The sequence below is a fragment of the Pseudomonas sp. Au-Pse12 genome (genome assembly GCF_021341665.1).
GTDB lineage: Bacteria > Pseudomonadota > Gammaproteobacteria > Pseudomonadales > Pseudomonadaceae > Aquipseudomonas.
Genome location: NZ_JAJTTH010000005.1, coordinates 453006 through 568348, shown reverse-complemented (window position 1 = coordinate 568348; position 115343 = coordinate 453006). Strand labels below are relative to the sequence as shown.

100 protein-coding genes, 12 tRNA genes and 7 pseudogenes (2 of these 119 cut by a window edge) are annotated in these 115343 nt (G+C 61.1%); 42 read left to right on the top strand and 77 right to left on the bottom strand.

From position 1 onward, the window contains the following. Both LXM55_RS17620 and LXM55_RS17615 read left to right on the top strand, forming a co-directional pair. Nucleotides 1–355 carry the 3' portion of a helix-turn-helix transcriptional regulator gene (locus LXM55_RS17620; protein ID WP_233321511.1) on the top strand. The gene continues 401 nt to the left of window position 1, outside the view, so the window shows 355 of its 756 coding nt (coding positions 402–756); the start codon falls outside the window, past its left edge; its stop codon occupies nt 353–355. A gap of 181 nt (nt 356–536) precedes the next feature. Further along, the gene (locus LXM55_RS17615) at nt 537–1337 is read left to right on the top strand and encodes a helix-turn-helix transcriptional regulator (protein WP_233321510.1); all 801 of its coding nucleotides are present in this window, start codon (nt 537–539) and stop codon (nt 1335–1337) included. A gap of 90 nt (nt 1338–1427) precedes the next feature. Here the strand turns inward: LXM55_RS17615 and LXM55_RS17610 are convergent, their stop codons facing one another. From LXM55_RS17610 to LXM55_RS17580, 7 genes are all read right to left on the bottom strand, one after another. Further along, nucleotides 1428–4526 carry an efflux RND transporter permease subunit gene (locus tag LXM55_RS17610; RefSeq protein ID WP_233321509.1) on the bottom strand — a complete coding sequence of 1033 codons (3099 nt, stop codon included), beginning with the start codon at nt 4524–4526 and terminating at the stop codon, nt 1428–1430. Next, nucleotides 4523–5731, bottom strand: coding sequence for an efflux RND transporter periplasmic adaptor subunit (locus LXM55_RS17605; RefSeq protein WP_233321508.1), 1209 nt, complete (start codon nt 5729–5731; stop codon nt 4523–4525). The genes LXM55_RS17610 and LXM55_RS17605 overlap by 4 nt, the downstream gene beginning before the upstream one ends. Before the next feature lie 125 nt (nt 5732–5856). Further along, the gene (locus LXM55_RS17600) at nt 5857–6468 is read right to left on the bottom strand and encodes a TetR/AcrR family transcriptional regulator (RefSeq protein ID WP_233321507.1); all 612 of its coding nucleotides are present in this window, start codon (nt 6466–6468) and stop codon (nt 5857–5859) included. 524 nt (nt 6469–6992) lie between these two features. Further along, entirely contained in the window at nt 6993–7883 is an 891-nt protein-coding gene (gene aepX, locus LXM55_RS17595; RefSeq protein ID WP_233321506.1) for a phosphoenolpyruvate mutase, read from the bottom strand. Nucleotides 7884–7925: 42 nt separating this feature from the next. Next, nucleotides 7926–9311 (bottom strand): class II fumarate hydratase, encoded by a 1386-nt coding sequence (gene fumC, locus LXM55_RS17590; RefSeq protein ID WP_233321505.1) that lies wholly within the window; start codon nt 9309–9311, stop codon nt 7926–7928. A gap of 87 nt (nt 9312–9398) precedes the next feature. Continuing rightward, a complete protein-coding gene (locus LXM55_RS17585; RefSeq protein ID WP_233321504.1) occupies nt 9399–10229 on the bottom strand; it encodes a hypothetical protein in 831 nt (276 codons plus the stop codon). Nucleotides 10230–10352: 123 nt separating this feature from the next. After that, the gene (locus LXM55_RS17580) at nt 10353–11582 is read right to left on the bottom strand and encodes a pyridoxal phosphate-dependent aminotransferase (RefSeq protein WP_233321503.1); all 1230 of its coding nucleotides are present in this window, start codon (nt 11580–11582) and stop codon (nt 10353–10355) included. Between the two features lie 166 nt (nt 11583–11748). Here LXM55_RS17580 and LXM55_RS17575 point away from each other — a divergent pair, with 166 nt between their 5' ends. Next, the gene (locus tag LXM55_RS17575; RefSeq protein WP_233321502.1) at nt 11749–12678 is read left to right on the top strand and encodes a LysR substrate-binding domain-containing protein; all 930 of its coding nucleotides are present in this window, start codon (nt 11749–11751) and stop codon (nt 12676–12678) included. A gap of 79 nt (nt 12679–12757) precedes the next feature. Here the strand turns inward: LXM55_RS17575 and LXM55_RS17570 are convergent, their stop codons facing one another. From LXM55_RS17570 to LXM55_RS17560, 3 genes are all read right to left on the bottom strand, one after another. Continuing rightward, the gene (locus LXM55_RS17570) at nt 12758–13993 is read right to left on the bottom strand and encodes an MFS transporter (RefSeq protein WP_233321501.1); all 1236 of its coding nucleotides are present in this window, start codon (nt 13991–13993) and stop codon (nt 12758–12760) included. A 102-nt stretch (nt 13994–14095) separates the two neighbouring features. Continuing rightward, nucleotides 14096–14920 carry a hypothetical protein gene (locus LXM55_RS17565; protein ID WP_233321500.1) on the bottom strand — a complete coding sequence of 275 codons (825 nt, stop codon included), beginning with the start codon at nt 14918–14920 and terminating at the stop codon, nt 14096–14098. Between the two features lie 2 nt (nt 14921–14922). Then, nucleotides 14923–16149, bottom strand: a complete 1227-nt coding sequence (locus tag LXM55_RS17560) for an MFS transporter (protein WP_233321499.1) — start codon at nt 16147–16149, stop codon at nt 14923–14925. A 95-nt stretch (nt 16150–16244) separates the two neighbouring features. Between LXM55_RS17560 and LXM55_RS17555 the strand changes: the two genes are divergently transcribed. Then, nucleotides 16245–17162, top strand: a complete 918-nt coding sequence (locus LXM55_RS17555) for a LysR family transcriptional regulator (RefSeq protein WP_233321498.1) — start codon at nt 16245–16247, stop codon at nt 17160–17162. A gap of 141 nt (nt 17163–17303) precedes the next feature. On the opposite strand, the gene LXM55_RS17550 is transcribed toward LXM55_RS17555, so the two are convergent. Further along, complete coding sequence (locus LXM55_RS17550; RefSeq protein WP_233321497.1) at nt 17304–18224, bottom strand: hypothetical protein; 921 nt, start codon at nt 18222–18224, stop codon at nt 17304–17306. A 201-nt stretch (nt 18225–18425) separates the two neighbouring features. Here LXM55_RS17550 and LXM55_RS17545 point away from each other — a divergent pair, with 201 nt between their 5' ends. Then, nucleotides 18426–18950, top strand: a complete 525-nt coding sequence (locus LXM55_RS17545; RefSeq protein WP_233321496.1) for a GNAT family N-acetyltransferase — start codon at nt 18426–18428, stop codon at nt 18948–18950. Between the two features lie 71 nt (nt 18951–19021). Here the strand turns inward: LXM55_RS17545 and LXM55_RS17540 are convergent, their stop codons facing one another. Further along, complete coding sequence (locus tag LXM55_RS17540; RefSeq protein ID WP_233321495.1) at nt 19022–19234, bottom strand: hypothetical protein; 213 nt, start codon at nt 19232–19234, stop codon at nt 19022–19024. A gap of 940 nt (nt 19235–20174) precedes the next feature. Here LXM55_RS17540 and LXM55_RS17535 point away from each other — a divergent pair. From LXM55_RS17535 to LXM55_RS17510, 6 genes and pseudogenes are all read left to right on the top strand, one after another. After that, nucleotides 20175–21131, top strand: a pseudogene (locus LXM55_RS17535) (IS3 family transposase); the annotation flags it as partial. Between the two features lie 179 nt (nt 21132–21310). After that, a complete protein-coding gene (locus tag LXM55_RS17530; RefSeq protein WP_233321494.1) occupies nt 21311–22396 on the top strand; it encodes an SGNH/GDSL hydrolase family protein in 1086 nt (361 codons plus the stop codon). A gap of 153 nt (nt 22397–22549) precedes the next feature. Continuing rightward, nucleotides 22550–23148, top strand: a pseudogene (locus tag LXM55_RS17525) (transposase); the annotation flags it as partial. Nucleotides 23149–23361: 213 nt separating this feature from the next. Next, nucleotides 23362–25470 carry a hypothetical protein gene (locus LXM55_RS17520; protein WP_233321493.1) on the top strand — a complete coding sequence of 703 codons (2109 nt, stop codon included), beginning with the start codon at nt 23362–23364 and terminating at the stop codon, nt 25468–25470. Beyond that, nucleotides 25445–27382: a dynamin family protein gene (locus LXM55_RS17515; RefSeq protein WP_233321492.1), complete on the top strand. Its 1938-nt coding sequence runs from the start codon at nt 25445–25447 to the stop codon at nt 27380–27382. The genes LXM55_RS17520 and LXM55_RS17515 overlap by 26 nt, the downstream gene beginning before the upstream one ends. Next, complete coding sequence (locus tag LXM55_RS17510) at nt 27379–28491, top strand: hypothetical protein (protein ID WP_233321491.1); 1113 nt, start codon at nt 27379–27381, stop codon at nt 28489–28491. Before LXM55_RS17515 ends, LXM55_RS17510 begins: the two co-directional genes overlap by 4 nt. A gap of 34 nt (nt 28492–28525) precedes the next feature. Here LXM55_RS17510 and LXM55_RS17505 read toward each other — a convergent pair. Next, a pseudogene (locus tag LXM55_RS17505) lies at nt 28526–28753 on the bottom strand (phage tail tape measure C-terminal domain-containing protein); the annotation flags it as partial. Between LXM55_RS17505 and LXM55_RS17500 the strand changes: the two are divergent. Beyond that, nucleotides 28749–29488, top strand: a pseudogene (locus LXM55_RS17500) (tyrosine-type recombinase/integrase); the annotation flags it as partial. The pseudogenes LXM55_RS17505 and LXM55_RS17500 overlap by 5 nt on opposite strands. A gap of 68 nt (nt 29489–29556) precedes the next feature. Here LXM55_RS17500 and LXM55_RS17495 read toward each other — a convergent pair. The 9 genes from LXM55_RS17495 to thrS form a co-directional block, all read right to left on the bottom strand. Further along, nucleotides 29557–29633, bottom strand: a tRNA-Pro gene (locus LXM55_RS17495). Between the two features lie 88 nt (nt 29634–29721). After that, nucleotides 29722–30078, bottom strand: a complete 357-nt coding sequence (locus LXM55_RS17490; protein WP_007920509.1) for a MerR family transcriptional regulator — start codon at nt 30076–30078, stop codon at nt 29722–29724. After that, nucleotides 30059–30361, bottom strand: a complete 303-nt coding sequence (gene ihfA, locus LXM55_RS17485; protein WP_002553164.1) for an integration host factor subunit alpha — start codon at nt 30359–30361, stop codon at nt 30059–30061. Before ihfA ends, LXM55_RS17490 begins: the two co-directional genes overlap by 20 nt. Nucleotides 30362–30364: 3 nt before the next feature. Next, entirely contained in the window at nt 30365–32743 is a 2379-nt protein-coding gene (gene pheT, locus LXM55_RS17480) for a phenylalanine--tRNA ligase subunit beta (protein ID WP_233321490.1), read from the bottom strand. 35 nt (nt 32744–32778) lie between these two features. Next, complete coding sequence (gene pheS, locus LXM55_RS17475; protein WP_161759211.1) at nt 32779–33795, bottom strand: phenylalanine--tRNA ligase subunit alpha; 1017 nt, start codon at nt 33793–33795, stop codon at nt 32779–32781. 110 nt (nt 33796–33905) lie between these two features. After that, nucleotides 33906–34262 (bottom strand): 50S ribosomal protein L20, encoded by a 357-nt coding sequence (gene rplT / locus LXM55_RS17470; RefSeq protein ID WP_016963673.1) that lies wholly within the window; start codon nt 34260–34262, stop codon nt 33906–33908. 30 nt (nt 34263–34292) lie between these two features. Then, the gene (gene rpmI, locus LXM55_RS17465; protein WP_002553160.1) at nt 34293–34487 is read right to left on the bottom strand and encodes a 50S ribosomal protein L35; all 195 of its coding nucleotides are present in this window, start codon (nt 34485–34487) and stop codon (nt 34293–34295) included. A 60-nt stretch (nt 34488–34547) separates the two neighbouring features. Beyond that, complete coding sequence (infC, locus tag LXM55_RS17460; protein ID WP_169893379.1) at nt 34548–35099, bottom strand: translation initiation factor IF-3; 552 nt, start codon at nt 35097–35099, stop codon at nt 34548–34550. Further along, nucleotides 35099–37021, bottom strand: coding sequence for a threonine--tRNA ligase (gene thrS / locus LXM55_RS17455; RefSeq protein WP_233321489.1), 1923 nt, complete (start codon nt 37019–37021; stop codon nt 35099–35101). Before thrS ends, infC begins: the two co-directional genes overlap by 1 nt. Before the next feature lie 384 nt (nt 37022–37405). Between thrS and LXM55_RS17450 the strand changes: the two genes are divergently transcribed. Beyond that, the gene (locus LXM55_RS17450) at nt 37406–37705 is read left to right on the top strand and encodes a hypothetical protein (RefSeq protein ID WP_233321488.1); all 300 of its coding nucleotides are present in this window, start codon (nt 37406–37408) and stop codon (nt 37703–37705) included. A gap of 292 nt (nt 37706–37997) precedes the next feature. Continuing rightward, nucleotides 37998–38210 carry a cold-shock protein gene (locus LXM55_RS17445; protein ID WP_003179963.1) on the top strand — a complete coding sequence of 71 codons (213 nt, stop codon included), beginning with the start codon at nt 37998–38000 and terminating at the stop codon, nt 38208–38210. A gap of 71 nt (nt 38211–38281) precedes the next feature. Here LXM55_RS17445 and LXM55_RS17440 read toward each other — a convergent pair whose 3' ends face one another. Beyond that, nucleotides 38282–38593, bottom strand: a complete 312-nt coding sequence (locus LXM55_RS17440) for an I78 family peptidase inhibitor (protein ID WP_233321487.1) — start codon at nt 38591–38593, stop codon at nt 38282–38284. A gap of 161 nt (nt 38594–38754) precedes the next feature. After that, a complete protein-coding gene (locus tag LXM55_RS17435; RefSeq protein ID WP_233321486.1) occupies nt 38755–39060 on the bottom strand; it encodes a hypothetical protein in 306 nt (101 codons plus the stop codon). 165 nt (nt 39061–39225) lie between these two features. On the opposite strand from LXM55_RS17435, the gene LXM55_RS17430 reads away from it, so the two are divergent. After that, on the top strand, nt 39226–39438 hold the full coding sequence (locus LXM55_RS17430) for a hypothetical protein (protein WP_233321485.1): 213 nt from the start codon (nt 39226–39228) through the stop codon (nt 39436–39438). 33 nt (nt 39439–39471) lie between these two features. Here LXM55_RS17430 and LXM55_RS17425 read toward each other — a convergent pair whose 3' ends face one another. The 8 genes from LXM55_RS17425 to LXM55_RS17390 form a co-directional block, all read right to left on the bottom strand. Then, nucleotides 39472–40500: a nucleoside hydrolase gene (locus LXM55_RS17425; protein ID WP_233321484.1), complete on the bottom strand. Its 1029-nt coding sequence runs from the start codon at nt 40498–40500 to the stop codon at nt 39472–39474. 42 nt (nt 40501–40542) lie between these two features. After that, nucleotides 40543–40947 (bottom strand): D-ribose pyranase, encoded by a 405-nt coding sequence (rbsD, locus tag LXM55_RS17420; protein ID WP_233321483.1) that lies wholly within the window; start codon nt 40945–40947, stop codon nt 40543–40545. Then, the gene (gene rbsK, locus LXM55_RS17415; RefSeq protein ID WP_233321482.1) at nt 40944–41861 is read right to left on the bottom strand and encodes a ribokinase; all 918 of its coding nucleotides are present in this window, start codon (nt 41859–41861) and stop codon (nt 40944–40946) included. Before rbsK ends, rbsD begins: the two co-directional genes overlap by 4 nt. Nucleotides 41862–41885: 24 nt before the next feature. After that, nucleotides 41886–42908, bottom strand: coding sequence for a LacI family DNA-binding transcriptional regulator (locus LXM55_RS17410; RefSeq protein ID WP_233321481.1), 1023 nt, complete (start codon nt 42906–42908; stop codon nt 41886–41888). A 3-nt stretch (nt 42909–42911) separates the two neighbouring features. Continuing rightward, entirely contained in the window at nt 42912–43889 is a 978-nt protein-coding gene (locus tag LXM55_RS17405; protein WP_233321480.1) for an ABC transporter permease, read from the bottom strand. Next, nucleotides 43886–45439, bottom strand: coding sequence for a sugar ABC transporter ATP-binding protein (locus tag LXM55_RS17400; protein ID WP_233321479.1), 1554 nt, complete (start codon nt 45437–45439; stop codon nt 43886–43888). Before LXM55_RS17400 ends, LXM55_RS17405 begins: the two co-directional genes overlap by 4 nt. Nucleotides 45440–45496: 57 nt before the next feature. Further along, nucleotides 45497–46453: a sugar ABC transporter substrate-binding protein gene (locus tag LXM55_RS17395; protein ID WP_233321478.1), complete on the bottom strand. Its 957-nt coding sequence runs from the start codon at nt 46451–46453 to the stop codon at nt 45497–45499. Nucleotides 46454–46725: 272 nt separating this feature from the next. Beyond that, nucleotides 46726–47178, bottom strand: a complete 453-nt coding sequence (locus LXM55_RS17390) for a hypothetical protein (RefSeq protein ID WP_233321477.1) — start codon at nt 47176–47178, stop codon at nt 46726–46728. Between the two features lie 338 nt (nt 47179–47516). Between LXM55_RS17390 and LXM55_RS17385 the strand changes: the two genes are divergently transcribed. The 3 genes from LXM55_RS17385 to LXM55_RS17375 all read left to right on the top strand — a co-directional run bounded on the left by LXM55_RS17385 (nt 47517) and on the right by LXM55_RS17375 (nt 49761). After that, nucleotides 47517–48605, top strand: a complete 1089-nt coding sequence (locus tag LXM55_RS17385) for an asparaginase (protein WP_047303134.1) — start codon at nt 47517–47519, stop codon at nt 48603–48605. Nucleotides 48606–48797: 192 nt separating this feature from the next. After that, the gene (locus LXM55_RS17380; RefSeq protein ID WP_110723117.1) at nt 48798–49067 is read left to right on the top strand and encodes a DUF1654 domain-containing protein; all 270 of its coding nucleotides are present in this window, start codon (nt 48798–48800) and stop codon (nt 49065–49067) included. Between the two features lie 4 nt (nt 49068–49071). Beyond that, a complete protein-coding gene (locus tag LXM55_RS17375) occupies nt 49072–49761 on the top strand; it encodes an endonuclease (RefSeq protein WP_233321476.1) in 690 nt (229 codons plus the stop codon). A gap of 51 nt (nt 49762–49812) precedes the next feature. On the opposite strand, the gene LXM55_RS17370 is transcribed toward LXM55_RS17375, so the two are convergent. Further along, entirely contained in the window at nt 49813–50169 is a 357-nt protein-coding gene (locus LXM55_RS17370) for an SPOR domain-containing protein (protein ID WP_233321523.1), read from the bottom strand. Nucleotides 50170–50434: 265 nt separating this feature from the next. On the opposite strand from LXM55_RS17370, the gene csrA reads away from it, so the two are divergent. Then, nucleotides 50435–50629, top strand: a complete 195-nt coding sequence (csrA, locus tag LXM55_RS17365; protein ID WP_007920550.1) for a carbon storage regulator CsrA — start codon at nt 50435–50437, stop codon at nt 50627–50629. A 238-nt stretch (nt 50630–50867) separates the two neighbouring features. Here the strand turns inward: csrA and LXM55_RS17360 are convergent, their stop codons facing one another. The 5 genes and pseudogenes from LXM55_RS17360 to LXM55_RS17340 all read right to left on the bottom strand — a co-directional run bounded on the left by LXM55_RS17360 (nt 50868) and on the right by LXM55_RS17340 (nt 54716). Continuing rightward, entirely contained in the window at nt 50868–51308 is a 441-nt protein-coding gene (locus LXM55_RS17360; RefSeq protein ID WP_233321475.1) for a bleomycin resistance protein, read from the bottom strand. Nucleotides 51309–51388: 80 nt separating this feature from the next. Next, a pseudogene (locus tag LXM55_RS17355) lies at nt 51389–51640 on the bottom strand (DUF2214 family protein); the annotation flags it as partial. Between the two features lie 256 nt (nt 51641–51896). After that, nucleotides 51897–53363 (bottom strand): glycosyl hydrolase family 18 protein, encoded by a 1467-nt coding sequence (locus LXM55_RS17350; protein ID WP_233321474.1) that lies wholly within the window; start codon nt 53361–53363, stop codon nt 51897–51899. 45 nt (nt 53364–53408) lie between these two features. Next, entirely contained in the window at nt 53409–54038 is a 630-nt protein-coding gene (locus LXM55_RS17345) for a lytic polysaccharide monooxygenase auxiliary activity family 9 protein (protein ID WP_233321473.1), read from the bottom strand. A gap of 327 nt (nt 54039–54365) precedes the next feature. Then, nucleotides 54366–54716, bottom strand: coding sequence for a hypothetical protein (locus LXM55_RS17340; RefSeq protein WP_233321472.1), 351 nt, complete (start codon nt 54714–54716; stop codon nt 54366–54368). Nucleotides 54717–55214: 498 nt separating this feature from the next. On the opposite strand from LXM55_RS17340, the gene LXM55_RS17335 reads away from it, so the two are divergent. The 3 genes and pseudogenes from LXM55_RS17335 to LXM55_RS32705 all read left to right on the top strand — a co-directional run. Continuing rightward, on the top strand, nt 55215–56348 hold the full coding sequence (locus tag LXM55_RS17335) for an RNA ligase RtcB family protein (protein ID WP_233321471.1): 1134 nt from the start codon (nt 55215–55217) through the stop codon (nt 56346–56348). Beyond that, complete coding sequence (gene prfH / locus LXM55_RS17330) at nt 56348–56965, top strand: peptide chain release factor H (protein ID WP_233321470.1); 618 nt, start codon at nt 56348–56350, stop codon at nt 56963–56965. The genes LXM55_RS17335 and prfH overlap by 1 nt, the downstream gene beginning before the upstream one ends. A gap of 149 nt (nt 56966–57114) precedes the next feature. Then, nucleotides 57115–57559, top strand: a pseudogene (locus LXM55_RS32705) (CatB-related O-acetyltransferase); the annotation flags it as partial. A gap of 187 nt (nt 57560–57746) precedes the next feature. Here LXM55_RS32705 and LXM55_RS17320 read toward each other — a convergent pair. Beyond that, a tRNA-Val gene (locus tag LXM55_RS17320) sits at nt 57747–57823 on the bottom strand. Between the two features lie 187 nt (nt 57824–58010). Between LXM55_RS17320 and LXM55_RS17315 the strand changes: the two genes are divergently transcribed. Further along, complete coding sequence (locus LXM55_RS17315) at nt 58011–59294, top strand: NAD(P)/FAD-dependent oxidoreductase (RefSeq protein WP_233321469.1); 1284 nt, start codon at nt 58011–58013, stop codon at nt 59292–59294. Nucleotides 59295–59491: 197 nt separating this feature from the next. On the opposite strand, the gene LXM55_RS17310 is transcribed toward LXM55_RS17315, so the two are convergent. The 12 genes from LXM55_RS17310 to truA form a co-directional block, all read right to left on the bottom strand. Next, nucleotides 59492–59568, bottom strand: a tRNA-Asp gene (locus LXM55_RS17310). Nucleotides 59569–59669: 101 nt separating this feature from the next. Next, nucleotides 59670–59746, bottom strand: a tRNA-Asp gene (locus LXM55_RS17305). Between the two features lie 59 nt (nt 59747–59805). Beyond that, nucleotides 59806–59881: transfer RNA gene (locus LXM55_RS17300), tRNA-Val, on the bottom strand. 166 nt (nt 59882–60047) lie between these two features. Further along, nucleotides 60048–60824 (bottom strand): SDR family oxidoreductase, encoded by a 777-nt coding sequence (locus tag LXM55_RS17295; protein WP_233321468.1) that lies wholly within the window; start codon nt 60822–60824, stop codon nt 60048–60050. Beyond that, nucleotides 60821–62032 carry an O-succinylhomoserine sulfhydrylase gene (locus tag LXM55_RS17290; protein WP_233321467.1) on the bottom strand — a complete coding sequence of 404 codons (1212 nt, stop codon included), beginning with the start codon at nt 62030–62032 and terminating at the stop codon, nt 60821–60823. The genes LXM55_RS17295 and LXM55_RS17290 overlap by 4 nt, the downstream gene beginning before the upstream one ends. A gap of 36 nt (nt 62033–62068) precedes the next feature. After that, complete coding sequence (gene purF, locus LXM55_RS17285) at nt 62069–63574, bottom strand: amidophosphoribosyltransferase (RefSeq protein ID WP_011060388.1); 1506 nt, start codon at nt 63572–63574, stop codon at nt 62069–62071. A 41-nt stretch (nt 63575–63615) separates the two neighbouring features. Then, on the bottom strand, nt 63616–64173 hold the full coding sequence (locus tag LXM55_RS17280; protein WP_016968003.1) for a CvpA family protein: 558 nt from the start codon (nt 64171–64173) through the stop codon (nt 63616–63618). Between the two features lie 98 nt (nt 64174–64271). After that, nucleotides 64272–64937, bottom strand: a complete 666-nt coding sequence (locus LXM55_RS17275) for an SPOR domain-containing protein (protein WP_233321466.1) — start codon at nt 64935–64937, stop codon at nt 64272–64274. Then, nucleotides 64921–66228 carry a bifunctional tetrahydrofolate synthase/dihydrofolate synthase gene (folC, locus tag LXM55_RS17270; RefSeq protein WP_233321465.1) on the bottom strand — a complete coding sequence of 436 codons (1308 nt, stop codon included), beginning with the start codon at nt 66226–66228 and terminating at the stop codon, nt 64921–64923. Before folC ends, LXM55_RS17275 begins: the two co-directional genes overlap by 17 nt. Continuing rightward, entirely contained in the window at nt 66225–67145 is a 921-nt protein-coding gene (accD, locus tag LXM55_RS17265) for an acetyl-CoA carboxylase, carboxyltransferase subunit beta (protein ID WP_233321464.1), read from the bottom strand. The genes folC and accD overlap by 4 nt, the downstream gene beginning before the upstream one ends. 259 nt (nt 67146–67404) lie before the next feature. Further along, complete coding sequence (locus LXM55_RS17260; protein WP_233321463.1) at nt 67405–68037, bottom strand: phosphoribosylanthranilate isomerase; 633 nt, start codon at nt 68035–68037, stop codon at nt 67405–67407. Between the two features lie 61 nt (nt 68038–68098). Further along, nucleotides 68099–68923 (bottom strand): tRNA pseudouridine(38-40) synthase TruA, encoded by an 825-nt coding sequence (truA, locus tag LXM55_RS17255; protein ID WP_233321522.1) that lies wholly within the window; start codon nt 68921–68923, stop codon nt 68099–68101. 231 nt (nt 68924–69154) lie between these two features. On the opposite strand from truA, the gene LXM55_RS17250 reads away from it, so the two are divergent. Next, complete coding sequence (locus LXM55_RS17250) at nt 69155–69814, top strand: M24 family metallopeptidase (RefSeq protein WP_233321462.1); 660 nt, start codon at nt 69155–69157, stop codon at nt 69812–69814. 72 nt (nt 69815–69886) lie between these two features. Here the strand turns inward: LXM55_RS17250 and LXM55_RS17245 are convergent. The 7 genes and pseudogenes from LXM55_RS17245 to leuC form a co-directional block, all read right to left on the bottom strand. Next, a pseudogene (locus LXM55_RS17245) lies at nt 69887–72489 on the bottom strand (FimV/HubP family polar landmark protein). A gap of 205 nt (nt 72490–72694) precedes the next feature. Next, entirely contained in the window at nt 72695–73705 is a 1011-nt protein-coding gene (locus tag LXM55_RS17240; protein ID WP_233321461.1) for an aspartate-semialdehyde dehydrogenase, read from the bottom strand. Nucleotides 73706–73883: 178 nt separating this feature from the next. After that, nucleotides 73884–74996: an aspartate-semialdehyde dehydrogenase gene (asd, locus tag LXM55_RS17235; RefSeq protein ID WP_110723108.1), complete on the bottom strand. Its 1113-nt coding sequence runs from the start codon at nt 74994–74996 to the stop codon at nt 73884–73886. 54 nt (nt 74997–75050) lie between these two features. Next, the gene (gene leuB, locus LXM55_RS17230; protein WP_233321460.1) at nt 75051–76133 is read right to left on the bottom strand and encodes a 3-isopropylmalate dehydrogenase; all 1083 of its coding nucleotides are present in this window, start codon (nt 76131–76133) and stop codon (nt 75051–75053) included. Nucleotides 76134–76184: 51 nt separating this feature from the next. After that, complete coding sequence (locus LXM55_RS17225) at nt 76185–76949, bottom strand: class I SAM-dependent methyltransferase (protein WP_233321459.1); 765 nt, start codon at nt 76947–76949, stop codon at nt 76185–76187. A gap of 80 nt (nt 76950–77029) precedes the next feature. Continuing rightward, nucleotides 77030–77674 carry a 3-isopropylmalate dehydratase small subunit gene (gene leuD / locus LXM55_RS17220; RefSeq protein ID WP_015634896.1) on the bottom strand — a complete coding sequence of 215 codons (645 nt, stop codon included), beginning with the start codon at nt 77672–77674 and terminating at the stop codon, nt 77030–77032. Nucleotides 77675–77684: 10 nt separating this feature from the next. After that, nucleotides 77685–79103 (bottom strand): 3-isopropylmalate dehydratase large subunit, encoded by a 1419-nt coding sequence (leuC, locus tag LXM55_RS17215; RefSeq protein ID WP_233321458.1) that lies wholly within the window; start codon nt 79101–79103, stop codon nt 77685–77687. A gap of 153 nt (nt 79104–79256) precedes the next feature. Between leuC and LXM55_RS17210 the strand changes: the two genes are divergently transcribed. Both LXM55_RS17210 and LXM55_RS17205 read left to right on the top strand, forming a co-directional pair. Then, a complete protein-coding gene (locus LXM55_RS17210) occupies nt 79257–80147 on the top strand; it encodes a LysR family transcriptional regulator (protein WP_233321457.1) in 891 nt (296 codons plus the stop codon). An 82-nt stretch (nt 80148–80229) separates the two neighbouring features. Then, nucleotides 80230–83508, top strand: coding sequence for an EAL domain-containing protein (locus LXM55_RS17205; RefSeq protein ID WP_233321456.1), 3279 nt, complete (start codon nt 80230–80232; stop codon nt 83506–83508). 48 nt (nt 83509–83556) lie between these two features. Here the strand turns inward: LXM55_RS17205 and LXM55_RS17200 are convergent, their stop codons facing one another. From LXM55_RS17200 to gltX, 12 genes are all read right to left on the bottom strand, one after another. After that, nucleotides 83557–84003, bottom strand: a complete 447-nt coding sequence (locus LXM55_RS17200) for an Hsp20 family protein (protein WP_123723623.1) — start codon at nt 84001–84003, stop codon at nt 83557–83559. 113 nt (nt 84004–84116) lie between these two features. After that, nucleotides 84117–85076, bottom strand: a complete 960-nt coding sequence (locus LXM55_RS17195) for a tRNA dihydrouridine synthase (protein WP_233321455.1) — start codon at nt 85074–85076, stop codon at nt 84117–84119. A 142-nt stretch (nt 85077–85218) separates the two neighbouring features. After that, nucleotides 85219–85653 (bottom strand): acyl-CoA thioesterase, encoded by a 435-nt coding sequence (locus LXM55_RS17190; RefSeq protein ID WP_233321454.1) that lies wholly within the window; start codon nt 85651–85653, stop codon nt 85219–85221. Nucleotides 85654–85699: 46 nt separating this feature from the next. After that, nucleotides 85700–86533 (bottom strand): alpha/beta fold hydrolase, encoded by an 834-nt coding sequence (locus LXM55_RS17185; protein ID WP_233321453.1) that lies wholly within the window; start codon nt 86531–86533, stop codon nt 85700–85702. Between the two features lie 29 nt (nt 86534–86562). Continuing rightward, nucleotides 86563–87102 (bottom strand): TetR/AcrR family transcriptional regulator, encoded by a 540-nt coding sequence (locus tag LXM55_RS17180; protein WP_233321452.1) that lies wholly within the window; start codon nt 87100–87102, stop codon nt 86563–86565. Nucleotides 87103–87282: 180 nt separating this feature from the next. After that, nucleotides 87283–87358 (bottom strand) — tRNA-Glu (locus tag LXM55_RS17175). A 78-nt stretch (nt 87359–87436) separates the two neighbouring features. Then, nucleotides 87437–87512, bottom strand: a tRNA-Ala gene (locus LXM55_RS17170). Nucleotides 87513–87564: 52 nt separating this feature from the next. Next, nucleotides 87565–87640: transfer RNA gene (locus LXM55_RS17165), tRNA-Glu, on the bottom strand. Nucleotides 87641–87719: 79 nt separating this feature from the next. Then, a tRNA-Ala gene (locus LXM55_RS17160) sits at nt 87720–87795 on the bottom strand. Nucleotides 87796–87847: 52 nt separating this feature from the next. Further along, a tRNA-Glu gene (locus tag LXM55_RS17155) sits at nt 87848–87923 on the bottom strand. A gap of 80 nt (nt 87924–88003) precedes the next feature. After that, nucleotides 88004–88079, bottom strand: a tRNA-Ala gene (locus LXM55_RS17150). 277 nt (nt 88080–88356) lie between these two features. Further along, nucleotides 88357–89838: a glutamate--tRNA ligase gene (gltX, locus tag LXM55_RS17145; protein WP_233321451.1), complete on the bottom strand. Its 1482-nt coding sequence runs from the start codon at nt 89836–89838 to the stop codon at nt 88357–88359. Nucleotides 89839–90070: 232 nt separating this feature from the next. On the opposite strand from gltX, the gene LXM55_RS17140 reads away from it, so the two are divergent. Next, the gene (locus tag LXM55_RS17140; protein WP_233321450.1) at nt 90071–91117 is read left to right on the top strand and encodes an HlyD family secretion protein; all 1047 of its coding nucleotides are present in this window, start codon (nt 90071–90073) and stop codon (nt 91115–91117) included. Between the two features lie 49 nt (nt 91118–91166). Continuing rightward, entirely contained in the window at nt 91167–92657 is a 1491-nt protein-coding gene (locus LXM55_RS17135) for an MDR family MFS transporter (RefSeq protein ID WP_233321521.1), read from the top strand. Nucleotides 92658–92769: 112 nt separating this feature from the next. On the opposite strand, the gene uvrB is transcribed toward LXM55_RS17135, so the two are convergent. Then, complete coding sequence (gene uvrB, locus LXM55_RS17130; protein ID WP_233321449.1) at nt 92770–94785, bottom strand: excinuclease ABC subunit UvrB; 2016 nt, start codon at nt 94783–94785, stop codon at nt 92770–92772. A gap of 337 nt (nt 94786–95122) precedes the next feature. Between uvrB and LXM55_RS17125 the strand changes: the two genes are divergently transcribed. Together LXM55_RS17125 and LXM55_RS17120 are read left to right on the top strand one after the other, a co-directional pair. Further along, complete coding sequence (locus LXM55_RS17125; RefSeq protein ID WP_233321448.1) at nt 95123–96319, top strand: amino acid aminotransferase; 1197 nt, start codon at nt 95123–95125, stop codon at nt 96317–96319. 129 nt (nt 96320–96448) lie between these two features. Then, nucleotides 96449–96646, top strand: a complete 198-nt coding sequence (locus tag LXM55_RS17120) for a hypothetical protein (RefSeq protein ID WP_103739363.1) — start codon at nt 96449–96451, stop codon at nt 96644–96646. Nucleotides 96647–96652: 6 nt separating this feature from the next. Here LXM55_RS17120 and LXM55_RS17115 read toward each other — a convergent pair whose 3' ends face one another. After that, nucleotides 96653–96886, bottom strand: coding sequence for a hypothetical protein (locus LXM55_RS17115; RefSeq protein ID WP_233321447.1), 234 nt, complete (start codon nt 96884–96886; stop codon nt 96653–96655). A gap of 270 nt (nt 96887–97156) precedes the next feature. Here LXM55_RS17115 and LXM55_RS17110 point away from each other — a divergent pair. The 3 genes from LXM55_RS17110 (at nt 97157) to LXM55_RS17100 (ending at nt 99609) form a co-directional block, all read left to right on the top strand. Beyond that, nucleotides 97157–97232: transfer RNA gene (locus LXM55_RS17110), tRNA-Asn, on the top strand. A 528-nt stretch (nt 97233–97760) separates the two neighbouring features. After that, on the top strand, nt 97761–98918 hold the full coding sequence (locus tag LXM55_RS17105) for an MFS transporter (RefSeq protein WP_233321446.1): 1158 nt from the start codon (nt 97761–97763) through the stop codon (nt 98916–98918). Between the two features lie 103 nt (nt 98919–99021). After that, nucleotides 99022–99609 carry an SH3 domain-containing protein gene (locus LXM55_RS17100; RefSeq protein WP_233321445.1) on the top strand — a complete coding sequence of 196 codons (588 nt, stop codon included), beginning with the start codon at nt 99022–99024 and terminating at the stop codon, nt 99607–99609. A gap of 63 nt (nt 99610–99672) precedes the next feature. Here LXM55_RS17100 and LXM55_RS17095 read toward each other — a convergent pair whose 3' ends face one another. The 3 genes from LXM55_RS17095 to LXM55_RS17085 all read right to left on the bottom strand — a co-directional run bounded on the left by LXM55_RS17095 (nt 99673) and on the right by LXM55_RS17085 (nt 103282). Continuing rightward, on the bottom strand, nt 99673–101214 hold the full coding sequence (locus tag LXM55_RS17095; protein WP_233321444.1) for a nucleobase:cation symporter-2 family protein: 1542 nt from the start codon (nt 101212–101214) through the stop codon (nt 99673–99675). 310 nt (nt 101215–101524) lie between these two features. Continuing rightward, nucleotides 101525–102340 carry a hypothetical protein gene (locus LXM55_RS17090; protein WP_233321443.1) on the bottom strand — a complete coding sequence of 272 codons (816 nt, stop codon included), beginning with the start codon at nt 102338–102340 and terminating at the stop codon, nt 101525–101527. A gap of 117 nt (nt 102341–102457) precedes the next feature. Beyond that, nucleotides 102458–103282, bottom strand: coding sequence for an arylamine N-acetyltransferase family protein (locus LXM55_RS17085; RefSeq protein WP_233321442.1), 825 nt, complete (start codon nt 103280–103282; stop codon nt 102458–102460). Between the two features lie 308 nt (nt 103283–103590). Between LXM55_RS17085 and LXM55_RS17080 the strand changes: the two genes are divergently transcribed. Continuing rightward, on the top strand, nt 103591–104112 hold the full coding sequence (locus tag LXM55_RS17080) for a GNAT family N-acetyltransferase (RefSeq protein ID WP_233321441.1): 522 nt from the start codon (nt 103591–103593) through the stop codon (nt 104110–104112). A gap of 4 nt (nt 104113–104116) precedes the next feature. Here the strand turns inward: LXM55_RS17080 and LXM55_RS17075 are convergent, their stop codons facing one another. Then, nucleotides 104117–105688: a sensor domain-containing diguanylate cyclase gene (locus LXM55_RS17075; protein WP_233321440.1), complete on the bottom strand. Its 1572-nt coding sequence runs from the start codon at nt 105686–105688 to the stop codon at nt 104117–104119. A gap of 185 nt (nt 105689–105873) precedes the next feature. Continuing rightward, on the bottom strand, nt 105874–106734 hold the full coding sequence (locus tag LXM55_RS17070; RefSeq protein WP_233321439.1) for a LysR family transcriptional regulator: 861 nt from the start codon (nt 106732–106734) through the stop codon (nt 105874–105876). Nucleotides 106735–106832: 98 nt separating this feature from the next. On the opposite strand from LXM55_RS17070, the gene LXM55_RS17065 reads away from it, so the two are divergent. The 8 genes from LXM55_RS17065 to LXM55_RS17030 form a co-directional block, all read left to right on the top strand. Further along, nucleotides 106833–107483: an FMN-dependent NADH-azoreductase gene (locus LXM55_RS17065; protein WP_233321438.1), complete on the top strand. Its 651-nt coding sequence runs from the start codon at nt 106833–106835 to the stop codon at nt 107481–107483. 274 nt (nt 107484–107757) lie between these two features. After that, nucleotides 107758–108573 carry an ABC transporter permease gene (locus LXM55_RS17060; RefSeq protein WP_233321437.1) on the top strand — a complete coding sequence of 272 codons (816 nt, stop codon included), beginning with the start codon at nt 107758–107760 and terminating at the stop codon, nt 108571–108573. Beyond that, nucleotides 108563–109837 carry an ABC transporter ATP-binding protein gene (locus tag LXM55_RS17055; RefSeq protein WP_233321436.1) on the top strand — a complete coding sequence of 425 codons (1275 nt, stop codon included), beginning with the start codon at nt 108563–108565 and terminating at the stop codon, nt 109835–109837. The genes LXM55_RS17060 and LXM55_RS17055 overlap by 11 nt, the downstream gene beginning before the upstream one ends. Further along, on the top strand, nt 109834–111222 hold the full coding sequence (locus LXM55_RS17050; protein WP_233321435.1) for a polysaccharide pyruvyl transferase family protein: 1389 nt from the start codon (nt 109834–109836) through the stop codon (nt 111220–111222). The genes LXM55_RS17055 and LXM55_RS17050 overlap by 4 nt, the downstream gene beginning before the upstream one ends. Continuing rightward, nucleotides 111216–111908, top strand: a complete 693-nt coding sequence (locus LXM55_RS17045; protein ID WP_233321434.1) for a 2OG-Fe(II) oxygenase family protein — start codon at nt 111216–111218, stop codon at nt 111906–111908. Before LXM55_RS17050 ends, LXM55_RS17045 begins: the two co-directional genes overlap by 7 nt. A gap of 50 nt (nt 111909–111958) precedes the next feature. Then, entirely contained in the window at nt 111959–114037 is a 2079-nt protein-coding gene (locus LXM55_RS17040) for a glycosyltransferase (RefSeq protein ID WP_233321433.1), read from the top strand. After that, nucleotides 114034–115137 (top strand): hypothetical protein, encoded by a 1104-nt coding sequence (locus LXM55_RS17035; protein ID WP_233321432.1) that lies wholly within the window; start codon nt 114034–114036, stop codon nt 115135–115137. The genes LXM55_RS17040 and LXM55_RS17035 overlap by 4 nt, the downstream gene beginning before the upstream one ends. Continuing rightward, nucleotides 115121–115343 carry the 5' portion of a glycosyltransferase family 2 protein gene (locus LXM55_RS17030; RefSeq protein WP_233321431.1) on the top strand. It continues 677 nt past the right edge of the window, so the window shows 223 of its 900 coding nt (coding positions 1–223); its start codon is at nt 115121–115123; its stop codon lies beyond the right edge, outside the window. The genes LXM55_RS17035 and LXM55_RS17030 overlap by 17 nt, the downstream gene beginning before the upstream one ends.

The following is a 115343-nucleotide window of genomic DNA, read 5'->3' as shown; positions in this document are numbered from 1 at the left end:
GGAGCGCCTGCTGCTGGAGGACATCTCGACGCTGCTGCTGCCGATGGTGGAAAAACACATCAGCGCCTTGCAGCCCCGGGGCGACAGCGCCGAGCAGGACGGCGCCGCCATCGAGGGCCTGGCGACCCTGCGCCTGCGTTTTGCCGAGCGCCTGGAGCAATCCGGGCTGCGCCTGTCCAACCGCGAGCTGGAAGTCTGTGTCGGGCTGCTGGCCGGGCGCACCGCGCCGCAGTTGGCCGAGCAGCTCAAGCTGAAGGTCAACACGGTCGAGAGCTACTTGAAGCGCGCCGCCATCAAGCTGGGGATCAGTGGCCGCCACTCGCTGTTGCGCTGGATGTATTGCACTCAAGCCTGACTCGCCACCCGAGGCTCTGGCCCGGCCTTTGTGTCCCGGTTTTCCCCTACAGACGGGCCGTGGACACTCGGGCTTAAATCAAACGCCGGGAACCGCAACAGGTTCGTCGGAAATCAGCCACGGCCCGCCGTGGCAATCGCGCTTCGTTCAGCGTTTTGTCTCGATCAAGGATGATAAGGATATGGGCCTGACCAGCAGTATCGCCAACATGGAGCCCCCACAGTTCTACTGCGAACTGGGGCAATTGATCTCCAGCAGCGGTCACTCCCGGTTCGCCCGGGACATGCTGCAACTGGTGGACAAATGGGTGCCGGTGACCCAACTGGTGCTCAGTGAGTGGACCCTCGACGAATGCCAGGCCAGTTCCCTGGAAATCACCCTGCTGGGGCGCGCCGGGCTGCAGGAAGACCTGCCGCTGCCGGAACCTCCACGACGCCAGGACCCGCTGCTGCACAAGATGCTGGAAATGGACGACTCGCTGCTGATTCAGATGAATGCCCAGGCGCAAGGCGGGTATTCGCGCACTACCTCGCACCAATGCCATCTGGTCTCGCGCAAAGCCAACCGTCGCTGCGTCATCGCCCTCTACCGCGAACCCGCCCTGGGCGTCTTTTCCCTGGCCGAGCTGTCGTTTCTCAAGAGCCTCTCGGCAACCCTGCTGCCGCTGCTGGAGCGGCATGCCCAGTTGCATCGGCAACAGGCCTTGCGGCAACTGCGCAGCTGGAGCACGCGGCCCCACGACGCACACTCGCAGACACCGCTGCAACGGGAGTTCGACGAACGCCTGTCGCTGGGCGACATCAGCCTCTCGGCCCGGGAAAAAGAGGTGTGCCTGGGCCTGCTGACCGGCGGCACCGTGCCGGAAATGGCCCAGCGCCTGAGCGTCAAGAACAGCTCCGTGGAAACCTACCTCAAGCGTGCCGCCGCCAAGCTCGGGGTCAGCGGCCGCCACGGGCTGGCCAAGTGGATGGTGGGCGCCTGACGCCGCTGGTGCCGGGCCAGCAGGTTCCTCTCGCAGGTCACACCGCCCTTCCTCGGATGGCCGCTGCGCAGTAGCACGCCCCGCCGCGGCTCATGGCCGCGCCTCGGCGCGGTCCTGCGCGGTGACCGAGGTCAGGCGCGCCAGGCGCGGCGCCAGCCAGCGGTTCAGGTCATCCATGCAACTGAAGACCACCGGCACCAGCACCAGGCTCAACAGGGTCGAGGTGATCAGCCCACCGATCACCGCCACCGCCATCGGCGCACGGAACCCGGCATCGGCGCCGCTGCTGAGCACCGCCGGGACCATCCCCGCGACCATGGCGATGGTGGTCATGATGATCGGCCGGGCGCGCTCGGCCCCCGACTGGATCAGCGCCTGGTGCCGGGGCATGCCGAGGCGGCGCTTCTCGAGGGTGAACTCCACCATCAGGATCGAGTTCTTGGTGACGATGCCCATCAGCATCAGCAGGCCGATGACCACCGGCATGTCGATGGCGGCGCCATACAGCAACAGGCCGCCAATCGCCCCGCCGACGGACAACGGCAGCGCGGTGAGGATGGTCAAGGGTTGCAGGAAGTCGCGAAACAGCAGCACCAGCACCGCGAACACCATCATGATGCCCAGCCCCATGGCCACGCCGAAGGCGTCGAACATCTCGTTCATGTACTCGGCATCGCCGTATTCGACACTGCGCACGCCGTCCGGCAACTGCTGCAGCGCCGACGACTGGCCGATGGCTTCCAGGGCCGCGCCCAGCGTGATCCCGGACAGGTCGGCATCCACCGACACCCGGCGCAAGCGGGCGAAGCGCTCGATCCGCGCCGGCCCGCTGCCATAGCCGATATCGGCCACCGCGCTGAGGGGCAGCACCGTCCCCCTGTCGGTGCTGACGCCGAGGTTGCTCAGGGCATTCAGGTCGCCCTGCTCGATGGCCGGCAGCAGCACCCGGATCGGCACCTGGCGGTCATGGAAATTGAAGCGCGCCGAACTGGCGTTGATTTCGCCCACGGTGGCGATCCGCGCCACGCTGCCGATGGCCTGGGCACTGACCCCGGCCCGGGCCGCTTCGTCCACCCGTGGCTGGATCAGCAGTTCCGGACGCGGCAGCGGCTCGTTGACCTGGACGTTGGCGATGCCCTGAATCGCCCGCATGTCGCGTTGCACGGCATGCGCGGCGCGGCTCAACGCCGGCCCGTCGGGCCCCACCAGGATGATCGAGATATCCCGCGCCGCGGTTTCGCCACGAAAGGCGTAGCGCAGGTCGGCAAAGCCGTTGAGCAGCGGCCGCAGGGACTGTTCGAAGGCCTTCTGGCTGAGCGCGCGCTGGTCCGCCGGGAGCAATCGCACCAGCAGTTGACCGGTGGCCACATCCGTGGCCCCGGAGGCATCCTCGCCGCCGGCGGTGACGAACACCGAGAGCACTTCGGGCCGCTGGCGAATCTGCCGGGCCATGTCGGCCAGCACCTTGTCGGTCCGCGCCAAGGGCGTGCCGGGCGGCAGGGAGACGTCGATACGCGACAGGCTGAGGTCATTCACCGGCATGAAGCCCGAAGGCAAGAGCGGCACCAGGGCGAACGAGCCGACGAGGAACAGCCCGGCCAGCCCCAGGCTCTGGCGCCGGTGCCGCAACGCCCATTCCAGCAGTTTCAGGTAGCGCCCCAGCAGGCCGCCGGGGGCCACCGCCGGTTGCCCGTGGCCAGCGCCCGGGGCCTTGGGCTTGAGCAGGTAGGCGGCCATCAGCGGCGTCACCAGCCGCGCCACCAGCAGCGAGGCCAGCACCGCCGCCGAAACGGTGATGCCGAACGGGGTGAAGTACTGGCCGACGAAACCGCCGATGAAACTCACCGGCAGGAACACCGCGACCAGGGTCGCGGTGATTGCCACCACGGCAAAGCCGATGGCGTCGCTGGCATCGATGGCCGCCTGGTAGGGGCGCTTGCCCTGGTCCAGATGGCGTTCGATGTTCTCGATCTCGACGATGGCATCGTCCACCAGGATGCCGATCACCAGGGTCAGGGCCAGCAGGGTGATGCTGTTCAGCGAATAGCCGAACCCGGCCATGATGGCGAAGGTCGGCAGGATCGACAGCGGCAGGGCGATGGCCGCCACCAGGGTGGCGCGCCAGCTTCTGAGGAACACCAGGACCACCAGCACGGTCAGCAGCGTGCCTTCGACCAGGGTCATGATCGCCGCGTCGTAACTGGCCAGGGTGTAGTCCACCGAGGACGAGATCTGGCGGATCTCCAGGTCCGGGTGCTGTTGCTGCAGGCGCTGGATGACCGCCTCGACGCCGGCCGCCACCCGGGTGTCGCTGGAACCCTTGGCGCGAAACACCGCGAACCCCACCACTTCCTCGCCGTCCAGACGCGCCTGGGAACGGGCCTGGCTGGCGCCGTCATGCACCCGGGCCAGCTCCCCCAGGCGCGCCCAGCGCCCCTCGCCCAGGGCAATCGGGGTCTCGCTCAGGGCCTCCACCGTCAGTGCGCTGCCCAGGGTGCGGATCGACTGTTCGCTGTGGCCCAGCCGGGTCCGCCCGCCAGGCACGTTGATATTGCTCTGCACCAGTTGGCCATTGACCTGTTCGGCGGTGAGGCCCAGGGCCTGCAGGCGCTCGGCCATGAGCTCGACCTTGACCTCACGCTCGACACCGCCCAGGCGCTGCACTTTCTGCACCCCGGGCACCGCCAGCAGTTCGCGGCTGAGCTGGTCGTCGACGAACCAGGAAAGCTCCACCAGGCTTCGCGCGCTGCCCTTCACCGCGTAGTTGAGGATCGCCCCGCCCTCGACGTCGATGCGGGTGATCATCGGTTCCTCGATGGTCTGCGGCAGGTCGGCGCGGATCAGCGCGATGGCGTCGCGAATGTCGTTGGCGGCGCGCCCGGGGTCGATACCGAGCTGGAACTCCACGGTGGTCACCGAGATCCCGTCGGCCACCGTGGAGGTGATATGACGGATGCCGGCCAGGCCGGACACCGCGCGTTCGACCCGCAGGGTCACCGAGTGTTCGAGTTCGGTAGGCGCCGCGCCGACCTGGGACACCAGCACGGTGATCACCGGGAACTCGACCCGCGGGTTGGCGTTGATCGGCAACTGCAGGAAGGACAACCAGCCGCCCACACTGAGCACCAGGAACAGCACCAGGGTCGGAATCGGGCGGCGGATCGCCCAGGAGGACAGGCGCAGGCTCATGGTTCCAGCGCCTCGTCTTCGGCCGGCCGGACCTGGTCGCCGTCACGCACGAAGGCCGAGGCCCGGGCCACTACCCGCTCGCCCTCCACCAGCCCGGACAGCACCTCGACCTGGCTGCCGTCACGCCGGCCGACGCGGATCTGCCGCAGGCTGGCCTTGCCCTCCGGGTCCAGCACCACCACCGTGGCCTGTTCGTCACTGGCGAAGGTCAGGGCGCGCTGCGGCAGCACCAGGCTCAGGCCCTGGGCCGGCAGTTCGAGGCTGCTGGTGGCAAAACTGCCGGCGCGCAGCTCGGGCTCGGCCGCCAGGGTGATGCGCACCCGACCGCGACGGCTCGCGGGGTCGACTTTCGCCGCCAGCAGGCGCACCTGGCCTTGCACCGGGGTCGCCAACCCTGCCACCTGGACCGCCACCCGGGTGCCGACCTGCAGGGCGCGCAAGGCGCTTTCAGTCACCTCGCCGTCCAGCTCCAGGCGGTTATCGCGGATCAGCCGGAACAAGGGCTCGGAGCCGCTGAGGGCGCCAACCCGGGCATGCCGTTCGGACACCACGCCGGCCACCGGGGCCCGCAACGTGGCTTTCTGGCGTTGCGCCCGGGCGTCCGCCAGTTGCGCCCGGGCCTGGGCCTGCTCGGCCCGGGCCGCCGCCAGGGCGGCCTGGGTGACGCGGGCCTGAGCCCGTTGCTGGTCAACTTGCTGAGCGCTGGCGGCACCGATGCCGCCCAGTTGTTCCAGGCGCTGGTGGCTGGTCCGGGCCTCGACGCTCAACGCCTGCTGCTGGCGGATCAACGCCGTCGCCCGGTCGAGCGCGGCCTCGGCCTGGCGCACCTGGGCATCCAGGGTGGTGGTTTCCAGCTCGGCGAGGACCTGCCCGGCACTGACCCGGTCGCCCTCCTCCACGCGGATCGAGGCCAGCCGCTGGTCCTGCAGGGCGGTGCCGACGGCAATCTCTTCCTGCGGCACCAGGGTGCCGCTGATAAAGATGCGTTGCCCGACGTTGCCGGGCCGGGCCAGCACGCTGCTGACGGTCAGCGCGGGTGGCTCCTGGCTGTGGCTCGGTGACAGCTGGGTCTGCGGCAACCACAGGGCCAGCAGCGCGCCCCCCAGGGTCAGTAGCGCGACCAGCAACAGCCTGGGCGTGTGTTTGGCCAGGCGCCGCAAGCGCTGGGCGCGACGTTGCTCGGGGGTGGAGGCGATCAGGTTCATGTATCGGCTACTCGAAGGTTCATCTGCGCCCGAAAGACGGGCACGCTGCCCCGGAGCCGGCAACCGGCCCGAGACGCCATGACGCAAGCTGGGCAACGGCCGACAGAGCCGTCGCAGGGCGGCAGTCAGCCGGGTTCGGGCTGCTGGGGACGCAGGAAGCGGCGAATGATCAAGCGCAGCAGCGGTTGGTGCGCCCGGGCCTGGAAATCCGCGTCCATTACCACCCGGGCAATGGCGCCTTCAGTCAGCGCCAGCAGCCACACCGCGGCCATGTCCGGGTCCAGCTGCGGGTCGATCTGCCCGGCGGCCATGCCGCGCTGGAGCAAGGCCGCCAGGTCGGCCTTGACCCGCGCTTCGTTGGCGGCAAACAGCGCCCCCATCTGCGGGTTGCGGGTGGCTTCGGCCGCCACCTCGATACTGATCCGCGCCTGCAGCGGGTCGCTGGAAGCCTGCATCATCGCCAGGGCGATGTCCTCGATGGCGCCCAGGGCATCCTCGGCCCCGTCCCGCTCGGAAAACAGGCGCGTCATGGCCTTGCAGTCTTCCTCGGCGATCGCCGCGATGATCGCCGCCTTGCTGGGAAAGTAGTGGAACAGGTTGCCCGGGCTCATGCCGGCGGCCGCGCAGATCTGCGCGGTACGGGTGCCGTGGAAGCCGTACTGGGCGAAGCAGGTCAGCGCCGCGCCGAGGATCTGCTGGCGCCGGGCTTCCATCTTGTAGGGGTCTACCGTTCTCATTGCCCACCCTGGCGCCACAGGCCTTGCCGGCGCGATTCATAGACTGACTGATCGATCTAGTATTGAGCCGCAGTCGGCTCACGGCGCAGAACCGCCAGAGCGTCCCACTGCCGGTACATGCAGCGGTCACAGGCTAGCGCGAGGGTTTTCCGGGAGCTGTAAATCTATGTGAAAAATAGTGCAGGAATGCATCAGGAAACGAAGGGCAGCGTGGCGGATGCCGGGAGCTGTGCAGGCGTGGGGGGGGACAGGCTGAGGATAGGGCCAACCCGGCCAGCCAAGGGCAGTAGGCAGAACATGGGCCGGGCGGGCGGGTGCCGCGATGTTGCAGCCCGCCCTGACCAGGCACCGCCATTCAGCAGTTCACTGTGATACCTGGCCGGGCGAACGGGGGCAATTCTAAGCATCGGTCCGGGGAACGTATGTAAGAAAATTCTTATTCATGATCATCCTTAATCTCTAGATGGCCCTGGATAAAACAAGCTTTTCCCAAGAACGCGGAAGACCGTACCCGCCAATATCGGTTAGCGGGTACCCGGAACCAGGTCGAGGATCTCATCGATCCCCAGGCAGCGCGGCTCCACCTCCAGGGTCCGGCCGTGTTCAAGAATGCCCACCGCCACGTCGCGCATGGCCATGTAGGCACTGCGCAACATGTGGTTGGCGTAGATCACCGCGTTGAAGCCGGCGCCCTCCAGCTCGTCGAAACTCAAGTGGGCGTAGCTGGTGGGCACGCAGATCAGCGGCACCCGCGGGCAATGGCGGCGGAACAGCCGGGCGAACTCGAGGATCTCCAGGCCGTCCTTCTTGCGGCTGTGAATCATGATCCCGTCGGCGCCGGCGGCGACATAGGCCAGGCAGCGCTCGATGGCGTCGTCCATGCCCTTGTCGAGGATCAGGCTTTCACAACGGGCGATGATCAGCAGGTCCTCGTGGCTGCGACTGGCACAGCCCACGCGGATCTTTTCGCAGAACTCCTCGATGGAGTCCTGAAGCTGGCTCACCGCGTTGCCGAACAACGAGTTCTTCTTCAGCCCGCACTTGTCCTCGATCACCACCGCCGACACCCCGGCCCGGTCGAGCATCTTCACGTGGATCGCGAAATGCTCGGCCTTGCCGCCGGTGTCGCCGTCGAAAATCATCGGCAGCGAACACACATCGAAAATCTCGCGGATGCCGTGCAAGCGGTTGCTCGGCGAGAGGATCTCGATGTCCGGCAAGCCCTTGTGGGTCGAGTCGGTCAGGGAGCTGGACCAGATGGCGTCATACACCAGGCTCGGCCCGGCGCCCCGCTCCAGCCTGGATTGCTCCGCCAGCAGCGCGGAGATCGGGCTGTGGGCCTCAAGCACCCTCAGGCAGCGCTTACGGCGCAGCAACTGGCTCAGGTTGGTTCGGCGAATATCTGCTTCCTGCATGGGATTCACGCGCCTCTTGTGGTTGTGGAACAGCGGGTTCGCTCAGGGATGGGTCATGTCCAGGGCCACCACGTAGCGGTCGAAATCCGCGGCCGAGACATAGCCCAGTTGCACGGCGACCTCGCGCAGCGACTTGCCCTCGTGGTGGGCGGTCTTGGCGATGATCGCGGCCTTGTCGTAGCCGATGTGCCGGTTGAGGGCGGTCACCAGCATCAGGTTCTTCTCGATGTTGGCCTCGATGCGCGCCCGGTTCGGCTCGATGCCCACCGCGCAATGGTCGTTGAAGGCCAGGCACGACTCGGCCAGCAAGGTGATGCTCTCCAGCACGTTGTGCACCATCACCGGCTTGTAGACGTTGAGCTGGAAGTTGCCCTGGCTACCGGCGAAGGCCACGCTGGCGTCGTTGCCGAAGACCTGGGTGCAGACCATGGTCAGCGCCTCGCACTGGGTCGGGTTGACCTTGCCCGGCATGATCGAGGAACCCGGTTCGTTCTCGGGAATGTCGATCTCGCCGATGCCACAGCGCGGGCCGCTGGCCAGCCAGCGCACATCGTTGGCGATCTTCATCAGGGCCATGGCCAGGGTGCGGATCGCCGCCGAGGTGTTGACCAGCGCGTCGTGCGCCGACAGGGCGAAGAACTTGTTGGCGCACGACTTGAACGGGTAGCCGGTGAGCTCGGCGATGACCTTCGCGCATTCGTCGCCGAACTGCGGATGGGAGTTGAGCCCGGTGCCCACCGCCGTGCCGCCGATGGCCAGGTCGTAGAGGCCGCTCATGTTCTGCTGGATGGCCATCAGCGCGTAGTCGATCTGCTCGACCCAGCCGCCGATTTCCTGGCCCAGGGTGATCGGGGTGGCGTCCTGCAGGTGGGTGCGCCCGACCTTGACCACATCGCGGTACTGCTCGGCCTTGTCGAACAGCGTGTCACGCAGGGTGGACACGCCCGGCATCAGGGTCTCGAAGATCTCCGCCACCACCACCATGTACATCGCCGTGGGGAAGGTGTCGTTGGATGACTGGCCACGGTTGACATGGTCGTTGGGGTGGATCGGTTGCTTGCTGCCCAGTTCGCCACCGAGCATCTCGATGGCCCGGTTGGCGATCACTTCGTTGGCATTCATGTTGGACTGGGTGCCGGAGCCGGTCTGGAACACCACCAGCGGGAAGTGTTCATCCAGCTGCCCGCTGATCACTTCATCGGCGGCCTTGACGATCGGCAGCGCGACGGCTTCCGGCAGCTCGCCAAGCTTGAGGTTGGCCAGGGCCGCGGCCTTTTTCAGGATGCCCAGGGAGCGGATCATCGGCGCCCCCCACTGGAAGCGCGCGCGGCCAATGGGGAAGTTGTGGATGGAACGCTCGGTCTGAGCGCCCCAGTAGCGGTTGGACGGTACGGCGATGGACCCCATCGAGTCGGATTCGAGACGCATGTTCAAGGTGCTCCAGTAGTGGGCGCAAAGCGCAATCAGGTCGGGGTTGCCGGGCAGGCGCGCTGCCCGGCGTGGGGCACGGGCGCCCTACTCCTTGAGGACGGAGGCCATTTTTTCCAGGTGCGCGCAGGCCCGCATCACGTATTCGTCGGACAGCGCGGCAATGCGCCGGTAGTTGATCTGCTGGCCGGTGGCCTCGGTGTAGAGCCGCAGGGCGTCGGTGGCGTGGCGGAAGTGCCGTGCCTCGACGGCGCCGCAGTGGACGCTGAGGAAACCGGCGATGCGGTTGGCCTCCCCCGTCGGGTAGCCGCAGGACTCGCGCAGCCAGTTCTTCCACAGCGGCGTCATCAGGTTGTACTCGCCGGTGTTGAACAGTTCGGTCAGGGCCATCATTTCCAGGGCTTCCACCAGGTTCGGCGCCAGCGGACGCTTCTCCCCGACCCAGGTGGAGAATTCCTTGGTGATCGGGTTCAGGTACTTGTCCTGCAAGCGCCAGTTGTCCGAGCCGCAGATCGCCGAGGCCATGCGGTGGTAGAGCTTGGAATGGTGGGGATGGCCGTGCATTTCACCGAGGCCGACGTCTTCGACGATGATCTCGCCGCAATGCCGGGCGGCCGCCAGCAGCTTGAGCTTGTTGTCGTCGCCGGGCAGCTCCGCGGATTCCTGCAGCAGCCGCACGATGATGCTCGACACCGCATGGGCCGCGCCGTCGGGGCTGCGCCAGCCGCAGAAGAACGTGCACAGCGAATCCTCGGACCAGCGGCGCGAGGTCATGCGCTGGTAGGTCAGGCAGTAGCCGTCCAGTTTGTCGGGGTGGTTTTCGAAGCCGCTCAGCAGCGCCTCCACCAGATTCCGGTCCTCGACATCCACCAGCGCCTGGTGCACGTAGCCGATGAACGCCTTGCGGGAACTCTCCATGTTTCTCTCCTGTAATTATTCTTCACTGCACGGACAACAAGATGAGCGACGCCGGCCCGAACCACGGCAACGGCTCGGGAACAGGCTCGATCCCCCCGGGGGATTGGGTTTTCTGCAACGGTGTCAGTCGATGACGATCGCCGAGATGAACTGGGCGAAACGGGTCAGCCCCTCGATCAGCTCTTCATATTCCACGGCATAGGAAATCCGCAGGCAGTTCGGGTCGCCGCAGCCGGAGCCGGGCACCACGGCGATGTGCGCCTCGCTCAGCAGCAGGTCGGCGAGGTGATCCACATCCCGTACCGCTTGCCCCTGGTAGTAGCCGCCCAGCTTGGAAGAGACATCGATGTACAGGTAGAACGCGCCTTCCGGTGGCGCATAGGTCACCCCTTCCAGGCGGTCCAGGTAGGTGCGCGCGGCGTGCAACTGGCGTTGCAGGAACGGGTTGACCAGGGCGGCGAAGTGCGACGAATCGGCGCTCAGGGTATTGAGCGCGGCGTACTGCGACAGGCTGCTGGGGTTGGAGGTGGTGTGCCCCTGCAGGTTGTGCATGGCGGCGATCACCGGCGCCGGGGCACAGGCATAGCCGACTCGCCAGCCGGTCACCGCCTGGCTCTTGGAGAAAGAGTCGATCAGTACCGTCTGCGCCTTCAGCGCGGGGAACAGCGCGAGGATGTTGTGGTGTTCATGGGGCTCGCGCACCAGGCCGCGATAGCACTCGTCGAACATCACCCACAGCTGCCGTTCCTGGGCCAGTTGCGCGATCGCCAGCAGTTGCTCGCGCTCATAGACCGTGCCGGTGGGGTTGTTGGGGGTATTGATGACGATCATCCGGGTGCGCTCGGTGAGCGCTCCCCGCACCGCTTCGACCGTCAGCCGGTAGCGGTCGGCGCGGGTCTCGACGCACACCGGGGTGGCGCCCGCCAGGCGAATCTGGGTCGGAAAGGTTTCCCAGTACGGGGTTGGCACTATCACCTCGTCGCCGGGGTTGAGCAGCACCATGCAGGCGTTGTACAGCGCCTGCTTGGCCCCGGCGGTGACCGCCACCTCGTGGGCGGCGAACGCCACCCCGGTGCGCTGGCTGACCCGTTGCGCAAGCTTCTCGCGCAGGGCCGGCAGGCCGATCGGCGGGGTGTAGCGGTTGCGCGCATTGGCAATGGCTTCGATGGCCCCGGCGCGCATGTCCTCACAGGCGTCGAACGACAACTCCCCGGCGGCGAAGTTGATGACCTTGATCCCGCTTTCCTTCAGTGCATTGGCTTTGCTGCGCATGCTCGAGGTGCCTGGAGCGCTCAGGCCCAGTGCCCGGTTGGACAAGGAAAAACGCACTGCCGTGGCTTCGCTGTTTGTCATTTTTGTACCTGCGAAATCGTTCGGAAAACAGAGTGCCCCGAGCCTCTGCCCATGTTGCCCCGGCAACCTGGAAAGCGGCTCTAGGCGGGTCGTCTTACATTCTGATGACAGTCGGAAATACCGGCCAATACTGTTTGCGTCGTGATTGATACTGGAAAAACAAGAAATGCTCGAACTTCGCCGTCTGCGTTATTTCGTCACCGTTGCCGATGAGCTGCACTTCGGCCGCGCCGCCCTGCGCCTGCGGATCGCCCAGCCGCCACTGACCCGGCATATCGCCGCCCTGGAGGCCCGCCTGGGAATCCGCCTGTTCGAACGCTCGACCCGCACCGTGTGCCTGACCCCGGAGGGCGAGCTGTTTCTGCAGCAGGCTCGGGGAGTGCTGAGCGCCGTCGGCGAGGCCGAGGCCACGGCGCGCAAACTCGCCCACGGCGCCATCGGCCGCATCGTCATCGGCTATGCCAGCTCGATTCCGCTGTCCAACGCCTTCTCCGAGATGATCCGCAACACCAGCCGCAGCCTGCCGGAGGTGGAGCTGGCGTTTCGCGAGGTGTCCACCGCCAGCCAGCGCCAGCAGCTGATCGATGGCAGCCTGGATATCGGCTTTGGCTGGGGCGCGCCGAAATTGCCGGCGCACGGTTTGCAGTCGCTGGTGAGTTCACGCGATTCGCTGGTGGTGGCGGTGCCGTCGCGCAGCGCCTTCGCCGGCAGAAGCAGCCTGGGCTTTGCCGAGCTGGCGGGCGAGCCGTTCGTGACCTTTCCCCGCACCTACGGCTCGGCGCTGAACAGCGCGCTGGAGGAGCTCTGCGCCCACAGCGCGATCATCCCGCGCCTGGGGCCGACGGCCACGCAGATGACCACCCTGGTGTCCCTGGTGGCGGCGGAGCGCGGGGTGGCCATCGTTCCCGATTACACGGCGACGCTGCAGCGCCCCGGGGTGGTCTATGTGCCACTGGCCGAGCCCTATGTGCTGGAGCAGACCGTCAGCTGGCGTGAACCCCTGGATTCACGCTGCCTGGAGCGATTCGTCGAACTGGCCAAGCGCCTGGCGACGCCGGCACCCGATGCGGCGCTTGAGCGACGCCTGCACGGCTAGCGGCGCAACTTGGCCGCCAACAGGCAGCAGGCCCGGGCGCACAGCTGCGGGCCTGCATCTGGAAGCCTGGCCAGGACTATCAGCCCGGGCTTGCCAGGGACCGAGCATCGGCGTCCAGGCCGCGCTGCACATACCAGGACAGTGGCAGGGTCAACAGCAGGGTCGCGGCCAGGGCCATCACCGCCAGGGGAATCCCGGTGACGTCGCCAAGGCTGCCGAACAGCACCGGGGCCAGCGCCCCGCCACCGATGGTGCCGGTGTAGAACAGCGAGAACGCCTGCTCGCGCTTGCCCGCCCCCGCCAGGTCCGGCACCGCGCCGTAGAGCACCGACGAGGTGCCGTTCAGGGCCAGCCCCAGGAGCGGCAGCATCACCATCAAGGCGCCATAGGGCAGGAACACCGCCAGCACGATCAGGCTGGCCGTGGTGAATTCGGTGATCCAAACCGTCTTCATCATGCCAATGCGCGCGCCGAGGTAGCCGCACAGCAGCTTGCCGAAGGCGCCGCCGACAAACAGCAGGGTCAGGGCCAGGCCGATCCCGGCGGTGCCGGCGCCCTTGGCCTTGAGCAGGAACGGCAGGAACGTCAGAAAGCCCATGCGCACCGCACTGTCCAGGGTGCCGGTGACGATCAGCGCCCGCAGGCCGCCGACCGAACCCTGGCCCTTGACCGTCTTCGGCGCCTTTTCCTGCATGGCCAGGGTTACCGCCCGGGACGGGATCAGCCACCACAACGCCAGCGCGGCGCCCACCCCCAGCAGGCCGATCAGGGTCACGCTGGCGCGCCAGCTGATCAGGGTCAGCAGCAGCCCCACCAGCCCGGGAATCAGGGTCTTGCCGATGTCTCCGGCGAAGTTGTACTGCGACAGGGCCTCCTTGACCCCGCCACCGGCCTCGTGGGTGTCGGTGATCATCGAAGACGCCAGCGGGTGCTGGGTACTGGCGCCCAGCCCCCCGAGCAGCAGCGCGAGGAGCAACACCCCAAGCCCCGTCGCCTGCCCCGCCAGCAGGTAAGCCACCCCGGCCAGGGCCGTGCCGCCCACCAACAGGCGCTCGCGCCCCCAGCGCTTGGCCGCGCGGCTGGCGAGCAACTGGAAGCCGGCCATCATGCCGGAGTAGGCACCGCGCAACAGACCGATCTGGGCGTAGCTCATGGCGAACTGCGACTGCCAGATCGGCAGCAGAACGTAGATCACGTCCGTCAGGCCGTCGTGCACCGCATGGGCGCCGCAACCGGCCACCAGGGAGCGGCGACGCACCGACACATCGGACGCCGGCAATGCCTCCGGGGAGACAGGGTGTTTCAGATCATTCATCGTCGAGACAGGCTGCAAAATGAAAGGAAAGGATGAACCCGCAACAGGATAGGCGAGCCCGGCGCGGCCACAAGCCCCGTTGCCGGGGCCGGGCCTGGGGCGTCAACGCAACAGCTGGGCGCAGTCGCGCATCACCCGCGCCTTGCGCTGCAGGTATTCGGCAAAGATTTCCCGCGCGGTCTGCGGGTCGACCCGCACCTGCATGGCCTCAACGAACTCGTTGACCGCAGCCACCGCATGGGCGAAGTGATTGCTCTCGGTGCCGCCGGTGTGCACCGTGACCCAGGCCACGGTGGTCCGCGCCTTCTCGGTCGGAACCCCCATGTCACGGACGAACCATTGCTTGTACAGCGGGTGGATGAACTCCACTTCGCCATGGGTGTAGACCTCGTGGATCAAGGTGGTCAGCAGCCCTTGCAACAGGTCGCGGTCACGCAGACGGCGAAAATCCGTCCAGTCCTTGAAGGCCTGGGCCGAGGGCAGGCAATTCTCCTTCAGCAACCACTGGTCATCGCCGCAGATCGGCGTGGCCATGTTGTAGAACAGATCCGAATGCAGGGTATTGCCCAGGGCGCCGAGGTCTTCATCGGTAATCCGCTGCAGGCTGCCGCAAGCCCGGTACAGGCCCTCGGCGGCTTCCGAACCCTGCTCGGAACGGGCCAGCAGGGTGATGCGGTTGGCCAGGCCGGAAACACTGGTGGCGGAATTGTTGGTCTTCGACCAGCTGGCGAAGAACTTGCGCAGCACCGCCGGTTCGTGGCGACGCGAGGTGAGTTTCTCGAAGGCATTCTCGATGTCCACCAGGGCGCCCTCTTCGCTCCAGAACGCTTCGAACAGCGCATGCTTCAAGACACTGGCCGGCATGTCGTTCAACACAGGTTCGACAATCTTCAGCAACTGGCTCTGCCGGGTCAGTACGTTATTCATGGTCACCTCACGTATTCCTTGTTGGATGATGAATCTATCGGGTTGGACGGTGCGCGGGCTGCGACCGGGGTTTCAGGGTTGAGGGGCTTCCAGCCGCCCCAGGCAATCAGCAACGACAGCAGTTGGAACAGCACGATCAACGCCACGCAGCCCTGCCAGCCCCAGCGGCTCCAGAGCAGGGCCGGGGCCACGGCGCCGAAGCTGCCGCCCAGGTAGTAGCAGGTCAGGTACAGGCCCACGGCGCCGGCCTTGTTGTGGCGGGCAGTGGCGGTGGTGAAGGAGTTGGCGGCGGCCTGGGCCAGGAACACCCCGGTGGAGCTCAAGGCCAGGCCCAGCACGATCAGCCACAGCGACGGCAACAAGGTCAGGGCCGAGCCGCAGACCCCGAGCAGCGCCGCAGCCACCAGCAATTGGGCCTGGGGCCGCGATTTGCTCAGGCGGCCGGCGATGGGAATCACCACCAGGGCCAGCAGGAACACGCTATAGATCGCCCCCAGGGCGGCGGCGCCCAGGTCGAAGGGGGCCTGGCTCAGGTAGAGCCCGGCGTAGGTAAAGGTCGCCACCTGCGAGAACAGCACGCAGAACCCCACGCCGTAAGCGGCCAGCAAGGGCCGCCGGCACAACTCGCGCAGGGCACTCAGATGCCCGGTGGCACGGGGGGCCTGCAGGGGAGGATTGGCCGGCAACAGGCAATGAATCGCCACGCCAATCAGCAGGCTCAGGCCCGCGAGCAAGGCAAAGGCTTCGCGCCAGCCCACGTATTCGGTCATGAAGCCGGTGATGAAGCGCCCGGCGAACCCGCCCAGCACGGTGCCGGCGACATACAGGCTGGTGACTTCAGTGACGGTGCCACCGCTCCAGCGGTCGCCGATGTAGGCCACGCTGGTGGCGAACACCACCGGGATCAGCATCCCCTCCACCAGGCGCCAGACCAGCAACTGGGTAAAACTGCCGGCATAGGCCGCCAGCACCGCCGGCAGCGCCAGCAACAGCGCGGCCACCACAATCACCCGGCGCTGGGCGAAACGCCCGGTGAAACGGCTGACGAAAGGCGCAGTGAGTGCCACCGCCAGGGTGGTGACGGTAATGCTCCAGCCGGCTTCGCGAATGCTCACCTGAAAGCTCTGGGCCAGTTCCTGGAGAATGCCCTGGGTCGCATACAAGTTGAGAAATGCCGCACAACCACACAAAAACAGGGCGATGCGAGCACAATGCTGACGCGAATTCATGAAACCTCTCGTTTTATGACGAAAGGCCTTTATAAAATACGCCGCCAAGCCAAGACCAATACCGATTTCCGACCGATCAATACCCAGGGAACAGGATGCTCGATCTACGCAGGTTGCGTTATTTTCTGACCGTGGCCGAAGAGCTGCACTTCGGCCGCGCCGCCCTGCGCCTGCACTTGGCGCAACCGCCACTGACCCGGCAGATTTCAGCCCTGGAAACCGAACTGGGCTTTCGCCTGTTCGACCGCACCAGCCGTACCGTGACCCTCACCGCCCAGGGCCAGCACTTCCTGCCCTACGCTCGCGCGGTGCTGGAGCAAGTGGAGCTGGCCCAGGTCATGGCCGGCAAGCTGGCCGCAGGCTGCGCCGGGCAACTGTCCCTGGGCTACGCCAGCTCCATCGCCCTGTCGGACCTGTTCAGCCAGGCGATCCAGGCCTTCGCCCAGCGCTTTGCGGACGTGCAATTGACCTTGGTGGAAGGTGCCTCGGTCAGCCAGTGGTCACAGATTGTCGATGGGCGCATCGACATCGGCATGAGCCGCATGCAACCGCCGAGCGAGCAGAGCGACATCCAGGCCTTGTCCCTGGGGGATGAGCCGCTGGTGGCGGCGATTTCCAGCGACAGCCCCCTGGCCGCCCAGGCGCAGGTGACCCTGGCCGAGCTCAGCGAGCATCCGTTGATTCAGTTTCCCGCCGACTACGGCTCGGGGCTCAACGACGCCATCGAACAACTCTACCGGCGCAACGGCCTGCCGCTGCGCCCGGGCCCCAGCGGCCGACAGATCACCTCGATCATCGCCCTGGTCGCCGCCGGCCGGGGCATTGCCCTGGTGCCCCGCTGTACCCAGACCCTGGCGAAAAAGGGCGTGACCTATCGGCCCCTGGCGGACCCCAGCGCCACCGCGCAACTGCTGGTGCTGACGCGCAGGCAAGGACGCAGCCCGTTGGTGGAAGCCTTCCTCGGAGTGCTCGATGAACTGCTGCGGGCGCAACCCGGCGGCGCCGGGCTCTAGTCAGAACACGCCCAGCCCCAGCCCGGCCAGGAGCATCCCAGCCTGGCTGCAGTGCTGCGGGCATTGATCAAGTTGGCAGCCGTGAGGTCGGCGCAGGCAGGCCAATCTTGGTCCTTGCCGCGCCGCGTGAGCAATCAGCCCCTAGCGACAATCGACCGAAACCCGCGTGCCCGCCTGGGCAATCGACAGGTCATTGCCGTTGGCGTCGGTGCCAACGAAGGTGCTGATGTAGGAATACACCTGCTGATAGGCCTTGCCGTCGTAGCGATAGAAGGTGTCGCTGTGCTCCCCGGCACTGACCCGCGCACTGGTCATCAAGTCGGGCATGCCATTGCAGGAGCTCTCCAGCACTCCCAGCGGGCCATCAGCGACCGCGAACAACGGCTCGGGTTGTGCCTTGCCGACACGGTAAAGCCATTGGCTCGCATTGACCTGGTTGCCGCTCATGCCACAGCTCAAGAACAGCAACCGGCCATGCGGGCCACGGCAGCTGGAAGCAATCACCCCCTCCTCGCCGCACTCAGCGGTGACCTGCTGGCCGGGGCCGGCCCCCAGGACGGCCAAGGCCTTGTTCGCGGGCATCGCCAGCGCCTCGGTCGCGCACAACCCCTTGCCCCGGGGCCACGCCCGGCTGGCGCCGAAATACACCGGCGACAGCTGGGCAATCACCGTGTCCAGCTCACGGGTGAGGCACTGGCGGTCCTGACAACGACTGATGGCGCGGTTTTGGCGCTCGATCCTTTGCGCCAGCGTCCACGGGGCGTCCACCAGGGCAATCGAGCCGTACTGCAGAAAGCGCGCCTTGAACAGCTTTTCCACCAGCACCGCATCCTCACAAGTCCCTGCCGGCAAGGCCTTGCGTGCGACCGCGGCCTCTTGGTGCACACTGTCATCCGCGCCGAAGCCCAGAGCCGCCACATCCACACAGGGCTTTAGCAACAACTGCGACGAGAGATAACCGCCCTCGACTTGCGCGCTGGCCGGCAAGACCCGCTTGCCCTCCGCCCACACGGACGAAGCCAGTGAAAGTGTGCATGCCAACAGAGTAATGAGGTGTTTCATGGTCGCGCCGCCATCCATTGATGTGATCAGAGCGCTTGCGCTCTTGCCGTGTAGTGCCTTGCGTTGAACCGAGATGGGCCACAGCGCTCTCCAGATCGAAGTGCGCCTGCCAAGGGCCTCGCCCATCAGACGCGCGGGGCATCTTGCTCATCTGCCGAGCTTCGCGCAATCATTCGACGCCTTGCCCTCCGGAGACCAACGATGCACACACTCCCCCTCGCTGCGTCACTCGTTAGCCAGTCACTCGAGCTGCGCCCATTGGCCGCCGGAGACTTCGAAGCCCTGTACCGTGTTGCATCCGACCCGTTGATCTGGGCGCAGCACCAGAGCACAACGCGCTATCAGGAACCGGTATTTCGCCAATGGTTCAACGACGCCCTGACGGCGAAAAGCGTACTGATCGTGATCGATCGTCACAGCGGCAAGATCGTCGGTAGCTCCCGCTACTACGAGTTCAACGAAGAAAAACGTGAAGTTGCCATCGGCTACACCTTTCTCTCTCGCGAGAAATGGGGAGGCAGCGCCAACAAAGAACTCAAACAACTGATGCTCGAACACGCCTTCCAGTGGGTGGATACCGTCTGGTTCCATGTTTCGGGGCAAAATATCCGCTCACAGCGGGCCATGGAAAAAATCGGTGGGCAACTCTCGCACAAATCGACAACGCCGCTGAATGGAGGCACGCAAGAAAAGCTCTTTTATAAAGTTGAGCGAGCCACCTTCTGAACGCTGCGCCTCGCCGTCACGCCGAAAAGACAAGCTCATTTGCCTAAAATGATGGGGATCAGCGTCTGGCGCTACGCGTCAGTCAGGGAATCGATCGATGTGATGTTCAAGGCACCGAGGCCTTTCGCGACGATGGGTGCGCTCATATCGGCGCTGACGCTCTCCGGAAGCGTTTTTGGGGCAGTTACTTCCACCCCCGCGGCATAACCTAGCTTGGGCTTGATCGTCGTCAGCGCTTCAGGCTTGCCGCTGAATGTCTGCAGGTTGCGCAATGGGGTCGACAAACGCTGCTCGTCGACAAGGCTTATGGGGGGGTAGACAGGGTTAAATTTGATTGGAGATAAAATCTAAGTGTAAAAAAACAAACTTTCGCGAGACACACTTGATAATTTTTCTTTATCGATTTCCTGAACAACCTGAAACTTATCCAAGACATTTATCAGAATCGCTTACAGTAATTTACTGTCAACAGCCTACGATACTTATTGAACCTGCAAGAGCTATTTATATAGCTGACCGCCGAAAACTCTCTCGGAATCATTTAGAATCTGCCCAGTATAAAATCAGTACCATAAAGACTTTCACTGACTCCAACCCAGCTACCCCGCCTGCCAATTCGACAGGACGCACATCAACATCTGATGACTCCCGTTGTCGCTGTAAACGTTCCTGAACTTCCGACTACCGAACGTTCTCACGGTAATCCTTATAAAGGCGCAGTCATCATACAAACCTGCATAGCCACCCCACCCGCAATCCCACCCGCCAAGACGTTGGCCCAAAACATTGGAATATAACCACGAAAATGAACGATCAAGATTGTGATAAGCGTCCCAACCCAAACAAACAGCTGAAATTGGATAAACCATCACGAAAGACTCCCAATCTTCCCAATTAAACAAGACCCACAACATTAGCAACACCAATAATTCTCAAATTTTTAAACACTACATAAACCCAGGGAACACAGGATTTTCTTTTCAACCGAACAGCAAACTTCAGTAGGCACTTATCTCAAAAGACACTTACCGTCTTTTAATATTACTGGAAAATAAAATCATTACAAATGGCTTCTGCTTTGCCAAGAGCCACGTATGGGAAGAGCTTTTCAGCACAGCCTCAGACGACTTCAAGTCAGGTTTCAAAGTAATGTGGCGGCCCGCCTTAGTGTTTCAATGTATAAAGCGCTACAGCAAACCGTAGGAAGAACGACAGTAGGACGATGAACTGTGTCGTTTGCGAGCGAAACTCAAGCGCGCCACTGAAGAGCGAGACATATTAAAAAGACCGCCGCGTACTTTGCCAAAGAGTGCGTCTGAAGTACGCCTTTATCAAGCAGCGCGCGGGCGACTATTCGATTCGACGGCTTTGCCTGATGCTTAAAGTACATCCCAGCGGTTATTACGCCTAGCTGTTCGAGCCGCAATCTGTACGCGCCAAAGACAACCAGCGACTGCTCGGCTTGATCAAGCACTCATGGCTGGAGAGCGGCAGCGTATATGGGTATCGCAAAGTCCAGAACGATCTGCCCGAGGTTGGTGAAGACTGTGGCCGGCATCGTGTGGCGAGGCTAATTCGCCTTGAAGGCCAGCGCTCTCAGACAGGTTATCGACGACGCCTTGGCAAGTAAGGCGGTAAGCTAGCGGTCGCCTCACCCAATTTGCTGAAGCGCCAGTTTGATGTCGTAGAACCCAACAAAGTTTGGGTTACCGACATCATCTACATTCGCACGCATGAAGGCTGGCTGTGGTGTTGCATCTGTTTTCTCGTCAGGTCGTTGGCTGGTCAATGAAGTCGCAGATGACCAGTGATTTAGCTATTGACGCGTTGTTGATGGCGGTTTAGAAGCGTAAATCGAAGCAAGAGGTGATGGTTCATTCCGACCAAGGCAGCCAGTACAGCAGCTCCGATTGGCGCAGTTTTTCGGAGGTAACCAATTTGGTTACCAGCATGAGTCGCCGAGGCAACTGTCATGACAACGCCGTGGTCGAGAGCTTTTTCCAGCTTTTGAAACGGGAACGGATCAAGCGGAAAATCTACATCTCGCGGCAAGACGCTCGTAGTGTTGTGTTCGATTACATCGAGATGTTCTACAACGCAAAACGCCGCAATGGTTTCAACAGTCAGCTGTCACCGGTAGAGTTTGAAAAACGCTACGTAATGAGCTTGCTAGGTGTCTAGAGAATACGGACGATTCAGGATCTTAAGCGACTACGGCTTGATTATAGTTTTTTGTTTTCGAATAATTTAGAGCTCACCAACCACCGAAAAATTGACAAACCTGATAGAATTACTGCAGCTTTGCACTCACAAAGACAAGTGAATCATTCTCCAACCATCTATTTATTAATAGGCCAAACATGAGAATTACGCATTTAATTTTTTTATCCACACTTGCCTCCTTCTGTTCAAACTCCAATGCAGAGGATGTTACAAAAGGGAGAGAATACGAAACATGCAACACAAAATACTGCAACCCTAGCCTGTCAACTTCTGAATTTATGGAAAGCCCACCTCTTGAGGGCGAGATAATTATTGGAGAGACATTCTTTGTAAGCGAAGAATTCCCCAAACTCTACAAAACAGCATTCCAGCCGAAGAAAGTAATTTCTGTGTACAACCCATCAACGGGTGAAATATTTGAAAATGAAAAAGACTACTCCATTACTCAAAGCGGGATACTGATTCTCCCAGGCTCCAAAATCAATGAAGCTCCGGCAGGATTTCTTGAACCTTCATGGTCAGAAATGAGCACATACGGGGTCAAGGTTTCCAATGAATTCAAACGATACCAGTATGCAGTAACTTACAAGAAAGAAGATTTTTACCATATAAAGAAAGTCGGCTTCATTAAAAAACCAAAAGAAATAAAAAAAATGAGACTGACTTTTTTTGGAGACTCAATTAGTTATGGATCCGACACTACGCACGGATACGTAAACCTTGTAATGTCGACACTTGAAAAAAACTCTCCCGGCAGGTTCATGTACAGAAACAATTCCGTACCTGAAATTAGCTCCCTAAATGCTAGTTGGTGGATAGATACAAAACTAAACGACAAAAAATCCGACATTATCGTTCTCGCATTTGGCATGAACGACAGCAACAACATTACCCCTACCAAGTACAAGGCCAACCTAGAGAGTATAATTAAAAAAGTAAGGCTAAAAAATCATGACACTCAATTTATATTGATAAGTCCTATCAGACCCAACCCTAAATCTAAAATCCATAACCACGACTATTTCAATAAATATGCAGCCGCATTAAAAGACATTGCAATTGAAAACGACAACGTAATGGCGATCGATCTAACTTCAGCATGGGATCGAGTAAATAAAAATAAGAGATTTTACGACTTAACAGCAAATGGCCTTCATAGCCCGAATGATTATGCTCACAGAGTCATAGCGGATGTGGTTTATTCTGCCATGAAGGAGATATAAGCTTGAGGCCCCGACCTAGGGGCCTCAACCTATAAATCACCTAAACCACACACATGTCCGCATCAACATTGACTGACGCGACCTTGAACTGTAGCGGTCTAATGATTCCGGACACCCATTTAGGCGAGAATGCTCACCAGATAGAGGTGTCTGATGACCACACAACGTCGTTCCTTTTCCGCTGAATTCAAACGAGAGGCCGCAGGCCTCGTACTTGATCAAGGCTATGCTACATCGAAGCCTGTCATTCACTTGGAGTTGTCGCATCTGCGCTACGTCGCTGGGTTAACCAGCTTCAGCAAGAGCGCAATGGAGTGACTCCGTAAAGCAAAGTGTTGACGCCCGAGCAGCAAAAAAAATCAGGAACTGGAAGCCCGAATCAATCGGCTGGAATGGGAATAATCGATCCTAAGAAAGGCCACCACGCTCTTGATGACTGAAGAATACGAGCGTTCGCGTTAATTGATCAGCTTTACCCTGAAGAACCTGTTGATCTGTTGTGCTCGGTATTTGAAGTCACCCGATCTTGCTATTACGCGCACTGCCGCAAGCGTCGATTTCCGAACATTGAGCGGCTGATTTTGCGCTGCCGTGTGAACGAGCTGTTCACCCAAAGCCGCAGCGCGGCGGGCAGCCGAACTATCATATGCATGATGCGAGAGAACGGCATAAATATTGGGCGGTTCAAGGTGCGCAAGCTGATGAGCAAGATGAAACTGATCAGTAAGCAACCCGGCTCACATGCCTATAAATAGGCCGGGGATGTCTACCTTTCCGGGGGCAGTCCAGTATTGGCGCACCGCCAACCAGTACGCAATCATTGTCGTGAAAACGACCGCTAAACATTTCCGTTAGGCGGTCGATATATTCGCGAACCATTTTTCTGCGGCGTAGCCAGATTCGCCTCAAGGCTTCGTCAGGGCTTGGCCACACTCGCCAAGTACCGTTTAACAAGGAGTTCCGGCATGTACGCCACCCTTATCGACCCGGTCAAGGAAGCACTGCGGCAAATCCTCAACATCGCCGTGCAATTCGACCGCACCAACGCCGAGCGCGAAAAAATTCGCGCGGTGTTACGCAAGTTGCTAGTCATTCGCGAAATGCACTCGACTTATTTCATTTGCGTAGGCGGCACCCAAGGCGCCGGCAAAACCCACTTGCTACGTGAACTCTACGGTCTGGATGATTGGCTGCAGGACAATCCGGGCCGTGGCGAATGTCGCCCGCTGTTTATCCTCGAGCGAGACTGTGAAGCACCCTACGCCCGTGGCGTGGATGAGTACGGCGAAGAACATGAGATCAACCAGGAGACACTGGCAAAGGAACTGCGCAGTTTCTCTACCGGTGAACGTTTCCTGCTGCTGCGTTTGTATGTGCCCCGCCGCCACTTCAGTGATGGCTTCGGCTTTTTGCTGCTGCCTGGATACGAACGGCTAAGCCGTACCAACAGCCTGTGGCAGGAGGAGATGCGCGACACGCTCAAGCATGCTATGGGCAGCATCATGGTCACCAACGCCAATGCCCTGGCGACTAACGCAACTAACGAAGTACTGATCGACATGTTGGAAAACGCCCTTCAGGGCCGCCAACCGATCATTACCATCGGCCGTACCGAAGGTAAAAGCGACGATGAGCGTGACACGCTGCGCCTTTCGGCCGCGGAAGCCTGCGAAGTACCTGCCGAGGAACTGGATCGCATCCTGTGCGTCGGGCGTGGCGAAGAGTACCGCGCGCACTGGGTTCCACAACTGATCGAAGCGCTGGCCAAATACGCCCAGGTGCCTGAAAGCATTCACCACCAGCGCCTGACGGATCTGCGTTCCATCGTAGAGTTGGAACTGGAAGCCGCTGTGACCTTGCTCGAATCTTTGGTCGAAGACGCCGGCGCACGCTCCAGCGCCCAGGACGCACTGATTGACTCCATCCTTAACAAATTCCGCCAGTCAGTCGTCAGCTACCGCAAAAAGTATCAGAAGTCCTTGCACCATTACGTTGACCAATATGCACTTCAAGCCACGGTCAGCGCCAAAAAAGCCTACGGCGACGAGGAAGAAGGCTGGGGCAACAAACTACGGACCGCCAAGGACTTCTTCCTGCTCAATGCCAGCGAAACCGAGCAACGCTTTATCGATCGCATCAATCTACACTGGGAAAACCAGGCCGGCCAAACCCCCGTTGATGCCACCTATCTTGCGTTGACCCACGTTGCCAACGACCTGCTCGCACTGGGCCATGCCCCCAAAGAGCATCTCGACCCCCAGGCCCTGTTAAGCCTGCGCAATGAAGATCGGCCTGGGCAGTACCTCGGTTACGAAAAAGCCGATGGTGGAGCCATCTCCCCCTTGAGCAACAGGGTCGACCCGCAGTTACTTCAAAAACACGTTTGCCTGCTGCTCAACGAGACCTCCAGCGAAAATCATCTCGACACCGGCACCACTCGAACCCAGCAGTTCAATACTGCCCTACAATACCTACCAGCGCTGACCATGGAATACCTGCGCATGAGCCAGGGCATCGCACTGTGCCGGCGCGGCGTCATAGACACCTCGCAACTGGTGAACTACGACCCCGTCCAGCTCGCCAAAGACATTGGCGAAACGCTGCCCAAGTTTACCCAAGGTGCCCAGCAAGCCATCCGTGCCCTGCTTGCAATCACTGCCGTGGATTTAGCCATTGACGGAAGCTTCGACGTGATTCCCGCGCTGGCCGGGGGCGCAGCCACTGGCCTTGGCGCCACCTTATCGATGGCCGCAACCGGCATGTTGGGGCTTGGGTTCATTGGCTACAAAGCGGCCAGCTCGGTGCATCACTACGATGTAGGCAAACGAAACTTCATCGGCGCCAGCATCGAGCGCTTCAAAGATCACTTGGTCGAGACCAGTCTTGAGCACTATGACGAACTGATGGAGACGATAGAGGCACGTATCCAGCGCAATCTGAGCCTTGCCTACGGCGTTGACATTGACCAGTTCGCCGAACGCGATGCGCTGGCCCGGTCACTGCGGGCTCTGGAGGTTTCGCGGCGCAATCTGGAAACCGAGATCGACCGTGCCCATTCCCGCTACCTGGCTTGAGCGCCATCGACAACGTCACGATTGGGCATTGCAAGCCTTCGACCGGTTTGTTCACGAACTGGCGCCGGAGGTCAGTAATCAGGTCAGGCGCTCCGACCAAGTGACGGTGGTGGTCTATGGTGCGACGCAAGTCGGCAAGACCACCCTCATTCTCGACCTGCTTGGGCTAGCGTCGAGCACTCACGACGAAGTGGCCCGTGTGCTGCGTGGCGGCCAAGCCGTGGGCAAGTCTGCCACGGCCATGCCGCTACGCTACGGTCGTGCGCCCGATGACAACTGGTACATCGGGGGTGACCAGCCAATGGACGAGGCACAGGCTACTCAGGCACTGGCCGATATTCGCCGCACAGTCGAGCAAGGCAGCCGGCAGAATACAGACCTGACCGATATCCTCATCCCCGACCGGTTGTTCCCGGCCGAGTCTGGCAATGCGCTGGACGTGGACGTCAAGCTGATCGACTTGCCCGGATTGGACGCACGCAACCGAAACGAACAACAACTGGTAGAACAGCTCGCTCGTCGTTATGCCACCGTGGCGGACCTGGTGCTACTAGTGACCCAAGCCAGCAGCCTGGGCTTCCTTCGACCGGAAAACCTGCGGATCGAGGAACTGGCTCACTGGGCAAGCCAGCCAGTACGTTTTCGCGTGGTAGTGACTTCTTGTTTCTCCCTCAGTAGCGTGCGCAAGCGCTTCCTCAATACTCCGCTCGACGTACATGAAGTACGTCTAGCAATGATCAGCGAGATCGAAACTCTCGAACTAAAAATCCCTTCACGCTTTGCCGACAATCTGTATGTGCTTGAACTGGGCGATTCCGCTCGTGATCTGGCCAACACCGACCCTGAGTACTATGCGCACATTGCACCGGTGGTCAGTGAATTCAGACAGCAACTGATTACCGACATCAAAGATGCGTCCGGACCGTTCTCGCGGTTGTTCGCGGCCTTTCAACTGGATAGCGTCGTACAGGGTCAAATTTCGGTGTTCCGAGCGCGCTACGAAGAGCGCAAGGCAGAGTTGGATGAAGAACTGGTGGTGTTGAAAAAACAACTGGGCAAGCACTACCCGACGCTGTCCGATAGTCCCTGGTTAGAGATGCTTGAAGATCACCAAACAAGCCTCGACGAGCAACACACGACTCAAAAGCAGCTGGGTGCCGTTCTGTCCAAGTTAGTGCACACCGAGTGCAAGACGCTGTTTGAATCATTATTCGAAGGCTCGCCGGTCAAGGTAGACTCCGAAACCGTGTCAGCGCTGCAAGAGGCACTTGAAGAGGAAAAAGAGCGTCTGAAACAACGGTGCCAGGGTTGGACAGACATCTTCAATGAACTATTTGAGCGTGTGGCTGCAGATCATCTGAAGGCGCCTTTAAGCGAATGTGTTGACCGGTTGCCTCGCATCACCTTCGATGACAAAGACTTCCACGCTATCGCCTATGTCCTGGATGACTACAGCAGAGACAGCTACTTCTGGTCGTCGAACTTCGAAAACGACAGGATAGTGCTGGACATGGCTTTTCGTAAAAGTCAGCAACGCCATGCATCACTTGCCCATCAAAGCTTCATTGACGGCTTCCGCGCGCAAGCCGAGAAAATCGAGAAGACCGTGCACGCGCTCAAAACACAGAAGCGAAACGTGGCAGAAAAGCTGCAACAACTACACGACCACCAGGACACCCTTGCGAAACTACAGTCAGAACTGGATGCAAATCTGGCCAGGATGACCAACTCGCTGCAAATCGCCGAACACTTTGAGCGACGGGTTAATGACGCCTTCGTACAAGCCCTCCAAACCGTCAAGACAGGTATCGCCAAGGGCTCAACCGCTATGGACAAATTCCTGGCCGTGCTGAATACCCATTTGCTGATCAACGAAGCGGAAAAACTCTACGCCGGAAAACCCTCGACGTGACTGACAACACAGTTCAAGACGAAATGCGAGCCGCCAGGCAAGACATGGCACAGTTGCTCAACGATATCGTGATCGCGCCACTGAAAGACGAACTCACTGCCCTGCTGGACGGTGCGCTGTATCCGCTCGACAAAGAGATCAAGGACCGCCATGACGGCCTGATGGCGCAGATAAGCAAGATCAAGCGAACGCTCGATCGCCACTACCCCGCTAACAGCCTTGCCCTCGACGAACAATTTCAAGCATTGCTGGACGGCCAACACGATGCCGAACATCAGGCACACACCCGAACTAACGACCTGGCAACGACCCTGAGCGCCCAAACGGAAGCGTTCAGTCAGCAAACCCTACAAGCGCTATCGAGCCAAACCGAAGCGCTCGATGGCCTTTTAAGTAAACAGCAGCAGGCCTTCCAGGCCCATACACAAGCGCAACTGCACGCCCTGAACGACGCCAACCGGCTAGCCCATCACGAAAGCAATGAGCGGCTGTTCGAGCAGATGTCCGGACTGGCAGATACCCAGCAAAGCACTGAGGCGCTTGCAGTCACCCGGGCGGAGCATCTGCTCGAGACGCTGAGCACTCAAGCCGAAACGCTAGGCCAACAGACCCTGCAAGCTCTTAACACCCACAGCCAAAAGCTCGAAGGGCAACTGAACGACCATCACCAGGCGTTTCAACTCGACACGCAAACACAACTGAAGGCACTGAGCGAAGCAAACCAGTCGGTCCTTCGCGAGGGCAACGATCAGTTGCTCGAGCAACTGCAACAACTCGGCAAGGAGCATACGAAGCGCCTGGAAGCACTGATCACCGTGTTGGCCAGCAAGGGCCGCACCTCTGTGGAGCAGGCCATTGCCCAGCAGGACCAGCGCGTGCAAGTCACTCTCTGCACGCAAGCAGTCCAGGCCAGTACGCAGCACGAATCCACTTTGCAAACGCTTGCAGCCATTCACCAGCATTTACTGAGGCAGGACGCCCGGGTCGACGACCTGCAAGTCAATCTGCAGCGAACCGCAGGACATGCCAAGGCCTTGCTCTACACCGTCGTCCCAGTAGGCCTGTTGAGCCTCGGAGCGCTGGCGTACCTGATCCTGCATATCAGCTAGCGGCCCTTCAGGCTCACTGTCCTTTTCACCGCATATACCCAGCCTGCGTTGAGCCGGCCGAGGCCGCCCCGCCGCCGAAGTACGACCCAGCAGCAGAGGCCGCCATGCCGAACAGCGAGCTGAGCGCCGCGGAACTGGCCTGGCGAACAGCGATCCTTGCCATGTCTGCAAGGATCGACTTCGCAAAGTCAGCAAACGACAGCTTCCCGGTCATCGCGAACTGCACGATCGCGTCTTCCATGGAGCCGAAAGCATTGGTGATACGGGTTCTGTCGCTTTGCGCACGGAAGTGGCGGGATGAAGAAAGGCGGCCCTGGCTTGATTCGGTGCCAATGCTGGCGAAGCTGGACCTTAAGAAAAAGGTGCGTGAACCCTACCCAATGTCATGGGAAGAGCAATCAATCCTTTTCGGCGAGTTGCCGGCGCACCTGCAGACGATGGCCCTATTCAAGGTGAACACGGGCTGTCGCGAGCAGGAGGTCTGCAAGTTGAGGTGGGATTGGGAGATTTCGGTGCCGGAACTTGGCACCAGCGTGTTCCTGATTCCTTCCGACTTCGGCGGCCGGAACGAAAGGTCGGGCGTGAAAAATGGCGATGAGCGGCTGGTCGTGCTCAATAGCGTGGCGAAATCAATCATCGACAAGCAGCGTGGACAGAGCAAGGACTGGGTTTTTCCTTACAACGGTACCGCGATGCATCGCATGAACGACTCGGCATGGAAGAAGGCGCGGGTGAGAGCAGCGAAACTCTGGCAGGAGGAAAACCTTCGCCCCGCTCACCCTGGGTATGCATCCATCAGGGTGCACTTTGGCCATCGCCTTCGGGCGGCAGGTGTTACCCAGGAAGACAGGAAGGCCTTGCTGGGGCACAAGAACGGAGCATCACCAGTCACTACTCGGGCGCTGAGCTTGGGCATCTGATTGAGGCTGCGAACATGGTATCAGTAACCGACTCGCGGGGACCGGTGCTGACGATCTTGAAGAGGAAAACAGGATGAAGCCCCGAAAAACTCCCCACAAATGAAAAGCCCAACCTGTGAAGATTGGGCTAAGTCATTGAAAAATATGGTCGGGACGGAGTGATTCGAACACTCGACCCCTAGCACCCCATGCTAGTGCGCTACCGGACTGCGCTACGCCCCGACTAGGCGTGAAACCTGTTTCACTTCTCAGGAAACGTTGAGGAATATACCGCAAGCTTTTGAAAAGTGGAAGTATTTAAAACCAAGAATTACTTCTTAAGCACCACAAGCACATCCTCCAGCTCAGAAATCATCTGACGGATCAGTTGCTTGTATTGGGTCGTATCATCTTTGGCTTCATCGCCGGAAAGGCGCAAACGTGCCCCACCGATGGTGAACCCCTGATCGTAAAGCAACGCGCGGATCTGCCGGATCATCAGCACATCCTGGCGCTGATAATACCGGCGATTTCCGCGGCGTTTGACGGGGTTGAGTTGAGGAAACTCCTGCTCCCAATAACGCAGCACGTGCGGTTTGACCGCACAAAGCTCACTGACCTCACCAATAGTGAAGTAGCGCTTGCCCGGGATCACCGGGAGCTCGTCGTTATGACTTGGTTCCAGCATAAGCCTCAACTCGGGCCTTCAACTTCTGCCCTGGACGAAAGGTGACCACACGGCGGGCCGTGATCGGGATTTCTTCACCCGTTTTCGGGTTGCGGCCAGGACGCTGGCGTTTATCCCGAAGGTCGAAGTTACCGAAACCGGACAATTTGACCTGTTCGTTATCTTCGAGAGCGTGCCTGATTTCTTCAAAGAACAGCTCGACCAATTCCTTGGCCTCGCGTTTATTCAGGCCTAGCTCTTCGTAGAGACGTTCGGCCATTTCAGCTTTCGTCAGAGCCCCCATACGTCACTTCCTTAACGTGGCGTTCAACCTTTGTTCGAGCGAGGTGAGGATGTTTTGCGTCGTAGAGTTCACCTCATCGTCATTAAGAGTGCGCGATGGATGCTGCCAGGTCAAGCCGACGGCAAGGCTTTTTCTATGCGGATCAATGCCTTTACCCTGATAGACGTCAAAGAGCCTGAGGTCTGTCAGCCATTCACCTGCATTTTCACGGATTACGTCCAGAACGGCGCTGGCCGCTACGTCACGATCCGCCAGCAATGCCAGGTCACGACGCACTTCCGGGAAGCGCGATAGCTCATTGAACTTCGGCAAACGCCCTTGAGCCACTTCGCCCAAGACCAGTTCAAATACATACACCGGACGATCCAGACCGAGATTTTTCGCCAACTCAGGGTGAATAGCCCCCAGATAACCGACTTCACGACCATCACGTTCAATACGTGCAGTCTGGCCAGGATGAAGCGCTGGGTGCTTGCCCGGGGCAAAGGTGAAGGCATCAAGAGCGCCGGCAAAGCCCAGAACGGCCTCGACATCTGCCTTGACGTCAAAGAAGTCCACGCCTTCGCGGCCTTGCGCCCAACCTTCAGGCAGGCGACTGCCACAAACCACACCTGCCAGCATTGGCTGTTGCTTCAAACCTTCCAACTGACCAACAAAACGCAGACCACTTTCAAACAGACGGACGCGATCCTGTTGACGGTTCAGGTTGTGCTGAAGCGCCTTGACCAACCCAGGCCACAAGGAAGAGCGCATGGCTGCCATGTCGGCCGAAATAGGATTGGCCAACAGCAACGGCTCAACGCCAGGATTGAACAGCTCGAACAGTTTTGGATCGATGAAGCTGTAGGTGATCGCTTCCTGATAACCACGAGCCACCAGCAAACGACGCAGCGCAGGCAGATCGCCCTGGGCCTCGGCCTTGGCTTGAGGTGCCAGGCGAGCTTGCGGATAGCGAACCGGCAAACGGTTGTAGCCATAAAGACGCGCCAACTCTTCGATCAAATCAACCTCAAGGCTGATATCGAAACGGTGGCTTGGCACTTCAACACGCCACTGCCCTGCCCCGTCGGCAGCTACAGTCAACCCCAGAGCAGTGAGCAGACGCTCGACCTCGGCCCCCTCGATTTCCATGCCCAGCATCTGCGTGATGCGTTCAGCACGCAGCGTGACAGGCGCAACCGACGGCAGATGCTGCTCGCTGACGGTTTCAATGATCGGGCCAGCATCACCGCCAGTGATCTCCAGCAGCAACCCGGTAGCACGCTCCATGGCCTCACGAGCCAGCTGCCAGTCCACGCCACGCTCGTAGCGATGGGAAGCGTCGGTATGCAAACCATAGGACCGCGCCTTGCCAGCAACCGCGATCTGGTCGAAGAAGGCACTTTCCAGAAACACATCACGAGTGTTGGCGGTGACACCGCTGTGCTCGCCCCCCATGACGCCGGCAATCGCCAGGGCCCGAGTGTGGTCGGCAATGACTAGGGTATCGCTGCGCAGGGTCACTTCCTGACCGTCAAGCAGCACCAACTTCTCGCCCTCTTCCGCCATGCGCACGCGGATACCGCCATTGATCTCGGCGAGATCAAAAGCATGCAGCGGCTGGCCCAGCTCAAGCATCACGTAGTTGGTGATATCCACTGCGGCATCAATACTGCGCACGTCAGCACGACGCAGGCGCTCGACCATCCACAGCGGAGTAGGCTTGGACAAGTCGACATTACGAACAACCCGCCCCAGGTAACGAGGGCAAGCAGCTGGCGCCAGCACTTCCACTGGGCGCACTTCGTCATGCGCTGCAGGAACTGCTTGTACTTCCGGACGCTGCACTTTGGCCGCGTACAAGGCACCGACTTCACGAGCCAGACCGGCCAGAGACAGGCAGTCGCCACGGTTCGGAGTCAGGTCGACCTCAATGCTGGCATCGTCCAAGCTGAGGTAGCTACGAATGTCCTCACCCACCGGAGCATCGACCGGCAGCTCCATCAGACCGTCATTGCCTTCACCGATCTGCAACTCCGCCTGGGAGCACAGCATGCCGTTGGATTCAACGCCACGCAGTTTGGCCTTTTTGATCTTGAAGTCGCCTGGCAGCTCGGCACCGATCATCGCAAACGGAATCTTCAGACCTTGGCGCACGTTAGGTGCACCACAGACAACCTGAAAGGTCTCCGAACCATTGCTGACCTGGCACACACGCAGCTTGTCGGCATCGGGGTGCTGTTCGGTGCTCAGCACCTCGCCCACCACTACACCACTGAAAGCACCGGCGGCTGGCGTTACGCTGTCAACCTCAAGACCGGCCATCGACAGACGAGCAACCAGCTCATCACGACTTACCTGCGGGCTAACCCAGCCACGCAGCCATTGTTCACTGAATTTCATCCTGCTCTCCTAATAGATTCGTTACGGACGCGCGACTAGCGAAATTGCGCAAGGAACCGCAAGTCGTTGTCGAAGAACAGGCGCAAGTCATTGACACCGTAACGCAGCATGGCCAAGCGCTCGACGCCCATGCCGAAGGCAAAGCCCTGGAACTCTTCCGGGTCGATCCCGGACATACGCAGCACGTTCGGGTGAACCATGCCGCAACCCATCACCTCCAGCCAGCCAGTCTGCTTGCAGACCCGGCAGCCTTTACCGCTGCACATCACGCATTCCATATCAACTTCGGCAGAAGGCTCGGTGAATGGGAAGTACGAGGGACGGAAACGCACGGCCAGTTCCTTTTCGAAGAACACCCGCAGGAATTCTTCGATAGTGCCCTTAAGGTCGGCGAAATTGATGTCGCGATCCACTAGCAGGCCTTCGACCTGATGAAACATCGGCGAGTGGGTGATATCGGAATCGCTACGGTACACACGACCCGGGCAGACGATACGAATCGGCGGCTGCTGCGACTCCATGGTGCGAACCTGTACCGGTGAGGTATGGGTGCGCAGCAGCATGTTCGCATTGAAATAGAAGGTGTCATGCATCGACCGGGCCGGGTGATGGCCAGGGATGTTGAGCGCTTCAAAGTTGTGATAATCGTCTTCGACCTCGGGGCCTTCGGCGATGCCGTAGCCAATATGGGTGAAGAACTGTTCGATACGCTCCAGGGTCCGCGTAATCGGGTGCAGACCACCAGAGGTCTGGCCACGGCCCGGCAGGGTTACGTCAATGCATTCGGCGGCGAGCTTGGCGCTGAGTTCCGCCTCCTCGAAAGCCGCTTTGCGCGCATTGAGAACCTCTGTCACACGCTCCTTGGCCACGTTGATCAGCGCACCGACTTGCGGACGCTCTTCGGCAGGCAGGTTGCCCAGGGTCTTCATCACCTGAGTCAGCTCGCCCTTCTTGCCAAGGAAGTGAACCCGGATCTGCTCCAGGGCGTTGATGTCTTCAGCGTGTTGCACGGCCTCAAGTGCTTGAGAAACCAGCGCATCCAGGTTTTCCATGTACAGACTCCAGATACAAAATAGGGGAAGAGCTTGAAGGCTCTTCCCCTATTTATGACGTTTAACATCAGAGCTCACGGAAGGTGAGCCCGGATGACTGTCGGGGGTACTTAAGCCAAGGTGGCTTTAGCTTTCTCGACAATCGCAGCAAACGCCGCTTTTTCGTTCACTGCCAGATCAGCCAGAACCTTACGGTCGATCTCGATGGACGCCTTTTTCAGGCCAGCGATCAAACGGCTGTAAGACAGACCGTTGGTACGAGCACCAGCGTTGATACGAGCGATCCACAGAGCGCGGAACTGACGTTTTTTCTGACGACGGTCACGGTAGGCGTATTGGCCTGCCTTGATTACCGCTTGCTTGGCAACACGGAATACGCGCGAGCGAGCGCCGTAGTAGCCTTTAGCAAGTTTCAGAATTTTTTTGTGACGTTTACGGGCAATGACGCCACGCTTTACACGAGCCATGAGTTACTTCCTCTATTCTTGATCCAAAAATTAACGAAGGCGCAGCATGCGCTCGACTTTTGCCACGTCAGACGGATGCAGCAAGCTGCTACCGCGCAGTTGACGCTTACGCTTGGTCGACATTTTGGTCAGGATGTGGCTCTTGAAAGCGTGCTTGTGCTTGATACCGTTAGCAGTTTTCAGAAACCGCTTAGCAGCACCACTTTTGGTTTTCATCTTTGGCATGTTCGGATACTCCGCATTCAGTTGATAAACATAATCAGAAGGCCTGCCGTGCCCTGTTGATTACTTCTTCTTTTTCGGGGCGATGACCATGATCAGCTGGCGTCCTTCCATCTTAGGATGCTGTTCGACCGAACCGTACTCTTGCAGGTCAGCTTCAACCCGCTTGAGGAGTTCCATCCCCAGCTCCTGGTGGGCCATCTCACGGCCGCGGAATCGCAAGGATACCTTGGCCCTGTCCCCGTCACTCAGGAAACGTACCAGGTTGCGCAGTTTTACCTGGTAATCCCCTTCCTCCGTCCCTGGACGAAACTTGATTTCTTTAACCTGAATCTGCTTCTGGTTCTTCTTCGCAGCAGCAATCTGCTTCTTCTTCTCGAAGATCGACTTGCCGTAATCCATCACCCGGCAAACAGGTGGGACTGCGTCGGCGGAAATTTCCACCAGATCCAGCTTGGCTTCTTCAGCTATACGAAGCGCTTCATCAATCGAGACGATGCCAATCTGCTCGCCGTCAGCGCCAATTAACCGAACCTCGCGTGCCGAGATATTCTCGTTGATCGGGGCTTTCGGTGCAGCTCGTTTATCTTGTCTCATATCACGCTTAATAATAATTACTCCGAATCTTGGCGACCACGCCGGGAAACCGCTTGTGCGAGGAACTCCGAGAATTGGCCGACAGGCATCGAGCCCAGGTCTTCACCTTCACGGGTACGCACAGCGACAGTCTGCATCTCGACCTCCCGATCTCCAATAACCAAGAGATAGGGAACCTTGAGCAAAGTATGCTCGCGGATTTTAAAGCCGATCTTTTCATTTCTCAAGTCGGACTTGGCACGAAATCCGCTTTGATTGAGTGTTTTTTCCACTTCGAGGGCAAAATCTGCCTGTTTATCAGTGATATTCATCACCACGGCCTGAGTCGGAGCCAGCCATGCAGGGAACGCGCCCTCGTAGTGCTCGATCAGAATTCCGACAAAACGCTCGAAGGAACCGAGGATTGCCCGGTGCAACATCACTGGATGCTTACGGCTGTTGTCTTCGGAAACGTACTCGGCACCCAGACGGATCGGCAAGTTGAAGTCCAGCTGCAAGGTACCGCACTGCCACACACGACCCAGGCAGTCTTTCAGCGAGAACTCGATCTTCGGACCGTAGAAAGCCCCCTCCCCCGGCTGCAAGTCATATGGCAGGCCAGCGCTATCGAGCGCAGCGGCCAGTGCGCTTTCCGCACGATCCCACAGATCATCGGAGCCCACGCGCTTTTCAGGGCGAGTGGACAGCTTCATCTCGATGTCCTTGAAGCCGAAGTCGGCATAGACATCCATGGTCAGCTTGATGAACGCTGCGGATTCAGCCTGCATCTGATCTTCAGTACAGAAGATATGGGCATCGTCCTGAGTGAAGCCACGCACGCGCATGATTCCGTGCAAGGCACCCGAAGGCTCGTTACGGTGGCAGGCACCGAACTCGGCCAGGCGCATTGGCAGCTCGCGGTAGCTCTTCAAACCCTGGTTGAACACTTGCACGTGGCAAGGGCAGTTCATGGGTTTGATCGCGTAGTCGCGGCTTTCCGACTCAGTGGTGAACATGTTCTCGGCGTAGTTGGCCCAGTGCCCGGATTTTTCCCAGAGGCTGCGATCGACCACCTGCGGAGTCTTGATCTCCAGGTAGCCGTTGTCACGCTGCACCTTGCGCATGTATTGCTCAAGAACCTGGTACAGGGTCCAGCCATTCGGGTGCCAGAACACCATGCCCGGCGCCTCTTCCTGGGTATGGAACAGGCCCAGGCGCTTGCCGATCTTGCGATGGTCGCGTTTTTCAGCCTCTTCGATACGCTGGATGTAAGCAGCAAGCTGCTTCTTGTCCGCCCAGGCAGTACCGTAGACCCGCTGCAGTTGCTCGTTCTTCGCATCGCCACGCCAGTAGGCGCCGGACAACTTGGTCAGCTTGAAGGACTTCAGGAAGCGAGTGTTCGGCACGTGCGGACCGCGGCACATGTCGACATATTCTTCGTGGTAGTAAAGACCCATTGCCTGCTCGTTCGGCATGTCTTCAACCAAACGCAGCTTGTAGTCTTCACCACGCGCCTTGAACACGTCGATAACTTCGGCGCGCGGCGTGACCTTCTTGATTACGTCGTAATCCTTCTCGATCAACTGTTGCATGCGCTGCTCGATAGCGGCCATGTCTTCGGGCGTAAAAGGACGCTCGTAGGCGATGTCGTAATAGAAGCCTTCATCGATGACCGGCCCGATGACCATCTTGGCAGTCGGGTACAACTGCTTGACCGCGTGCCCCACCAAGTGCGCGCAAGAGTGGCGAATGATCTCCAGCCCCTCTTCGTCCTTTGGCGTGATGATTTGCAGGGTCGCATCGCCGTCGATCACATCACAGGCGTCGACCAGCTTGCCATTGACCTTGCCGGCCAATGTAGCCTTGGCCAGACCTGCACCAATGGATGCGGCGACCTCCGCTACGGATACCGCATGGTCGAATGAACGTTGACTGCCGTCGGGAAGAGTAATAGTGGGCATGGCGCCTCCTCTCCTAGTGGTGACCCCTACCAAAGGTCACGTGGGTTGGGATGAGCCAGTACGCGATTCAGTTCGGCCGTTCTGTTATGAACGCCTGCCTCACAGTGGCAAGAGCCTTGCGGCCAACCGGGAAACCGAACCAGAGTGACTGGGGTTCAAATCAAAATTTATGAGGCATAGACGGCAAGGGAAGAGAAACACCCAAAGCTTGAAAACACCCAAGCGGGGCATGCTAGCACAGAAAAATCGCAATCGCCGCGCAGCAAATTCCTGCGAGCCTGGTTTACAGTCTTTTAGTGTTGAAAGTGAACTTGAGATGTACGTCGAACCTCAAATACCTCGAGAATCGCCGTCCTTGCTACTTACTTCAGGAGAACCCGACTCATGCGCCTTACCCAACTGCTCGCCCTTGCCGCCCCACTCGCCCTGTTGCTGCCCTTGAGCGCACAGGCGGCCTGGCCTGCCGGAGCACGCGCCGACTACATGAAGGACTGCACCGCGGCCGCTAGCCAGAATATCGACGCCAAGAGCGCTGAAAAGCATTGCGCCTGCGGTGCCGACAAACTGAATGAAAAATTCACCACCGAGGAAATCAAGGAACTGATGAGCAAAACCAAGCAGCCGAGCGCGGAGTTGCGGACCAAGGCACTGGATGCCATCGCCGCCTGCCGAGTGGTGAAATAACCCACCAAGGCTCGAAACAAGCCGTATCGAGCCCTTTAAAAGAGCCTGAAACGCGTTTTTTTTCACAATTTACGCAGGTTTTACGGGTTTTTTTATCACCGTTTGTTTTCCGCGAAAGCCCCTTAAACCGGGGCCTACAGCCAACTTCGCAGGCAAAATATACGGGCACATCGGGCAAACAGTGCCTCTAGGGGGCTCCCAAGCCGAACATTTCGACTATGATAGCTCGGTGTGCCCAGTTGGCCTGAGCAGCACAGCACTACTGAAAATATATGTTTCTTGGAGATACACCATGTCTAATCGCCAAACCGGCACCGTAAAATGGTTCAACGATGAAAAAGGCTTCGGCTTCATCACTCCTCAAGGTGGCGGTGACGACCTGTTCGTACACTTCAAAGCTATTGAAAGCGACGGTTTCAAAAGCCTGAAAGAAGGCCAAACCGTTTCCTTCGTGGCTGAGAAAGGCCAAAAGGGTATGCAAGCTGCACAAGTTCGTCCTGAGTAATTTCTCAGCGAGCTAAAAAAACCCCGTCCATGTGACGGGGTTTTTTATGCGTGAGCAAAAAGCCTCAGCCCTTAACCACAGTTAACCCGGGTTACCACCAAACCGGCATCGGTGTTGAGGTTCAGGCGATCCGAGCGGTACTCAAGAGTGATCATGTCGTTGGGCTTGAGGAACCTTGCATACTGCGCCCCAGCACGCGTACGGGCCTGCTCGAGCAACTCGGGAGAAGCCTTCTTGCCGACGGCGAATTCAGCGGCCGTTGCTTCACAACGAGTGTGCCCGGCCTCAGCAGCCACAGGCGCCGTTGTCGACCCAGCAGTGCTGCACCCGCCAAGGACTGCAGCGGCCAACAAGGTTCCGAATGAAGCGAGCTTCCAAGGCATGAAGCCTCCTTTTCAAAAATAAGCAGAGAACGTGCGACAGCCGATTTGGCTTTTGGTTTCAAAACAAATGGCCATTTGCCGCATCAGGTAAACGGCGGACAAGTCTGCCTCAGACATTGCCACCCTTTCACGGGACAATCGTCACCGGATATGAACAGCGATCAATAGATATCGATGTAATCGAACGCTGGCTTGGGCCAGTTCTGCTTGAGCGCATTGAAGATCTGCATCACCCAGACTTCGTCCGCGGCCGCCACCTTGCCCACATACCCGGACCCGGCCGCCCAGGTTTCCAGGCGAAACAGCAAGCCGTCGATCTCGGCACCGCCCACAACACCCGCCGAGATATAGGCAATTCCGGTTTTGCTCACGCGCAACTGCGTGTGCACGTTGTCACTGGCGGACGCCAGCAGCTGACGCACCGCGTCCAGGGTCAAGGCATCAGGCTGGTTCAAATCAATGTGCACGAGGGCTTCCTTGAGCGCAGGAAAAACCGCAGTGTCGCATAGCACCCGCTTGATGCCTAAGTCGCAGTGCCAAACACCCGCCAACATGGTTAACTCTGCGGCGCAACAAACACCCGCCCAGAGCCCAGCCCTGGCACCCGCCTTATCCGAATTCGTGAGACTTTCATGGCCACCGTGAGTATCGACGCCGACATCAAAGCCAAATGGCCCCAGGGCCAGTGCTCCTACAGCCCGGGGAGCCCGGAAGAGCTGGCGATCATTGGCATCGACCTGCTGGTGAAGGAGCTGGGCACGCAGTCTGCCCGCGCGTTCATTGAACAGGTATTCGAGAAGTACCCGGCCGACCATCTGGGTGCGCAGGCCCTGGAACGGGAGTAGAACCCCGCAGGCAGGCACCTGCGGGGGCATTGCTTACTTGAGGCGCGCCAGACGCTCGGTGAGCAAGTCGAAGAACCCCTGAGCATCACCGTTCTCGACCCAGAACACGTTCTTTTGCTGTTTCAGGCCGTCGTACCAGTCGACGATGGTCTGGCCGAAGGTCGGCCCTTCGCGACTGTCGATGACCATGTTGGCCTGGCGCCCGGTGAACAACTCGGGCTTCAGGAGGTAGGCGATCACGGTCGCGTCATGCACCGGGCCACCGGGAATCCCGTAGTGCTCCATATCCCCCTTGACGTACTCGTTGAGGATATCCCCCACCACTTTGCTGGCATTGTTGTTCAAGGCCGCGATCTTCTGCAGCCGTGCATCACTGGTCAGCACCTTGTGAGTCACATCCAGTGGCAGATAGGTCAGCTTGACGCCGCTCTTGAGCACCACTTCAGCCGCTTGCGGGTCGGCGAACAGATTGAACTCGGCCACCGGGGTGATGTTGCCACCGTTGAAGTGCGCGCCCCCCATGACCACCACTTCCTTGATGCCCTGAGTGATATCCGGCGCCTGGATCAGCGCCAGCGCCAGGTTGGTCTGCGGGCCGAGCATGGCGATGGTGATGCTGTGGGGCTTGGCTGCCCGCAACGTCTCGATCAGGTAGTTGATCGCACTGCCCTTGGCCAGAGGCGCCTTGGGTTCATGCACCGTCACTCCGGAAATGCCTTCCTTGCCGTGGATATTCTCGGCGTAGATGGGGGTACGCAGCAGCGGCTGTGGCGCCCCGGCGTAGACCGGCACGTCCTCGCGCCCTGCCCACTCACGAGCCAGTCGCGCATTGCGCGAGGTCTTGTCCAGCCGCACGTTGCCCGCCACCGTGGTCAAGGCACGGACCTGCAACTCCTCCGGCGAAGCCAGGGCGAACAGAAGGGCCACCACATCGTCGGCCCCCGGATCGGTGTCGATGATCAGATCGATTTTTTCCGCCGCCTGAGCGCCGGTAGCAGTGAGGAGAGACAAAAGCAGCAGACTCCGAAACCAATGATGAAACAGCTGAGCATAGCGGCGCATGGCGCACTCCTTGTGCAAGGTAGAAAAAAGCCCGACAGCGGCCTAGAAGGTCACCCCGGCGATCAGGGCGATATTGCAATACGGCTGGCACTCCCCCGTACGAATCACCGCACGGGCCTGACGACTGAGCAGCTTGAACTCTTCATGACTCAGAAGCTGCCGCGCGCCCAGCTCACCGCTGGCGGTCATGGCTTCAAGCGCCGAGAGCGGGCCTGGCTGCTTGAGCAGAATCTCTTCAGCCAGCACATGACGCTCCACCTGCATCTCACTGAGCAGCACCTTCAAGGTGCCGAGAAAGTCGGGAACGCCATGGGTCAGCGCCAGGTCGATCAATTCGACGCCTGGCGGCACCGGCAGGCCCGCATCGCCGATCACCACGATATCGCCGTGCCCCAGAGAGGCGATCAGGCGCGACAGGGCAATATTGAGCAAAGGTGTCTTTTTCATGAAGGAACGAACGCCTGTACGTCGGACAGCGTGGGAATGGAGGGTTGTGCACCGGCGCGTGTCACCGACAACGCGGCGGCCACCTGGCCAAAACGAATAGCCTCGGCCTCGCTCTTGCCGCTCGCCAGGGCAGCGGCAAATCCGCCGACAAAGGTATCCCCCGCCGCCGTGGTATCGATGGCCTTGACCTTCGGCGCCGGAAAATGCTCGAAACCATGGCCATTGGCGAACAATGAACCTTGGGCACCGAGGGTGATGATCACCTTGCCCGCACCGGCAGCGATCAAGCGGGCAGCAGCGACTTCGGCGCTCTCCAGAGAGTCCACCGGCACACCACTGAGGGCCGAGGCCTCGCTTTCATTGGGAACCAGGTAATCGATCGAGCCATACCACTCGGCCGGCAACGGCGCACTGGCCGGAGCCGGGTTGAGAATCAGCGTCTTGCCCAGCTCGCGCCCGCGCTTGAGGGTGTAGCCCACTGTTGCCAAGGGCACCTCCAGCTGGCAGATGATCACCTCGGCCTCCTGCAATACCCGATCGAACCCGGCGACCTTTTCAGGACTGAGCTGACCGTTAGCGCCAGCGACAATGACAATTGCATTCTGGCTACTGTCATCCACCACGATCAGCGCGACGCCACTGGAGCCCTCGACCTCGCTGACGGCCTGGCAATCGATCTGCTCGGCCAACAATGCGCCACGCAGTTGCTCGCCATAGGCGTCGTCACCGACACAGCCGACCATCGATACCGGCGCGCCCAACCTGGCCGCGGCCACCGCCTGGTTGGCGCCCTTGCCACCGGAAACCGTGGCGAAGGATTGGCCAATCAACGTCTCGCCCCCTCGGGGCAGGCGCTCGGCCCGGGTCACCAGGTCCATGTTGAGGCTACCCACCACCACTACTTTTGCAGACATACATCGATACTCAATCAAATGGGTTCAACGGTATTCAGCGAAGGCGCCACTGAGCGGCGCCGTCGACTCCCGCAAGACGATATTCGGTGTAACGATGCGCTGGTCGACCGGCAACTCCGGAGTGGCGATGCGCCGCAACAGCAATTCCGCCGCGGTTTCACCCAACTGCAGGATCGACTGGCCGACCGTCGTCAGTGCCGGGTAGACATAACGGCTCATGAGGATGTCATCGAAGCCGATCACCGAGAGCTCGCCGGGCACGCGAATATTGCGCTCCGCCGCCGCGCGCAGCACCCCGATGCCCATCATGTCGTTGCCGGCGAAGATCGCGCTCGGCGCCCGTCCGCCATCGAGCAACTGCGCCGCCGCGCGATAGCCGCCGGTGCTGCTGAAATCACTTTCCAGAATGCGCTCGGCCGGCACCTCGACGCCGGCCTCGCCCAGCGCCTGCTGAAATCCCGCCAGGCGCAACTGCGCCACGCTGGTATTGCCCGGCCCCCCAATGCAGGCGATGTCCCGATGCCCCAGCTGCAGCAGATGCCGAGTCGCCAGGTAGGCACCGTACTGGTGGTCGATGCGCACCAGATCGGCGTCCACCCCTTCCAGCCCGCGGTCGACAATCACCATCGGCGTGCGCACCCCGGCCAGCCCCTGGGCCAGGCCGCTGTCGCCGCCGGCCGAGGTGACGATCAGCCCGTCAATGCGCTTTTCCAGCAACACCCGCAGGTAGTTGCGCTGTTTCTCCGGGTTGTCGTCGGAGTTGCAGAGGATCACGCAATAGCCGTTGCGCTCACAGTAGTCCTCGATCCCCCGAGCCAGCTCGGCAAAGTACGGGTTGAGGCTGTTGGGCACCAGCAACCCGATGGTCGCCGTGGTCTTGGCCTTCAGCGAGCGCGCCACCGCGCTGGGCACATAGTCCAGGCGCTTGATCGCCGCTTCGACCTTGACCCGCACTTCTTCACTGACCGGGCGCGTCTTGTTCAGCACGTGGGACACCGTGGTGTAGGAAATACCCGCCAGCGCCGCCACATCCTTGATGGTTGCCATGAATCAAACCCGCCGATTGGCGCGCTGGCTGCGATAGGTATCCAGCACCACGGCAATCACGATGACCGCACCGGTGATGATGCGCTTGGTCGGTTCGGATGCGCCGATTTGCGCCAGGCCTGCAGCCAGCACGGAAATAATCAAGACGCCGAAGAAGGTACTGATCACCGAGCCGCGTCCGCCCATCAGGCTGGTGCCGCCGATCACCACCGCGGCGATGACCTGCAACTCCAGACCGGAGCCCGCATTCGGGTCTGCCGCTTCCAGGCGAGAAATCTGAAACAGTGCAGCAATGCCGGCCAGCAACCCCATCAGGCTGAAAACCAGAATCTTGTAGGGCTTGGGGTTGATCCCCGCCAGGCGCACCGCTTCTTCGTTGGTACCGATGCCGATCAGATAGCGGCCGAACACGGTACGGGTCAGCACCGCCTGGGCCAGGAAGATAATCAGCAGGGCAATGATAAACGACGGCGAAATGCCAAAGGCAATCGGATTCGACAACCAGGCGAACGCGTCGCCGATGTACGCGGTGCGCGAGCCGGTCATCTGATAGGCCACTCCGCGGGCCATCTCCAGAACCCCCAGGGACACGATGAACGAAGGAATGCGCCAAGCCACGGTGATCGAGCCGGTGACGGTCCCCGCCAGCGCCGCACAGGCCATGCCCAGCAGCGCCGCGGGCACTACCCCCCAACCCCAGCCGAGAATCGCCACGCTGACGGTTGATGCCGCCAGGGCCAGCACCGACCCCACGGACAGGTCGATGCCGCCGATGATCAGGACAAAGGTCATGCCCACCGCCAGCACCATCAGGTCGGGAATCTGGTTGGCCAGGGTGCTGAAGGTGTCATAGGACAGGAAGTGGCTGCTGAGCAGGGAGAACAGCACGATCATCCCCAGCAACGCCCCCGCCAACCCCAGGTAAGTACCGAGGCCGTAGTAATGGCCGCCTCGCTTGCCGCTTGCCGGTGCAGTTTTCATGATGCATTCCTAGGCGCCGCTTCATTGAGCAGCGCATCTCGTTTTTGATAGCCGGCAAACGCCGCCGCAAGCAGTTCATCCTGGGTCCAGCTGTCGCGCTCGAAGGTGTCGATCAAGCGCCCGGCCGAAAGCACGCCGATGCGATCGCAGATCAGCATCAGTTCCCGCAGGTCGCTGGACACCACCACCAGGGCCTTGCCCTGGCGGGTCAAGTCTCCCAGCAGGCCGTAGATATCGAACTTGGCGCCGACATCGATGCCACGGGTTGGCTCGTCAAACAGCAGCACTGAACAGTCGCGCTCCAGCCAGCGACCGATCACCACTTTCTGCTGATTGCCGCCGGACAATTCACTGACTAGTTGCGCCGGGCTGGAGCTGCGGATGCGCATGGCGTCGATCTGCCGCCGGGCCAGCTGCTCCTCGTCCTGGCCATTGACCAGACCGCTGCTGGAAATCGCCGGCATGTTGCCCAGGGCGATATTGGCGCTGATCGACTGGCTCAGCAGCAGCCCCTCGCCCTTGCGGTCTTCGGTGATCAGTGCAATGCCGTTGGCCACCGCGTCCACCGGCGAGCGAATGCTCACTGGCCGCGCCGGCGTGCCCAGGGCGATGCTGCCGCTGTCAGCGATGTCAGCACCAAAGATCAATCGCAGCAGTTCGGTGCGCCCCGCCCCAATCAGACCGGAAATGCCAAAGATCTCGCCGCTGCGCACCTCGAAGGAGACATCGCGAACCTTGTCCGCGCGGCTGAGATTGCTCACCGTCAGCGCTGGCGCACCGATGTTGCGCTCGCCAAGGTCGATATGCTCGCCCAGCTCGCGCCCCACCATCAGGTTCACCAACTGCTCACTGTTGTAATTGGCCATCGGCTCGACACAGACCAGGCAACCGTCACGCAACACCGCAATGCGCTGCGCGACCCGGGCCAGTTCTTCCAGGCGATGGGAGATGTAGATGATCGACACGCCTCGGGCCTGCAGGCGGGTGATTTGCTCGAAGAGCATCTCCACCTCACGGGACGTGAGCATGGCGGTGGGCTCATCGAGAATCAGCACATGGCAGTCACCGATCAGGTTGCGGGCAATCTCCACCATTTGCTGATGGCCAATGCCCAGCTCGCCCACCAGGGTGTCGGGGTCGATGGCGTCCAGGCCGACCTGGGCCATGGCCTCGATCGCCGCCTTGCGCAGTTGCCGACGGCTGATCCAGCCAGCACTGCTGGGCAGGTTGTCAAGAAACAGGTTCTCGGCCACAGACAGCGTCGGCAGCAGGTTGAGTTCCTGCATCACCATGCGAATACCCAGTTCCTCGGCCTGGGCGCGGCTGCCGGGGCGATAGTCCTGGCCGTTGAACTGCATATGCCCTGTGGTGGGGCTGACCAGGCCGCCGATGATCTTCGACAGGGTGCTCTTGCCGGCACCGTTCTCACCGGTAAGCGCCAGCACTTCACCGCGCAGCAGCGTCAGGTCGATGCCGCTCAACACCGGTTGGGCATAAGTCTTGCCGATACCGCTGACCGATAGGACAGCGTTGGCAGCGGAAACTGACATAGGAAACTCTCCATGCGCCCGCCCGACCGGGCGAGCGCCGTTGTACCGCCGCAATGATTACTGGGTGACCAGCTCAACCGGAGTTTCGATCACGCCTTGGGTACCGCTGTCGACCTTCTCGCCCTTGAGGATCTTCAGTGCCGTCTCGATACCGAACACCGCCTGCTTGGCAGCGAACTGATCGGCCGTGGCCAGGACTCGGCCATCCTTGAGCATCGGCTTGATGGCGTTAATGTTGTCGTAGCCCACCACCTGCACCTTGCCCGCCTTGCCGGCGGCCCGTACGGCCGAGACCGCGCCCACCGCCATGCTGTCGTTACCGGCGAGCAATGCCTTGAGGTTCGGGTATTCGCTGAGCATGGCCGAGGCCACGCGGTTGCCGGCGTCGATTTCCCAGTCGCCCGATTGCAGCGACACCACCTTGATCTGCGCAGCGTCCATCGCATCCTTGAAGCCGGCAGTGCGCTGTTGTGCGTTGGTGGTGGTGGAAACCCCTTCGATGATCCCCACTTCGTCACCAGCCTTGAGTTGCTTGGCCAGGTACTCGCCCACCAGGCGCGCGCCCTTGCGGTTGTCCGGCCCAACGAAAGGCACGCTGATGTTCTTGCTCTTCAACACAGCGGGGTCAAGCTGGTTATCGATGTTGATCACCGTGATCCCGGCGTCCACCGCCTTCTTGATCACCGGCACCATCGCCTTGGAGTCGGCGGGCGCAATCACCAGGGCATTGACCTTGGAGACGATCATCTGCTCGACGATGCGGATCTGGTTGGCGGTATCGGTTTCATCCTTGATGCCGTTGGACACCAGGTCAAAATCGGCGGAGTGCTCTTTCTGATAAGCCTTGGCGCCGTCTTCCATGGTCAGGAAGAACTCGTTGGCCAGGGATTTCATGACCAGGGCGACCTTGGGTTTCTGTGGGGTGTCGGCCAGAGCCGAAGAGACAGGAAGGGCAGCGGATGCAGCGGCCAGAACAGCAACCGCGAGTAGACGTCCAGCAAAGGGCAGCTTCATGGGTTCACTCCGATCTTATGATTATTGTGAGCAGCGTTCGCCCGGCGGGGCCGCCAGGTTTCCAGCGACACTGGCCGGCGCCATGCCTCGGAAAGATAGACGATCATCGTTTCCCGAGTGCCGCGCAAACGTTTGCGTAAAACGAACTATGCGAACCTCGCCAGAGTTTGTCAACGCTGTTCAATGTGCGATCAGAGAGCGTGAGCAGCCATTCGCGGCCGGCCGCTTGGAGAAAAACCTGCCCGGAAAATGCTCCCGGACAGGCTGATGATTCAGGCGGTGGTATTCACCAGACCACCGGAGGAAGACGACTCCTTGGCCAGCTCCCGTACCAGGTTGCCCGAAACCTCTGCCAGGGCACCGTTGGTATCGGCAACCTGCCCTTGAATGGCCATGACTGCCGTCTGCTTGGCCTCGGGGGTTGGGTAGTCGGCGGCCTGGGCGGCAGCCAGTTGCTGTTGCTGCTCCCGAAGTTGCTGCTGCAGTTCCTGCATGCGCTTGAGCAGCATCTTTACCACGATGCTGTGGTTGTCTTCGCTTGGGCTTTCGCTTTCAGACTGTTCGGCCTGCTTGCTGGAACCGACCCGCAAAGTGCCCGACTCGTCGGTGCCCAGTGCGCTAGACGCCTGCTCGGCGGTGGCGTCGCTCAATGCATCGATGGTTGCGGGGGTCTTGCCATTGATCAGAATGGCTCCTGCCCCTGGAAATCCGACTGACAGTGACATTGGAACTCCTGGTGAAAAATCCTAAAAGGATCATCGACCGCCACAGAACATTCTTTAATGAATGTGCAAGAAGTCGCGCCAGGACCGGCGACGAGCACTTTCGGATTGCCGAACACAGCGCTGCACAAATGTTCGGAAACCCGGACGCCGCTTGACTCAACGCGACCAAAAATTGAAATAAAATTGATATAAATCAGTAACTTAAAATACTTATCCGGCCAAGGTAGTGCTGGTACAGATCCTGCTCAACCCTCGCTGCCTCGGCGCAAACAGATCTGCCGCCGAGGTGTTTCTAGATGAACCTGCATCAGCACCGTCTCACTACTAGAGAGAAAATAATGAAATCTGCCTTCAAATCCTTCGCCCCGGGCGCTTTGGCCCTCCTCCTGCTTCTACCTGCCGCCCTGCAGGCCAAAGAAGCTGAAACCCAACAGAAACTCGCCAATGTCGTGGTTCTGGCCACTGGCGGCACTATCGCCGGCGCCGGTGCCAGCGCCGCCAACAGCGCCACCTATCAGGCGGCCAAGGTCGGCATCGAGCAACTGATCGCCGGCATCCCGGAGTTGAACCAGCTGGCCAACGTGCGTGGCGAGCAAGTCATGCAGATCGCCTCGGAAAGCATCACCAACGAAAACCTGCTGCAACTGGGCCGTCGCGTTGCCGAACTGGCCGACAGCAAAGACGTAGACGGCATCGTCATCACCCACGGTACCGACACCCTGGAAGAAACCGCCTACTTCCTCAACCTGGTGGAAAAGACCGACAAGCCAATCGTTGTGGTCGGCTCCATGCGCCCAGGCACCGCAATGTCGGCTGACGGCATGCTCAACCTGTACAACGCCGTGGCCGTCGCTGGCAGCAAGAACGCTCGCGGCAAAGGCGTACTGGTGACCATGAACGACGAAATCCAGTCTGGCCGCGATGTCAGCAAGATGATCAACATCAAGACCGAAGCCTTCAAGAGCCCATGGGGCCCGCTGGGCATGGTGGTGGAAGGCAAATCCTACTGGTTCCGCCTGCCAGCCAAGCGCCACACCATGGATTCGGAATTCGATATCAAGAACATCAAGAGCCTGCCTGACGTAGAAATCGCCTACGGCTACGGCAACGTCAGCGACACCGCCTACAAGGCCCTGGCCCAAGGTGGCGCCAAAGCCATCATCCACGCCGGTACCGGCAACGGCTCGGTGTCTTCCCGTGTGGTCCCTGCCCTGCAGGAACTGCGCAAGAACGGCGTCCAGATCATTCGTTCTTCCCACGTCAATGCCGGTGGTTTCGTCCTGCGCAACGCCGAACAGCCTGACGACAAGTACGACTGGGTCGTGGCTCATGACCTGAACCCGCAGAAAGCCCGCATCCTGGCCATGGTCGCCCTGACCAAGACTCAGGACAGCAAGGAACTGCAACGCATGTTCTGGGAATACTGACAGAACCCTGCTCGACCGGCCCCGGTCGAGCAAGCTTGCAACCACTCGCCCGCCCGGGCGGGTGGTCCCGGTACCACCTCCCTCCTCCCAGTAAAAATATCTGCCCGCCTCGTGAGACAAATGCGTAAAGCGTTGTCAGAGGAACTTCTTGAATTTTAAGCAGTTGCGAAATGCCCTACAGTTAAATACTGTATGTGCGTACAGCTTAATAAGGATTGTTCCGTGGCCACGACCCAAACGCCCCTCAGCTCCTACGAACGCCTGGGTGTGCGCATCCAGAAAATCATCAACTCTCCCACCGCGCAAAAGGCCAAGGCAGCACTGATTTTCCGCCTCGCCGATGAACCGCAGGACGAATGGGAACGCTTGCTGGAAGAAATCGCCGAAAACGACAACGTCACCCTCGCCTATCGCGACGATGGCGGTGTGCAGATTTTCTGGGTCGTGCCGAAGGAAGACTGAGTCGATGAGTGTCCGCTGTTTTGCCCTGCTGTTGCTGTTTCTCGCCTGTACCGCCCAAGCCGATGCGCCCCGCACCTTCAGCGAAGCCAAGAAAGTCGCCTGGAAGCTCTACGCCCCCCAATCCACCGAGTTCTATTGCGGCTGCAAGTACACCGGCAACCGGGTGAACCTGGCCGCTTGCGGCTATGTGCCACGCAAAAACGCCAAGCGCGCCGAACGCATCGAATGGGAGCACATCGTGCCGGCCTGGCAGATCGGCCATCAGCGCCAGTGCTGGCAGCAAGGCGGCCGCAAGAACTGCACGCGCACCGACTCGGTGTATCAACGCGCCGAAGCTGATCTGCACAACCTGGTGCCGAGCATTGGCGAAGTGAACGGCGACCGCAGCAACTTCAGCTTCGGCTGGCTGCCGGAGCAATCGGGCCAGTACGGTTCGTGCCTGACCCAGGTCGACTTCAAGGCCAAGAAGGTCATGCCCCGGCCTTCGATTCGCGGAATGATCGCCCGCACCTACTTCTACATGAGCAAGCAGTACGGCCTGCGCCTGTCCAAGCAGGACCGACAGCTCTTCGAAGCCTGGAACAAGACCTACCCGGTGCAAGACTGGGAACGCCAGCGCAATCAGAGCGTGGCCTGCGTCATGGGGCGCGGCAATGAATTCGTCGGCGCGGTCAACCTCAAGGCTTGCGGCTGAAAGCAGATCGCCCGCTGAGCGCGGGCGATCCTGGATCCTGTGCAAACAGGTTTACTGCGCGGTTTGATGCTCGATGACAGTGACGTCGATATCGCGCTTCTTGGCCTTGACCAGCTTTTCGATCACTTCATTCTTCTTGGCCTCGGCTTCGGCCTGGGAAGCAAACGGGCCGACCACCACCAGGCGCTTGCCCTCTACGGTCAGCACATTGGAAATGATCCCGTGCTCGATCAGCCAGCCGGTCAGGTCGCTCACCGCCAGGGGTAGTTGGCTGCCGACCAGCACATCCCATTGCGGCGTGGTCGAGGCCGGCGCCGGCTGAACCTGCGCTGCCACCGGAGCGCTCTTGTTCGCTTCGACCCGCTTGCCTTCGCCACAACCGACCAAGGCCAACACCGCCATCATCATCGCTACTGTGCGCACAACCTAACCCCTAGATAGTCTGAGGCGGCGATTTTAGCACTCAAGACCCGAGAGACCTCGTCACAAAATCAGACCGAAACAGGAAGAATGATATTTATTGCCTCTGTATAGTTGCGCCTTGGGAATTAATAGATCGTCTGCGCGTCAGAAAGATGCACCCACTCAGTGGAACTTCGCACTAATCTATACCTAAGACCGACCTCTGCACTGTTTGAATCTGGTGCCCTACAAAGCTATCAAGGAGAAGATCATGCTGATACTCACCCGCAAAGTCGGTGAAAGCATAAACATCGGTGACGACATTACGATCACCATCCTCGGCGTCAGCGGCCAGCAAGTGCGCATTGGTATCAACGCGCCAAAAGACGTGGCTGTACACCGTGAAGAAATTTATCAACGCATTCAGGCAGGCCTGACCGCTCCGGACAAACGCGAAACCCCTTGAGCAGCATGAGCACCAGCCCTTTGCCCGCGCACAATGGCTGGCGCAGCGTCTGTCTTGCTTGCCTTGAGCTTTGCCCCGCAGACCGTCTGCATGCCCTGACCGGGTTGCAGGCACAGCACATTCCCGCTCACCAGACTGTCATCAACCACTGACTATCGCCCCCTTCCCGTGGCGAGCCCGACCGCTGACTCCCGACACACGCCGCCGCCCTCTTGCAGGCGGCGCGCCGGCTCCGCGGTCAGGCGCCCGCCGTCAGCTCCACAGGCTTGAAGCCCAGGTCCTGGGTGAAACGCAGCAGGTAGCCATCCGGATCGAGCACCAGCAGGTTCAACTCGCCGTGCAACAAATCGTCGTGACGGTACCAGCACTCCTGGATGTCCCGACGCAAAGCAACGCCAGCCTGGCCCAAGGCTGCCGCCAGCTGGCGAATATCCGGACACTCGATGGACAGGTTCATGCCGCGACCAAACGGAGCCTGCAATGGACCGACCCGCCACTCCGACTCCTGCCGATCATCCTGCTCCAGCATCAGCTGGGCGCCATTGAGGGAAAGAAAGGCAAAGAAGTGTTCCGGTCGCTGATACTCCACCTTGAAACCCAGCGTATCGCGGTAGAAGGCCAGACTTTGCTGCAGGTCCGTGACCAGCATTTCCGGAACCAGGTCATTCATTTGAAACATCAGAGGCTTCCATCGCTCATTGATCGAGCCGCGAGCCTACTCTCAAGCCACCGCAGGGTGCAGCCCCCGCTTACCAATGATTACAACTGAGCCCAGGTCACTCCACGCGCCATGCCGCTGGCCGCGATAACCACCAGGACCAGCAACCAGGCCTGCACGTGGCTGATACGGGCAAGCAGCAGCGCCCGTCCAGTTTCCAGCACCGTGCCGCGCGCACGCGCCAAACGCCATTTGATCAAGGTCAGCAACGGCAGGACTTCCAGTAACAAAATGACAACAAACAGCGCCATCTTCAGATGAAACAGCGGCTGGTGCAGGCAGTAGTCCGCCCCCAGCGCCACTCAAACGACGCAGCGTCGCAACCCGCGCCAGCACCCCGGTGAACGCGCCAGCAAATGCACGGCCGCCAGCCATCATTGCTGCAACATCTGGCTCGACTCCGCTTGATTGATCGATCCACCCGAGCGCCTCAGTAATAGTTCATAACCTGGGCGGTTGCCGGTGATCGAAAACAAAAAAGCGGTTCGCACGGATCGAAAACTCCGTGAGAACCGCCTGGCCATTCATGCCGTCAATGACCATCAGTACTCAGCCATGACGCTCCTGCAACACCTTGCTCCACAAGGTGAACGCCACGGGCGGCGTCCAGGACGGGTTCGACGTGTGCTCCTGAAGACACAGGTAACGATTGCCCTCATAGCTCACCCCATCTTCCCGGCGATAGCGCTGGCTGGTGCGCCACTCCGGAAAGCTCGGATCGACCACACCGCCAGTGGTCCTGGCACTCACACTGCGACTGGGGAGCGATTCCCGTCCCTGGGTGTCGGTGGCCGTGACGAAGTAACTGTACTGGGTATCAGCGCTCAGCCCCTGATCCTCAAAGCCCGGGGCTGGGGTCCTGGCTACTGCATTGCCATCGCGATACAGGGTGTAGAACTCTACCGGCCGCACGCCTGCGGAAACACTCCAGCTCAGGCTGACGCTATTGCGACCAGTGTTGAGCACCAGCAGGTTGCCCGGAGCCCCGGGGCGCTCCGGCTCGCCACTGTCACCATGGATCAACGGTGCATAACGGTTGCAGAACTCCCAGTTGTAATGCACGCCCTGCCGGCTGATTCCGGCATCCCAGTTCACCGACCAGGTCATCAATCCCTTGATGGCGTGACCGGCGCCCTGCAAACGCTTGAACGCGTTACTCACCGCCGAGGGGTCAATCACATAGCCGGTGGCAGCCGCATCGACATTGCTCGGCAAACCTATTACCAGCTTGTCCGCGGCGATGCGGGTGTAACCACGGGTGCCGCTCGCCAGGCTTTCGCTCAGGTAATAGAGGAAGTCCTCTTTCATCGCATCGTTGTTCTGGGCGATCCAGGCTCCCTGCCCGCCGTTGGCTTCTTGCACCCAGAGCCCGTCGCCGCCCTGGTTGTAGAACTGCGGCGCGACAAAGTCGTAATAGCCTTCCAGGGCCTGCAGATAGGCCACGTACTTGCCATTGCTGGTCAGGTACGGAAACTCCGGCGCCATGCTGATGATGAAATGCTTGCCCTGGCCGGCGTAATGATCCTTCACCAGCTTCAGGGCGGCAGGCAGCACGCTCTTGTTATCGGCAAAGTCGATGGCGCTCTGCTCCAGATCGATATCCAGGCCATCGAAACCGTAGGTTTCCACCAGCCGGATGATCTCGTTGGCCAGGGGCTGTTCGTTGCCCTTGTGCAACTCGATATGCGCATCTGCACCGCCCAGGGAGATCAACACCGCCCGCCCCTGGCTGTTGAGCACGCCCACCTGACGCCGGAATTCGGCGTCCGAAAGCTTATAGGGCCTGAAAGTGGGAATGCCGTTGCCCTTCATGAAGGCCACCGCCACCACGTTGTATTCCTTGGGCACGTCGACCAGGTCCAGGTTGGCAAATTGCCCCTGCTGGTAACCGTCGCTGTGACCGGCTGCCCAGTTGTGCCAGAAGCCCATGAGCACCTTCTTGCCGGCAATGCTCGGCATCAGGGAGGCGGCGTCTGCGGCCTGGCTCTTGATTAATGAAAAATCGATTTTATCCACGTTCTAATCCTTCAGAACTGTTAGTGAATGTTAAATAACTGCGACTTATTTGAAATCCAGATCGAAAGCTTGGTAGAAACCGTTACCCGTATTGGCAACAATCCACACCAGCACCACAACATGGTGCCCCTTCTTATTCTTGGGCAGTACAACTTCATGCTGAGTCTTGGCTTTCAATACCGAGCCAAACTTGTCGAATGGAACTTCGGTATAGAAGTCCTGATAGAACGCCTGAGGCTCCAATTGTGCCCGGCTGATACGCTGTTTCGGGTCCCAGCCGTCTTTGGTGATGAACCAGCTATAGCCCCGGGTAACGTGGGGAGCGGTGTATTCCCACTGCACCTGAAACACCTGGCCCGGATTCACATTCACCAGCGGCCAGCTGAAGGGACGGTTGATTTTTTTCGACATTTCCTCGTTGGTGAAGTTGATGCAATCGCGCTCATCAACCTTGCCACCGCTGAGAATGTGGCCATCAGCCGGCGGTACAGCACTGGCCACATCACTGTCATAAGGCTTTGGAAAAGGACCGGCGACCAGTGCCGGGAAGTTTTTCCCGCCTTCCATTTCATTGACCTGCCAGGTCCCCAGCAACCCCAGTTCCACTGCCACCGCACCGCGGCTGGACGGAGAAACAACGCGACCATGTTTAACTTGAGCTTGTGGCTTATTCATATCTTTCACTCCATTGATTAATTAACTACCGCTCCTTGTTGAGCACCCTTAAGTTAGCTCATTTCCCCCTGCTTTTTCATCACCACTAAAACTAACTATTCGGGCCAATTTACAAAACTCCACGCCAGCCCTAACAATCCCTGGACTTCCTTATTTCAACTGACAGCTTGAAGAGGCAATGTATTACACGCTTTGCTACAGGCTTATTGGCTATTTTCGCGAGACGCCAACTGCAACCAGAGCAACTAGCCGACATATCGCTACCCATAAATGACAAAACCCGGCGAGTGCCGGGTTTTTTAGCTGATGGCGCCACGAGGCCCTGCGTTAGAGACAGGTCGCCAGGGCCGCCAGACGGCGTTTGGAAACGTAGCTGTCTTCTACGGCATAAAAATGCACGGTAGTGCCAGCAGGTTCAGCCTTGATATCGACAAAGGACTCGGCAGAGCGGGTATACACCGTATACCCCCCAGCCTTGCCCGGCTGCAGGTAAGCGGCGGCATCGACACCGAAGACCGCCTCGTCCTGCCAGGCGAACTGCACACACTGCGCCACCAGTTGATCAGCCTTGGCCGAGGTCAGGGTCTTGCTGGGTGTTCTGGCACGCGCCTCATCCATGGTGGAACTCGCACAGCCGGCCAACAGCGCCGCAACCATTACCGCGATCAAAACCCGCATGCTGCTTCCTCGTCCTGAAAACGCGAGAGTATCGCTCAGACAGCGGCAAAAAACGCGCGCGGGCAGAAGAAAAAACCTCGCCACATCCCTCAACACTCTGCCAGCGACGATGCCAACTGGGCGATGGCTTCCTGGTCCTCGCCACCCAGATGCCGGTAGTTCTGGATAATGGCGCTTTCATTCCGGCTCAGGCTGCCCTCGGACAACCGGGAACGCTCGCCGGTCAGCAGGTAAAGCAGGTCGGTGATGCTTTTACGACCGTGGACGCCACAAAAGGTGCATTTTGTTTCACCACACCCATTGCCAGCCCCACCGACAAAGGATTACCCTGCGCGCCCTTTCCACACTTTTGCCAAGGAGATCCACCATGCAACAGCTGATCACCCCTTGCAGGACGTGCCTGGTTTAAACGCTGCAACCGCTACCCGTTAGCGCCTTCGCTTAACCCCCGCTTCGTCCTGCCATTACCTGAATATTTTTTCCAATCAGGAATTGGACATGGACACTTGCATCCGTCATTTGTCGAACGGCGTCTCTCTGATCGCCTCCGACACCACCTGGATCGAAGACAAAGCGCTCCAGCAACTGCACACCACCGCCCAACTGCCCGGCATGCGCCAGGTCGTCGGCATGCCGGACCTGCACCCAGGCCGAGGCTATCCGGTAGGTGCTGCATTTTTCTCCACCGAAATGGCCTATCCGGCACTGGTGGGCAACGACATTGGCTGCGGCATGGCGCTGTGGCAAACCGACCTTTCCAGCACTCGCCTGAATCTCGACAAGCTGGAAAAGAAAATCGGCAACATCGACCTTCCCCTGGATGAACAATGGGATGAACAACGAGCGCAATTGGCACTGCCCGCCAGCGGCCACGAACACTCCCTGGGCACCATCGGCGGTGGCAACCACTTCGCCGAACTGCAACAGCTCGATCAGGTCCACGACACCGACGCCTTGCAGGCGCTGAAACTGGACCCGAAAGCCCTGCTGCTACTGGTGCACAGCGGCTCGCGCGGCCTGGGCGAAGCCATTTTGCGGCGCCACGTCGAACAACACGGTCACAGCGGCCTGATGATGGACAGTCTCGCTGGCAGCCAGTACCTGCAGGAACATGACCAGGCCCTGCGTTTTGCCGAAGCCAATCGGTGGTTGATTGCCGAACGCTTGCTGCACAACCTGCGAGCCAAGGGCCATTCACTGCTGGACATCAACCACAACCTGGTGTCCCCGGCGCAGGTCGACGGCGTGTCGGGCTGGCTGCATCGCAAGGGCGCCACGCCTTCGGACCAGGGCCCAGTGGTGATTCCTGGCTCCCGCGGCGACTACAGCTACCTGGTGCAGCCGATAGCCACGTCGTTGAGCCTTTTCTCCCTGGCTCACGGCGCCGGACGCAAATGGCTACGCAGCGACTGCAAGGGCCGCCTGGCAACACGCTTCAGCTTCGATCAACTCAAGCGTACCCAACTGGGCAGCCGGGTGATCTGTGAAGACCGCAGCCTGATGTACGAAGAGGCGCCCGAAGCCTACAAGAGCATCGACAGCGTGGTGGGCAGCCTGCGCGACGCTGGCCTGGTGAAAATCATCGCCCGGCTCAAACCGGTACTGACCTACAAACGTCGGGGGTGCTGCTGATGATGCTGCTCCAGCTATCTTCCGCCCAGGGGCCTGCCGAGTGCGAACTGGCGGTCACCCGGGCACTGCGTCTGCTGCATCACGAAGCCGCAGCGCAGAACGTGCGCCTCGACATTGTCGAGCTGGTTGCCGGCGAGGCCCACGACACCCATCGCTCGGTGCTGCTCAGCCTCGATGGCGAGCACGCTGCAAGCCTGGCCGAACGCTGGACAGGCACCCTGCTGTGGGTGTGCAAAAGCCCTTACCGACCCGCGCACCGGCGCAAGAACTGGTATTTCGCCGGCCAGCCGTTCAGTGCCCCGGCGAAATCCACGGACGGCGAGATCCGCTTCGAAACCATGCGCGCCTCCGGCCCCGGCGGGCAACACGTCAACAAGACCGACTCCGCGGTGCGCGCTACCCATGTAGCGACCGGCATCAGCATCAAGGTGCAATCCGAGCGCAGCCAGCATGACAACAAGCGCCTGGCCCAGCTGTTGATCCAGCAGCGCCTTGCGGCCCGGCAACAACAGTCCGCACAGGAACTTCGCTTGCAGCGCCGCGACGCCCATCACCAGGTGGAACGGGGCAATGCCGTGCGTACCTTCAGTGGCAGCGCGTTTATCCCCCAGGACTGATCATCCCTCGCTTGGGGAGCCGCTCGCATGACGGCTTCCCGCGTGCGCGGCTGACGGCAGAAAACACCAGGGCAATACGTAAAAGATCTTCAACCAGCAACCGATGCGGTACCTGCAGCGGCAGCTGAAGACATGGAGCGAAAACGCCAATGAACAACTACTTCGAAAGCCCCTTCAAAGGCATCACACTGGACCGGCAAGTTACCCATCCGAATATCCGGGTTGGACGCTACAGCTACTACTCCGGCTATTACCACGGCCACAGTTTTGATGATTGCGCGCTACCTTCCTCGTGATGAAGGTGTCGACAAGCTGATTGGCAATGACGTCTGGATCGGCTCCGAAGCCGTAGTCATGCCAGGCATCAAGATCGGCGACGGTGCCGTGATTGGCACCCGGGCCCTGGTGACACGAGATGTGGAACCCTATGCAATCATCGGCGGCAACCCCGCCAAGATGATCCGCAAGCGCTTCGACGATCGCCGCATAGAGATGCTTCTCGAAATGCAGTGGTGGCATTGGAGCAACGAGCAGTTGAAAGCGGTAATGCCACTGATGACCAGCGCCAATGTCGAGGCCTTGTTTGAACATTGGCTGGCGCACATCCGCTCTTGCCGAGCGAGCTCCCTGCCTCTTCAAGCCGTTATTGGCGCAAAGAATTGCGCTATCGAACCGAGGCTCGGAACAGGGCTTGGCAAAGCCGTTAAAATCGCCCAAAACAAAAAAGGGGCTCACCTCTCGGTGAACCCCTTCTAGACCGCCCAGCAGAGCGGATTTTGTTTGGTAGGCGCGATTGGACTCGAACCAACGACCCCCACCATGTCAAGGTGGTGCTCTAACCAACTGAGCTACGTGCCTGCTGTGAGGCGGCATTCTACGGAATTCCGGAGGGGTGTCAACACCTTTTTTGCAGCTAAGCCTATGAATATGCGAATTTTTTAATTTTCCGAGCGTGAAGAAGTTTTTTCTCCTGTCTGGCAGCTCATTTGCAACTCAGGTAGCATCGGCGCACTCGTAAAATATATTAAACACATGAGGTCGCAGGATGGCGAACATTCCCTACCCACAGTCCTATTACGCGGCATCGGCCAATGCGACTCCGGAACGCCCGATGCTGCAAGGCGAGATTGAAACCGATGTCTGCGTGATCGGTGCGGGCTATACCGGCCTGTCCAGCGCCCTGTTTCTTCTGGAGAGCGGCTTCCGCGTGACCGTACTGGAGGCCGCCAAGGTCGGCTTTGGTGCCTCAGGGCGCAATGGCGGGCAAATCGTCAACAGCTACAGCCGTGATATCGACGTGATCGAGCGCAGCGTGGGCCCCAAGCAAGCACAACTGCTGGGACAGATGGCGTTCGAAGGCGGCAGGATCATTCGCGAACGGGTAGCCAAGTACCAGATCCAGTGCGACCTGAAAGACGGCGGCGTGTTCGCTGCGCTGACCAGCAAGCAGATGGGCCACCTGGAGTCGCAGAAGCGCCTGTGGGAGCGCTACGGCCACACTCAACTGGAATTGCTGGACGAGCGACGGATTCGCGAAGTCGTGGCCTGTGATCAGTACAAGGGCGGCATGCTCGACATGAGCGGCGGCCATATCCACCCACTGAACCTGGCACTGGGCGAAGCGGCAGCCGTGGAGTCCCTGGGTGGCACTATCTACGAGCAGTCCCCGGCAATCCGTATCGAGCGCGGCGCCAATCCGCTGGTGCACACCCCAGAAGGAAAAGTCCGCGCCAAGTTCATCATCGTTGCCGGCAATGCCTACCTGGGCAACCTGATTCCGGAGCTGGCGGCCAAGTCCATGCCGTGCGGCACCCAGGTGATCACCACCGAACCCCTGGGCGATGAGCTGGCTGCCAGCCTGCTGCCCCAGGACTACTGCGTCGAAGACTGCAACTACCTGCTGGACTACTACCGCCTCTCCGGCGACAAGCGCCTGATTTTCGGTGGCGGCGTGGTGTATGGCGCCCGCGACCCAGCCAACATCGAGGCCATCATCCGACCGAAGATGCTCAAGGCATTCCCACAGCTGCAGAACGTGAAGATCGACTACGCCTGGACTGGCAACTTCCTGCTGACCCTGTCACGCCTGCCGCAGGTTGGCCGGCTGGGCGACAACATCTACTACTCCCAGGGCTGCAGCGGCCACGGCGTGACCTACACCCACCTGGCCGGCAAAGTCCTGGCCGAGGCCTTGCGCGGCCAGGCGGAGCGCTTTGACGCCTTCGCCGACCTGCCCCACTACCCCTTCCCCGGCGGCCAGTTGCTGCGCACGCCATTCACCGCCCTGGGCGCCTGGTACTACAGCCTTCGCGACAAGCTCGGCTTCTGATAGCCCAAGTTTTTCGCAGCCACAAAAAAACCGCCGAACAGGCGGTTTTTCATGCTCAAGCAACAGGCTCTGCCAAAAGGCAAATTCCACAAACAAAAAACCCCGGTCTCTCGACCAGGGTCTTTGCTATCGATACGAATCAAACCCTTGGGTTTGTTTCGCTGCTTCAAGGCGTTCAGTGATCCTTGAAGCTGATATGGCGCAGCGGACGGGACTCGAACCCGCGACCCCCGGCGTGACAGGCCGGTATTCTAACCGACTGAACTACCGCTGCGTATCGCTTGGACTTGCGCCCATGTGAACCGTTTAAATCGTCTGACCAAAAAGCTTCGAGGCTTTTCAATCTCAAACCAGGCGAGCCTGGCTTGGAAAATATGGCGCAGCGGACGGGACTCGAACCCGCGACCCCCGGCGTGACAGGCCGGTATTCTAACCGACTGAACTACCGCTGCGCGTCGGTTGGAGGCTTCCTTGGAAGCTTCCGTCTTTCTTGCGAAAGACACTCAGGAAATGGTGGGTGATGACGGGATCGAACCGCCGACATTCTGCTTGTAAGGCAGACGCTCTCCCGGCTGAGCTAATCACCCTTTGCTTCGCTGAGGCCGCGAAATTTACGCAGGTAACGAAGCTAAGTCAATAGCAGGCTTGAAGTTTTTTTCAAAAACAGCAGAAGTGTCCAGCCGCCAGCCGCGAGAAAAAAGCAACTGACACACAACCGCACGACTCACCTGCCGCTTAAAGCCTGGCGCAACCTCACGCCTGATAAATCATTTTCTTGGTCATGCCACCATCCACCACGAACTCCTGGCCGGTGACAAAACCCGAATTGCGCGACAGCAACCAGGCCACCATCGATGCCACATCCTCCACCGTCCCCACCCTGCCCGCAGGATGCTGGGCATGATCGGCATCGGATAAAGGCTCGGCACGACGCAGCGCTGGATCACGGGCATCGATCCAGCCCGGACTCACCGCATTGACCCGAATTTCCGGCCCCAGGCTGATTGCCAGGGCATGGGTCAAGGCCAGCAAGCCACCCTTGCTTGCCGCATAGGCTTCGCTGTCCGGCTCGGATTGCCGGGCACGGGTGGACGCCAGGTTGACGATCGCGCCGCCATGCGCGCGCAGATACGGCGCACAGTGCTTGGCCAGCAACATCGGCCCGCCCAGGTTCACCGCCATGACGCGATTCCAGTAGGCCAGATCCAGGCTTTCCAGGGTGATGTTGTGCGGATCGGCCACAGCGGCATTGCAGACCAGAGCATCCAGGCGCCCGAACTGCCCCAGCACCTCAGCCACACCCTGAGCCACCTGCGCCTCATCGGCCACGTCCATGGTGATGAACCAGGCATTCTCACCCAGCACCCGGGCCACCTTGGAACCCCGCTCGCGATCCAGGTCGGTCAGCACCACTTGCCAACCTTCGCTGATCAGCCAGGCCGCGATCCCCAGACCAATGCCCCGCGCCGCACCCGTTACCAGCGCGACACGGCCATTGCCGCCGCCCTGAGGCGTGGACAACTCGATCACAAGGCGGCCAGGCCGCGAGCCAGGTCGGCCTGCAGGTCGACCACGTCTTCCAAGCCCACTGCAATGCGGATCAGGCTGTCGCGAATCCCGGCCGCTTCACGCTCCTGAGGCGCCAGGCGCCCGTGGGAAGTCGTGCTCGGATGAGTAATGGTGGTTTTGCTGTCACCCAGGTTGGCCGTGATCGAAATCAGGCGGGTGGCATCGATAAAGCGCCAGGCGCCCTCTTTGCCGCCCCTGACCTCGAAACTCACCACCGCACCGAAACCACGCTGCTGACGCTTGGCCAGTTCGTGCTGCGGGTGGCTGGCAAGACCTGCGTAGTGCACTTTCTCGACGCCATCCTGCTGTTCCAGCCACTCAGCCAGGGCCAGGGCGTTGGCACAATGGGCGCGCATGCGCAGATTCAGGGTTTCGAGGCCCTTGAGGAAGATCCAGGCATTGAACGGACTCAGGGTCGGCCCCGCCGTCCGCAGGAAACCCACCACTTCTTTCATCTGCTCGCTGCGCCCGGCCACCACGCCGCCCATGCAACGACCCTGGCCGTCGATGAACTTGGTGGCCGAATGCACCACCACGTCCGCGCCCAGCTTCAAGGGTTGCTGCAAGGCCGGAGTGCAGAAGCAGTTGTCGACCACCAGCATCGCGCCCTTGGCATGAGCCACCTCGGCCAGCGCGGCGATATCCACCAACTCGGCCAGCGGATTGGAGGGAGATTCAACAAACAGCAGCTTGGTGTTGCTCTTGATCGCCGCATCCCAGCCGGACAGATCCGCCAGGGGCACGTAATCGACTTCAACACCGAAGCGCTTGAAATACTTCTCGAACAGGCTGATGGTCGAGCCGAACACGCTGCGCGACACCAGCACGTGATCGCCAGCACTGCACAGGCTCATGACCACCGAGAGAATGGCCGCCATGCCGGTCGCCGTAGCCACTGCCTGCTCGGCACCTTCCAGGGCCGCGATACGCTCCTCGAAAGAGCGCACCGTGGGGTTGGTGTAACGCGAATAGACGTTGCCCGGCACTTCGCCAGCGAACCGCGCCGCCGCATCAGCAGCGGTGCGGAACACATAGCTGGAGGTGAAGAACATCGGATCACCGTGCTCGCCTTCCGGCGAGCGGTGCTGACCGGCGCGCACCGCCAGGGTATCGAACGCTACGCCTTCAAGGTCGCTGTCCAGCCGACCGGCATCCCAATCCTGACTCATGCCGCCTACTCCTAATGTCTTCTTAAAATGCTCGGATCAGTTGTTGTACAGATCGATGATGGCGCTGACCGCCTGGGTCTTGGCCTTGGAAGCATCGTTACGAGCGTTCTCGATCTTGTTCAGATAGGCCTCGTCGACGTCACCGGTGACGTACTTGCCGTCAAACACCGCGCAATCGAAGTTCTCGATCTTGATCTTGCCGCCACCGACCGCTTCGATCAGGTCCGGCAGGTCCTGATAGATCAGCCAGTCGGCGCCGATCAGGTCAGCCACGTCCTGGGTCGAACGATTGTGGGCGATCAACTCATGGGCGCTCGGCATGTCGATGCCATACACGTTCGGGTAACGCACTGCTGGCGCAGCGGAGCAGAAGTAGACGTTCTTCGCGCCGGCCTCGCGAGCCATCTGAATGATCTGCTTGCAGGTGGTACCGCGAACGATGGAGTCGTCCACCAGCATCACGTTCTTGCCGCGGAACTCCAGCTCGATGGCATTGAGCTTCTGGCGCACGGATTTTTTCCGCGCCGCCTGGCCCGGCATGATGAAGGTACGACCGATGTAGCGGTTCTTCACGAAACCTTCGCGGAACTTGACCCCCAGGTGGTTGGCCAGTTCCAGCGCCGCGGTGCGGCTGGTGTCCGGAATCGGGATCACCACGTCGATATCATGCTCAGGACGCTCGCGCAGAATCTTCTCGGCCAGCTTCTCGCCCATGCGCAGACGCGCCTTGTAGACCGAAACGCCGTCGATGATCGAATCCGGACGAGCCAGGTAGACGTGTTCGAAAATGCATGGAGTGAGCTGCGGATTGGTCGCGCACTGACGGGTGTAGAGCTTGCCCTCTTCAGTGATGTAGACCGCCTCACCCGGGGCCAGGTCGCGAATCAGGGTGAAGCCCAGCACATCCAGGGAAACGCTTTCCGAGGCGATCATGTACTCCACGCCTTCGTCGGTATGACGCTGGCCGAAAACGATCGGGCGGATGCCGTGAGGGTCGCGGAAACCGACGATACCGTAACCGGTGATCATGGCCACCACCGCATAACCACCGACGCAGCGGTTGTGCACATCAGTCACCGCAGCAAACACGTCTTCCTCGGTAGGCTGCAGCTTGCCGCGCTGGGCCAACTCGTGAGCGAACACGTTGAGCAGCACTTCAGAGTCGGAGTTGGTGTTGACGTGGCGCAGGTCTGATTCGTAGATCTCCTTGGCCAACTGCTCAACATTGGTCAGGTTGCCGTTGTGCGCCAGGGTAATGCCGTAAGGCGAGTTGACGTAGAACGGCTGGGCCTCGGCCGAGGTCGAGCTGCCTGCGGTTGGATAACGCACATGGCCAATGCCCATGTGCCCCACCAGGCGCTGCATGTGCCGCTGCTGGAACACATCACGTACCAGGCCATTGTCCTTGCGCAGGAATAACCGGCCATCATGGCTGGTCACGATACCGGCAGCGTCCTGGCCGCGGTGCTGGAGGACGGTTAGCGCGTCATACAGCGCCTGATTGACGTTCGACTTACCGACGATACCGACGATGCCACACATGCGACGCAACCCCTACTTAATGAAACTGAACTGAACCCATCTTACTGAGGCGTTTTGGCCGGTAAGAGGTGCTCCTTGAACGGTATTTCAGCGGGTACGCTGATACCGCTGGCCAGCCACTGACTGCTCCACCCCAGGATGAGGTTCTTGGACCAGTCTGCAACCAATAGAAATTGTGGCACCAGCCGCGACTGTTGCCACCAGGAATCCTGCTGTACCGGCCCCAGGCTCAAGAGCCCGACCGCCACGACCACCAGCAACGCGCCACGCGCCGCGCCGAAAGCCATGCCGAGGAATCGATCGGTCCCGGAGAGGCCGGTGACACGAATCAATTCGCCGATGAGATAGTTGACCATTGCGCCCACCAGCAAGGTGGCGACAAACATGATTGCGCAGCCCGCGATCACGCGAGCCGAGGGAGTTTCGATATAACCGCCGAGGTACTCGGACAGTGAGCCACCAAACATCCAGGCAACAACTCCTGCGATGATCCAGGTAAGCAACGACAAGGCTTCTTTGACGAAACCGCGGCTCAAGCTGATCAAAGCGGAGATGGCGATTATTGCAACGATCGCCCAGTCAACCCAGGTAAATGGCACAGTGCAGCCTACAGACGGATAAGGCGGCGCATTTTAACAGAGCGCTTGGCTGTCGGTAAGCTGCGATTCACTGTGCTTTTAAAATCAAGCGGATAGCCTTAACCGCGCTCAGGCTGGAAACGCACCACAAAGCCCTTGAGATTGTGCTGACGCCCTAGCACGTCACGCAGACGATCGGCCTCGGCCCGCTCGATCAGCGGCCCGACAAACACCCGGTTCTTGCCGTCAGCGGAACGGATATATGCGTTATAACCCTGACTGCGCAGGGTTTTCTGCAGGTTTTCCGCGCCTTCACGGCTCGACAGGCTGGCCAACTGCACCGACCAACTGATGGACAGGCCATTGGCATCGACCCGGCTCGGGGCCGTGTCAGGCTTGGCGCTGACCACCGGCTGCGGCGGCACCGGAATCGGCGTTGGCGCAGGCTTGGGTGTCGGCTTGGCTGCTACTGCCGGAGCAGGTGCAGGCGCAGGCGTCACCACCGGGGTGCTTGGCGCAATCGGCGTCGACGGGGCAGCCTGTTGCACCACAGGCTCATCGGCCGGCACGGAACCTTCAGGCAATGCCTGAGGCTCGGGCACCACCACCGGCTCAACCTGAACCTGAGGCATGGCGGACACTTGCGGCGCGGCAGGCACATCAACCGTTACATGGCGCTGCTCATCCTCACGCGAAAACAGCATCGGCAGGAAGATCACCGCCAAGGCCACCAACACCAGTGCTCCGACCATTCGCTGCTTGTAGACGTTATCCAGCATTGCCATGTGCAGCTTCCTCCGTGGAGCGCCGGGCGAGCCACTCAAGCGCCTCGGCAACACAATAAAAAGACCCGAACAGCAGAATTTCGTCATCGGCGGTGGCTTGCGCGCATTGTGCTTCCAGCGCCGCAGCCACACTGGAATAGGACGCCACGACTGCCCCAAGGTTCTCCAGAGCACACTGCAGGTCCTCCACCGGACGCGCTCGCGGCGTATCCAGAGGCGCTACGGCCCAGTGCCGGACGGCGCCCTGCAGACAAGCAACCACGCCCTCCAGATCCTTGTCCGCCAGCAACCCGAATACCGCCAGGCGCTTACCTGCCACCGGACGGCGCGCCAGACGCTCGGCCAGGTACTGCGCGGCATGAGGATTGTGCCCCACGTCCAGCAACAGGTTCAGGCGTTTGCCCTGCCAGTCGATTTGCCGACGATCCAGGCGCCCGGTAACCCGTGTCTGCTGCAAGGCTGCGCTAATCTGCCCAGACTGCCAGGGCAGCCCCAGGAGCAAATAAGCCTGCAAAGCCAGCGCAGCATTTTCCATGGGCAGATCAAGCAGCGGCAGATCGCTCAACTCGACCTGATTGCCCTGGGCATCCAGGCCGCGCCACTGCCAATACTGCTCAGTGATTCCCAGGTCAAAATCCCGCCCCCGCAGGAAAAACGGGCAACCCAGCTCCCGCGCCTTGTCCAGCAGCGGTTGCGGTGGGTTCAGGTCGCCACACAACGCCGGCGCGCCGGGTCGGAAGATCCCGGCCTTTTCGAAGGCCACGGACTCACGGGAGTCGCCAAGGTACTCGACATGATCGACACCGATGCTGGTCACCAGCGCCAGGTCGGCATCCACCAGATTGACCGTATCCAGGCGTCCACCCAGACCGACTTCCAGGACCACAGCGTCCAGAGCCGCTTGCTGAAACAGCCAGAAGGCCGCCAGGGTGCCCATCTCGAAATAGGTCAGGGAAATCTCACCGCGCCCCGCCTCCACCGCAGCAAAGGCTTCGCACAGTTGCTGGTCAGTGGCTTCGACGCCATTGACTTGCACCCGCTCGTTGTAGCGCAGCAGGTGCGGCGAGCTGTAAACCCCCACTTGCAGGCCCTGAGCCCGCAACAGGGAAGCGACAAAGGCACAGGTAGAGCCCTTGCCGTTGGTCCCGGTAACCGTGATCACCCGAGGCGCCGGCTTGCCCAGCCCCATCCGGGACGCTACCTGCTGCGAGCGCGCCAGGCCCATGTCGATGGCCGACGGATGCAACTGCTCAAGGTAGGCGAGCCATTCGCCAAGGGTACGCTGGGTCATAGGCTGGCTGGAGCCGGCGGCACCACGATCGGCTCCACCGGAGCCTCGACGAATTCCGGCGTCGGCAGCCCCATCAACTGAGCCAGCAGGTTACCCAGGCGCGGACGCAATTCCTGGCGAGAAATGATCATGTCGATCGCGCCGTGTTCCAGCAGAAACTCACTGCGCTGGAAACCTTCTGGCAGTTTTTCACGCACGGTCTGCTCGATCACTCGAGGACCGGCGAAGCCCACCAGAGCTTTAGGCTCGGCGACGATCACATCGCCCAGCATCGCCAGGCTGGCGGAAACACCACCGTAGACCGGGTCGGTCAGCACGGAGACGAATGGAATGCCCTCTTCACGCAAACGCGCCAGCACTGCGGAAGTCTTGGCCATCTGCATCAGGGAGATCAGGGCTTCCTGCATCCGCGCACCGCCAGAGGCGGAGAAGCAGATCATTGGGCAGCGGTTTTCCAGGGCGTAGTTGGCGGCACGCACGAAACGCTCACCAACGATGGCCCCCATGGAGCCGCCCATGAAGGAGAACTCGAAAGCCGAAACCACCACCGGCATGCCCAGCAGGGTGCCGCTCATGGAAATCAGCGCATCTTTCTCGCCAGTCTGCTTCTGCGCCGCGCTCAGGCGGTCCTTGTACTTCTTGCCATCGCGGAACTTCAGACGGTCCACGGGCTCCAGGTCGGCGCCCAGTTCGGCACGGCCTTCGGCGTCAAGGAAGATATCGATACGGGCACGTGCGCCAATGCGCATGTGGTGGTTGCACTTGGGGCAAACATCCAGGGTCTTTTCCAGCTCCGGACGATAGAGCACCGCCTCGCAGGACGGGCACTTGTGCCAAAGACCTTCAGGCACCGAGCTTTTCTTCACCTCGGAACGCATGATCGAAGGGATCAGTTTGTCTACTAACCAGTTGCTCATGCTTTCTTTCTCCAGTACCGGCGGCCCGAACACTCTGGTTCACAGCCCCGCGTATGCCCTTGAGCTAAATTCATGTGTGCGGCGATGATCAATTCGCTACCGCGGTCAGCACCGGGCTCGACCTGCCTGCAACGAACCGCTCCTCAGCCATCCCGGCAACCCGCACCAGAGCGGTTGCCACTCGATTTCGACCCCGCCTGAAGGCGGCGCCTGCCTGTTTTGTACAGTGGTGTTATGGACGGCGGCAGACTGCCAGCCGTCACATCGACTCGTTGCTGCGACGCACCGCTTGCATAAATGCGTGAATCTTTGCCGGATCCTTGATGCCTTTGTCCTGCTCCACACCGCCACTGACATCCACCGCATAAGGACGCACCCGGGCGATGGCTGCCGCGACATTCTGCGGAGTCAGGCCACCGGCGAGAATCACCGGTTTGCTCAGTTCCTGAGGAACCAGGGACCAGTCGAAGGCCTCGCCAGTTCCGCCCGGCACGCCTTCGACATAGGTATCCAGCAAGATGCCGCTGGCCCGTGGATAGGCCAGGCAGGCCGCCGCGATGTCGTCTCCAGCCTTGACCCGCAACGCTTTGATATAGGGACGGTGATAGCCTTCGCAATCGGCCGCCGACTCATCGCCGTGGAACTGCAGCAGGTCCAGCGGCACCGCATCGAGGATTTCCCCCAGCTCACAGCGGCTGGCATTGACGAACAACCCGACCGTGGTCACGAACGGCGGCAAGGCCGCAATGATTGCCCGCGCCTGCTGCACATTCACCGCCCGCGGGCTCTTGGCGTAGAACACCAGACCTATGGCATCAGCCCCCGCCGCCACTGCCGCCAACGCATCTTCTATGCGGGTAATCCCGCAGATCTTGCTGCGAACAGCTGGCATGTCATGAACCTCAGGGGCAAATCCGGAAAGTTCCGGATGGTAGCAAATGCTTTTCCGGGCGTCAGCCGTCAAGTTCCGAGAATCCGCTGAGGAAATGTGGCCCGATGTATCGCTCGGGCAACTGGAACTCATCCTTGTATTCGACCTGCACCAGATACAGCCCAAAAGGATGAGCGGTGACGCCGCCAGAGCGCCGGACCCGACTTTCCAGCACTTCCCGCGCCCATTCCACAGGGCGCTCGCCGGCACCGATGGTCATCAGCACCCCGGCGATGTTGCGCACCATGTGATGGAGAAAGGCGCTGGCACGAATATCCAGGACGATCATCTTGCCGTGCCGGGTAACCCGCAGGTGATGGATCTCCTTGATCGGCGACTTGGCCTGGCACTGACCGGCGCGAAACGCGCTGAAATCATGGGTACCCAACAGAAACGCGGCGGCCTGGGCCATGCGCTCGATATCCAGAGGGCGGTGATTCCAGGTGATTTCTTCGTTGAGGTGGGCCGGACGAATCTGATCGTTGTAGATCACATAACGGTAACGCCGGGCAACCGCCTTGAAACGCGCATGAAAATGCGCCGGCATTTCCTTGGCCCAACTGACGCTGATGTCATGGGGCAAATTGATATTGGCGCCCATGACCCAGGCCTTCATCGAGCGCACGGCCTGCGTATCGAAATGCACCACCTGCCCGCAGGCATGCACCCCGGCATCCGTACGCCCCGCGCAGGAAACCACCACTGGAGAGTCCGCCACCCGGGACAGAGCCTTCTCCAGGGTTTCCTGGACACTCGGCACACCGGACGCCTGACGCTGCCAGCCGCGATAGCGCGAGCCCTTGTATTCAACACCCAGTGCGATTCGGGAAAAGCCTTCGGCCGCCATTTCGGCGGCCGGGTTATCTATATTTGCCAAGAACTTACAGCCTGCTGATATGCGCAAAGGCGCTCATTATAGGGCCGCAGGCAACAGACGCCACGCGCTGTCGGGCTTTGTTTGCAGATCAAGCATTCAGGTGGCCAATCCGCCGGGCGATTGCATCACCCCCAGGGCAAACGCTATATAGATTTTTATACAGCGGAAAACAACACAGACACCCCGATCGAGAACCGATGAATGATCGCAACCCACAAAGAGGCCGTAGGCCTGGCTTACAGCCTGGAAGGCATGCTCCACGCCAAACGCATGACTTGGGAGGCCATCGCGCACATGGCCCGGCAGATCCAACCCGGCATGCAGGAATCCACCGCCAGGGAAATGGGCCTGGAAGTCCTGCGGGAAATGGGCATGGAGCGTATCTGGCATCCATTGCTGATTCGCTTTGGCGCCAACACCTTGAAAACCTTCAAGCAACGCTCCGATGGCGATCCGCTGCTGGGGGAACATGACCTGTTCTTCATCGACCTGGGCGTTGTCTGGGATCGCCACGAAGGCGATTGCGGAGCGACATTCGTGGTCGGCGACGACGCTGAAATGCACGCCTGCGCCGCCGCGGCGAAAAGCCTGTTCAACCAGGTCCACGACCACTGGAAAAACCATCAGGTGGCCGGGCCCGAACTGTATCGGTACGCCCAGGAACAGGCCCGCACCATGGGCTGGGTGCTCAACCTGGACATCAAGGGGCATCGGGTCAGCGACTTTCCCCATGCCATCTACCGCGCCGGGGACCTGGGAGACTTTGCCGCTTGCCCGCAAGTCGGCCTGTGGATCCTGGAGATCCAGATTGCCCACCCTACCCGCCCCTTCGGTGCCTTTTACGAAGACCTGCTGGCCTGATCCACGATTGAACCGCCAATAACAAAAACGGCAGCCTCATCGGCTGCCGTCCTGTTCAAGCGTCGAGTTGCATCAGGCCAGTCGCGCCAGCATCTCCTGGGCTTCGCTCTTCTGCCCTTCACTGCCTTCGCTCAACACCTCACCGAGGATATCCCGCGCACCGTCGTTGTCCCCCATGTCGATATAGGCCTGGGCCAGATCGAGCTTGGTGGCCACTTCATCGCTGCCAGAAAGGAAATCGAAGTCCGCTTCATCAGGCGCCGCAGCGGCATCTTCAGCGGTAAAGCTGGGCACCGCCGGCTCTGGCTGATCCAGGCTCTGGGCCAGGCGGTCCAGCTCAGCATGACATCATCCAGCTCGGAAGTGAAGGCGTCCTTGGACGCTGTACCAGCGTCCAGCTCATCAGCCAGGGACAGGTCGAAGTCTGCCGACAAGTCCAGGTCATCCAGGGTCGCTTCGGTGACGGTAGGCACATCACCTGCAGGCAGGTCCTTGAGGTCGTCATCCAGGCTCAGCAAGAAGTCGTCATCACTTGCCGTCGCGGCAGGCAGGTCGGCCCCCAGGTCCAGATCGAAGTCACCCAGGTCATCCAGGTTTTCCTCGGGAGCGATCTGCTGCTCGAGTACCGAGCCAAAACTCAGGTCGTCATCCAGCGGGAAGTCTTCCAGCTCGGCTTCAGGCTCTGGGCTGAGCACTGCCGGCGAAGCCGCTTCCAGATCATCCAGGCTCAGGTCGAAATCCGCATCCAGACCTTCCACCGGAGCAGCCGGCTCAGGCGCTTGCGGCTCGTCTTGCAGCAACTCCTTGACATACTCGGCGTCCAGCTCGGCGGCCACTGCCGCAGCGGCCAGGCCAGCGGCCGCCGCTACCGCGACCATTGCCGGAAACCGGCTCTTCAGTTGTTCGACCTGGGCATGGTTATCACCATTGGCCACCAGCTGCCGCTCCTGGGCGACAAAGGCGCTGCGATCACCCTGATGCGCGTAGACCTCCATCAACTTCAGACGCAGATCACTGCGCTGAGGCTCCAGCTTGACGGCTTCCTCAAGGATGGCCGCGGCCTGGTTCAGCCGACCGGCATCGATGTGGTTCTGGGCCTGCCCCAGGACGTCGGTAGCGCGCTCGACCGGCGCCGCCGGAACAGGGGTCACCACTACCGGCTCCGGAGCTGGAGCTGGAGCTGGAGCTGGAGCTGGAGCTGGAGCTGGAGCGAGCTTGACGCTTGGCGGAGGAACCTCAAGGCCTTCGAAACTGCTTTCCGGCAGGTCCATTTCCTCGGCGAAATCACTTTCCTCCGACAGCGCCCGTGCCATGCGCAGGTGTTTTTCCGCTTCCTGCTGGGCCTTGCGGCGGCGCGCCAACAACAGCAACAGCAGCAACGAGGCCAATACCGCACCGCCCCCCACCAGGCCCAGCAGGATCGGGTTGGTCAGCAGATCGGAATACTTATCTTCGTCACTCTTGGCGACGCCAGCATCCGCTGCCGGGCTGGCAGCCGGCTCACTGACCGGAGCCACTGGCGCCACCACCGGGGCCGCGACCTCAGGCTTGACCACCAGCTCAGCCGGCATTGCCGGGGCCGGCTGAGCAGCGGGCGCTGCAGCCCCATTGCCCTCGGCCTGCATCTTGGCCAGTTGGTTGTTCTTCAATTCGATAAGACGCTGCAACTTGTCCAGCTGGCTCTGCAGGTCTGCCATGCGCTCCTTGAGCTCGGCATTGTCACGACGAGTCGCGTCGAGGCTCTCCTGAGTCACGGCCAGCTTGTTGTTCAGCGCCTTGGCGTCACCGGCTGCGCCCTTGCCACGCGCCTTGCCGCTCTCGGCGGAAACCAGGCTCAGATTATCCTTGCTGTTGACCTGCTTGGGCGCCTTGTCGGCACCGGCACGACGGGTCGCATCCACCTGCTTCTGAGCACGCGCTCCGGCGCGGCGCCCCTGACGCCAGGCGGCATTCTGCGCCGCGACCTCAGCGATTGCCTTGGGCTGCGGCAGCGCGGTGCTTTGCACCACATCGGGCAGGCGCAGCACCTTGCCGGTCTTGAGCCGGTTGATGTTGCCATCGATAAAGGCATCGGGGTTCAACGCCTGGATCGCCAGCATGGTCTGCTGGATCGAGGCGCCGTTACGGTTCTTCGCGGCGATTTCCCAAAGGGTGTCGCGAGCCGAAGTGGTGTATTGCTCAGGCTTGCCGACCTTGTTCGCACGGGTCACCGGAGCATTCACCGCCGGGCCACTGACTGGCGCGGTCTGCGCCGCGGCGGCGGCTTGCGGGGAGAACTTCGAAGGGTCCAGCAACACGCTGTAATCGCGCAGCAGGCGGCCATTGGGCCACATCACCTGCACCAGGAACTTGACCATCGGCTCCGACAGCGGCTGGCTCGAGGTCACCCGCAACACACTTTTGCCGCCGGGATTGAGAATCGGGGTGAAATGCAGGTCATTGAGAAAAGCCTGGCGATCAACGCCGGCCTTGGAGAACTCTTCTGCCGGTGCCAGGCTGGGCACTACCTCGGCGGCAGTGAGGTCCTTGACATCAAGCAATTCGATTTCTGCTACCAGAGGCTGGTTCAGACTCGACTTCAGGGTCAGCTCCCCAAGCCCAAGCGCCTGCGCCATACCGGAGGACAGCGCCGAGGCGGCCGCTATTGCTAACACCAGTTTGCGAACTTGAACCATAGCCTCATCCTTTGTTTGAACATTCCTCGGCCAGCGAGAAGGTTTTGTAGCGGCTGCCAAAAGGCACTGCGCGGGATCATCAACGACCACGACGCGCGATTATTTCTTGCATGCCCCGGGAGCACCTGACGGCCACTCACCTCCAGCAACTTGCCAAGCATAGCGCCCAGCTAGATTCATTCTGCAAATTGTTGCCAAGTATCTTTTACAGCAGGTCTTTTATCAACAATTCAGCCAGCTGCACAGCGTTCAAGGCCGCACCTTTGCGGACGTTATCCGAGGTCAACCACAGATTCAGTTCCGTCGGATCATCGACCCCGCAACGAACCCGCCCCACGTAGACAACATCCTGGCCCACGGCGTCACCGACGGCAGTCGGATAGTCACCCGCCTCCACCAGTTCCAGACCGCAAGCCGCCTCCAGCGCCGCATTGACCGCCACCAGATCGACATCGCGGGCCGACTGCAGGGTCACGCTATAGCTATCGCCAAAAAATACCGGTGCTTGAATGCAAGTGACAGAAATCTTTAATAAAGGTTGCCCCAGCACCTCGCGCAGCTCCCGAACCAGACGTTTTTCCAACAAGGTATGACCTTGGGCATCCGGGGTTCCGACCTGGGCCAACAGGTTGAAGGCCACTTGCCGATCGAAGAAGCGCGGCTCCATGGGACGCACGTTCAACAGCTCAGCGGTCTGCCGAGCCAGTTCACTGACCGCCTCACGCCCCTGGCTGGAAATCGCCAGGCTCGCCGTCAGGTTGACCCGCTGGATATCCAGCAAGCCTTGCAACGGCGCCAACGCCACGGCCAAGGCGGTGGCCGAGGCGCTTGGGCTGCTCAATTGCAGTGGCTTTTTCAGGCCGGCCAGCACCTGAGCATTGGCTTCGGGTACGACATTGGGCGCCTGGGCCGAAGGCAAGGCGCCTGACAGATCGATCACCGCACAATTGGCCGCCGTGGCGCGCGCGGCAAAACTCAGAGTCACGGCCGGGCCGGCGGCGAAGAACGCCAACTGGACCTTGCTGAAATCGAACTCGTCGACTTCACGCACACGCACGTTCTTGCCCCGAAACGGCACTGAATGACCGGCCGATTCGCTGCTGGCCAACAGGTGCAGGTTGGCAACGGGAAAATCACGCTCTTCGAGAATCTGCACCAGGGTTTCGCCGACAGTACCGGTGGCACCGATCACGGCAATATCAAAGGAAGGAGTCATGGTGCTACCTCAGGCGAAACGGGGGGAGCGGCACTTTACCCGGCACCGGGTGGCGAGGCAATTCGCGAGGCACTGGTGGCGGGCAAGCGGTTCTCTTCACGGGCCTGCCCGCCCCTGCGGGGGCATAAAAAAACCCGCGTCCTGGGTCGGCCGCGGGTTCTTTCAAACACTCAGTGGATCAACGCTCCAGAAGGATCCGCAGCATGCGCCGCAGCGGCTCGGCCGCGCCCCACAGCAGTTGGTCGCCCACGGTGAAGGCCCCTAGGAACTGCGAGCCCATGTTCAGCTTGCGTAGACGCCCCACCGGAATGTTCAGGGTGCCGGTGACCTTGGTCGGGCTCAGCTCCTGCATGCTGATATCACGCTGGTTCGGCACCAGCTTGACCCAAGGGTTGTGCTGGCTGATCAGCCCTTCGATATCGGCGATCGGCACGTCCTTGTTGAGCTTGATGGTCAGCGCCTGGCTGTGGCAGCGCATAGCGCCGATCCGCACGCAGATGCCGTCCACCGGGATCGGGCTCTTGAAACGACCGAGGATCTTGTTGGTTTCGGCCTGGGCCTTCCACTCTTCGCGGCTCTGGCCGTTGGGCAGTTCCTTGTCGATCCACGGGATCAGGCTGCCGGCCAGCGGCACGCCGAAGTTCTCGGTCGGATAGGCATCGCTGCGCATGGCCTCGGCCACCTTGCGGTCGATGTCAAGGATGGCGCTGGCCGGGTTGGCCAGGTCATCGGCAACCGCCGCATGGGTAGCGCCCATCTGCTTGATCAGCTCGCGCATGTTCTGCGCGCCGGCACCGGAAGCCGCCTGGTAAGTCATGGCGCTCATCCACTCCACCAGGCCGGCTTCGAACAGGCCGCCCAGGCCCATCAGCATCAGGCTGACGGTGCAGTTGCCGCCGATGTAGTTCTTGGTGCCGGCATCCAGTTGCTGGTCGATGACCTTGCGGTTCACCGGGTCGAGGATGATCACCGCGTCATCCTGCATGCGCAGGCTGGAGGCGGCGTCGATCCAGTAGCCCTGCCAACCGGCTTCGCGCAGCTTGGGGAAGACTTCGCTGGTGTAGTCGCCACCCTGGCAGGTCAGAATCACGTCGAGGGTTTTCAACTCTTCAATGCTGTAGGCGTCCTTGAGCGGAGCAATATCCTTGCCCACCGACGGACCCTGGCCACCGACATTGGAAGTGGTGAAAAACACCGGTTCAATAAGATCGAAGTCCTGCTCTTCCAGCATCCGCTGCATGAGCACGGAACCGACCATACCGCGCCAACCGATCAGACCTACACGTTTCATCGCAACTACACCTATACAAAAGTGGGCCACTGTCTGTGCAGTGGGCCCGAAAGATTACAGATTCCGCAGCGCGGCGACTACTGCATCGCCCATTTCCTGCGTACCGACTTTGGTGCAACCGGCCGACCAGATGTCGCCAGTGCGCAAACCCTGATCCAGCACCCGGCTCACCGCCTGCTCGATGGCGTCCGCCGCTTCGGTCAGATTGAAGCTGTAACGCAGCATCATGGAGACCGAAAGGATGGTCGCCAACGGGTTGGCAATGCCCTGCCCGGCAATGTCCGGCGCCGAACCGTGGCACGGCTCGTACATGCCCTTGTTGTTGGCATCCAGCGACGCCGACGGCAGCATGCCGATGGAACCGGTGAGCATCGAGGCTTCGTCGGAGAGAATGTCGCCGAACATGTTGTCGGTGACGATCACGTCGAACTGCTTCGGCGCACGCACCAGTTGCATGGCGGCGTTATCCACGTACATGTGGCTCAACTCGACATCCGGGTAGTCCTGAGCCACTTGCTCGACCACTTCACGCCACAGCTGGCTGGACGCCAGGACGTTGGCCTTGTCCACCGAGCACAGCTTCTTGCCGCGTACGCGGGCCATGTCGAAGCCGACCCGGGCGATACGGCGGATTTCACTCTCGCTGTACGGCAGGGTGTCGTAGGACTGGCGCTCGCCGTTTTCCAGCTCGCGGGTGCCACGAGGCGCGCCGAAGTAGATACCGCCGGTCAGCTCGCGAACGATGAGGATGTCCAGGCCGGAAACGATTTCCGGTTTCAGGCTCGAGGCATCTGCCAGTTGCGGGTAGAGGATCGCCGGACGCAGGTTGCCGAACAGCCCCAATTGCGCGCGAATCTTCAGCAGGCCGCGTTCAGGGCGGATGTCGCGCTCGATCTTGTCCCACTTCGGCCCGCCCACGGCACCCAGCAGCACAGCGTCAGCGGCACGGGCACGGTCCAGGGTTTCGTCAGCCAGGGGCACGCCGTGCTTGTCGATGGCCGCGCCACCGATCACGTCGTGGCTCAGTTCGAAGCCCAGGCTGTACTTGTCGTTGGCCAACTCCAGCACCTTGACCGCCTCGGCCATGATTTCCGGGCCAATACCGTCACCGGGGAGAATCAGAATCTGCTTGCTCATGCGTTCCTCGTTTGCTCTGTCGGCGTGCCCGCAGGCGCGCCCGGAAAAATTCTAGCGTTCGGCCCACAGCACCAGCACATCAGTACTGAACGAACCATCGGCCTCAATCTCAAAATATTCGCGCACTTCATTGCCCATCGCCTGCTGCAGCTCGCGGATCGCCACCCGCAGCGGCTCGGGGGTGCGCATGCGTTCAACCCAGGAGCGGTACTCCAGGCGCAGCCGTTGACGAGCGGTACTGCGCGTATGCAGCCCAGCCTCGCTGACCTGACGCAGCCATTCACCCGCCGAATAATCGCGCACATGGCTGGTATCGCGCAGCACTTCGACGCTTTGCAGGTAAGTGTCCAGCAGTGGACTGCCCGGCGACAAGACATCGATGAATGCCGCCACGCCGCCCGGTTTCAAGACCCGACGCACTTCGCGCAGGGCCAGGCCCAGGTCGCTCCAGTGGTGGGCCGAGTAGCGACTGAAGACGAAATCGAACTCGCCATCGGCAAAAGGCAAGCGCTCGGCGGCCCCGGCAACCGTGCGGATGTTCCCCAGGCCACGCTCCTGCGCCGCCCCGGCCACCACATCCAGCATCTGCTGGGAGAGGTCATAGGCCACCACTTCCTTGACCAGCGGCGCCACGTGAAAACTCACGTGGCCGGCACCACACCCCAGGTCCAGGACACGGGCATCGCCCCGCTCCGCCACCTCGGCCTGTAGCAAGGCGAATTCGGCACCCTGGGCGTGCACGGCACTGCTCAGGTAGGCCGAGGCCTGTTCACCAAATTGCTTCTGTACCACCTGGCTGTGGGCATTGCTGGTCATGCTGCGGTCCTTTTGATAAGGGAAACGGGGTTCGCTGGCAAGCCAGCTCCTACAAGTTTGCAGGAGCCGACAGTCGGCGATCAGGCGTCGCGGAACAGCCAGGGCTGGCTGGCACGATGCTTGGCCTCGAAGGCGGCGATGGCATCGCCGTCCTGCAAGGTCAGGCCGATGTCGTCCAGGCCGTTGAGCAGGCAGTGCTTGCGGAATGCGTCGATCTCGAACTTCAGCACCTTGCCGTCGGGACGGGTCACGGTCTGCGCCTGGAGGTCGATGCGCAGCTGGTAGCCCGGCGTGGCTTCGACCTGCTGGAACAGCTCGTCGATTTCAGCGTCACTCAGAATGATCGGCAACAAGCCGTTCTTGAAGCTGTTGTTGAAGAAGATGTCGGCGTAGCTAGGCGCGATGATGCTGCGAAAACCGTACTCTTCCAGCGCCCACGGCGCGTGCTCGCGGCTGGAACCGCAACCGAAGTTCTCCCGCGCCAGCAAGACGCTGGCGCCTTGGTAACGCTCGGCGTTCAAGACGAAATCCTTGTTCAACGGGCGCTTGGAGTTGTCCTGGTACGGCTGCCCCACATCCAGGTAGCGCCACTCGTCGAACAGGTTGGGGCCGAAGCCGGTGCGCTTGATCGACTTGAGGAACTGCTTGGGGATGATCTGGTCGGTGTCGACGTTGGCACGATCCAAAGGCGCGACCAAACCATTGTGCTGAGTGAAAGCTTTCATGCTGCGCTCCTTAGATCAATTCACGGACGTCGACGAAACGCCCGCTGACAGCGGCGGCGGCGGCCATGGCCGGGCTCACCAGGTGGGTACGCCCACCGGCGCCCTGGCGCCCTTCGAAGTTGCGGTTCGACGTCGAGGCGCAATGCTCACCGGACTCCAAACGGTCCGGGTTCATCGCCAGGCACATCGAGCAGCCCGGCTCGCGCCATTCGAAACCAGCTTCGAGGAAGATCTTGTCCAGCCCTTCCGATTCGGCCTGGGCCTTCACCAGGCCCGAGCCCGGCACCACGATCGCCTGCTTGATGGTGGAAGCCACTTTGCGGCCCTTGGCGATGACCGCGGCGGCGCGCAAGTCTTCGATCCGCGAGTTGGTGCAGGAACCGATGAAGACGCGGTCCAACTGAATGTCGGTGATCGCCTGATTGGCGCTCAAGCCCATGTATTTCAAGGCGCGGACGATGGAATCACGCTTGACCAGGTCCATTTCCTTGGCCGGGTCCGGCACGTTCTGATCCACGGCCAATACCATTTCCGGCGAAGTACCCCAGCTGACCTGCGGCTTGATCTGCGCCGCGTCGAGCTCGACCACGGTGTCGAATTTGGCATCGGCATCGGACACCAGGTCCTTCCAGGCCTCGACCGCCAAGTCCCATTCGGCGCCTTTAGGGGCGAACGGACGGCCCTTGACGTAGGCCACGGTCTTTTCGTCCGCCGCCACCAGGCCAACACGGGCACCGGCTTCGATGGACATGTTGCAGATGGTCATGCGGCCCTCGACGGACAAGTCGCGAATCGCGCTGCCGGCGAACTCGATCGCGTGGCCATTGCCGCCAGCGGTGCCGATCTTGCCGATGACCGCCAGGACGATGTCCTTGGCCGTCACGCCGAAAGGCAAGGTGCCTTCCACGCGCACCAGCATGTTCTTCATTTTCTTGGCCACCAGGCACTGGGTGGCGAGCACGTGCTCCACCTCGGAAGTGCCGATACCATGGGCCAGGGCGCCGAAAGCACCGTGGGTCGAGGTATGGGAGTCACCGCAGACCACGGTCATGCCCGGCAAGGTGGCGCCCTGCTCCGGACCGATCACGTGGACGATGCCCTGGCGCACGTCGTTCATCTTGAATTCGACGATGCCGTATTCGTCACAGTTGTCATCGAGGGTCTGCACCTGCAGACGGGAAACCTGGTCGGCAATCGCTTCGATCCCGCCCTTGCGCTCCGGCGTGGTCGGTACGTTGTGGTCCGGGGTCGCGATGTTGGCATCGATGCGCCATGGCTTGCGCCCGGCCAGGCGCAGGCCTTCGAAGGCTTGCGGCGAGGTCACTTCATGAATGATGTGACGATCGATATAGATCAGCGCCGAACCATCGTCGCGCTGCTTGACCAAATGCGAATCCCAGAGCTTGTCGTAAAGCGTCTTGCCGGCCATCGGACCATTCCTCATCAGCTTGTTTCTATGCCCCGGGCCCCGATCGTGCGCCGATCAATAACCCCTTGGCTTGTGAGGCTGATGCTATGGCGTTAGATTAAATAACTCAAATTCATATTTTTCATGCTTTGGATAACCAACTGGAATGCAACTATGGACCTGGCCAACCTCAACGCCTTTATAGCCATTGCCGAGACCGGCAGTTTTTCCGGCGCCGGCGAGCGCCTGCACCTGACCCAGCCAGCCATCAGCAAACGCATCGCCGGCCTGGAGCAGCAACTCAACGTGCGGCTGTTCGACCGCCTGGGGCGGGAGATCGGCCTGACCGAGGCCGGGCGCGCCCTGCTGCCCCGGGCCTACCAGATCATCAATGTGCTGGATGACACCCGCCGCGCCCTGACCAACCTCACCGGCGAAGTCAGCGGGCGCCTGACCCTGGCCACCAGCCATCACATCGGCCTGCATCGCCTGCCGCCGCTGCTGCGGGCCTTTACCCGGCGCTACCCGCAGGTAGCCCTGGACATCCAGTTCCTCGATTCCGAGGTGGCCTACGAGGAAATCCTCCATGGCCGCGCCGAACTGGCGGTGATCACCCTGGCCCCCGAGCCCCACTCCCTGGTCAAGGCCACCGCGGTCTGGGACGACCCGCTGGACTTTGTCGCCGCCCCGGAACACCCGCTGGTCAGCAACGGCCAGGTGAGCCTGGCGGATATTGCCCTGCATCCGGCAGTGTTTCCCGGCGGCAACACCTTTACCCACCATATTGTCCAACGCCTGTTTGAGGCCCAGGGCCTGACGCCGAACATCGCCATGAGCACTAACTATCTGGAAACTATAAAGATGATGGTGTCCATCGGCCTGGCCTGGAGCGTATTGCCGCGCACCATGCTCGATGATCAGGTATCGCGCATTCCTTTACCGGGCATACAGCTGCACCGCCAGCTAGGCTATATCCTGCATACCGAACGGACGCTTTCGAACGCTGCGCGGGCTTTCATGGCCTTATTGGATGCACAAGTCGATTGGCCAGGGAACCCGGCATAACACCCCGGGTATTGCCCGTGCCACGCCGCACCACCATGAATATCCCGCACCGACGAATGACTCAGCTCAAGGCCTGACCTCCATGCCAAAACCCGCTGACCGTATTCCACCGTTGCCGCGCATCCACGCTGTCGACCCCCGCGAGTCGGAGCAAAGCTGGGAAAGCGCACCGCAGTTGCTCGCAGCCCTCAATGGCGCACGCCTGGGGGCCTGGTATTGGGATATTGAAAGCGGGCAGATCAGCTGGTCCCGGGGCACCCAGGCGCTGTTCGGCTTCGATCCGCGCCAACCGCTGCCGGAAAACCTCGAATACCTCGACCTGCTGCCCGTCGAGGACCGGGCCAGGACCATTCGCGCCTTTCACTCGGTGCTGGCCGGCGCGCCGCTGGAACATGCCATGCACCACCGTATCCGCTGGCCCGACGGCAGCCTGCACTGGCTGGAGATCAACGGCAGCGTGCTACCGGACAAGCACGGCAAACCACGAATGATCGGGGTGATCCGCGAGATCACCCACCAGCGCCAGCGCGAAGAAGCCCTCAGCAGCTCGGAAAAGCGCTTTGCCACGCTGTTTCACCTGTGCCCCAATACCGTGCTGCTGACTCGCCTGGAAGATGGCTTGATCAGCGAAGCCAACCAGTACTTCGAAAGCCAGTTCGGCTGGCCCGCCGAGCACGTGATCGGCCGCACTACCCTGGAGATCGGCCTGTGGGTCAACCCCGAGCAGCGCCCCCAACTGATCAAGGCGGTGCAGAAGAAAGGCCAGGCCGCCAGCCTCGAAGTGCAATTTCGCGCCAGCAACGGGCAGATCCATGACGGCATCCTCAGCGCGCAGAAGGTTGAGCTGGAAGGCAAGGCCTACCTGCTCAGCACCTTTCTCGACACCAGTGAGCGCAAACGATCCGAACAGGCGCTCAAGGACAGCCAGGAACGCCTGGACCTGGCCCTGGATTCGGCGCAACTGGGCACCTGGGACTGGCACATTCCCAGCGGCATGCTCTACGGCTCGGCCCGCGCCGCGCAGTTGCACGGCCTGGAACCCATCCCCTTCCATGAATCCTTCGACGCCTTCTTCGAGGGCGTGCCCACCGAAGAGCGCAACTCCATGCGCGATGCCTATCGCAGCCTGCGCGAAGGCCCGGCGGGCAACTACCAACTGACCTACCGGGTCCAACTGGCGGACGGCAGCTCGCGCTACCTGGAAAGCCGCGCTCGCCTGTACCGCGACGAGCAGGGCAGCCCCCTGCGCATGGCCGGCACCCTGCTGGACATCACCGAGCAGGTGGAACGGGAACAGCGCCTGATCACCTCGGAAGAGAAATTTGCCAGCCTGTTCCAGGTCAGCCCCGACCCCATCTGCGTGACCCTGCTGGAAACCGGCCAGTTCATCGAGATCAACTCCAGCTTCACCCAGACCTTCGGCTGGACCCTGGATGAGGTGCTCAACCGCAGCGCCGAGCAGATCGGCCTCTGGGAAGACGCCGCCCCGCGCCTGCGGCGCATCGAGCAGGTGATTCGCGAACAGGCGCTGAACAACGTGGCGGTGGTGGTCCACCACAAGAACGGCCAACCGCTGACCTGCATCATTTCCAGCCGCCTGATCACCGTGGACAAGCAGCCCTGCATCGTCACCAACCTGCGTGACATCACCCAGCAGCAGCGCTCGGAGGCCGCCCTCAAGGCCAGCGAAGAAAAGTTCGCCAAGGCCTTTCACTCCAGCCCCGACGCCATCAGCATCACCGAGCGCGACACCGGCCGCTACCTGGAGGTCAACGATGGCTTCTGCCGGCTGACCGGCCACCGCAACGACGAAGTGATCGGCCACAACATGTACCAGATCGGTATCTGGGCCGAGGAAACGCAACTCTCCACTTTGCTGGCAGAGCTTCAGCTCAAGGGGCGGGTGCATCACCTAGAAATGCTCGGGCGCAACAAGCGCGGGGAAATACTCACTCTCGAGGTCTCGGTAGAGCCGATTACCCTCAATGAAACGCCCTGCCTGCTGCTGACCGCCCGGGACGTCAGCCTGCTGAAGAATGCCCAGGCGCAGATCCGCCACCTGGCCTACCACGACCCCCTGACCAACCTGCCCAACCGCGCCTTGCTGATGGATCGCCTGAGCCAGCAGATCGCCCTGCTCAAGCGTCACAACCTGCGCGGCGCCCTGCTGTTTCTCGACCTGGACCACTTCAAGCACATCAACGACTCCCTAGGCCACCCGGTGGGCGACACGGTGTTGAAAATCATCACGGCCCGGCTCGAAGCCAGCGTGCGCATGGAAGACACCGTGGCGCGCCTGGGCGGCGATGAATTCGTGGTCCTGCTGAGCGGGCTAGAGGGCACGCGCAACGAAGTCAGCGAACAGGTCCGACAACTGGCCGGCACCCTGCGCGAACTGCTGTCGGAACCCATGTTCCTCGACGGCCAGCGCCTGCAGGTCACCCCGAGCATCGGTGTGGCACTGATTCCCGACCACGGCTCGACCCCCACCGACCTGCTCAAGCGCGCCGACATTGCCCTGTATCGAGCCAAGGACTCTGGGCGCAACACCACCCAGATGTTCCACAACACCATGCAAAAAGCTGCCAGCGAGCGCCTGCGCATGGAAACCGACCTGCGCCTGGCCCTGTCCCGTGGCGAATTCAGCGTGCACTTCCAGCCCCAGGTGGACGCCCGCGATAACCGCATTGTCGGCGCAGAGGCCCTGGTGCGCTGGCAACACCCGGAATTGGGCGCGCAATCGCCGACCGAGTTCATCAAGGTGCTGGAGGACAGCGGGCTGATCCTGGAAGTCGGCACCTGGATTCTCGACGAGGCCTGCCTGGCCTTCAGCCAGTTGATCAATCAGCAACTGGTCGACCCTCAGCAGTTCAGCCTGTGCGTCAATATCAGCCCGCGGCAGTTCCGCCAGACCGACTTTGTCGAAAGGGTCGAACATAGCCTGCGCGCCTACGCGCTGCCTTCCAGCCTGCTGAAACTGGAGATCACCGAGGGCATCGTGATCCAGAACCTGGACGACACCATCAACAAGATGCGCCGCCTGAAAAAGCTCGGTGTCAGCTTTGCCATGGACGACTTCGGCACCGGCTACTCGTCGCTGACCTACCTCAAGCGCCTGCCGGTGGACACCTTGAAGATCGACCAGTCCTTTGTCCGCGATGCAACCCACGACCCCAACGACGCGGAAATCATCCGCGCCATCGTCGCCATGGCCCGCAGCCTGAATCTGAAGGTCATCGCCGAAGGCGTCGAAACCCCGCAGCAGCTCGAATTCCTCCAGGGGCTGGAGTGCCATCTGTACCAAGGCTTCCTGCACAGCCGGCCGCTGCCCCTGAGCGAGTTCAAGAAGCTGCTGGAATGACGGGCATGAAAAAGGGCGCCACCTGGGCGCCCTTCTTTTGCAGCGGTCTTAGTGTTGCAGAGCCGGCTGCTGCGCACCGTTGATCGGGATGCGCTTGGCTTTGGCTTCTTCCGGCACAACCCGCAGCAGGTCGATATTCAACAGACCGTTGCTCAGGGCCGCAGCCTTGACCTCGATATGGTCGGCCAGGCGGAAGGACAGCTTGAATGCACGCTGGGCGATGCCCTGGTGCAGGTAAGTGACGCTTTCATTGGCATCGCGCTTGCCACCGCTCACGGTCAACACGCCTTTTTCCACTTGCAGTTCCAGGTCTTCTTCCTGGAAACCCGCTGCGGCGATGACGATGCGGTACTGATCGTCGGCGTGCTTCTCAACGTTGTAGGGTGGGTAGCTGCTGCCTGGTTCGTTACGCAGTGCCGATTCGAACAGATCATTGAAACGGTCGAAGCCGACAGAGGAACGGAACAGTGGGGCCAAGGAAAATGCAGTACTCATGGGTGTTTCTCCTGATATTCAGCGAGTGGTTATCTCCGCGACCCGAATTCGGCATCGCGTACCCAAGAGATAGGGATCGCCTTCGGCATTTCAAGAGAGGCCGTTCGAGTTTTTTACGCGGCTTCGCTCTCCGGCATGCCCAATAGCCGCCCGACCTGATCCAGCTCGGTTTCCCGACGCAATGCGCTGAACAGCTCAACCGCCTCCGGGTAGTTGCGGGTCAGCATCGCCAGCCACTGCTTCAGGCGCCCGGGCGCCGAACGCGGGGTCAACTGCACCACCACCTGCGCCCAGAAGTCCTGGAGCATCGGCTGCAGGTCGGCCCAGGACATTTCCACCACGTCCTCACCGGCCCGGGCTGCGGCGATCTGCCGAGCCAGGTCGGGACGCGAGACCAGCCCACGGCCCAGCATGATGTCCTCGACGCCACTGATTTCGCGGCAGCGCCGCCAGTCCTCGACACTCCAGATATCGCCATTGGCGAACACTGGCACCTTGACCACCTCTTGCACCCGCGGGATCCACTCCCAATGGGCCGGCGGCTTGTAACCGTCAACCTTGGTCCGCGCGTGCACCACGATATGTTCGGCGCCGCCTTCAGCCAAGGCCGTGGCGCAGACCAGCGAACCATCCGGGCTGTCGAAGCCCAGGCGCATTTTCGCCGTGACCGGAATGTGCGCCGGCACCGCGCGCCGCACATGCTCGACGATCTGGTTCAGCAGCTCGGGCTCCTTGAGCAGCACCGCCCCGCCCCGCGACTTGTTGACAGTCTTGGCCGGGCAGCCGAAGTTCAGGTCGATGACCTCGCTGCCCAACTCACAAGCCAGCGCGGCATTTTCCGCCAGGCACACCGGATCCGACCCCAGCAACTGCACGCGCAGCGGCACACCGGCCGCGGTGTGCGCACCGTGCAGCAGTTCAGGGGCAAGCTTGTGGAAGTAGGCAGGCGTCAGCAGACGGTCATTGACGCGAATGAACTCGGTGACACACCAGTCGATTCCGCCAACACGAGTCAATACATCCCGCAGGATGTTGTCGACCAACCCCTCCATGGGCGCCAGGGCAATTTGCATGAAACACACTCAACAGGAAAACGGGCAGAAAAACGTCCGCCAGTTTACTGGGTTTCGCCTTTGAGCAGGAGCCTTGTCGCGGCGCCTTCGCTGGCCAGCTCGCTCCCTGATGAAAACAGAGACGCATGGAGAGCGAAAACTATCAGGCACCTTGCAGGGCCGGGCCGTAGCCGTCGAGGAACTCGGTGGGCATGCGCTTGGGCTTGCCCGTCGACAGCTCGATGCAGACAAACGTGGTCTGGGCGCGCAACAGGGTAGCGCCGTCACTCGGGCGCACCAGCTGGAAACGCCGGGTCATTTTCAGGCGTTGGTCCCAATCGACGATCCAGGTCGCCAGTTGCAACTCATCGCCTTCATAGGCCGCCGCCAGGTAATCGATCTCGTGCCGCACCACAGCCATCGCCCGATCCAGGCGGCGATATTCGGCCAGGTCCAGCCCCAGGCGCTGCGAATGGCGCCAGGCACAACGCTCCAACCAGCTCACGTAGACCGCATTGTTGGCGTGCCCCAGGCCATCGATGTCTTCGGCGGCCACCTGCAGATCGATGACGAATGGCGTTGCCAGATCCCAACTCATGCCCAACTCCCGGTCAGATTTTTGACCGGGGCAGTGTAACGGATGCTCAGGCCGATTGGCGCGCTTGCAGATGCCGGCCACTGACCAGCGCCACCACCGCATCAACCACCCGGGAATCAGCCAATACCCGCTGGTGACCGCCTTCGCTCAAGCGCAACAGCCGACTGTCGAACCAGGCCTGGTGGATCAGTTCCGATTCCTTGACCGGGACGAAGCGATCGTCTTCGGCGTGCACGATCAGGCCAGGCATATCCAATTGGTACTGGGCGACATCCATGGCCGCAGCGCGCATCCCGACGTTCTTTTCCACCTGGCGGATAAAGGCCGAACGCGCCCGAGGCGGCAGCTTCATGTAGCTGGCGAACCCGCGCAGCACGGCAAGGATGCGTGCCGGTGCCGCGATGCTGACCAGGGTTTCAGTGCGCAGGCCCAATTGCACGGCGAGCATGGCGCTGGCACCGCCCATGGAATGACCGATCACTGCGCGCAGGGGTGGCAGTTCCGCTGCCGCTTCCAGCATCGCCCGGGCAAACAGCGCGACATTCGCTTCATCGCCCGGCGAGCGGCCATGGGCCGGGCCATCCAATGCCACAGCGGTATAACCGGCCGCCACCAATGCCTCGATCAGGCTGGCGAACTGCGTGGGCCGGCCTTCCCAACCATGCATCAGCAATACCGTCGGCCCCTGCCCCCAGCGCAAGGCCGACAGCCCGAAACGCAGGGTCATGCGCTCGGCGTGGGCCAATAGCGGCAACTCCCATTCGCGAGGCGGCAGTTCACGGGGGGTCATGAACAAATGGCGCATCCGGTTCGCCGCCCATTGCGGTGCCACCCAACCCAGGGTGCCATTGACGCCACGAATCCAGCTCAATCTGCTCATCAGCGGTTACCTCGCCATTGCACGTCAGGTCACAGCACCGCCGTTTTGGCGGCGCGCAGCAAACGATCGGACAACTCGCCAGGCCCCAGGGCCCGCGCCAGGGACAGCCCGCCGACCATCAGTGCGATGTCAGCCAAGGCCTTGTCGGTATCCTCGGGGCATGTGGCCAATTGCGCGACCATCAGCTCCATGTGTTCGTTCAGGGCTTTGCGAAAACTCTCGGGCAAGCGCCCCAGCTCACCGACCGACGCCGGAATCGGGCACGCCTGCTCCTTGGAGTCGCGATGCTTGCGTGACAAATAGAACGCCGCTGCCAGCGCCCTGCGCTCCTCACCACTGAGGCTTGCATCCATTTCATCGATCAGGCCGCGTCGCTGGGCAAGCAACTGGGTAAAAGCTTCCAGCATCAGCGCATCCTTGCTCTCGAAGTGTGCATAGAAGCCGCCTACGGTCAGCCCGGCAGCACCCATCACCTCGCCCACGCTCGGCTCGGCCGGGCCACGCTGAATCAGCGCAGAACTGGCGGCCTGGAGAATGCGTTCGCGGGTTTGAGCTTTTTTGTCGTTCATCGTTGCCTCCGAATATTACGGAAAAAATATTATTCTCATAATAATTTTCCGCAAGCCGCCAGCGTGACCGTCGGTCAGAAGCGCAGGCTAAGGAAGAGAGAAATTGGCTGAAGGCCAGAAAAACAAAAGGGTCATTCAATGATTGAATGACCCTTAAAAATCCCGCAGAGCGGGTAAACGTGGCGTCCCCTAGGGGACTCGAACCCCTGTTACCGCCGTGAAAGGGCGGTGTCCTAGGCCACTAGACGAAGGGGACACAAACCCTTCTAACAGCTGATCAGTGCTGAGTACTGATCGATTCAAGGCCGGTGTGGCCAGGCCTTGAACTGTAAATTGGTGGAGCTAGACGGGATCGAACCGTCGACCTCTTGCATGCCATGCAAGCGCTCTCCCAGCTGAGCTATAGCCCCGGATTTTCGCCTCGCGGCGCAGCGACATCTTGCAACATCGCTTGTGTGAAACTGGCGTCCCCTAGGGGACTCGAACCCCTGTTACCGCCGTGAAAGGGCGGTGTCCTAGGCCACTAGACGAAGGGGACGCAAACCCTTCTGTACAACTGACCGGTGCTGAGTACCGATCGATTCAAGGCCGGTGTGGCCAGGCCTTGAACTGTAAATTGGTGGAGCTAGACGGGATCGAACCGTCGACCTCTTGCATGCCATGCAAGCGCTCTCCCAGCTGAGCTATAGCCCCGGATTTTCGCCTCGCGGCGCAGCGACATCTTGCAACATCGCTTGTGTGAAACTGGCGTCCCCTAGGGGACTCGAACCCCTGTTACCGCCGTGAAAGGGCGGTGTCCTAGGCCACTAGACGAAGGGGACGCAAAACCTTCTGTACAACGGACCGGTGCTGAGTACCGATCGATTCAAGGCCAGCGTGGCCGCGCCTTGAACTGCAAATTTGGTGGAGCTAGACGGGATCGAACCGTCGACCTCTTGCATGCCATGCAAGCGCTCTCCCAGCTGAGCTATAGCCCCTCATCGCTGAGGACGGGGCGAATCTTAAGGGGGGATCGGAAGGCTGTCAATTTTTTTTCCGTTTTTTGAAAAAAAATCTGCCGGGATAACAATCACTTACCGGCCCGCCCGGAAATCCCGGGGTTTTACCGCCCTGCCCGCCTGCGGCGAATCGCGCAAAACGCTCGCCGCAAGCCCCAGAAAGCCGCCATAAACCGCAATCAATCCGCCTGGCGCTCGGTTTCAAGCCTAGTCGAAAAGATTGCAGCCCCTGGCGGTGCCCCTCGGCAAAAACGCCTCAGGCGATGGCGCCGAGGAGTTTTTCCCACTCTTTGTTTTCTTTCTTCGACACACCGCCCAGCAGATCGATGGCCTGACGCAGACGGAAACGGGTCAGGTCCGGCCCGAGGATTTCCATGGCATCAAGCACCGACACCGAACTGGCCTGGCCAGTGATGGCTGCGAACATCAGCGGCATGGCATCACGCAGCTTCAGCTCCAGGGACTCGACCACCGCCTGGATGGTCGCGGTGATGCTGTCTTTCTCCCACTGGCGCAGGCTTTCGAGTTTCCACAGGATCAACTGCATCAATTGACGCACCTGATCGCCAGAAAGCTTCTTCGACTCGAACAGCTTGGCATCCGGATTCACGCCACCGGCGAAGAAGAAACCGGCCAGCGGCGCGATCTGGCTGAATGTCTCGACGCGGCCCTGCACGTGTGGCGCGATCTTCATCAGGTACTCGGGGTTCAACGCCCAGGTCTGGACCCGGCTGGCGAACTCCTGCACCGGCAGGTCACGCAGCCACTGGCCGTTGAGCCAGGACAGTTTCTCGATATCGAAAATCGGCCCACCCAGGGACACCCGCGACAGGTCGAAGTTGTCGACCATTTCCTGCAACGAGAACTTCTCGCGCTCGTCCGGCATCGACCAGCCCATGCGCCCCAGGTAGTTGAGCATGGCCTCAGGCATGAAGCCCATGCGCTCGTAGAAGGTCACCGAGGTCGGGTTCTTGCGCTTGGACAGCTTGCTCTTGTCCGGGTTGCGCAGCAGCGGCATGTAGCACAGCTGTGGTTGCTCCCAACCGAAGTACTCGTAGAGCAGGATCAGCTTCGGCGCCGAAGGCAGCCATTCCTCACCGCGCAGCACGTGGGTGATGCCCATCAGGTGGTCATCGACCACGTTGGCCAGGAAGTAGGTCGGCAGGCCATCGGTCTTCATCAGTACTTGCATGTCCATGCGATCCCACGGGATCTCGACATCGCCACGCAGCATGTCCGGAACCACGCAGACGCCTTCGGTCGGCACCTTCATGCGGATCACGTGAGGCTCGCCGGCCGCCAGGCGCTGGGCCACTTCTTCCTTGGACAGCAACAGGGCCCGGCCGTCATAGCGCGGGGTTTCGCCACGAGCCATCTGCTCGGCACGCATCTGGTCCAGCTCTTCAGCGGTGCAGAAGCACGGGAAAGCGTGGCCCAGGTCCACCAGTTGCTGGGCGTATTTCTGGTAGATGTCACCGCGCTCGCTCTGGCGATACGGGCCGTGAGGGCCGCCGACATCCGGGCCTTCGCTCCAGTTGATGCCCAACCAGCGCAAGGCATCGAAAATCTGCTGTTCGGACTCGCGGGTCGAGCGCAACTGATCCGTGTCTTCGATGCGCAGGATGAACTCACCGCCATGCTGCTTGGCAAAGCAATAGTTGAACAAAGCGATGTAAGCGGTACCTACGTGGGGGTCCCCGGTAGGCGATGGCGCGATGCGCGTGCGGACGGTGGTCATGGCTTGTCTCGAAAAGATAGAAAAACGAGGAATAAAACAGGGGGCGAATGGTAACAGGCGACACCAGCCCCGCTCCAGTGAGGAGGGCATTTAAGCCAAGGTTGCGACTACAGGCCGCTGCCAGCCCGCTGAATGACCAATAATCAACAACCGGCATTTACCACCCAGTGGCTATATGCCAGATTCGCCGGCTGATAGATTTCCTTACACTTTTATCGACTACAGTCTGCCCATGCCTGCCCAACTCAAGCGTCGCCTGTTTGTTTTCCTGTCCCTGGTCCTGCTGATCGCCCTGGGTTTCCTCGCCCACTGGTGGTTCCACGGGCGCTTCTATGAAACCACCGACAACGCCTACGTCCAGGGCGAAATCACCCGGGTCTCCAGCCAACTGAGCGCGCGGATCGACGAAGTGCTGGTGCAGGACAACCAGCACGTGGAAAAAGACCAACTGCTGGTGCGCCTGGAGGGCCAAGACTTCCAACTGGCGGTGGACCGCGCCCAGGCTGCCCTGGCCACCCGCGAAGCCGAGCGCCTGCAGGCCCAGAGCAAACTCACCCAGCAAGCCAGCCTGATTGCCGCAGGCCAGGCCCAGGTGGCATCGAGCCAGGCCAGCCTCGGTCGCTCGCAGATCGACCTGTCGCGGGCCCAGACCTTGCGCAAGCCCGGTTATGTCTCCGAGGAACGGGTCACCACGCTCTCCGCCGACAACCATATCGCCCGCTCCCAGGTGGCCAAGGCCGAGGCGGACTTGCAAGGCCAACGCCAGCAGGTCAACGCCTTGAATGCCGAGATCAAGCGCCTGGATGCGCAGATCGCCAACGCCCGCGCGGACCTGGCGCAAGCGCAACTGAACCTGACACGCAGCGAAATCCACGCCCCCATCAGCGGCATCATCGGCCAGCGCGCCGCGCGCAATGGCCAGGTGGTGCAGGCCGGCGCCTACCTGCTGTCGATCGTTCCGGATCAGGACATCTGGATCCAGGCCAACTTCAAGGAAACCCAGATCGGCCACATGCAGCCCGGGCAAAAGGCCGAACTGACCTTTGACGCCTATGGCGATACACCGATCCAAGCGCGGGTCGACAGCCTGTTCGCCGCCTCGGGTGCGCAGTTCAGCCTGCTGCCACCGGACAATGCCACTGGCAACTTCACCAAGGTGGTACAACGCATTCCGGTAAAACTGACCTTTGCTGCCGACAATCCCCTACAGGGCAAGATCCGCCCGGGCATGTCGGTGACCGTCAAGGTGAACGTCAAAGACCCTGTCGATGGCCGGTGATCAACTGCTGCGCCCGGCGGGCGAGCCCAGCCGGCGCGACTGGATCGCCGTGATGAGCGCGATGCTCGGCGCCTTCATGGCGGTGCTCGATATCCAGATCACCAACTCCTCGCTGAAGGACATCCAGGGCGCGCTGTCCGCGACCCTGGAGGAAGGTTCGTGGATCTCCACCTCCTACCTGGTGGCGGAGATCATCATGATTCCCCTCACCGCCTGGCTGGTGCAGTTGCTCTCCGCCCGACGCCTGGCGGTCTGGGTCTCGGTGGGTTTCCTGATCGCCTCCCTGCTCTGCTCCATGGCCTGGAGCCTGGAAAGCATGATCGTGTTTCGCGCCCTGCAAGGCTTTACCGGCGGCGCGCTGATTCCCCTGGCGTTCACCCTGACCCTGATCAAGCTCCCCGAGCACCATCGAGCCAAGGGCATGGCAATGTTCGCCATGACCGCCACCTTCGCCCCCTCCATCGGCCCGACCCTGGGCGGCTGGCTGACGGAAAACTGGGGCTGGGAATACATCTTCTATATCAACGTGCCACCGGGCCTGCTGATGATCGCCGGCCTGCTCTATGGCCTGGAAAAGAAGGAAGCCCACTGGGAGCTGCTGAAAAGCACCGACTACGCCGGCATTCTCACCCTCGGCCTGGGCCTGGGTTGCCTGCAGGTATTCCTGGAAGAAGGCCACCGCAAGGACTGGCTGGAATCAAGCCTGATCGTGACCCTGGGCAGCATTGCCCTGATCAGCCTGATCACCTTCGTCATTGTGCAAGTCTCCAAGCCCAACCCACTGATCAACCTGGGCATCCTGCGCAATCGCAACTTCGGCCTGTCGAGCATCTCCAGCCTGGGTATGGGGGTCGGGCTGTACGGTTCGATCTACCTGCTGCCGCTGTACCTGGCGCAGATCCAGAACTACAACGCGCTGCAGATCGGCGAAGTGATCATGTGGATGGGGGTGCCGCAGCTGTTCCTGATTCCCCTGGTGCCCAAGCTGATGCAGTTCATCTCGCCGAAGTGGCTGTGCACACTGGGCTTTGGCCTGTTCGGCCTGGCGAGCTGTTCATCGGGAGTGCTCAACCCGGACTTCGCCGGGCCGCAGTTCAACCAGATCCAGATCATCCGCGCCCTGGGGCAGCCGCTGATCATGGTGACCATCTCGCTGATCGCCACCGCTTATATACAGCCCCAGGACGCGGGCTCGGCTTCAAGCCTGTTCAACATCCTGCGCAACCTCGGCGGCGCCATCGGCATCGCGTTGCTGGCGACCCTGCTGGATGCCCGCACCAAGACCTACTTCGACTACCTGCGTGAAGCGCTGGTGCCGAGCAACCCGCAAGTGGCGGAACGCCTGGCGACCTTCACCGAGAAGTTCGGCAGCGAGACTGCGGCGCTGGGCAAGCTCAGTGAAATCACCCACCAACAGGCGCAGATCATGGCCTACAACGATGCCTTCCATTTTGTCGGCATCGCCCTGGGCATCAGCATGCTGGCGATCCTGCTGACCAAGGCGTTGCCCAAGGGCCTCAAGGCCGGTGAAGCCCACTGACCTGACGCTGACGCCTGCAGAGGCTGGCTTGCCAGCGAATGGGCCCTTGATCCTTGCACAGGACTTGCAGGGCACTTCGCCGGCAAGCCGGCGCCGACGAGGTGAAGAGGGGTCAGACGGTCAGCAGGCGCTCGCGCAGCTTGGTGATTTCGTCGCGCATCTGCGCCGCGGCCTCGAACTCCAGGTCGCGGGCCAACTGGTACATCTTCTCTTCGAGCTGGCGGATGCGCTTGGTGATTTCGCTCGGCGAACGCAGTTCGTTTTCGTAGCGGGCACTTTCCTCGGCCGCCTTGGCCATGCCCTTGCGCTTCTTGCTGCGCGAACCCGGCACGGTGGCGCCTTCCATGATGTCGGCAACGTCCTTGACCACGCCCTTGGGGGTGATGCCATTGGCCAGGTTGAAGGCGATCTGCTTGTCGCGACGGCGCTCGGTTTCGCCAATCGCCCGTTCCATGGAGCCGGTGATGCGGTCGGCGTAGAGAATCGCCCGGCCATTGAGGTTGCGCGCAGCCCGGCCAATGGTCTGGATCAATGAGCGCTCGGAACGCAGGAAGCCTTCCTTGTCGGCGTCAAGAATCGCCACCAGCGACACTTCCGGCATGTCCAGGCCTTCACGCAGCAGGTTGATCCCCACCAGGACATCGAAAGTGCCCAGGCGCAGGTCGCGGATGATTTCCACCCGCTCCACGGTGTCGATGTCCGAGTGCAGGTAACGCACGCGCACGCCATGGTCGGCCAGGTAGTCGGTCAGGTCCTCGGCCATGCGCTTGGTCAGGGTAGTGACCAGCACCCGCTCCTCCACCGCCACGCGCTTGGTGATTTCCGACAGCAGGTCGTCCACCTGGGTCAGGGCCGGACGCACTTCCACTTGCGGGTCCACCAGCCCGGTGGGGCGCACCACCTGCTCCACCACACGCCCGGCGTGCTCGGCCTCATAGTTGCCCGGGGTGGCGGAGACGAAGATGGTCTGCGGGCTCACCCCTTCCCACTCGTCAAAGCGCATCGGCCGGTTATCCAGCGCCGACGGCAGGCGGAAACCGTACTCCACCAGGGTTTCCTTGCGCGAACGGTCGCCCTTATACATGGCGCCGACCTGCGGCACGCTGACATGGGATTCATCGATCACCAGCAACGCATCCGCCGGCAGGTAGTCGTACAAGGTGGGCGGCGCAGCGCCGGCGGGACGGCCCGAGAGGTAGCGCGAGTAGTTTTCGATGCCGTTGCAGTAGCCCAGTTCGAGGATCATCTCCAGGTCGAAACGGGTACGCTGCTCCAGCCGCTGGGCTTCCACCAGCTTGTTGTTGGAGCGCAGGTATTCCAGGCGTTCCTGCAGCTCGACCTTGATCCCCTCGATGGCATCCAGCAGGGTTTCCCGCGGGGTCACGTAGTGGCTCTTGGGATAGAAGGTGAAACGTGGCAGCTTGCGGATCACTTCGCCAGTCAACGGATCGAATGCGCTGAGGCTTTCCACTTCATCATCGAACAACTCGATGCGGATCGCTTCCAGGTCCGATTCCGCCGGGTAGATGTCGATCACATCACCGCGCACGCGGAAGGTGGCGCGAGCGAAATCCATGTCGTTGCGGGTGTATTGCAGGTCCGCCAGGCGGCGCAGCAAGGCGCGCTGGTCGAGCTTGTCGCCGCGGTCCACGTGCAGGACCATCTTCAGGTAGGTTTCCGGGCTGCCCAGGCCATAGATGCAGGACACCGTGGTGACGATGATCGCGTCCTTGCGCTCCAGCAGCGCCTTGGTCGCGGACAGGCGCATCTGCTCGATATGGTCGTTGATCGAGGCGTCCTTCTCGATGAAGGTATCGGACGACGGCACGTAGGCTTCGGGCTGGTAGTAGTCGTAGTAGGAAACGAAGTATTCCACCGCGTTGTTCGGGAAGAAGGCCTTGAATTCACCGTACAACTGCGCCGCCAGGGTCTTGTTCGGCGCCAGCACCAGGGTCGGGCGCTGCACCTGGGCGATCACGTTGGCGATGCTGAAAGTCTTGCCCGAGCCGGTCACGCCGAGCAGGGTCTGGTGGGCCAGCCCGGCCTCGATGCCTTCGACCATCAGGCGGATGGCTTCTGGCTGGTCGCCGGCGGGCTGGAAGCGGGTGACTAGCTGGAATTCGGACATAACCTACCTCTGGGATCATTCGTGCGCGGCGATACCGTACAGGAACATGAAAGACCGCGTACGACCCATGTCGCCGAGGAAAAAAACCGGAATGTCCAAGATGTGGAGCCCAATACCACAGCTTTCAAGGCAAAGGTCCTGCACCCGCTAACACCCTGGACGTTGCAATAAGACTAACGGTCGAAAAATAAAGCGAAAAACTTGTCGCAAAAGGTCAATCGGCTGTCGCCCCCTGCGATGATGGCCTCTATACTAGCTCCCCGTTTGTGCACCGCTCTAGTGCATTCGGCTGGAGCGCGACACGTCCCTCCACACTCCATTCAGAGCCGCCGTAAAAATGAGCCTGTTCTCCGCTGTCGAAATGGCACCACGCGATCCAATCCTGGGCCTCAACGAAGCATTCAACGCCGACACCCGTACCAACAAGGTCAACCTTGGGGTGGGCGTGTACTGCAACGAGGAGGGACGCATTCCACTCCTGCGCGCCGTTGTCGAAGCCGAGACGATTCGCGCCGCTCAACACGCTTCCCGTGGCTACCTGCCGATCGACGGCATCGCCGCCTACGACCAGGCGGTACAAAAACTGCTGTTCGGCAATGACTCGCCACTGCTGGCCGCTGGCCGCGTGGTCACCACCCAGGCCGTGGGCGGTACTGGCGCACTGAAGATCGGTGCCGACTTCCTCAAGCAGCTGCTGCCCAACGCCGTGGTCGCCATCAGTGATCCGAGCTGGGAAAACCATCGCGCGCTGTTCGAAACCGCCGGTTTCCCGGTGCAGAACTATCGCTACTACGACGCCGCCACCCACGACGTGAACCGTGCCGGCCTGCTGGAAGACCTCAATGCCCTGCCGGCCCAGTCGATCGTGGTGCTGCACGCCTGCTGCCACAACCCGACCGGTGTCGACCTGAGCCCGCAGGACTGGAAAAACGTCCTGGATGTGGTCAAGGCAAAAAACCTCGTACCGTTCCTCGACATGGCCTACCAGGGCTTCGGCGACGGCATCGATGAAGACGCCGCGGCCGTGCGCCTGTTCGCCGAGTCGGGCCTGACCTTCTTCGTTTCCAGCTCGTTCTCCAAGTCGTTCTCGCTGTACGGCGAGCGCGTTGGCGCCCTGTCCATCGTCAGCAGCTCCAAGGAGGAAAGCGCTCGCGTGCTGTCCCAGGTCAAGCGCGTGATCCGCACCAACTACTCCAACCCGCCGACTCACGGCGCAACCATCGTCGCCGCGGTACTGAACAACCCGGAACTGCGTGCCCAGTGGGAACAGGAACTGGCGGAAATGCGCCTGCGGATTCGCGGCATGCGCACGCAGATGGTCGATCTGCTGGCCAAAGGTGCTCCCGAGCACGATTTCAGCTTTGTCGGTCGTCAATGCGGCATGTTCTCCTACTCCGGCCTGACCGTTGAGCAAGTGACTCGCCTGCGCAACGAATTCGGCATCTACGCGCTGGACACCGGCCGCATCTGCGTCGCCGCGCTGAACCAGAACAACATCGACGTCGTGACCAAGGCCATCCTGCAGGTGATCTGATTCACCGCAGCGATAACCAAAGGGGAAGCCAACCGGCTTCCCCTTTTTTGTCGGCGTCGCGCCGCTCCCCTGCCTGGCCCCACAGCCTCTAGACTGTGACCCTGTACTCCCCTGCTGATCGAGAAACCGATGAAAAACGATGACCTGCGGGCTGACCGCGACGAACTGGAGCACTACCGGCCCCGCTCGCAGAAACGCGAGAAAAGCCTGGTACTGCAAATTGCTCTCGGCGTGTTTCTCGGCGGGCTGGCCTTGTGGCTGGTACAACTGGCAGCCAGTTCGCTGATGGCCAAGCTGATGCTCGGCACCCTGACCTTCGGCGGCTGAGCAACCTCACCCCGTCAGTTCAGCCAGGCGTTGGCTGGCGGCATCATCGAAAGCCACGTACAGCGCCTCGGCCACTTGGCTCCTGATGGCCTTGGCGCTTTCCAGCCCAAGCACAAAACCCTCGGCCTTGCCGCCGGCACGCTGCAGATCGGGCGCCGATCCGGCCTGGGTAATGGCGTCCAACAGCTTGCTGGCCTGAGGCCCTACCCCTTTGGGCAGGCTGATCTGCTCGATGCTCATGACAGCACCCCGCAGCGGACGGCGAAAAACGCGGAAGAAACCTGGGATAAATCGAAGCGGATCATAAAGGCTTACCTATGCGGCTTGAGGCCGGCAGCGCGTGAAACCACTTCCGGGAAGCCATGGTAGCCCCTATCGGATCACGTATAGGCCTGCTAACCGATAAAACCCTCGAAGTCATGTCAGCAAATCATTCAGGCCCTCACAGCACTGAAAAAAATATTCGCCGCTTGTTGACTTCCCTTTCTGAATCAGTAAGATACGGCGCATTCCGCGATAGCTCAGTTGGTAGAGCAAGTGACTGTTAATCACTGGGTCCCTGGTTCGAGTCCAGGTCGTGGAGCCAAATTCCTACACTGATTTGCCTTTATCCTCCTGAGAGCGCCCTGCTCTTTCGGCAAATCAGCTCAAGCAATCCCCCCTTCAGATAAAGCATCCGCCTGTTCAGTCAGACTGGCGGAAAGACCCTCGTTACCCGGCAGAAATCCTCCGTTAGCGCCCCTGTTGCGTTGCCGCAAAGGCCTGACGTAGGCTGTGCGCCTCTTTTTCCAAGCAGCCAGATGATGTGATGTTCCTGCCAGCACAGTCACCGTGCCCTTCCCCCTCGATGAGCCCCTCGGCAACCCTGGCCGTTGCCCAGCATGACTGCGCGATCAATCGTCGACGTCGTAGTGTCCTGTTTGCCTTCACCTTCTCCCCGCACCAGGGCACTCGCTAACCGCGATTGAGCCCAGCACCGCCCCGCCACCTTTGGCGCGGGCGCCTACGCCACTGGCGCGCGCGGCCATCCCCCGTCTCTCGGCGTGCGTTGTTACCCGGCGCGCGCAACACCTCTATTTTTTGCCGCCTGAACCTGCAGGCGCGAGTCTTGATCATGAACAAAGCCTTGTTAGCCGCCCTGATCCTGGGCATTTCCATTGTCGGCCTGAGCATTGGCTCCACGGTGCCGATCCTCGCCCTGCGCCTGTACCAGGCCGGCGCTTCCAACAACCAGATTGGCATCATGTCGGCGCTGCCCGCAGCAGGCATGATGCTTTCGGCCTTCCTGGTCAATGCCCTGTGCCAGCGCCTGACCCGACGCCAGATCTACCTGCTGTGCTTCAGCCTGTGCGCCGTGAGCGTGGCTGCCCTGGAACTGCCCGGGGCCAGCCTCTATAACCTGGGCCTGGCGCGAATCACCATGGGGCTGGGTGCGGGGCTGATCATCATTCTCGGCGAAACCTGGGTCAATGAAATGGCCGAGGACGCCACCCGCGGACGGCTGGTGGCGGTCTACACCACCTGCTTCACCTTCTTCCAACTGCTGGGCCCGGGCCTGGTGTCGCTGCTGGGCACCGAGGGGCCGGCAGTGCTGGCCATTGTCAGCGTCGGTTACGCGGTGGCGATCGCGGTGGTCTGGCTGATTCTGCCCTTGAAGGATCAGCAGCAGCCGCACGCCGAAAGCCGGACCTTCTCGGTACTGGGCTTCATCCGCATCGCCCCGGCGCTGTGCGTGGGCATCCTGTTCTTCGCGTTTTTCGACAGCGTGGTGCTGTCGCTGTTTCCGGTGTACGCGGCCAGCCATGGCTACAGCATCAAGCTGGCGGCACTGATGGTGACCATCATCCTGCTGGGCGATACCGCCTTCCAATTCCCCCTCGGCTGGCTTTCAGACAAGCTCGGGCGCCCCGGCATCTACCTGGGCTGCGGCATCATTGCCCTGGCGATCGGCCTGGGCCTGCCACTGCTGATGGAAGCCCCCGCCCTGCTCTGGCCCAGCCTGGTGATCCTCGGCGCGGTGGCCGGCGGCATCTACACCCTGGCCATCGTGCTGATCGGCCAATCCTTCAGCGGAGCGGACCTGGTTACCGCCAACGCCAGCGCCGGCCTGCTCTGGGGCATCGGCAGCCTGCTGGGGCCGTTGCTCAGCGGCGCCGCCATGAGTGGCGGCAGCTATGGCCTGCCCCTGACCCTGTCGGCCGCTGCCGCGGTAGTGGTGGTGTTCGCCCTGTCTCTGGTGCGCCAGGGGCAATTGACCAAGGCGACCGATTGAGACCGGCAATCGCCCCCAGAACGCGGCCCGAGGCCATTCACAGGCCGCCTCTTTGTCATTACCATCGCGCGTTCTGCAATCCCACCTCATGGATCACCTCGCGATGGACCGACTGCTGCGCCTCTTGCCCCTGTGGGGCCTGCTCTGTGTACTGCCTTTGCCGGCACAGGCCGAAGCCCCGATGGACTGCGCCACCCTGAGCGACAACGCCTCCCTGGAAGCCGGTGAATACCGCCCGCCCCTGGAGGCCAGGGTGATAGGCCAAGGGCGCCTGCACTTTCACAGCGCGCCCAATGCCGCCTGTGTGAACAAGACGCTTTATGTGATTCCTGGTGACGGCCTGACGGTGTACGCCTCCAGCGAAGACGGCTGGGCCCAGGTCATGTACATCGCCAAGGACGGCGAGGACTACACCGGCTGGGTCGATGAAAAACGCCTGCTGCTGGGCAAGCACTATGGGGCAAGTGGGGCCGAGCTTCCCGATGAAGTGGCCGCGTTCATTCAGCGCCACGAAGCCTGCGAGCACTTCGCCGGCGAAGAGGCCTACGACGAGGAGCGTCGGGCTTTCCTGGAAAGGTCCGTGAATGAGGTCTGCCTCGGCCATGATCGCCAGCTTGCGACCTTGCGCCAGCAATACCAGGACAACCCTGACGCTCGCCAGGCCCTGCAGCCGCTGGACAACCTGGAATAACGAGCCACAGAAAAAACCGGCGCCTTGAAGGCGCCGGTTTTTTTATGGCCGCGACAATCGACGTCAGTGAGTGGCTTCGGCACTGCCTCGCGCATGGCTTGGCAACGAACCATCGCCCGCCGGGTTCGGCGAATGGCCCGACTCTTCCGTGACCAGCGGGACCTCATTGCCCTCGGCGTCATGCAGTTTGCCGCCACTGAAGTAGTCGCCTTCACGCAGCACCGCGATGTCCTGGAAGCGCAGGCTGCGCTCGGTACCGGCGACAAACACCGACTGCTGGTCGGAGTTGCCCGCAGTGAAATGGTTGAATGCCAGGTTCAGCAGGATCGCCATGATCGCCGAGGAACTGATCCCCGAGTGGAAGATGGTGGCGAACCAGCTGGGGAAATGATCGTAGAAGCTGGGTGCGGCAATCGGGATCATGCCGAAGCCGATAGAAGTGGCGACGATGATCAGGTTCATGTTGTTGCGGTAGTCGACCCGCGACAGGGTACGAATACCACTGGCCGCCACGGTGCCAAACAGCACGATACCGGCACCACCGAGCACCGACGTCGGCACCGCGGCAATCACCCGCCCCATGAACGGCAGCAGGCCGAGGATCACCAGGAACAACCCACCGGTGGCCACCACGAAGCGGCTCTTGATACCGGTGACCGCCACCAGCCCGACGTTCTGGGCGAAGGCGCTCTGGGTGAAGGAGCCGAAGATCGGCGCAATCATGCTCGACAGCATGTCGGCGCGCAGGCCGTTGCCCAGGCGCTTGGAGTCAACCTTGGTGTGGATGATCTCACCCACCGCGAGGATGTCCGCCGAGGTTTCCACCAGGGTCACCATGACCACGATGCACATCGACAGGATGGCGGCGATATGGAAGGTCGGCATGCCGAAGTGGAACGGCGTGGGCAGGCCGAACATCGGCCCCTGGCTCACCCCGGAAAAGTCCGCCATGCCCAGGAACAGCGCGACCACGGTGCCAATGATCATGGCCAGCAGGATCGACAGACGGGAAATCGCCGCGCTGCCGATCTTGCTCAGCAGCAGCACCAGTACCAGGGTGAGCGCCGCCAGGCCAATGTTCGACATGCTGCCGAAATCCGCTGCCCGGCTGTTGCCGCCCATCGCCCAGCGTGCCGCCACCGGCATCAGCGTCAGGCCGATGGTGGTGATGACGATACCGGTGACCAGTGGAGGAAAGAACTTGGTGATCCGGGAGAACACTGGCGTGATCAGCAAGCCGATCAGCGAGGCGACGATCACCGCGCCGAGAACCGACTGGAAGCCGCCTTCACCGCTGCTGGTGACAATCGCCACCATGGTCGACACACCCGCAAAGGACACCCCTTGCACCAACGGCAGCTTGCATCCGAAAAACGGTACACCGAGGGTCTGCAACAAGGTGGCCAGCCCTCCTGCGAACAGCGACGCGGCGATCAGCAGGCCAATCTCCGCAGGCGACAGGCCGGCCGCCTGACCGACGATCAGAGGCACCGCAACGATGCCGCCATACATGGTCAGAACGTGTTGCAAGCCATAAGCCATATTGGCGCCGATACCCAAATTTTCATCTTCGGGCCGTTGCGGTGAAACCTGGGGCGTATTCATGGTGTGAGGTTCCCTGTTTTTGTTATGCGCACACTGTATGCAACATCCAAGACAACTGTCCATATTATTGTATACAGTTTGCCATCCAGGCCTTCCCTCTCGGCCCGCCCCGAACAATCCGCGCAACAGCCTCGGATACTGCCGCCTCTCAAGCCTGTAACGGCGCCCCAGAGCCATCGCGCAAATCAATCCCGGGTAAAGTCGATAGCTTCACCCAAGGCTTTTAGCGTGACTTCACTGGTTGAAAAACCAGGATAAAAAAAGCCGATCCAGTCGCTGGATCGGCTTATGCATCAGGTGAGCGGCGCAATCACTTGGCCGGAACCCGGATCTTGTACACATTGGGCGCGACACGAACCCACTGATCGCTGACCAGCGGATAGACCCTGGTGCGCGACGACAAGCGCAGCAGTTGCGAGTTGATGGTCGCCAGGGTCTTGACGTTGCCATCACGCGTATAGCTCAGCATGTTGTCCCGCAGATTGACGATGGTGTTCCAGGTGTCCGCATTGTTGACGATGTACTGGGCATTGGTTTCGAACGCCTCGCCCGGGTCGTCATTGCGGCCGTTGGGCCCGAGGAACAGGTTCCATGGCATCCAGGTGTAGAAGCCATGGAAGGTGTCCCAGCCCAGCGGGCGCGGCATCCCGGCGTTGGCCCGCACCACGCCCCGGCCGATTTCTTCCAGCAAGGTCTTGGCCTGGTCGTAGTCCGCCTCTACCGCCGGGGTGACATTGACCTGGTTGTCCCGCCCGTAACTGAGGAAGCGCCCGCCAAAACCGTCCCAGAACCCTTTCAGCTCCTTGAGATGCCCGCGCTGCACCACGGACATGTAGAAATCCCGCAGCTGGTTGTAGGCAATGATGTGGTGGCGACTGACCGGCACCGTGTACGCCGCCCCGATGCCGGAAGCCGTGAGTTCGGCGTTGTAGTTGTTGGACGCGGGATAGGGCGACCCGGCACGGGCCTCCATGTTCAGGTTGTATTCACCATTGGGATTGGGCACCGCGTAGCTGGCGCCCGAGCCCAGGCCAAGCACTACCAGGGCTGCAAGCAGCCCGCCCTTGAAACGTCGCAGCGCTGCGCCTGTGCTACCCAACAGGCTTGAATGAGCTGTGTTCTGCATGATTCTCTCCTTAGAAAATGACCGGCTTGCCGCCAGAGTCTAAGGAGCAACGCGCTGTGGATTTAACCGGGAACCGATTCCGCGCCCGTCCTGGCGGGCGCCGGAAAGCCCGCAGCATCAGGCCTCAAGCAATTGTTCAAGGACCCGCGGCAGTTCGGGATGGGCCGGCAGGCGCAGGGCGAACTCGTCCTGCAGCAGGCTCATCAACTCCCCTGCATCGGTGATCTGTCGGCGCTCGCTCGGCTGCCCCATGCGATGCAGGGCATAGCTGCCGTTGTTCAACGTGCGGCGCACCCCCGGCCCCATCAGCGCCACCTTCAGTTGACCGAGAAAGGGTGAATCGGGGTGGGTGCAGACGTACCAGTTGCCCATCTCGTAATCCACATCGCCTTGCAGCAGCAGGTCAAAGACGTACATCGCCCGCCATTCATCCATGACCTTGGCGCGCAAGGTGTAACTGCCTTCACGCCGCGTGATGCAGAAAGGCTCGTGGGGCGTTGCCTGCTCTTCCTCGGTATCGAGCAGCAAGGGCGCGGTGGGCACCATGCCGCCAAAACCGACATCGACGATGTAGCGCTGGCCATCCAGGTGCACCAGTGCCAGGCGGTGACTGCGAGCGGTGAGCGCATCTTCCGGGGCGCCCATCACCACGCGCCCGGTGATGCCCCGAGCCTCGAAGCCCAGGTGCTGCAACAGCACCAGGAAGGTCTGGTTGAGTTCGTAGCAGTAACCGCCGCGCCCCTCGTGGAGAATCTTGCGCTCCACCGACGCCAGGTCGATGGGTACCGGAACCCGCAATAGGGTCGAAAGACTTTCGAAGGCAAAACGACAGACATGCCGCCATTGCAGCTCCCGCAGGTTTTCCAGGGTCGGCGCCGGCGCGTGCGGGTAACCGAGTTGCTGCAGGTACAGGTCGAAGTCCATCAAGTGCGGCTGGCTCATGCACAAATCCTTGAAATGAGGGTCGCCCGGGGTCGCAACAGCCCCGGCAGGTCGGCGTCATGTATAAGCCAGAAACGGGGAGCCCAGACAATCAATTCGGTTGATATTTTTTATTGCATTGGCCCTGAATTGCCCCTTGCCAAGCGCCAGGGACGACTCTGTAATAATCCCCCCTTTCGCGCCATCGAAAGAGCCCGGCACCATGCAATCACTGGCAGGCCCGCGAGTCATCCTGCGCCCTTTGCAGCGCAGTGGCGCCTCAGCCAGCCCTGAACCTTCACCCAGCCCCTCTTTACAAGGATGTAGCCATGCCGATCGATTTCACCCTACGCCACGCTGAGCGCGAGGATGCGCTGTGCATCAGCGGCCTGGCGACTCAGGTCTTTCTCGACACCTACGCCACCGATGGCATGCGCAGCGACCTGGCCGAAGAAGCCCTGAGCGTCTACGCCCCGGAGCAGTTCCGCCAGCGCCTTGAAGACCCCAACAGGACCCTCTTGCTGGCTGAACGCAATGGGCACCTGCTGGGGTTCGCGGAATTTACCCGCCAGGCCCGCCCGCCGCTCGCAGCGCTAGCCGATGCAGTGGAACTGGTGCGCCTGTACGTGCAGCGCCACGCGCACCGGCAAGGCGTTGGCCAGGCGCTTCTGCAACAGGTAGAGCGCCTGGTGCAAGCCAGCGACACCCCCTGCCTGTGGCTCGCCGTATGGGCAGAGAACCACAGGGCGCAGGCCTTCTATCAAGCCCTGGGATATGCCTGCGTCGGCAACACCGCGTATGAGTTCGGGGGCAATGCCTACGCCAACCAGGTGTTCTGCAAGCGCTGGTAGCACTTCAACGCTCGGAGCGTTGCAAGGGCTCGCCGGCGTGTTCCCCTGGCAACGCCATGGCACGGTTGCGGCCCGTGGCCTTGGCCTGGTAGAGCGCCTCGTCTGCCCGCTCGATAAACATCTCGATACTGTCGCGCCCGGTGGGCACGAAGGAATAACAGCCCAGGCTGACCGTCACGCACCCCACCGGGGACCCGGAGTGGGCAATGTTGCGCTGCATGACACTGCGGCGAATCTGTTCGGCCATGGCCAGCGCGCCATGGATATCGGTATCGGGCAGCAACACCGCAAATTCTTCGCCGCCGTAACGCACAGCCAGGTCGGCCTTGCGCTGGCAGCAGCCCTTCAGGGCCTGGGCCACTTCTGTCAGGCAGTGATCGCCCGCCACGTGGCCATAGGTATCGTTGTAGCGCTTGAAGTAATCGATATCGACCATGACCAGGCCCAACGGGCTGCGTTGCCGGGCACCACGGCCAAACTCGATCATCAGCGAACGTTCGAACAAACGTCGATTGGCCAGGCCAGTGAGGCTGTCATGGGTGGCAATCACCTCCAGCGCCTCCTGGGCATTGCGCAGGTCCGTCTCGATCCGCTCGTTGTTGCGCACCTGCTGCACGAAGACCCAGCCAAACAGGCCGACCCCCAGCAGCACCAGCGCGACGATGGCCGTGGACTGGTAGGCCGAGGCGTACCAGCCCTTGAGAATCGAGTCCTTGGAATTTGCCGCGGCCACCACCAGCGGATAAGCCTGCAACTGTCGATAGCCGTACAGGCGGGTCACGCCATCGACGATCGAGGTGATCATGGCGTTGCCGACCGGGGCCTCGGGCAGGTACTTGCTGAAGATCTCGCCACGAGCCAGGGAGGCGCCGACCTGCCGCTCCTCGAAAGGACGTCGCGCAATCAGCGTGCCATCGGACAAGGCGAGGAACATGGCGCCCTGATCATCGATATTGAAGCTTTTGAAGAACTGGTCGAAATACGCCAGCTTGATGCCCGCCATCACCACCCCTTGGAAATTTCCGTGGCGGTCATTGAGCCGACGGGAAATGGGGATGATCCATTCGCCATTGGCGCGGCTGCGGATGGCCGGGCTGATATGCGCCAGCGACGAGGCGTTCTGTTGATGAAAACGGAAATAATCGCGGTCAGCCACATCCTTGCCGTGGGGTGATTCACCGAAGGAGCTGACCACCCAGTGGCCTTGCTGGTCATAGAGGAAGACCCCGCTGAGCTGATTCAGGGCCTGCACCCGCCGGGCAAAGATGCCTTGCAGCCTGGGCTGTTGCTCGGGACCGTCGCCCAGGGCCTGGATCCATTCGGAAAGGCTCATCAGCACCAGGTCGGCCTCCATGAAGGTGTCTTCGGCCTGTTGGGCAATCGCCTGAGTCAGGTTGGTGGAGTTGACCTCGGCCTGCGCCAGGTCGTGACGCCAGGATTGCTCCAGTTGCAGGAACAACAGGCCACACAAGCAGAGAAATACGGTAGCGATGAACGCCACGGCAGCCTTGAGCAACGGCAAGCGTTTCAGGTTGCCGCCAGGGGCGTGATGCGGATCGTAGATGGGAACAGGCAAAGGTGTCGTCCTGACGGGAAAGGCCTGGGCTAGAGGACTGATCCCTGGTTGTTTTCGAGACTGGCCGAGTGGCCAGCGCCCTGCAAAGTATAGATTCCCGACCCTCGAACCCGGGCCGTACGAGCAAGCGGCAAACGTCAACGGGCTGGCTCCACCCTGGTGTTATCGGCCGCAGCGAGCAATGCCTAAAGTGCAGATCGCCAGCTGGAGCAATATTCGACAAGCACCTGCGACAGCGCCGCCAGCACAGTCTGATCTGCTTCGGGCGCGGTGAACAGACGAAACTGTGCGTCAGGCAACGGCGGCAAACCATACTCCGCCCCCAAGGCACTGAGCTCTGCCCCCAGTTGGCTGAGCGCCATGGGGGCCACAGCGAACCCGGACAACACGGCAGCCCGCAAGGCCCCATGGCTGCTGCAAAGCATCGCCGTGCGCTGCGCAATACCCGCCTGGGCCAAACGCCCCAGAGCTGCGGCCCGGTAGGGGCAAGGCTCGGGAAACAGCGCCAGGGGCAAAGGCTCGGGCAAGGCGCCAGCAGGTTGCGCGAGCCCAGCCCAGACCAGCGGTTCAGACCAGAGCAAGCGGCCCGGCGCGGTCGTTTCGCACAGCGAGCCCACCACCAGTTGCAGGCCACCCTGGGCCAGTAGCTCCAGCAACGTACCGGGAATGCCGACCTGTATATCGAGCTGGAGGCCCGGGTACTGCCCGGCAAACACCTGCAACGTGCGCAGCAACCGGGGCTCGGCAAAGTCCTCGGACAAGCCGAGCCCCACTCGCCCATGGAACGGCACCTGAGTCAGTTCCGTCCAGGCGTCACGGTTCAACGCCAGGATCGCCCGGGCATAGGCCATCAGCCGCTCACCATCCGCGGTCAGTTGCTGTGAGCGAGTGGTGCGCTGGAGCAACGGCTTGCCGACCTGTTGCTCCAGGCGACGCAGATGGCCGCTGACGGCCGATTGAGTCAGGTGCAGTTTGAGCGCCGCACGACTGAAGCCCTGCTCATCGACGACGGCGACAAAGGTGCGCAACAGCAAGGTGTCGAACATATTTCAAGATGAACTCAATAAGGCCAGAATTGACAATTTATATTTAAAAACCAGCTATGTTGCAATGACGGTCATTCCTCGCCCCAAGAGACTCAGCCATGACCCGGCTCCTGCACATCCAATGCTCCCCTCGCCTGCACCGCTCCGCTTCCCTGGAGATCGCCCAGAGCTTCATCCACCGCTACCGGCAGCAACGGCCGGACACCCAGGTCAGCACCCTGGACCTGTGGAGCCTCGACTTGCCCGAGCTCGACCAAACCGCCATGGATGCCAAATACGCGCAACTGGCCGGACAGCCCCTGAGCAGCGCCGAACACAACGCCTGGGCCCGGCTCCAGGCACTGGCCGAGCCCCTGCACCAGGCCGACCTGCTGGTGCTTTCCGTCCCCCTGTGGAACTTCAGCATTCCCTACAAGCTCAAGCACTTCATCGACCTGGTGTCCCACCAGGGCATCCTCTTCAGCTTCGACCCCGAGCGCGGGTTGCAAGGCCTGTTGCGCAACAAGACAGCGGTGACAGCCTATGCCCGGGGCCTGGACTTTTCCGCGCGTTCGAGCACCCCGGCGCCAGCATTCGACTTCCAGAAGCCGTATGTAGAGGCCTGGTTGAACGTCATCGGCATCACCGACCGGCACTCGCTGATTGTCGAAAAGACCCTCCTGGGCGCCGACCTGGACCTGGCTTCGCGCCAGGCGGCCGCACACCAGGCGCACACCCTGGCGGAGCAACTGGCGCCGCTCCAGCCCTAAGCCGACGCAGCGGCCTAGCGGAGAGCGAGAGCGTCCGCCAGGCCTGTCACCGCACTTCCCACTCCCTGCCAGCCAACCTCAAGCACCTGCGGCAGGTGCTGCCCTCACGATGACGTCGCCACTCATCAAAAAAGCTGTAACAACACCTTCACTTCACCCATTCCTGGTCTATAAACACCTCAGGAAATTCTTCATTTAAAGTCGCAACCCCGCCCCTTCATACCTACGGGTCATGCAGGTCACAACGCTAGAAGCGGGTTCCAAGGAGCGGATGTTGATTGGAAGTAACACGCTGAATCGCTTCAAGTTTAGGCCCTGGCATCACAAGGAACTGCTCCTGGCCCTGATCGAACGTGAAGTGATAGGCCGCTACCGTGGCTCGATCGCTGGCCTGCTCTGGTCCTTTCTCAACCCTTTGCTGATGTTGCTGGTGTACACCTTCGTGTTCAGCGTGGTGTTCAAGGTGCGCTGGGGAACCGACAGCGATTCGAAAACCCAGTTCGCACTGCTGGTGTTCACCGGAATGATGGTCTTCAACCTGTTTTCCGAATGCATCACCCGCGCACCCGGGTTGATCCCGAGCCACGTCAACTACGTGAAGAAGGTGGTGTTCCCCCTGGACATCCTGCCCTGTGTGATGCTCGGGGCGGTGCTGTTCCAGACGCTGGTGAGCTGTATCGTCTGGCTGCTGTTCCACCTCCTGGCCTTCGGGTTGCCGCCGCTCACTGCCCTGCTGTTTCCCCTGGTGCTGCTCCCCCTGGCGCTGTTCACCCTCGGCTTGTCCTGGATACTCGCCTCCCTCGGGGTCTACCTGCGAGACGTCGGTCAGGTCATGGGGGTATTGATGTCGGCCCTGCTGCTGCTATCGGCGGTGTTCTACCCGGTTAGCGCCCTGCCCGCCACCTATCGGCACTGGCTGTACTTAAACCCTTTGACGCTGGTGATCGAGTCCTCACGCGACGTGCTGATCTGGGGCGTGGTGCCCGATCTCGGCCTGTGGCTGGGAGAGCTGGCAGTCGCCCTCGGCGTAGCCTTCCTGGGATGGGCGTGGTTCGAGAAAACCCGCCAGGGGTTCGCCGATGTGCTCTGAACTGGCGATCAAGGCCCAGAACCTGGGCAAGTGCTACCCGATTTACGAGCAGCCCCGCGACCGTTTGCTGCAACTGCTGCTGCCCCGCGGCAAACAGCGCTATCGCGAATTCTGGGCCTTGAAGGACGTTTCGCTGGAAGTGCGCAAGGGCGAGACCCTGGGCATCATCGGCCGCAACGGCAGCGGCAAGTCGACCTTGCTGCAACTGATCTGCGGTACCAGCACCGCCTCCACGGGCACGGTGAGCAGCCATGGGCGGATCGCAGCCCTGCTGGAGCTGGGTTCGGGATTCAACCCCGAGTTCAGCGGCCGCGAAAACGTCTACCTCAATGGTGCGGTGCTGGGCCTGAAGCGCGCGGAGATCGACGCGCGCTTCGAGGAAATTGCGGCCTTCGCCAATATCGGCGAATTCATCGACCAGCCCACCAAGACCTATTCCAGCGGCATGCTGGTGCGCCTGGCCTTTGCCGTCTCGGTGTGCGTGGAGCCGGATATCCTGATCGTCGACGAGGCCCTGGCGGTCGGCGATGCGTCGTTTCAGTTCAAATGCCTGGAGCGCTTGGAGCGCCTGACCCGACAAGGCACGACCCTGCTGTTCGTGTCCCATGACATGAGCATGCTCAAGCGCTTCTGCAACCGCGCCCTGTACCTGCGCGACGGCGAAGTCCGCGCCAGCGGAGCGCCGGAGGAGATGGCCGAGCGCTACCTGCTGGACATGCGCGACGAGCAGCGCCGCTGGGCCAGCGCGGGCGCGATCCAGGTCAGCGCCAAGACGCCGCTCAACCCGGAGCGCGGCATGGCCTTCGGCACCGCTGAAGGGCGAATCACCTCCGCCGTCTTCAGCAGCACCGGAGCGCTGTACTCAAGCTTTGCCCACGGCGAGGTGATTGAAATCGCCATTCAGACCCTGGTCAGCGACGCCATCACCCGCCCCAACATCAGCCTGACCATCCAGGAAGCCCGGCTGCTGGTGGTCAGCGGAGCCAATGTGGCCCTGCAATGCGGTGAGTCCCACGAAGGCTGGCGCAGCGCCTCGGTGCGCTTGCGATTCGCCGCCAACCTGGCTGCCGGGCGCTACCACATCACCCTCAAGCTGATGAATGGCGAAACGGAAGAAACCTCCCACCTGATTGAAAAACAGGTGGCCCTGCTGGCGTTCGACACCTTGCCAGGCAACAAGCACTTTCTGGGAATCGTCGACTTGCACATCGAACCGCTCAGCCTTGAATTGCAACAGCCCCTGGCAGTCGAGGAGCAACCATGAGCACCAAGGAATGGCAGGTCGCAATCTTCGGCACTTTCGACGTGGCCAACTACGGCGACCTGCTGTTTCCCATTCTTGCCGAGGCGGCACTGCAGAAGCGCCTGGGCGCGGTGCGCCTGCGAGCGTTCTCCTACCACTCGCGCAGCACGCCAGAATGGCCCTATCCCGTGACCTCGGTCAGCGAACTGCCCCAGTTCGTCGACAGCCTGGATGGGGTACTGATCGGCGGAGGCTTCATTATTCGTTTCGACAAGGTGGTCGCACCCGACTACTTCCCTCCCAGCCCACAGATCCACCACCCCACGGGCTATTGGCTGTCCCCCGCGCTGATTGCCCTGCAACACAATGTGCCGTTGATCTGGAATGCCCCCGGCATGCACCGCAATCCGATTCCGTGCTGGGCCAAGCCGCTGGTCAGGCTGGCCCTGGAACAGAGCACCCATGTCCGAGTGCGCGATGCGCTGTCGGCAAACACACTGCGTGAACTGAGCGAGCAGGTGCAGGTCGAGGTGCTGCCGGATACCGCCTTCGGCCTGCCCGAGCTGATTGACCCACAGCAACCGACACCCGCCTACCGGCGTCTGTGTGAAACGGCAGGACTGCACGGCCCCTATCTGGTGGTGCATGCGATCAACGGCCTGGAGCGCTTCCTGCACCTGTGGAAAACCCACAGTGCAACCTTTGCCCGCTGGCAGCTGCTGCTATTGCCCATTGGCCCGGTACTGGGGGATCAAGAGTCCACTCTCGGCACCGGCCTGCCGCGGGCCGTCAGCCTTGCCACCTGGCCGGAGCCACTGCTTCTGGCCGAAATCCTGGCCCACGCCCAAGGGGTGATCGGTCACAGCTATCACCTGGCAATCAGCGCCCTGGCCTTTGGCGTGCCCATCTTCAGCTCGGCCGACCTGAGCCTGGGCAAGTACACCGCATTACGGGAATACCGAGGAGTCCATGCCCTGCCCAACGGCCAGGCAATCGACCCCCAGTGGTTCCTGCAACGCCTGGGTACAACGCAGCCCTGCCCCCGGGTGAGCGCCGCGCGGGAACAAGTGCATCGCCATTGGGATCGGGTAGCTGAACTCATCAGCCAGGGCCCGCGCTCCACCAGCCAGGCGCTGGACCGCTTCTGGCAAGCGCTGCCCGGCCTGCTGGAGGAAACCCACCTGGACTGGCGCGAGGAATGCCTGAGCAAACAGGCCGAGCTGGACGAGCTGAAAGTCCGCCTGCAGCAGTTGACCGACCTGCAGGCGCAACAACAGGAACTCATCGGCCAGACCAGCGGCGAGCTCGAGCGCATGTACAGCTCCAGCTCCTATCGCATCACCGCGCCACTACGCTCCATACGACGCGGCTTCAGATACTTATTGAGGAGATGGAATCGATGCTAGACCTGACAAGACTCAATCAACAGCCACTCCATAAACAGCCCTTCTACTGGGGGCAGATCGATGGCCTGTATTCCGCCGAAGACGCCGCCGCACTGGCCACCACCTATCCGCATGACGCTTTCAAGCGGGTCTACGGATATGGCGGAGAAAAAGACTACGAATATCAAGCCAGGCAATTGGTGGAAATGGGCACCGGACGCATCGTTCACGAGCAGGGCTTGAGCCCTGCCTGGCGGCAACTGGCTCAAGCGCTGATTGCACCGGCCTATCGCCTGGCGTTGTCAACGTTGACCGATATCGACCTGCGCACGGCGCCCATGGAGGTCAATGTATTCCACTACGGGCCCAAGGCCTGCCTGGGGCCTCATCCCGACCTCAGCGACAAGCTGGTGACCCACATCCTCTATTTCAACCAATCCTGGAACATCGAGGACGGTGGGTGCCTGAACATCCTGCGCTCGGCGAACCCGCAAGACGTGGTCGCAGTGATTCCACCACTGGTAGGCAACTCTGCGGTGCTGGTACGCACCGATGACTCATGGCACTGCGTGTCACAAGTGGTCGACGACTGCCCAACCTCCCGCCGCAGCATGACCGTTACCTTCTATCGGCCGGGCTCGCTGAGCTCAATGTGGCCGGCCGGAGATCAGACACCGCTGCACAACTACGAGGCCCCTCATGGCTGACCCTGTTTCGCCACAAATGGGCTCCCGCTTCTTCTCGGTAATGGATCAAAATGCCTGATCGTGCTGTGTTATTCCGCTACCTGCTCAGTGTCTATCGAAAGCTGCCTCTTCCCTATTCCCTGAGGGCGCTCTTGAGTCGGCTCTACCGACGGACGCTGCGACCCGCGCACACGAAAATCCGCAGCCAAGCTCTGGCATGCAGCCTGTTTCAGCCGCCGGCTTGTGCGCTGCAAGCACCGCTGCCGCAGCTGCCGGACTACCTGTTCTGGGGAGTTATCGACTGGGATTTTCGCCACCAGCGGCCGCAGCACCTGGCCGGTGGCTTGAGCTCCAGCGGCCGCAGGGTGTTCTACATCTCGGCAAGCCTGGAAGACGACCCCCGCGATGGTTTTAGTCTGCGCCCACTGGATGAGCACGGACGGTTGTTCGAAGTCCGACTGTTCGCTCGCACAGCGCCGCCCCTCTACTACGCCGCCCCGCAAGAGTCAGTGATCCTGCAGTTGCGCCGCAGTATCGGCGAGCTACTGAGTTGGGCCGATTCGCAGTGGGTGATCTCCCTGGTCCAGCACCCCTTCTGGGCTCCCGTCGCCGGGGTGCTGCCGGCCAGCCGGTTGGTCTATGACTGCATGGATGACCACCAGGGCTTCGGCAACAACGTGCCGGCCTTGCTGCAGCTGGAGCATGAGCTGCTCAGGGATGCCGACGTCACGCTGTTTGCCTCGGCGTGGCTGGAGCAATACTGGAACCAGCGCTGCCCGCCCGTCGCTAGCGGACAACGCGCGGTACTGCGCAACGCCGCCGACTTCGCCTACTTTTCCACGGCGGTGCAGCACGGTTACCAGGACCCGCAGGGACGCCCGGTGATCGGCTACTACGGCGCGCTGGCCCATTGGTTCGATGTCGAGTTGGTGGGCGCCATCGCCGAGGCCTTCAGCCACTGCACGGTGCTGCTGATCGGCGCCGATACCGCGCGCGTCGGCGCGTGCCTGCGGCGCCATGCCAACGTCAGGCTGACTGGCGAAATCCCCTATGCGCAACTGTCCGCCTACCTGCAGGTGTTCGCTGTCGGCATCCTGCCGTTCCGGATCGAGGCGCTGACCCTGGCCACCAACCCGGTCAAGGTCTACGAATACCTGAGCGCCGGCAAACCGGTGGTGGCAGTGGATCTGCCGGAGTTGCAGGAGTTCGGCCAGCAGGTGGCCGTCGCCAAGGATGTGCCGTCCTTTATCCAGGCCATCGCCCGGGCATTGCAGGAACCCGCATCTGACAACGCGGCCCGCCAGCGCCAGGAGTTCGCCGCCCAACAGACCTGGGAGCACCGGATAAAACGGCTGAAGGCGCTGGTGGAAGAAGATGTTCCCCAACCCTTGATCAGCGTGATTGTAGTGACCCACAACAACCTGGCATTCACCCGCGACTGCCTGGCGAGCCTGGCTGCCGACCCCCTTGGCCGACAGTTGGAGATCATCGTCGTCGACAACGCCTCTACCGACGCCAGCGTCGAGTTCCTCCAGCAGTGGGCCAGCGACAGCGGCCACTCACTCATTCTCAACCCCGGCAACCTGGGCTTCGCCGCGGCCAACAATCAGGGCCTGGCACGGGCCAGGGGCGAATTTCTGGTCCTGCTCAACAACGATACTCAGGTCACCACCGGCTGGGCGCAGACTCTGCGCCGCCACTTGCAACGCAACCCGCAGCTCGGCCTGATCGGGCCGGTGACCAACAATATTGGCAATGAAGCGAAGATCGACATCAGCTACCGGACCCTCAAGGAGATGCCCGGCCGCGCCGGCCAACACACCTGGCGCCATGTAGACCAGGTGGTGCCCTGCGCCACGCTCGGTTTTTTCGCGGTGATGATGCCCCGATCGACCTATGAGCGTGTCGGCCCGCTGGATGAAGCCTTCGGCCTGGGTTTCTTCGAGGACGACGACTATTGCCGGCGGGTCGAGCAGGCCGGACTGTCCTGCGCCTTCGCCGAAGATGTGTTCATTCATCACCATCTTTCCGCTTCGTTCAATCAAATGCCCGACGGCCAGCGCCAACAACTGTTCAACCGGAACAAGGCACTGTACGAGGCGAAATGGGGCCGCCCGTGGATTCCCCACACCGCCAGGGAACCCTCATGAGGCTGGTTTATCTGTCGCCGGTCAGTTGGCACAGCTTCACGCAACGCCCCCATGAACTGGTGCGTCAGTTCCACGCAGCCACTCAGGCGCCAGTGCTGTGGGTCGAGCCCTATCCCACGCGCTTGCCCGTCATGGCCGACCTGCTCGCACAGCCGCCACAACAGGGCCCGGCCGTTGAGCTGCCGAACTGGCTGACCCTGTCCAAGGCACTGGCTTTGCCCATAGAACCCCTGCCCGGTTCGGGCTGGGTCAACCGCCTGCTCTGGCAGGGACTGAAACAGCAGATCCGCCGCTTTGCCGAGGAACCCACCCTGCTCGGCATCGGCAAGCCCTCGCGCCTGGCGCTGCAATTGCTGCAGGAACCGATCTTCGTCGGCAGTTTCTATGACGTCATGGACAATGTGCCGGCGTTCTACCAGGGCTGGTCGCGCCATGCCATGCGCCGGCGCCAGCACCAGACCGCTCAAGCGGTGAGCACCGCCCTGGCGTCCTGCACGAGCTTGCAGCACTACTGGCAGCAGCAACAGGTCGACACGCGACTGCTGCACAATGGCTGCGCCAGCGAACGTATGCCAGCCCTGCCGCTGGCCCGCCCCGCAGCCCCTAGCGGTCGCCCGGTGTTCGGCTACATCGGCACCCTCGCCAAGTGGTTCGACTGGGATTTCGTGCAGGCCCTGGCCTTGGCCTTTCCCGAGGCGCAAGTGCGCCTGATCGGCCCTTTGCACGGCACTTCGCCCGCTGCACTAGCGGCCAATATCCAGCGCTTGCCGGCGCTTTCCCACGAAGCGGCCCTGCAAGCCATGACCGAATTCGACGTTGGCCTGATTCCGTTCAAGCGCGACGACATCACCCGCTACGTGGACCCGATCAAGTACTACGAATACCGCGCCCTGGGCTTGCCGGTGGTCAGCACGGCATTCGGCGAAATGAGCAACAGGCGCGGTGTTCAAGGCGTGTTTCTCAGCGACAGCGTTGCCGATATTCCCCAGGTTGTTCACCAGGCATTGGCGTTTACCGAGCCGCTGGCCGAGACCCTGAAATTCCGCGAGGCCAACTCCTGGGCAAAACGCTTCGAGGTGGCCCATGCCGCGTTCCTGTGACGTGGTAGTGGTCAACTACAACGCCGGGGTACTGCTGGAAGGCTGCGTGAACTCGGTACTGGCCCAGGGCGTCAGCAGGCTGGTGCTGGTGGACAATGCCTCCCACGACGACAGCCTGGAACGGGTGACGACCCGTTTCGGTGCCGACAAGCGCCTGATCATCCTGCGCAATCCAACCAACACCGGCTTCGCCGCCGCCTGCAACC

Bases quoted from the DNA above. Each gene is read 5' to 3' on its own strand.
- LXM55_RS17615 (WP_233321510.1), top strand. From the start codon at position 537: ATGGGCCTGACCAGCAGTATCGCCAACATGGAGCCCCCACAGTTCTAC.
- LXM55_RS17610 (WP_233321509.1), bottom strand. From the start codon at position 4,526: ATGAGCCTGCGCCTGTCCTCCTGGGCGATCCGCCGCCCGATTCCGACC.
- LXM55_RS17605 (WP_233321508.1), bottom strand. From the start codon at position 5,731: ATGAACCTGATCGCCTCCACCCCCGAGCAACGTCGCGCCCAGCGCTTG.
- LXM55_RS17600 (WP_233321507.1), bottom strand. From the start codon at position 6,468: ATGAGAACGGTAGACCCCTACAAGATGGAAGCCCGGCGCCAGCAGATC.
- aepX (WP_233321506.1), bottom strand. From the start codon at position 7,883: ATGCAGGAAGCAGATATTCGCCGAACCAACCTGAGCCAGTTGCTGCGC.
- fumC (WP_233321505.1), bottom strand. From the start codon at position 9,311: ATGCGTCTCGAATCCGACTCGATGGGGTCCATCGCCGTACCGTCCAAC.
- LXM55_RS17585 (WP_233321504.1), bottom strand. From the start codon at position 10,229: ATGGAGAGTTCCCGCAAGGCGTTCATCGGCTACGTGCACCAGGCGCTG.
- LXM55_RS17580 (WP_233321503.1), bottom strand. From the start codon at position 11,582: ATGACAAACAGCGAAGCCACGGCAGTGCGTTTTTCCTTGTCCAACCGG.
- LXM55_RS17575 (WP_233321502.1), top strand. From the start codon at position 11,749: ATGCTCGAACTTCGCCGTCTGCGTTATTTCGTCACCGTTGCCGATGAG.
- LXM55_RS17570 (WP_233321501.1), bottom strand. From the start codon at position 13,993: ATGAATGATCTGAAACACCCTGTCTCCCCGGAGGCATTGCCGGCGTCC.
- LXM55_RS17565 (WP_233321500.1), bottom strand. From the start codon at position 14,920: ATGAATAACGTACTGACCCGGCAGAGCCAGTTGCTGAAGATTGTCGAA.
- LXM55_RS17560 (WP_233321499.1), bottom strand. From the start codon at position 16,149: ATGAATTCGCGTCAGCATTGTGCTCGCATCGCCCTGTTTTTGTGTGGT.
- LXM55_RS17555 (WP_233321498.1), top strand. From the start codon at position 16,245: ATGCTCGATCTACGCAGGTTGCGTTATTTTCTGACCGTGGCCGAAGAG.
- LXM55_RS17550 (WP_233321497.1), bottom strand. From the start codon at position 18,224: ATGAAACACCTCATTACTCTGTTGGCATGCACACTTTCACTGGCTTCG.
- LXM55_RS17545 (WP_233321496.1), top strand. From the start codon at position 18,426: ATGCACACACTCCCCCTCGCTGCGTCACTCGTTAGCCAGTCACTCGAG.
- LXM55_RS17530 (WP_233321494.1), top strand. From the start codon at position 21,311: ATGAGAATTACGCATTTAATTTTTTTATCCACACTTGCCTCCTTCTGT.
- LXM55_RS17520 (WP_233321493.1), top strand. From the start codon at position 23,362: ATGTACGCCACCCTTATCGACCCGGTCAAGGAAGCACTGCGGCAAATC.
- LXM55_RS17490 (WP_007920509.1), bottom strand. From the start codon at position 30,078: ATGCTGGAACCAAGTCATAACGACGAGCTCCCGGTGATCCCGGGCAAG.
- ihfA (WP_002553164.1), bottom strand. From the start codon at position 30,361: ATGGGGGCTCTGACGAAAGCTGAAATGGCCGAACGTCTCTACGAAGAG.
- pheT (WP_233321490.1), bottom strand. From the start codon at position 32,743: ATGAAATTCAGTGAACAATGGCTGCGTGGCTGGGTTAGCCCGCAGGTA.
- pheS (WP_161759211.1), bottom strand. From the start codon at position 33,795: ATGGAAAACCTGGATGCGCTGGTTTCTCAAGCACTTGAGGCCGTGCAA.
- rplT (WP_016963673.1), bottom strand. From the start codon at position 34,262: ATGGCTCGTGTAAAGCGTGGCGTCATTGCCCGTAAACGTCACAAAAAA.
- rpmI (WP_002553160.1), bottom strand. From the start codon at position 34,487: ATGCCAAAGATGAAAACCAAAAGTGGTGCTGCTAAGCGGTTTCTGAAA.
- thrS (WP_233321489.1), bottom strand. From the start codon at position 37,021: ATGCCCACTATTACTCTTCCCGACGGCAGTCAACGTTCATTCGACCAT.
- LXM55_RS17450 (WP_233321488.1), top strand. From the start codon at position 37,406: ATGCGCCTTACCCAACTGCTCGCCCTTGCCGCCCCACTCGCCCTGTTG.
- LXM55_RS17445 (WP_003179963.1), top strand. From the start codon at position 37,998: ATGTCTAATCGCCAAACCGGCACCGTAAAATGGTTCAACGATGAAAAA.
- LXM55_RS17440 (WP_233321487.1), bottom strand. From the start codon at position 38,593: ATGCCTTGGAAGCTCGCTTCATTCGGAACCTTGTTGGCCGCTGCAGTC.
- LXM55_RS17430 (WP_233321485.1), top strand. From the start codon at position 39,226: ATGGCCACCGTGAGTATCGACGCCGACATCAAAGCCAAATGGCCCCAG.
- LXM55_RS17425 (WP_233321484.1), bottom strand. From the start codon at position 40,500: ATGCGCCGCTATGCTCAGCTGTTTCATCATTGGTTTCGGAGTCTGCTG.
- rbsD (WP_233321483.1), bottom strand. From the start codon at position 40,947: ATGAAAAAGACACCTTTGCTCAATATTGCCCTGTCGCGCCTGATCGCC.
- rbsK (WP_233321482.1), bottom strand. From the start codon at position 41,861: ATGTCTGCAAAAGTAGTGGTGGTGGGTAGCCTCAACATGGACCTGGTG.
- LXM55_RS17410 (WP_233321481.1), bottom strand. From the start codon at position 42,908: ATGGCAACCATCAAGGATGTGGCGGCGCTGGCGGGTATTTCCTACACC.
- LXM55_RS17405 (WP_233321480.1), bottom strand. From the start codon at position 43,889: ATGAAAACTGCACCGGCAAGCGGCAAGCGAGGCGGCCATTACTACGGC.
- LXM55_RS17400 (WP_233321479.1), bottom strand. From the start codon at position 45,439: ATGTCAGTTTCCGCTGCCAACGCTGTCCTATCGGTCAGCGGTATCGGC.
- LXM55_RS17395 (WP_233321478.1), bottom strand. From the start codon at position 46,453: ATGAAGCTGCCCTTTGCTGGACGTCTACTCGCGGTTGCTGTTCTGGCC.
- LXM55_RS17390 (WP_233321477.1), bottom strand. From the start codon at position 47,178: ATGTCACTGTCAGTCGGATTTCCAGGGGCAGGAGCCATTCTGATCAAT.
- LXM55_RS17385 (WP_047303134.1), top strand. From the start codon at position 47,517: ATGAAATCTGCCTTCAAATCCTTCGCCCCGGGCGCTTTGGCCCTCCTC.
- LXM55_RS17380 (WP_110723117.1), top strand. From the start codon at position 48,798: ATGTGCGTACAGCTTAATAAGGATTGTTCCGTGGCCACGACCCAAACG.
- LXM55_RS17375 (WP_233321476.1), top strand. From the start codon at position 49,072: ATGAGTGTCCGCTGTTTTGCCCTGCTGTTGCTGTTTCTCGCCTGTACC.
- LXM55_RS17370 (WP_233321523.1), bottom strand. From the start codon at position 50,169: ATGATGATGGCGGTGTTGGCCTTGGTCGGTTGTGGCGAAGGCAAGCGG.
- csrA (WP_007920550.1), top strand. From the start codon at position 50,435: ATGCTGATACTCACCCGCAAAGTCGGTGAAAGCATAAACATCGGTGAC.
- LXM55_RS17360 (WP_233321475.1), bottom strand. From the start codon at position 51,308: ATGTTTCAAATGAATGACCTGGTTCCGGAAATGCTGGTCACGGACCTG.
- LXM55_RS17345 (WP_233321473.1), bottom strand. From the start codon at position 54,038: ATGAATAAGCCACAAGCTCAAGTTAAACATGGTCGCGTTGTTTCTCCG.
- LXM55_RS17340 (WP_233321472.1), bottom strand. From the start codon at position 54,716: ATGCGGGTTTTGATCGCGGTAATGGTTGCGGCGCTGTTGGCCGGCTGT.
- LXM55_RS17335 (WP_233321471.1), top strand. From the start codon at position 55,215: ATGGACACTTGCATCCGTCATTTGTCGAACGGCGTCTCTCTGATCGCC.
- prfH (WP_233321470.1), top strand. From the start codon at position 56,348: ATGATGCTGCTCCAGCTATCTTCCGCCCAGGGGCCTGCCGAGTGCGAA.
- LXM55_RS17315 (WP_233321469.1), top strand. From the start codon at position 58,011: ATGGCGAACATTCCCTACCCACAGTCCTATTACGCGGCATCGGCCAAT.
- LXM55_RS17290 (WP_233321467.1), bottom strand. From the start codon at position 62,032: ATGAGTCAGGATTGGGATGCCGGTCGGCTGGACAGCGACCTTGAAGGC.
- purF (WP_011060388.1), bottom strand. From the start codon at position 63,574: ATGTGTGGCATCGTCGGTATCGTCGGTAAGTCGAACGTCAATCAGGCG.
- LXM55_RS17275 (WP_233321466.1), bottom strand. From the start codon at position 64,937: ATGGCAATGCTGGATAACGTCTACAAGCAGCGAATGGTCGGAGCACTG.
- folC (WP_233321465.1), bottom strand. From the start codon at position 66,228: ATGACCCAGCGTACCCTTGGCGAATGGCTCGCCTACCTTGAGCAGTTG.
- accD (WP_233321464.1), bottom strand. From the start codon at position 67,145: ATGAGCAACTGGTTAGTAGACAAACTGATCCCTTCGATCATGCGTTCC.
- LXM55_RS17260 (WP_233321463.1), bottom strand. From the start codon at position 68,037: ATGCCAGCTGTTCGCAGCAAGATCTGCGGGATTACCCGCATAGAAGAT.
- truA (WP_233321522.1), bottom strand. From the start codon at position 68,923: ATGGCGGCCGAAGGCTTTTCCCGAATCGCACTGGGTGTTGAATACAAG.
- LXM55_RS17250 (WP_233321462.1), top strand. From the start codon at position 69,155: ATGATCGCAACCCACAAAGAGGCCGTAGGCCTGGCTTACAGCCTGGAA.
- LXM55_RS17240 (WP_233321461.1), bottom strand. From the start codon at position 73,705: ATGACTCCTTCCTTTGATATTGCCGTGATCGGTGCCACCGGTACTGTC.
- asd (WP_110723108.1), bottom strand. From the start codon at position 74,996: ATGAAACGTGTAGGTCTGATCGGTTGGCGCGGTATGGTCGGTTCCGTG.
- leuB (WP_233321460.1), bottom strand. From the start codon at position 76,133: ATGAGCAAGCAGATTCTGATTCTCCCCGGTGACGGTATTGGCCCGGAA.
- LXM55_RS17225 (WP_233321459.1), bottom strand. From the start codon at position 76,949: ATGACCAGCAATGCCCACAGCCAGGTGGTACAGAAGCAATTTGGTGAA.
- leuD (WP_015634896.1), bottom strand. From the start codon at position 77,674: ATGAAAGCTTTCACTCAGCACAATGGTTTGGTCGCGCCTTTGGATCGT.
- leuC (WP_233321458.1), bottom strand. From the start codon at position 79,103: ATGGCCGGCAAGACGCTTTACGACAAGCTCTGGGATTCGCATTTGGTC.
- LXM55_RS17210 (WP_233321457.1), top strand. From the start codon at position 79,257: ATGGACCTGGCCAACCTCAACGCCTTTATAGCCATTGCCGAGACCGGC.
- LXM55_RS17205 (WP_233321456.1), top strand. From the start codon at position 80,230: ATGCCAAAACCCGCTGACCGTATTCCACCGTTGCCGCGCATCCACGCT.
- LXM55_RS17200 (WP_123723623.1), bottom strand. From the start codon at position 84,003: ATGAGTACTGCATTTTCCTTGGCCCCACTGTTCCGTTCCTCTGTCGGC.
- LXM55_RS17195 (WP_233321455.1), bottom strand. From the start codon at position 85,076: ATGCAAATTGCCCTGGCGCCCATGGAGGGGTTGGTCGACAACATCCTG.
- LXM55_RS17190 (WP_233321454.1), bottom strand. From the start codon at position 85,653: ATGAGTTGGGATCTGGCAACGCCATTCGTCATCGATCTGCAGGTGGCC.
- LXM55_RS17185 (WP_233321453.1), bottom strand. From the start codon at position 86,533: ATGAGCAGATTGAGCTGGATTCGTGGCGTCAATGGCACCCTGGGTTGG.
- LXM55_RS17180 (WP_233321452.1), bottom strand. From the start codon at position 87,102: ATGAACGACAAAAAAGCTCAAACCCGCGAACGCATTCTCCAGGCCGCC.
- gltX (WP_233321451.1), bottom strand. From the start codon at position 89,838: ATGACCACCGTCCGCACGCGCATCGCGCCATCGCCTACCGGGGACCCC.
- LXM55_RS17140 (WP_233321450.1), top strand. From the start codon at position 90,071: ATGCCTGCCCAACTCAAGCGTCGCCTGTTTGTTTTCCTGTCCCTGGTC.
- uvrB (WP_233321449.1), bottom strand. From the start codon at position 94,785: ATGTCCGAATTCCAGCTAGTCACCCGCTTCCAGCCCGCCGGCGACCAG.
- LXM55_RS17125 (WP_233321448.1), top strand. From the start codon at position 95,123: ATGAGCCTGTTCTCCGCTGTCGAAATGGCACCACGCGATCCAATCCTG.
- LXM55_RS17120 (WP_103739363.1), top strand. From the start codon at position 96,449: ATGAAAAACGATGACCTGCGGGCTGACCGCGACGAACTGGAGCACTAC.
- LXM55_RS17115 (WP_233321447.1), bottom strand. From the start codon at position 96,886: ATGAGCATCGAGCAGATCAGCCTGCCCAAAGGGGTAGGGCCTCAGGCC.
- LXM55_RS17105 (WP_233321446.1), top strand. From the start codon at position 97,761: ATGAACAAAGCCTTGTTAGCCGCCCTGATCCTGGGCATTTCCATTGTC.
- LXM55_RS17100 (WP_233321445.1), top strand. From the start codon at position 99,022: ATGGACCGACTGCTGCGCCTCTTGCCCCTGTGGGGCCTGCTCTGTGTA.
- LXM55_RS17095 (WP_233321444.1), bottom strand. From the start codon at position 101,214: ATGAATACGCCCCAGGTTTCACCGCAACGGCCCGAAGATGAAAATTTG.
- LXM55_RS17090 (WP_233321443.1), bottom strand. From the start codon at position 102,340: ATGCAGAACACAGCTCATTCAAGCCTGTTGGGTAGCACAGGCGCAGCG.
- LXM55_RS17085 (WP_233321442.1), bottom strand. From the start codon at position 103,282: ATGAGCCAGCCGCACTTGATGGACTTCGACCTGTACCTGCAGCAACTC.
- LXM55_RS17080 (WP_233321441.1), top strand. From the start codon at position 103,591: ATGCCGATCGATTTCACCCTACGCCACGCTGAGCGCGAGGATGCGCTG.
- LXM55_RS17070 (WP_233321439.1), bottom strand. From the start codon at position 106,734: ATGTTCGACACCTTGCTGTTGCGCACCTTTGTCGCCGTCGTCGATGAG.
- LXM55_RS17065 (WP_233321438.1), top strand. From the start codon at position 106,833: ATGACCCGGCTCCTGCACATCCAATGCTCCCCTCGCCTGCACCGCTCC.
- LXM55_RS17055 (WP_233321436.1), top strand. From the start codon at position 108,563: ATGTGCTCTGAACTGGCGATCAAGGCCCAGAACCTGGGCAAGTGCTAC.
- LXM55_RS17050 (WP_233321435.1), top strand. From the start codon at position 109,834: ATGAGCACCAAGGAATGGCAGGTCGCAATCTTCGGCACTTTCGACGTG.
- LXM55_RS17045 (WP_233321434.1), top strand. From the start codon at position 111,216: ATGCTAGACCTGACAAGACTCAATCAACAGCCACTCCATAAACAGCCC.
- LXM55_RS17040 (WP_233321433.1), top strand. From the start codon at position 111,959: ATGCCTGATCGTGCTGTGTTATTCCGCTACCTGCTCAGTGTCTATCGA.
- LXM55_RS17035 (WP_233321432.1), top strand. From the start codon at position 114,034: ATGAGGCTGGTTTATCTGTCGCCGGTCAGTTGGCACAGCTTCACGCAA.